This window comes from Streptomyces sp. MUM 203J (genome assembly GCF_022414595.1).
Lineage (GTDB): Bacteria > Actinomycetota > Actinomycetes > Streptomycetales > Streptomycetaceae > Streptomyces.
In genome coordinates this window covers 111,531-213,679 of record NZ_JADWYO010000003.1, presented here as the reverse complement: position 1 = coordinate 213,679, position 102,149 = coordinate 111,531, and the positions used below count along the sequence as shown (strand labels likewise).

The window sequence follows — 102,149 nt, the reverse complement described above, 5'->3', positions numbered from 1 at the left end:
AGCCGGGGCCGACGCCCGCACGCCTGCCACGGCGGCGGGGCCGCCCGCGGCGGGTTCGGGACCGCCGGGCACGGGTGCGGTCTCCCTGCCGTCGGCCCGGCCGGGGCCCGGCACGTCGACCCCGGCGGCCGGCTCGGCCGCGCCTCCGCCCTGCGGCTCGGTGGCAGTTTCCTTCGCCGGATCGGTCACATCGTGAAACGTATTTTCGGCCGAGGTGGGCGTCAATCCCGCGACCGGGTCAGAATGGCCGCATGAGCACGCCCGGCAAGGCCGACCCCCTGGAGCAGACCCTGCACGCCGCCCGTGCGCTGGTCCTCGCCGACCTGACCGCGAGGGACGTCGCGGAGGCGGAGATCGTGTCTCTCGTCGAGGACGCAGTCGCGGGGCGGCGCTGGTGGCTGGAGCAGTGGCCGGAGGGCTCGTCGTACGTCTCAGGGCTCGTCGCCCAGGACGTGCAGGACGCGCTGCTGGAGCGGTACGGGCGGTGGCCGCTCTGTCCGGTCTGCGACTCGGGCGACCCGCACGCCCTGGACGTGGAACCGGAGCTGGGCCCGGACCCGCACTGGGTGTGCGGCAGGGCGGGCGTGGTCGTCGCACCGGTGGGCGGGCTCACGTGACGATCTACATCGACCCGCCGAACTGGCCCGGTCACGGCCGTATGTGGTCGCACATGATCAGCGACGTGTCGTTCGAGGAGCTGCACGAGGCCGCCGCGGCGATCGGCGCCCCGCCGCACGCCTTCGACGGCGACCACTACGACATCCCGTCGTACCGCTACGCCGACGCGGTCGCCGCGGGCGCGGTCGAGATCGGCTCCAAGGAGCTGGTCCGGCTGCTCACCACCGCGGGACTGCGCCGCCCGAAACACCGCCCGGCGCCCCACCGCTGAGCCCAGGCCCCCGGCGGCCGGCCCCTCATCCCCCGAGCCGCTCCAGCTCGGCCGTCATGTTCCGCCGGGCCGCCGCCTCCCACTGCTCCGCCCCGTACGGTGTGCGGAACAGCCCTGGCAGCTCCAGGAGTTGGCGCAGCACCGCCGCCCGCCCCTCCCGGAACGCCTCGTCCGGCACGAACCCGTACTCCTCCCGTACCGCCGCGGTGTACGCCGCGTACGTGTCCGGCTCGGCGGCGAGGACCGCGAGGTCGGCGTCGCACAGGGCCTCGCCGTTCCGGTCTCCGGGGGCGGGGTCGTGAGTGACCGTGAGCCGCACGAGGCGGGCGACCTCCGCCGTACGGGACGGGTCGACGTCCAGTTCGGGCAGGGCGAGTTCGGCCAGGCGGGCGCTGCGTTCCTCGTTGGTGGACCGGTCCGGCAGGTAGTAGGCGTCGTGGAACCAGGCGGCGAGCCGGACGGCGGGCAGGTCCTCGGCGTGGCCGGCCAGCTCGTCGACGCGCCGGAGCACGGCGAGGAGATGGTCCGTGGTGTGGTACCGCCGGTGCGGCTCGGCCCAGCGGCGCAGCAGCTCGTGCGCGTAGCGCCCGGCCTCCGGGCTCTCCCCTGCGGCCTGCCGCACGGTGTCCGCCCAGCGGCGGAGCAGCTCGTCGTGTGCGGGGTGCGGGGCCAGTGATCGCGGCATTCCCGCATTGTGCCCCCACGCCGGCCCGCACCGCGTGGCGGGGGCGGGCCCGTCGGTCCGGCGAACGCGGGCACCGGCGGTCAGAGGCCGGCGAGCAGGCCGCGGAGCGGGGCCGGAACCCGGTCGGGGGCGAGGGCCTCGGCCAGGACCCGGCCGTAGTGGATCTTGCGCCCCTTCTTCGTACCGAGGAAGCGCCTGAACTGCTGCTGCGGGGTGCGGCCCCGCTGTGCGGGCTGGCGCAGAAAGGTCTGCAGAGCGCGCAGGTCGCCTTCCGCCCGGACGAGTTCCTCCACCCGTGTCACCCCCAGCGCACGGATCAGCTCGTCCTCCAGATCCGCCGCGCAGACGAAGAAGCCGTGCGGTGCCGCACCGGCCCCCTCGAAGCCGCGGACGTAGTAGGGAAGCTCCGCCTCGTCGCACAGCCCCGTGAGGCGGAGGCCGAGGCCCGGTGCACCGAGGAGCCGGGCGAAACGCCCGACGTTCATCGCACCGCCCATCGACAGGACGCAGACCCCTTCGGCCGCCAGATCCCGGCCCCGGCTCCCGGCCAGTGCGTCGACCGCTGCGACATCGCTCCGCCCTTCCAGCAGCACGGCCGTCCGGACGGACAGCCGCGCGGCCAGTGCGCGTGCGGGTTCGCCGGGGCCCCCCGCCGCCCACGCGGTGACCGCCTCCCGGAACGTCTCCATCTCGGTCATCGGACGAGTCTCGTCGAGTCCCGGCGGCACGGCCAGGGATTTTCCCCGGGCTCCGGGGCCCCGGGCCGTGCGGTACGCGGCTGCGCGGACGGCGCGACGGGCGTCCCACCATGTCAGGTGGGACGCCCGTCGCCCGCGGTCGGAATGCTCGTGCGCGCGCTCAGCGTGCCTCCCTGAACCCCCTCAGCCGCAGGCTGTTGCCCACCACGAAGACCGACGAGAAGGCCATCGCCGCGCCCGCGATCATCGGGTTCAGGAGGCCGGCCACCGCCAACGGCAGGGCCGCGATGTTGTAGGCGAAGGCCCAGAAGAGGTTGCCCTTGATGGTGCCGAGGGTGCGGCGGGAGAGGCGGATCGCGTCGACGGCGGCGCGCAGGTCACCCCGTACGAGGGTCAGGTCGCCCGCCTCGATCGCGGCGTCCGTGCCGGTGCCCATCGCGAGCCCCAGGTCGGCCTGGGCGAGCGCCGCCGCGTCGTTGACGCCGTCGCCCACCATCGCGACGGTCCGTCCTTCGGCCTGGAGCCGCTTGACGACCTCGACCTTGTCCTCGGGCATGACCTCCGCGATGACGTGCTCCGCGTCGATACCGACCTCGCGGGCGACCGCCTCCGCCACGGTCCGGTTGTCGCCGGTCAGAAGGACCGGGGTCAGGCCCAGCTCCCGCAGGCGGCGGATCGCCTCCGCGCTGGTGTCCTTGACCGCGTCCGCGACCTCCAGCACCGCCCTCGCCTCGCCGTCCCACGCGACGGCGATCGCGGTACGGCCCTGCGCCTCGGCCTCCTGCTTGGCGCGGGCGAGCGGGGCCGGAAGCCCGATGGCCCACTCCTCCAGCAGCTTCTCCCGCCCCACCAGCACCGCGTGCCCCTCGACGACGCCCTGCACGCCCAGACCCGCGACGTTCACGAAGTCCTCGGGCGCCGGCAGCTCGCCCACCTGCTCGGCGGCCCCGGCGGCGACGGCCTGGGCGATGGGGTGCTCGGAGGCGTGCTCCAGGGCCCCGGCGAGCCGCAGCACCTCGGCCTCGGTGACCCCGTCCGCCGCGCGGACACCCAGCAGGGTCATCCGGCCCGTCGTCACCGTGCCGGTCTTGTCGAGCACGATGGTGTCGGCCTTGCGGGTGTTCTCCAGCACCTCCGGGCCCTTGATCAGGATGCCGAGCTGGGCGCCCCGCCCCGTACCGACCATGAGCGCGGTCGGCGTGGCGAGCCCGAGGGCGCAGGGGCAGGCGATGATCAGCACGGCGACGGCGGCGGTGAACGCGGCGGTCAGCCCGGCGCCGAGCGCGAGCCACACGCCGAGCGTGCCGAGGGCCAGCAGGATGACGACGGGCACGAAGACGGCGGAGATCCGGTCCGCGAGCCGCTGAGCGGCGGCCTTGCCGTTCTGCGCGTCCTCCACCAGCTTCGCCATGCGGGCGAGCTGGGTGTCGGCGCCGATCCTGGTGGCCTCGACGACCAGGCGGCCCCCGGCGTTGAGCGTGGCACCCGTGACCGGGTCGCCGACGGCGACCTCGACGGGGACGGACTCGCCGGTCAGCATGGAGGCGTCGACGGCGGAGGAGCCCTCGACGACCGTGCCGTCGGTGGCGATCTTCTCACCGGGGCGGACGAGGAAGCGGTCCCCGACGCGCAGGTCGGCGGTCGGGATCCGCTGCTCGCGGCCCTCACGCAGGACGGTGACCTCCTTGGCGCCCAGCTCCAGCAGGGCGCGCAGCGCGGCGCCCGCCTTCCGCTTGGAGCGGGCCTCGAAGTAGCGCCCGGCCAGGATGAAGGCGGTGACTCCGGCGGCGGCCTCCAGGTAGATGTTCCCGGCGCCGTCACCGCGCGAGACGGTCAGTTCGAAGGGGTGGGACATGCCGGGCATGCCCGCCGTACCGAAGAACAGCGCCCACAGGGACCAGAGGAACGCGGCCGAGGTGCCGACCGAGATCAGCGTGTCCATGGTGGCGGCGCCGTGCCGGAGGTTGGTCCAGGCGGCGCGGTGGAACGGCCAGCCCGCGTAGACGACGACGGGCGCGGCGAGGGTGAGGGAGAGCCACTGCCAGTACGTGAACTGGAGGGGCGGGATCATCGCCATGGCGATGACGGGGACGGAGAGGGCGAGCGCGGTGAGCAGTCGCTGCCGCAGGGCCAGCAGCTCGGGGTCGTCGCCGTCTCCGCCCTCCTCCGGGGCTTCGTCCGGCGCGGCGGGTGCGGGGGGCTCCGGTTCCTTCGCGGTGTAGCCGGTGGCCTCGACGGTGGCGATGAGGTCCCGCACGGAGACGTCGGCGCCGCGGTAGGCGACCTTGGCCTTCTCCGTGGCGTAGTTCACGGTCGCCTCGACGCCGTCCATGCGGTTGAGCTTCTTCTCGACGCGGGCGGCGCAGGAGGCGCAGGTCATGCCGCCGATGACGAGTTCGACCTCGGCGGTGGCGGCACCGGTGGCGCCCGTGGGCCCTGTGGCGGTCGTGCGACTGCTCATGACTGCGCGCTCCTTGGTCGTTCCAGGGTTCAGCATACCCCGAGGGGGTAACTCCGACTATCCAAGTTATACCCCAGGGGGGTATCAAGGAGCAAGGGTCCACCGGCCCGGAACCCGCCCCCGCCCGCCTGTCGCGCATTAGGCTGAGCCCGGTATTGGACTAGACCTGTAGGTCGACGTAGGCGGTAGCCGCCGTCGCTCGCTTCCGGAGGATGGGAAACCCATGAGCAACCGTGCAGTCCTGGAGGTGATCGCCCTCGACGCCGAGGACGCGATCGCGGCGCAGGCCGGAGGAGCGGACCGCCTGGAGCTGGTCACCGACATAGCGGCGGACGGCCTCTCGCCGTCCCGCGAGACGTACGCGAGCATCCGTGCCGCCGTCGACATCCCGCTGCGGGTGATGATCCGCCTCACGGACGGCTTCGCGGCGGACGACACGGAGGCGCTGCTGCGGGTCGCGGGCGAGCTGCGCGCGGAGGGCGCGGACGAGTTCGTGCTGGGCTTCCTGGACGCGGAGGGCCGGGTCGACCTGACGGCCCTGGAGCGGCTGACGGCCGTACTGGACGGGTGCCGCTGGACGTTCCACCGGGCGATCGACCACGCGGCCGACCGCCAGGCGCTGCGCAAGGAACTGGCGGGCTTCCCCGGCCTGGACACCTACCTGACCGCCGGGGCGGCGGCGGGGGTCGACGAGGGGCTGCCGGTCCTGCTGGCCGAGGCGGCGCTGCCGGGCGAACCGCAGCTCCTGGTCGGTGGCGGGCTCTCCCTGGAGCACGTCCCCGCACTGCGGGCCGCCGGGATCGAGGCCTTCCACATCGGCGGCGCGGCCCGCCCGGCCGGCTGGGCCTCCCCGGTGGCCCGGGGCGCGGTGGGGACGTGGCGGCGGGCGCTGGACGAGGCGCCGGAGGCCGCCGGGGCGTGACCCGGCACCGGCCGGACAGGCGGCGCCCGCAGCTTCCGGGGCCTCCGCGACCTCGGGGTCCCATGGCCGCGCCTGCGGCCACGGGAAGGCGAGACGGCCCGGACGGCCACGGCAGGGCCGACGGCCCGGTCATGTGCGACTAGGCGACCGGCGTCACCGGCGCGGTCACCTTCGTTCGCGGCCAGGACGGCATCTTCGAGAAAGCCCCTGCGGCTCCTGGTGCGCGCCCAACCGGGCACGCGGCGATCACCTGACGCAGCTCACGCCCCGGCAGAAGCGCCACCGTCCACAGCCGCCGGCGCCGCGCCAGGCCCGGCGGCTGTACCGTGGGCGGCCATCCACTCACCGAGCGCGGCGAAGTCGCCGTCCGTGAGCCCGACGGCGGGATCGACGCGCAACAGCAGGGCGGCTTCCGGGTGCTCCGACTCGACCCACTCCCGGTCGAAGTCCCCGATCTCGTCGTCGGCCCAGGCGAACGCCCGCCCGGCAGCGGCCGCAACGAGCGCCCGCGTCTTCCAGTGCAGGGTTCCAGGCTGGTCGTCGTCCTCCGGAAGCTCCGCCACCGGCAGCTCCGGCAGCCCGAGCCGGGGGCCCACCACCTCGTTGGCCTCGTGCATCCAGGCGGTGGCCCAGACCAGATCGCACGGCAGCGCCAGCAGACGCGGCCCGTGCGAAGGATCGAGCCGGGCCAACTGCGGGTTGCCCTCGTGCTGCCAGTGCGCGTCACTGCCACGGGTGGGCACCGGAGCACCCCCATACGGCAGGAGGGTCCCGTCGATGTCCAGGAACAGCAGCGGCCGGTTCACGGCATCGGTCATGTACGCACGGTACCGCTGGGGGCCTGGGGGCTCCGGACCGCCAGAACCCCTGCCGCGTCGCGCGGAAGTGCGGCTACGACCTGACCGCGCGTCCGCCCGACCGCCATGTCCACGCCCTGGAGGCCACCGGACTCCGGCATCCCGGCCGCCCGGCAGGACAGGGACAGTCAGCCCCCGGGGCCGACGGGCCGGCGACCGGTCAGCCGCCCCACCTCCCCGTCACGCCGTCCGGTGGCGCGCACTGCGGGGCCCCTCCCCGCCCTTCGGGGCCAGGCCCCTCACACCCGCTCCGGCCACTGGTCCTGCGGAAGGACGGACGACCGGAGCGGGTACCACCGGTCAGCCGATGGCATACGAGGACAAGCGCCCTCGCCAGGTCACACCGAGGTACGACGGTCCTCACCCGGCAGGCCGGGCGGCCCACCGTCTCCAGACACGACGGGACGCTCCGGGCCCAGTGCCCGGGCGATGATCCGCGCCGCGTCCTCGGGCAGCATCCCCACATCGACGTACACCCGCCCCGGATGCGTCACGATCGGCCGAACCCTCCGGCACACCGCAGGTTCCAGCCCCAACCGCGCCACCCCAGACCTCAGTTCGTCGGCCGCCGCCTCCGCCCGCGCCCAGCACTCCCGCCACCGCTCCAGCTCCATCGCCACCCTCAGTGCCCCTTCCCGTGCGCCGCGATCTCCACGTTGCAGTCCGACACCGCCGAGAAGTCCCCCCGCCTCCACGCCTCCACCCGCTGCCGGGCCAACGCGGCACACACGTCACACCCCTGTACGGGCTTTGGAGGTCTGGGCGGAAGGGGCAGCTCAACGGGTCCCGCCATCGTCGTCTGCGTACTGCGCATGAGCCCCTCCTTGCTCCGACTGCCCTGCGAACGTACCACTATTCGCGAATAGCGGAAAGGTTGCCCTGTGAGGCCCGCCTAGAGTGAGTCGCCTACGGTTACGTGCAGAGGTCACCGGCGACAGCAGGAGGGCACCATGGGCGGCAGGGGCGACTGGGTCAGCACGTCGATGCCGTATCTCACGCCGCGTACGAACGGGCAGGCCGACGCCTGGACCGAGGAAACCGCCGCTCGGGGCCGCAAGGGCACGCAGCGTGTCGTCTTCGCCGGAGAGGTCCCAGCAGGCGAGGAGGTAGCCGCGCTGCTCGGGCTGGCCGACGGCGATCCGGTGGTCATGCGCCGCCGCATCATCGAACTCGACGGTGAGCCGTGCGAGGTGACCGACACGTACTACCCGGCCGACATCGCCCGCGGCACCGCCCTCGCCGGAACGGCGAAGATCCGTGGCGGCGCGGTGTCCCTGCTGGCCGAACTCGGACACATCGGCGTCCGCGTACGCGAAGACGTCACCGCGCGCCTGGCGACGGACAAGGAACGAGAAGCCCTCCAGACCTCCCCGGACCAGCCTGTCCTGCGCCTGGCACGACTCACGCTCGATGCGAACGACCGCCCCATCCAGGCCGACCTGATGACCATGCCTGCCCACCGGCAGCGCCTTCGCTATGAGATGAGCATCGGGTGACCGCGCACCACGGCGATCCAGACCCCCGCGACCACCGCTCCCTCCACGAACGCATCGCCGCCGACCTGCGCGACGAAATCATGAGCGGCGACCTGGCACCGGGAGCCAAGGTGCCGTCCACCGTGCAGCTCAAGGAGCGGTTCGACGCCTCGAACGCAACCATCCAGAAGGCTCTGCAACTCCTCAAGGACGAAGGCCTGGTCATCGGTCGGGCCGGGGCAGCTGTAACTGTTCGAGAACACCGCCAGCGCACCATGCGCCCCGCCGCTTACATGGCCCCAGCTCCGCGGGGCGAACCGTTCCGCTGGCACACCGAAGCGACAAGGCACGGCGGTCAAGCCCGAAGCACCCTGCTGGAGGTGGCACAAGCCGTGCCCCCGGCCGACGTCCGGGAACTCCTCGGCCTCGACGACGGCGAGACGGCCGTCCTGCGCCGCCAGCTCCTCACCATCGACGAAGAACCGGTCGAACTCGTCGCCTCCTACTACCCTGCGGACATCGCCCGAGGCACCCCCGTCACGGAGAACCGCAAGATCCGTGGCGGAACCCCCACCCTCCTTGCGGACCTGGGGTTCCCACCGCGCGTGAGTGTGGACCGCGTATCCGCCCGCATCCCCACCCAGGAACAGGCAGCAGCCCTTCGACTTCCCGGCAATCTGCCCGTCCTTCGAACTCTGCGGGTCGTCTACAGCGACAACGAGCGGCCCGTCGAAGCCACCGTCATGGTCAAGGCAGGACATCTCCACGAACTCCAGTACGAGTTCACGCCGGACTCTCCGGTTCACCCTGGTCCATCCAACCGATCCCAGTAGGTGGTGAACGGCACGACCACCTACCCGGTCCCGATGGTTCTGGTACGCGGCAGGGGCGCTACGGGCGCCTCAGGCGAGACCCTCGCGACCGGTCAAGGCGCGCCGCCCGTGCCGGAGGGGCGGCCGATGCCCGGATTCGCCCTCGTCACCTGCGACTGGTGCGACCGCGTCTTCCACAGCCCCGAAGGCGCCCGCTGCCGCTCCTGCCGCAGTTCCCGAACGCTCAGTTCGCCCGTTCGTAGTGGTAGCCGTCGCCGTGGGCGGGGCCTACGTCGTGGCGGATGCCGGTGGGGGTGGCGAGGGCGAAGTAGGAGGGGTCCTGGGCGGCGCAGTAACTGGCGGAGCGGGCGCGGTCCACGGTTGCCGTGCCGACGTTGATACGGCGGCCGTTGTCCGTCACCGAGACGAGCTTGGCCACGTGTTCGCAGTGGGCGCCGTTGACGTCGGTGACCAGTCTGACGGCGGTCTGGCCGGGAGCGACCCGGTAGACGGTCACCGTCTGGGGCTGGTTGACGTTGTACTGGCCGGAGTACGTCCAGGTGCCGACGAAGGACGACGGGATCCTGTTGTCGGGGGCGGGGGCGGGGGCGGGGGCGGGGGTTGAGGAGGGGCCGGGGGCGGGGGCGGTGCCAGGGTTCGTCCCGGAGCCGGAACCAGAGCCGGAACCGGAGCCGGATCCGGAATCGGAACCGGAACCGGAGTCCGAACCCGAACCGGAACCCGAACCCGAACCGGAGCCGGTGGCAGGCGGCGCGTCGCCTGCCCGGGTGGGTGCGGAGCCACCGGATGCGGCGCCTCGCACGGCGTCGTCCTCCGCCCCGCCGTTCGGAGACGATCCGTCGCCCTTCTCGCCGTCCTTCCCGGGGCCGGGCGAGCCCTCCCCCGCCGTCCCGCTCTGCGAGGAGGAGGGCGTGGGGCCGCCCGAGGCGCGGGTCGACGGTGCGGGTGCGTCCGGCGGCGGAGCCGCGCCGCCGCGGTCCCGGCCCGGCGCGGCCTGCCGCACCCGGTCCTGGTCGTCGGGGAGGACGAAGGGCACGGCGACACCGGTTCCGACGACCACCGCGACGGCTACGGGCAGGATGACCCATCGTCTGCGGGACCGGCCGGGGGGCGTGCCTCCTGCCGGCGGCCGGTCCCCGGGTGCCGGGTCCGGGCGGAGGCCGAGGGTGCCCTGGTCGGCGGCTGCCGGGCCTGCCTCCGGCGCTTCCGGCTCCGGCGCGGTCAGTGCCTCCGCGTCCAGCAGTCTCGCCGCCTGACGGGCCAGCTGGGCCACCAGTTCCGGCGGGAGCCACGCGTCTCCCGTGCCGTGGGTGCCCGCCAGGGGGTCCTCGCCCAGCAGCGTGTCCACGTCGGGGCGTTCCGCGGGGTCCTTCTGCAGGCAGCGGGCTACGAACGCGCGGAGCCGGTCGTCCTTCACCCGGTGCAGTTCCGGTTCGTCCTCGACGATCCCGTACATGACCGCGTGCTGGTTCCCGGCACCGTGGCCGAACGGCAGGCGGGCCGTCGCCGCGTACATCAGGACGCAGCCCAGCGCGAAGACGTCCGCCTCGGGTCCGAGCGGTCTGCCGCGCACCTGTTCCGGGGCCATGAAGCCCGGCGAGCCGACCACCATGCCGGTGCTGGTCACCAGGGACTCCGCCGACGGCTGCATGGCCCGGGCGATGCCGAAGTCGATGACCTTCGGGCCCTCCACGGTGAGCAGCACGTTCGAGGGCTTCAGGTCGCGGTGCAGGATCCCGGCGGCGTGGATGCCGCGCAGGGCCCGCAGCAGGCCGTCCGCCAGGGCGCGCAGGGTGGCGGGCGGGAGGGGACCGTACTGCCGGACGACCTGTTCCAGCGACGGCCCCGGCACGAAGCCGGTCGCCACCCAGGGCCGCTCCGCGTCGGGGTCCGCGTCCAGGACGGGTGCCGTGAAATGCTCCCCGACCTTCCGCGCGGCCTTGATCTCGCGCCGGAAGCGGGCCCGGAACTGTTCGTCCGCCGCGTGCTCCTCATTCACCACCTTGACCGCGACCGTACGGCCGCCCCCGGAACGGGCCAGGTACACCCGGCCCATCCCGCCGGACCCGAGCCGCCCCAGCAGCCGATAACCGCCGATGCGGTCCGGATCGCCCGGGGCCAGCGCCTCCATGCCGGGTACGCCTCCGGTCCCACCGCCACCGGCGGGGCCCGCGCCCTGCCGCGCGCCGCCCTCGGCCCCGCCGGTGCCCCGGCCGGTGCCGTCGCCCGGCCGGTCCGTGCCCCGCCGGTCGTCCTCGGGCGCGTCCCGTCGCCCCTCCGCGCCCTCGCCGCGCAATTCGCCCATGTCCCCCGCCTGGTCCCGCGCCGTCCGCCTGCCTGATCGGTCGTCGAACGCGCAGCAGCCTAGCGGGGGTTGAAGCTGTCAGGCAGCGGCGCCCGGCAGGGACAGGCCGCACCGCCCCCCGGCGCCCGGCAGGGACAGGCCGCACGGGCGACCGGCCGCCGGGGGGAGACCGCCGCATGTGCAGCGGCCGACTGCTCCGCCCCCGTCAGGCGCCGCCCCCCAGCGCCTCCGGCAGCCCCGCCGCGTGCACCACCCGCAGCCCCGACACCGCCCTGGTCAGCGCCACGTACAGGCGCCGCAGTCCGGTGCGCTCGTCCGGTTCCGCGTCCACCACCGCCGCGGGCTCGTCCAGCACCACGTAGTCGTACTCCAGGCCCTTCGCCAGCGAGGCCGGGACCAGCGTCAGACGGGCGTCCGGCCGGGTCTCCTCGCCCGGTGACAGATACGGCACCCCCGCCGCGGCCAGCGCCGCGGCCAGCGCGTCGGTCCTCGGATCCGCCGCGATCAGCGCGATGGACCCCTCCCGTTCCAGGGACTCCACGCAGGCCGCCACCACCTCCGCGTCCCGCGCGTCGACCGGCACCTCCCGCACCTCCATCGAGCCCGGGTTCTCCCGCACCGACCGCACCTCGGCCAGGCCCGGCGCGATGTGCGGCAGCAGCCGGGAGGCGTACGCGATCACGTCACGCGGCACGCGGAAGCCCGCCGTCAGCTCCTCCAGCCGCCCCTCGGGCTTGCCCAGGTGCGCCAGCGCCTCCGCCCAGCTCCGCGTCGCCCACGGCGTCGTGCCCTGCGCCAGGTCCCCCAGCACCGTGGCCGAGCCCGTCGAACAGCGCCGCCCCACCGCCCGGTACTGCATCGGGGACAGGTCCTGCGCCTCGTCCAGCACCACATGGCCCAGCGACTGCGTCCGCGCGATCAGGTCCGCGGCCTCGTCCACCAGCACCGCGTCCGCCGCCGACCACCGCGCCGAGCGGACGCTCCTCGGGGGCTTCTGCCAGAGGACGGTCTTCTGCTCGTCGGCCGTGAGGACACCCTCCGCGTGCGCCGACAGGAACTCCGCGTCCGACAGCAGTCTCAGCACCAGCTTCGCCGGGTCCACCTGCGGCCACAGGGTCCGGACCGCCGCCTTCACCGCCGTGTTCCGCGCCACCGCGTCCTGCACCCGGTCGTCCGGCGCCTCGCCCGCCGCCTCCATCCGCACCAGCACCGCGTGCGCGATCCGCTGCGGCAGCGCCTCGCGGGCCGCGCCGTACCGCATGTCGCGCGCCAGCAGCTCCCGTACGATCTCCTCGACTTCGTACGCGGGGATGCGCCAGCGGCGCGAGCCGCGGACGACCACCACGGGCTCCGTCGGCAGGGTCACATGGGACCGCAGCGCCCGCCGCAGCACCTCCGCCATCCGGGCGTCGCCCTTCAGCACGGCGGCCGCCGCGTCGTCGGCGCCCCGGACCTCGACATGGGCGGACACGAGGTCCTCGACCGTCGCCTGCCTGACCTCCAACTCGCCCAGAGCGGGCAGCACCTGCTCGATGTAGTGGAGGAACGAGCGGTTCGGGCCGATCACCAGGGTGCCCGTGCGGGCCAGCCGCTCCCGGTGCGCGTACAGCAGGTACGCCACCCGGTGCAGGCCCACCGCCGTCTTGCCGGTCCCCGGGCCTCCCTGCACGCAGACCGTCCCGCCGAGGCCGCTGCGCACGATCTCGTCCTGCTCCGGCTGGATCGTGGCCACGATGTCCCGCATCGGGCCCACGCGCGGGCGCTCGATCTCCGTCTGGAGCAGCCGGCTCGTACGCTCCTCCTCCGCCGGGTCGGTGAGGTTCTCGTCCTCGTACGCCGTCAGCTCGCCGCCCGTGTAGCCGAAGCGGCGCCGGAGCCGTACGTCCTGCGGGTTCTTCTTCGACGCCCGGTAGAAGGGCTGCGACACCGGCGCCCGCCAGTCGATCACCATCGGGTCGCCGTCCGCGTCGTGGACGTGCCGCCGTCCGATGTAGAAGCGCTGGCCCTGCTGGGTGGTGGGCAGGTAGTCGACGCGGCCGAAGAACAGCGGGGTGTCGGCGTGGTCCGCGAGGGCCTTGATGCGGTCCTCGATCTGCCGGGTCAGGATCTGCGCGTTGACCCAGTTGGCCGTCACGTCCCGGATGTCGAGCGCCTCCACGTCCTCGCGCATGGCCCGCAGGGCGGTCCGGGACGACGCCAGATGGGCGCGCTCGCGGGCGAGGGGGTCGGAGTCGGGGGTGCTGGCTGCGGACATGGGAGGGCCTCCGGCGTACTGACTTCGGAATGACGGGGCCCTCCGGTTTCCGAGCGGAGGGCGGCGCTCCCTGGCGACGCGGGAGGCGGGCAAGGGAGGGAGTTTAGTGGCGGGCGCGCGGAGCCGCGAACGGTTTCCGCCAGGGCCGCCGGTCCGCCCCGTAGGGGATCCGTAGGGGTCGGCGTCTGACCTGAGTCGTACGCGGGGGCCCGCCCGGTTCCGTCCCGGGAGCGACGAGACCGGGCCCGGGACGCAGCACGATGGACGCATGACCTCCACCACCGTCTCCCCTGCCCCGGGCCCCGCCCTCGGCGCCACCGCGCTGGGCAGCGCCTCCAGGCCCGCCGTCCTCCCTGGTGACGTCTTCCGTGCCCTGCGCGTCCTCGCGTCCACCGCGTTCGAGGTGGCCGTGCTCGGCCGGTACGACGAGGAGGCCGCCGGTGTCGTCAGGCGCTCGCTCCCCCGCCACCTCCGGGAATCCCGTCATCGCCCCGGCTGAGCACATCGCTCGCGTCGATGATCCGGTACGCGTACCCCTGCTCCGCCAGGAACCGCTGGCGGTGCGCCGCGAAGTCCTGGTCGATGGTGTCCCGCGCGACCACCGAGTAGAAGTGCGCCTGGTGCCCGTCCGCCTTGGGCCGCAGCACCCGGCCGAGCCGCTGCGCCTCCTCCTGCCGGGACCCGAAGGTGCCGGACACCTGGATGGCGACGGTCGCCTCCGGCAGGTCGATCGAGAAGTTCGCGACCTTGGACACCACGAGGACGTTGATCTCGCCTTCGCGGAACGCGTCGAAGAGCTTCTCCCGCTGGGCGTTGGACGTCTCGCCCTTGATGACCGGCGCGTCCAGATGCTCCCCCAGCTCGTCGAGCTGGTCGATGTACTGGCCGATGACCAGGATCTGCTGCCCCTCGAACTTCCTGACGAGGGCCTCGGTCACCCGCCGCTTGGTGTCCGTCGTGGCGCAGAAGCGGTACTTCTCCTCGCTCTCGGCGGTCGCGTACGCGAGCCGCTCCGAGTCGGTCAGGTCGACCCGCACCTCCACGCAGTCGGCGGGCGCGATGTAGCCCTGCGACTCGATCTCCTTCCAGGGTGCGTCGAACCGCTTGGGCCCGATGAGCGAGAAGACGTCCGACTCGCGGCCGTCCTCCCGTACGAGGGTCGCGGTGAGACCGAGGCGGCGCCGGGCCTGGAGGTCGGCGGTGAACTTGAAGACGGGCGCGGGCAGCAGATGCACCTCGTCGTAGACGATCAGGCCCCAGTCCCGGGAGTCGAACAGCTCCAGGTGCGGGTAGACGCCCTTCCGCTTGGTCGTCAGCACCTGGTACGTGGCGATGGTGACCGGCCGGATCTCCTTCCTGGTCCCGCTGTACTCGCCCACCTCGTCCTCCGTGAGGGAGGTCCGCTTCACCAGCTCGTGCTTCCACTGGCGGGCCGAGACGGTGTTGGTGACCAGGATCAGCGTGGTGGCCTTGGCCTTCGCCATGGCCCCGGCTCCGACGAGCGTCTTCCCGGCGCCGCAGGGGAGGACGACCACACCGGAGCCGCCGTGCCAGAAGCCCTCGACGGCCTGCTGCTGGTAGGGGCGCAGCGACCAGCCGTCCTCCTCCAGGTCGATGCGGTGGGCCTCGCCGTCGACGTACCCGGCGAGGTCCTCGGCGGGCCAGCCGAGCTTCAGCAGGGTCTGCTTGATCTGGCCGCGCTCGGAGGGGTGGACGGCGACGGTGTCCTGGTCGAGCCGGGTGCCGACGAGCGGCTTGATCCGCTTGGAGCGCAGGATCTCCTCCAGCACCGGGCGGTCCGTGGTGGTGAGGACCAGGCCGTGCACGGGGTGCTTGCTGAGGGTGAGCCGCCCGTAGCGGGCCATGGTCTCCGCGACGTCGACGAGCAGCGCGTGCGGGACGGGGTAGCGGGAGAACTCGACGAGCGCGTCCACGACCTGCTCGGCGTCGTGCCCGGCGGCGCGGGCGTTCCACAGGCCGAGGGGCGTGATCCGGTACGTGTGGATGTGCTCGGGCGCGCGTTCCAGCTCCGCGAACGGCGCGATGGCACGACGGCAGGCGTCGGCCTGCTCGTGGTCGACTTCGAGCAGCAGTGTCTTGTCGCTCTGGACGATCAGGCAGGACACGCGCACACCTCCGGCGGATTGCGTAAGCAGCCGATTTTACCGGGACGGCCCCCGCGTGCGCGGGGCGTGAGCGGGTGGGCGCGGGCGGTGTGCGGGGCGCCCGGCGCTCAGCGGGTCAGGGCGGCGTCCGCGATCACCGCGTCGACGAGCCCCCGCCCTTCCTCCCGCGCTGCCGCGCCCTGACCGCCCCCGCCGTCCTTGTCGCCTTTGTCCTGGGCGAGGCCGATGAGGAAGGCCGAGCGGTCGTCGTCCACCGAGATGATCGTCATCCGGAGGTGGAGGGTGCCGCAGGCCGGGCGGGTCACCTCGACGACCACCGTGTGGGCGGGCCGGTCGCCGACGGCCGTCGCCTCGGAGCGCCGGAGCGTCTTGCCTCCGTCCGGGCAGAAGAACTCGGCGTTCGAGTAGGCCGCGCGCTCCGTCTGCTGCTTCAGCCGGGCCTGCGGGATGCCCCCGGCACGGCCTGCGAGCACCGATCCGCCCGAGCCTCCGGCGCCCCCGGGCCCCTCCCCCGTGACCGCAGAGGTGAAGGCGTCGAGCAGCTTGTCCTCGTTGCGCTGCCAGCCCTCCGGGATCGCGTAGGAGAGCCCGGCCTTCCCGTCGTTCACGCGCGGACGCCCGGCGAACGGACCGTCCCCGTCGCGCATCGCCCACCACGCCACCGCCCCGCCGACGAGGACCAGCAGGAACGCCACGACGACCGCGACCACCTTCCCCGGCCGCACCGGCAGGGGCCGGCCGGCGGAGTCGTACGGCTGACCGGGACTCGGCGGACACGGGGTCGTCGGCGAAGGCGTCGTCATGCCCCCACCTTCCCCGGCCGGGCCCGCGCGGACCTGAGCGCTCGTACTCAGAGCGGTACTCACGACCGGGGGCCCGCCGTCCTGCGGCACCCGGCGCGAGCGCGGGACACCGGTCGTGGTGCTGGTGCCGGACTGTCGGCGGTCGTACCCGTCCGGCACCCTGCCTCAGGACCGGCCTGGAGGGGACTCCGGCTCCCGGGTACGTCCGAGGTGGGTGCGGAGCAGGTCGTCATGGCGGCCCGGGAGGACCAGTTCGAGGCGGTGCGGCAGGCCCTGCGGGGAAGGCGGAGGTGTGCGGCGCCGGGTGAAGTACAGGACGGTGCGCCCGGCAGGCCCGTCGGCGGGGTTGTGGCCGCCGCCGTCCGGGTGGAGACCGCAGTGGTCGCGGAGCAGGGCGCACAGTCCCGGCAGGTGCCGGGGGGCCTCCTCGGTCGTCACGGCCAGGTGGTCCTCGCGGCGGTGCAGACGCTCGTCCCGTGCCACGTCGTCGAAGCTGCGGTCGGGGTCGGCCAGGACGAACGCCTCGATCACCCGGGGAGCGCCCCCGGGTCCCGCCACCGGGATGTACAGAATGCGTACGTCCGGTTGGGCGGTGCGGCCGAGGCGGCGGCGTACGCGTTCGCGGACGACCGTGCTGGGCAGCGGCGGGCGGCTGGGCAGGCCTCGGCGGGCGAGTTCCGCACGGGCCGCGTCGAGGCCGACGGGGAAGATCATCATGGCGAGGTGGTCGACCCGGCATGCCGTGGCGAGCTGTTCGAGCGCTCGGGGCGGTGCGGTACCGGGGAGGACCCCGGCCAGGGCGGTCCGCGTGCAGAGGGTGCGCAGGAGCCGGGCGGCGCGCTCCAGACGGCGCAGATCCTGGTCGTCGAGCGGTGTGGGACCGGCCGTGGGCACGGCGGGGCGGGGGTTCACGGGGCTCCGTCGTTCGCGAGGCGGGTGACCGTTTCGGTGGTGAAGTAGGCGCCGGACGAGGTCTCGGTCAGCCGCCGGGCCAGCACGGCGACGGCGTCGGCGGCGGCCTCGGGCGGCACGCCCCGGCCGGCCTCGATCTGCCCGCGCAGCCACAGGTGCGCCCGGCCGCGCCACGTCGCGGGGTCGGCCTCCCCGGCGAGGACGGCGTCCGTGAATCCGGTGAGGACGATGCCGGGGTGCAGGGACGCGGTGAGGACACCGGTGCCGCGCAGTTCCTGTCCGAGGTTCTCGGTCAGTTTGATGACGGCGGCCTTGGACACGGAGTACGCCGACACGTGCGGCCAGCGGTGCATCCCCGCGTGGCTGGCCAGGTTGACGATCCGTCCGGTGTGCCGGGCCAGCATGGCCGGCAGCAGGGCGTGGGTGGCCAGCAGCACCCCGCGCACGTTGGTGTCCATCGCCGCCCACCACGCCTCGGGGTCGCATTCCCACAGCGGCCCGAACGGCCCCTCGACTCCGGCGTTGTTGACCAGCAGGTCCACCGTGCCGAGTGCGTCGCGCAGCTCGTCCAGCGCCGTCCGCAGGTCGTCGGCCCGGGTGACGTCGGCGGCCCGGCCGTACGCCGTGCAGCCGGCGCTGCGCAGTGTGGTGACGGCGTCGTGGACGCCGCGCTCCGAACGCGCCACCAGAGCCACGCGCACGCCGTCCTGGGCCAGTCTGCGGGCGACGGCGAACCCCAGGCCGCGGCTGCCGCCCGTCACCAGCGCCGTGCGGATCGCGGCGGTCACCGGGGCTCCGCCGGGACGGTGAGCAGCCTGCGGACGATCTTCCCGGAGGCGGTGCGGGGGATGGCAGTGACCCGGTGCACGGTCCGGACGCGCTTGTACGGCGCGACCCGGGCGTTGACGAAGGCGGCGAGTTCGGCGTCCGCCACGGGGGCGCACAGCACGACGTAGGCCACGGGCGCCTCGCCCGTCACCGGGTCGGGGACCGCGGCCACGGCGGCGTCGGCGACCGCCGGATGGCGCTGCATCAGCTCCTCCAGCTCCGCCGGAGCCACCTGGTAGCCGTTGACCTTGATCAGCTCCTTGCACCGGCCGGTGATCCGCAGCGTGCCGCGCTCCAGGGACACCAGGTCTCCGGTGCGCAGCCAGCCGTCCGCGTCGACGGCGTCACGCGCCACCTGAGGCCCGCGCACCCACAGCTCCCCCTGGACGAGCCGGTGCTCCACGCCCGCGACGAGGGGCGCCGTCCGGCCCGGTTCCGGTGTGTCGTCGTCGGCGGCGACCGCGAGGTACCCGGCCGTCTCGGTGAGGCCGTAGCCCATCCGCACCGGGGCACCCAGAACCCGGCGGGCGTCGGCGAGCAGACCGGGCGCCGCGGGAGCGCCTCCGGTGACGACGCCGCGCAGCCGGTCCAGGTTCACCGGGGCCTCCCGTTGCGCGGCGCACAGGGTGCGCAGCTGGGGCGGTACGGCGAAGAGCCGGGTGACGCCGTGCTCCGCCGCCGCCCGCAGGGCCGGTCCCGGCCGGTACCTCGCCAGGGTGACGACCGTGCCGCCGCAGCGCAGTGTGTGATGGAGCACCGCCTGGAGGCCGTAGGCGTGGGCGAAGGGCAGGACGGCGAGCACCCGGTCGTCCGGGGCCAGTGGCAGGGCGGCCGTACCGGCGGTCAGGGCGGCGATCATGTTGCGGTGGCTGAGGCGGACCGTCTTCGGCAGGCCGGTCGTACCGCTGGAGGAGGCGACCACGGCCGTTCCGGCTTCCCGGAGGGAGTCGCTCGCCTCCCTCGCGTGCGGGCCCGCTCCGGTCCCGGCGTTCTCCGGGGCGACGGCAGGCGGGGCGGTCAGCCGTTCCAGGGGTGCGGCCCGCCTCCCTTCGCCGTCCGTGGCGTCGATGAGCCAGCCGGCTCCGGCCTGTTCCAGCTGGCGTCGCGCCTCGTCGGCCGTGTGGGCGGGGTTCACGGGGACGACGCTGCCGCCCGCTGTCAGCACGGCGTGCAGCGCGACCACGAAGTCGATGCCGTTCGACAGCCGCAGCCCCACGGTGTCCCCCTGCCGCAGCCCGAGTCCCAGCAGGCCGTCCGCGGTCCGGCGCACGGCGTCGCCGAGTTCGCGACGGCTGACGCGGCGTCCCGTGTCGGCCTCCACCACCGCTTCCGCATCCCCCGGCCGGGCACCGGCGGCCAGGACGTAGGGCGTCAGCCGCGGCGTCACTCCTCGCCCCCGGCTTCTCCGGCCGCCGCGGCGGGGCGCGCCGCAAGGACCTCCATGTCCAGCGGCAGCGTGGCCCGCCCGGGCTCCAGCCCCGCCCGGGCGAAGAGCCGCTGGTACTCCTGCGGGGTGCGTTCCCGTCCGCTGCTGGTGTTGACCAGCATGTGCAGGTTCCACGCCGTGGCCAGGTCCACGGTGCCGTCCTGCGATCCGAGCGGCTGCTCCGGCAGCGGCCGCTCCACCACCAGCACGACACCACCCGGCACCAGGGCGTCGGCGCAGGCACGCAGCAGCGCGACGCACCGGTCGTCGTCCCAGTCGTGCAGGATGCGGGAGAGGATGTGGACGTCGCAGCCCGGGGGCAGCGGACCGGTGAAGAAGTCGGCCCCCACGAAGGCGAACCGGTCGGCGACTCCCGCCTCGCTCATGCGGGTGCCGCACAGCTCGGACACGTGGGGCTGGTCCACCACCACGCCCCGCAGCCACCGGCACTGCGCCAGCAGCGCGCCGTCACCCCCTCCGACGTCGAGCACGCGGCGGGCGCCCCGGAAGTCGTGGGCTTCGGCCAGCGACTCGAAGAAGACGTCCCCGAACGCCATGGCTCCGGCGAACCGTTCCGCCATGTCGGGCCGCTCCGCCATGTGGTCGAACGCCGGCGCGCCGAACACCCGGGCAAAGCCCTCCTGTCCGGTGCGTACGGCGTACGGCAGCTCGTGCCACGACTGGTGGAACTCGTCTCCGTACAGCAGGGCCAGCTCCCGGGCCGATCCCGGAACTCCGGTGCGCAGCAGGGCACCCAGCGGGGTCAGCGCATAGCCGTCGTCCCGCGGCTCGACCACCCCCAGCCCGGCGAGGAAGAGCAGCAGGCGTTCGGTGGCGCCGGGATCGGCGGCGATCCGCCCGGCCGCCTGCCGCGCCGGGAGAGCGCCGTCGGCGAGAGCGTCCACGAGCCCTAACTCCACAGCGGTACGCACGGCTTGAGTGGTCCAGGCCCCGGTCAGCAGTCCGAGCATCCGACGGCGCAGACCCGCCTGCGCGCCTTGGTGCGTCAGCACGTGGCGCTCGTCATCGTCGTGATCATCACGCGCCGCATTCTGTGTATCGGCATGAAGTCGGCACAAATCACACCGCGTCGTTTCACCCGTTCAGGCGATCTTGGGCAGCGTCTCTGACCGATGGTGCGACGGGTGTCCGAGCCCGGCGGCGCCACCGGCCGGAGCCCGGCTGATCGCATCAGGAAGGAAGGGAAGCGAGCCGCCCGTCCGGGCGGGTGCGCCCGGACGGGCGGGCCTGCATCGCGGCGGGGGCCGGTCGCCGCAGGGCGCGGCGGCCTGTGCGACGGTGACGGTCCTCGACCACGTACCCGGAGCCGCCCCTCCGGGCAGCCGGGACGGCGGCAGACGGGTGAAGTCGGCCGTGCGAATGCCCCATACCCCGGTGACCAGTTCGGCCGGAGGCTCGGCGAACAGGCTTACACAGCTGACGGGTTCCACGCCGCGGCCGACCGGGCGGGCGCCGGTCCGGTAGGCGAGCGTCGAGTTGACGTTACGTCAGAACGCACTTCCTTCAGGTGTGGTGACGGCGACACCGTCGGGCGGAGACGAACCTGTCGCGCGAACCGGGCGCGCGGCATGTGAATGGCCCCTCTGCGGGTGACGCGGCAACGGAACCGGGGAATGCCGAATACGCACGGCATCGAGACGGCAGGCAGGCCACGAGAATCCCGTCACATTCCCGGGCACCGGAATTCCGTACAGGAGAGAACAGCAATCACACTGCCGTCCAGAAAATATGAATGGCTGTCAGTCATCAGAGATCTTCCGCCAGCTCGGCCACGCCCGTGATCCGGTGCAGCGGATAGGTCCGCACCTCGTCGGCCGTGTGGTCGTACGCGGTGACGAAGCCGCCCTCGACCCGGATGGGTGCGATGACGCGCTGGCTCGCGGCGCCGTCCGCGTTGACGTACCCGATCCAGACGGCGGCACTGGTGAGCGCGGCGGCCTGGACAGTCGCGAGGGTGTCGGCGGGCGAGGTCCGGGGCAGCCCGCCCGGCTGGACAGGGGGCGCGGCGGGCTCGGCCTTGCGCGGGGCGGTGGCGGCCCGGTCACCGGCCCGGATCGCGTGCACGGCGGCCCCGAGCAGCGTGTCGTCCGGGAGGGGCGGCCCCTCGGGGACGGGCGCGGGGGCGGTACGCGGAGGGGTGCGGTACGCGTCGGCGCGCGTCACCAGCACGTCCCCCTCGGCCGACTCGGCGGCGGGGGCGTACCCCATGGACCGCAGCCCCTCCAGCAGGGCGGCGGGGTCGGCCTGGGAGGCGAGGACGGTGGGCGCGAGGCGCCGCAGCCCCAGGGGCCCGGACCGGCGGTCTGCCAGGATCTCTCCCAGCAGGGCGTCGTCGTCACACCGTACGTACGAGGACGCGGCCCCCACCCGCACATGCCCGTGTTTCCGGGCGACGTCGTCGATCAGGTAGGCGAGCGGCTGCGGGACCGGTGTACGCGCGTGCTCGGCCAGGAAGGCGTGCAGTTCGGCGGCCGTCCGCCCGGCGTCGAGGGCCCGCCGTACGGACCCGGGTGTGAACCGGTACACGGTGGCTCCGCCCTTGGACTCGACGTCCGCGAGCACGGCCAGCGTGTCGGCCAGCGGCCGGCGCAGCGGCCCGGGCGCGACGGCGGTCAGGTCGGCCTGCAGCAGCACATGGTCCACGGGCTCGGGCAGCAGCGGCGCCAGCAGCGCGACGGCGGCATCGGGCCCCGTCCCGGCGCGCGCGTCCGCCGTGGTCCCGGCGTCCGTGCCCGTCAGCGCCCGCCCGTGCGAGGACAGCGCCCCGCGCCCGGTCACGCCCAGCAGTTCGGCCTCCTCCATGGCCCACCCGGCCAGCCGCGCCCGCAAGTCGACGGCGCCCTCCCGGCCGCCCCGGGGCTCGGCCCCCCGCAGCGGCCGCTCCCACCGCAGCCGCGCCAGCACGGCCCCCGCGTCCGGCGCGGCCCCCTCCGGCAGCGCCCCCAGCAGTTCCAGCACCCGCCGCCGCACCTCGGGGGCGGCCGACCGGTCCAGATCGGGTCCCAGCGCGGCGAGGGTCCGCCCCTTGGCGTCCTGGCTCCCCACCAGTCCCGGCGTGCGCGTCCCAGCGAGCCACACCACCGCCAGCTCGGCCCAGCGCCGCGCGGCCGGCAGCTCCCGCCACTCGTCACAGGCGGGCGTGGGCGCGTACCGCTCGTCCGCCTCGCCGTCCGACGCGATCAGCCCGGCCCCGTACAGCAGCTCCAGCCAGAAGGCGCCGACGGGCTCCGGCACGTCGAGCGAGGCAGCGGTCCGCCGCAGATCCCGCACCGACAGGCCCCCGGCCCGCAGTACAGCGGGCCCGCCCTGGTCCCACTCCTTGAGCAGTTCCTCCACGGTCGCGAGCGCGGTGTGCGCCTGCCCGGCCGCCGTACTGTCCACAACCTGTGGACGGTGTTCCCGTACGGGCTCGACGGCAGGCGGCAGCGGCTCCACCACCCGGTGCGCCCGCCCTCCCCGCAGATGCAGCGCGGCCTCACGCGGCAGGACGACGGTCCGCGCGGAGGTGGGCAGCAACAGCCCCCGGTCGCGCAGCCAGCGCACGGGTGGCGCGGGACTGGCGGTCACCTCCCCGTACGGCGGCCCCCACACCAGCCGGTCGAGCACGGCCAGCGCCTCGGCGGGCGCCTCGTCCAGCAGCCGCCCCATCCGCTCCCGGTCGGCGAAGAGCCCGGCCAGGGCGGCGACGGCGGAAACCGGATCATGTGTGGAGGCCAGCCCCAGCGCCTGCAGGATCTCCTGCAGGCGCTGGGGCGACATCCCGGCAGTGGCCTCCGCGACGGCCGGACCGAGCCCGGTGGGCGAGGGATGCTGCGGCGACGGGGTCAGCAGCTCCCGCGCGGTCCGTACGAGCCGGAGACGCTCGTCCCCGCCCCAGACCAGCGCCTGCTCGCGCAACGTGCCGAGTGCAGCCGGGAGCGCGCGCTCGACCCCGGGATCCCCGCCCTCCCCCGCCATCAGCCGCGAAAGGTCCTCGTACGAGGCGGGATCCGGCGCCACGGCCAGCGCCTCGGCGACCTGCAGGGCGAACCGGTCCAGCCGCTCCAGCGCCCGTACGACGGAGGCCCGGGTCCCGGCGCGGGTGGCGAGCTGCGTCAGGTCGCCCGGCACGGGCGCGAGCAGATCGGGCCGCGCCCGCAGCAGCGCGGCGAGCCGCCGGTCGTCCCGCACCCGCAGCTCTTCGGCCAGCGTCCGCGGCGCACCGCCCCGCATGGCATCCCCCACAGCGGGCGCCACCCCGCCGGCCTGCTCTGCTTCCCGCTCGGCCACGCGCGCCTCCAGTCCCGTCCCGGAACGTTCCCGTCCCGCCAGTGCCCCGCAGCCGACCCCGTGAGGGTCGCGTCATCCGCACCACGTTAGCCCCTGCCCGGGGCACAGGCGCTAACGTCGACGCGTCGGCCACGGCGGGCTCACGGAGAGGTTGCGAGCGAGTGGGCATCGAGAGCGACCAGTTGGTCTTCGACTATCTGAGCCGGGTCGGGGACCTGGCACAGCAGCGGCACGTGCCCGCGAAGCAGCGGATGAACCTCGTCGCGTCCCTGCGCGACGAGATCGCCCGGCAGCGCGAGGACGGCACCGGCACGGACACCCCGGGGACGGTACGGCGCATCCTGGACGGCCTGGGCACGCCCGACGCGGTGGTGACGGCGGTGGCCCGCGGCGCGTTGAACGTCCCGGGGCAGCGCACGGCCCGGACGCCCAGGCCGGCGTCCGACGCGGCCTTCGCCATGGAGGGGGCGGACCTCCCGTCCCCCCGCCCCGAGGACCAGCCGGTCCGGGACCCGCTGCCGGAGCCCGAGTGGTGGCGCGTGAACGGCGACATGCCCGAAACGCCCCCGGATCCGTCGCTGGCGCCGGTACCGGGCTTCATGGGCGGCGTGGAGATCCCGGAGATACTGGAGCACCCGAAGAAGCCGGAGCCGGAGAAGAAGACCGAGCCCCCCGCGGCCGACGGCCCCCGCTTCCTCCCCGCCTTCCTGAAGCGCCGAAGAGCACAGCTCCGGGCGGCTCCCGGAGAAGAGCCCTCCGACGCCCCGCCCCCCGCCCGGAGACCCGCCCTCCCCCGCAACCCCTTCCTCCTCCTGGCCTCGGTTCTCCTCGTCGTGGGAGTGGTGCTGGGCTCATGGCCGGCGCTGGCCGGCGGCTGGGCGATGGCGTACGCCTCCCGCAAGCTGAGCCGCGCCCAGGCCAAGTGGGCGGTCTTCGGCCTCCCGGGCCTGGCGGCGGCGGGCGGTGCGGTCTGGCTGTGGGGCCGGCTGGACGGCCGCTGGGGCGACCAGGTCCCGTCGGGCGGTGAGGCCCTGAGCGAGGCCCTGACGGCGACCTGGCCGTGGGTGATCCGGGCGGCGGCCCTGGCATCGGCGCTGTACCTGCTGTGGCGGGCGCGCCGCGCCTGACGCCCGCCCCCGCTCTAGGCAGAGGCGCGGGGGACGACCCGGATGTTGAAGGTGTGGGATCCCAGACCGCCCGCGATGCCCATGAAGAGCAGGGCGAAATGCTCCTGTCCGCGTGCGGTGGTGATGTCCCCGATGTCCAGGTGCGACGACGGCGGCCAGCCGAGGTCGGTGAGGAGGAGGCCGGTGGTCCGTTTGGCTTCGGCGTCGTCGCCGGAGAGGAAGACGGTGCTCGGCCCGTCGAGACCGTCCGGTGCGGTCATCGCGGTGGAATCCATGGTGCACAGCGTCTTGACGACGGGGGTCTGGGGGAAGGCCGCCTGGATCTGCTCTGCCAGGCTGCTGTTGGGGTGGGAGAGTTCGGTGAAGTCCTCGGAGAGGCCGACCCCGATGTCGATCAGCGGGGTCCCGGCCAGCGCCGGTGCCCCGATGGAGTGCAGCAGTTCCAGGGAGACGTTCCCCGGGGTGGCGTTGACGAGTACCTCCGCATGGGCGGCGGTGTCGTTCAGGCCCGCCACGGGGAGGCCGAGGCCGGTCCGGTCCTCGGGCCGACGCGAACCGAGGAGCACATCGTGTCCTGCGGCACTCCAGCCATGGGCCAGTGCCCGGGCGACGTTGCCGGTTCCAAGTAGTCCTAAGCGCATGCCGAGACACTAACTTCCGCTGTTCCGGGGCGGATCGGCCCTCGGGCCCAGGTATACCGGCACCAAGGTCCTAGCCCGTCCGGCTGAGGGAACCGTGCGGACCGCGCATCGAAGAACCCTCCCCGCAAAGGAGTTGCTCCTCCCCTGATCCCGGCGGGACCGCACAGCGCCCGCGGGCTGTGCGGTCCCGGCAGAGAGAGCATCCATCGCGGATCGGCGCGCGCGAGGACCCGGGAGCACCTGCTGGCCGCCGGTCGCCCCGGTGCGGCGTGCGTTCGCCTGCTCCCGCACCGCCCGCGGGGTCCGCGGCGCCGCCGGCCGTCGGCTCGTCCGCCCCGAGCGCCGGCGCCGCACACCCGCGGACCGCGGGGTCAGGGTGCGTGAGGGCGTCCCGCAGCAGTGCGGTCGCCTCGGCGCCCGGGATCTCCGCGAGGCTCTCCACGGCACGCTTCCGCACCTCGGCCACGGGGGAGCCGAGGCCTTCCGCCAGCAGCGCCGGTGCGCCGTCGCCCGCATGGGCCAGGGCCCATCGGAGGGCTCCGGCGACGTTCGGGTCCGGCTCGCTCAGCACCGCCTCGACCAGTGCCTCCACCGGCACCGGAACCTCCTCGACCGCGGACAGGGCCGCGCGCTGGCGCTGCCCGGCGCTCTCCGAGCCGAGGGCGTGGAGGAGCGCGACGGTCTGGAGGACGTCCTCCCACCCGGCTGGTTCCGCGGCACCGATCCGCCGCAGGCGCCCGAGCAACTCCTCCTCCGCCGCGATGCGTTCCCGCGACCGGCGGATCAGGTCGTCGACGAGGCCCGAGGGCTTGAAGCCCGGGTCGTCCAGCGCGCGCCCGACGTCCCTCAGCGACAGCCCCAACGACCGCAGGCTCTCCACGTGGAAGATCCGCCGGACGTCCTCACCGGAGTACTCGCGGTAGCCGGATGCGGTACGGCCCGTCGGCCGCACCAGGCCGAGCGCTTCGTAGTGCCTGAGCATGCGGGCACTGACCCCGGACCGCCGGGCCACCTCACCGATCAGCACCGCCCGCTCACCCCTCCCGGCCCGTCGCGCCGAGCGCCACGACGCGCTTCGCCTCCTCGGCCGCGAGCTCGAACCCGGCGTCCGGGTCCCGCCGCAGCCGTTCCGTCGCGACCGCGTGCCCACGCACCCGGGGATCGGGATCCGTCAGCGCGGCCCGAAGCAGCGGCACCGTCACGTCACCCAGGGCGATCAGCGCCCGGCTGAGACTCGACTGCGTCGCCCGCTCGCCGCGCCCGAGCTGTGTCGCCAACACCCCGGCCAGTGCGGCTTCCTCCCCCTCGGGCACCAGGACGACCGCCGCCCGCCAGGCACTTCGCGCCACCTCGTCGTCGGCGTCCGCCAGCAGCGCCCGGGTGATCGCCGGCCACGCCCGCCGGTCCCCGATCTTGGACAGCGTGTGCAGGGCCTGGCTCCGTGCCTGTACGCGTTCCGAGCGGAGTTCGCCGACGAGCCTCGGGACGGTCCTCGACGGTGGGTGGCGGGTGAGTGCCCAGGTCAGCATCTCCCGAACGGAGAACTCGGGCTCGACCGCGCACCGTTCGACGAGCCGGTCGACACACCGCGGGTCCGGGGTCGTGCCGACGGCCAGCGCCGCCCGCAGCCTCACCGACGCGCTGTGGTTCTCCAGCGCCCGGAGGGCGCTCACCGTGCTCGTGTCCTGTTCCGGCAGGGTCATCGGGACCACCTCCTCGACCGCAGTGAAGACCTTGTCACCGTGTCAAGGTCAAGCGGGCGTCCCCGCGGGCTGCGCCGTGCGGGCTCCGCCGGAGCGGGGGCACCGGATCAGGACCGTCCGCGCGGCGCCTCGTCGTCCGGGGTGTCCGGGCTCGCGAAGTGGAACGGCACCGAGAGGAACCCGGCCGGCGCGCGCCCGGCCCGCTCGGCCGCGGCTGCCGACGGGTGCGCCCGGCCGCGGGGACCGTCGCCGAGAAACCGCACGGCCGCATCGGCGTGGACGGTGGCCAGGCGGTGATCGCCCGGCGGGTCGGCGGTGACGGCCAGGAGGAGTACGAACCAGTCGTGGACGGTGTCCCCGTCCCACACCGCCTCGACCGCCGCGACCGGGCCGGGGGCGGAGGAGGCGCGGGCGGCCAGGGACTCCACGTCCAGCGGGTCGTCCGGGGTGCGGGCGATCCGGTCACCGTGGCGGGCGTACCGCCGGTGCACGACGAGCTGGGCCTCGTGCAGACCAAGGCCCTGGGCGCGGCCCGCCTCCCAGACGGTGCGGACGGCGTGCAGGCGGGCGTCCTGGAGGACGTACGCGTCGACCTGCGCGCGGATCCCGGCAGGCAGCCGATCCCACCACCCGGCCCCTTCGGTCCTGGCCCCGTCTCCCATCCGCTGATCCCCTCAGACGCGGGCGCGGGACCCCGTCGGCCTCCCGTACGCCCGTGGCCGCGCACCGCCGGGCGCCGCGGCCGTGAGGGCCCCGGTCGCGCCCAGGGACTGGGGGAGGTTCCCTGCCCGCCGGTCTGGACGTTCCGTCGGCAACGCACCGCCCGGCGGCGTCCGAAAACCGACTGCCCACGCCTCCTCGGCACAATGAGCCCATGACACGCGCACTCACCGTCGGCTTCGACCTCGACATGACGCTCATCGACTCCCGCCCCGGTATCCGGGCCACCTACCGGGAGCTGTCGGCCCGCACGGGAGTGTGGATCGACGCCGATCTGGCGGTCTCCCGGCTCGGTCCGCCTCTGGAGAAGGAGCTCGCCAACTGGTTCCCGGAGGAACGGATCGCGGACATGGTGGACGCCTTCCGTGAGATCTATCCCACACACGCGGTGACGCCGTCGCCCGCACTGCCCGGCGCCGAGGGTGCAATTCAAGCCGTTCGCGCGGCGGGCGGGCGCTCGCTCGTGGTCACCGCCAAGAACGAGCCCCACGCCAGGCTCCACCTCACACACCTGGGCCTCGGCCCCGACAAGGTGGTGGGCGGTCTGTGGGCCGAGGCCAAGGCGGAGGCCCTGAAGGAGAACCACGCGCGCGTGTACGTGGGCGACCACCTGGGGGACATACGCGGCGCCCGCGCGGCGGGCGCCCTCGCGGTCTCCGTGGCGACGGGGCCCTACGACGAGGAGGCCCTGCGGGCGGCGGGCGCGGACGTCGTCCTGCCTGATCTGACGGCCTTTCCCGCCTGGTGGGCGGCCTACGCGGAGCGGACCGCTCCCCTGGCCTGACGGCGCTGCGCCGCGATCGAACGGAACACCCCGGCACCGGAGATCAGAAAACCGACGCCCATGAGCATGCACACGCCGTACGCGACCGGGGGGAAGGGATCCGTTCCCAGGAAGAGCGGTGCCATGGTGACGAGTGTGGCGACCGCGCCGATGACGAAGACGACGGCACCGGCACGGATCAGCCCGTCCCCGGGCGCGGGGGCGCTCTCGGTGGTTTCACTACGCATTCAGCCAGGGTAGTTCCCAGGCCGGAGGAACGAACCGGGGACGTCTTGTCACGACGCCCGGGACCATTAGCCTTATTCGATGGCGGGTCCGGTGCGACCCGCTGTAGTGCTATCCAGAGCCGTTTTCCCGGCGTGCCCCATCGAGTACGAAGACGAGGAACAGGACGTGCCTACCGGCAAGGTCAAGTGGTTCAACAGCGAGAAGGGCTTCGGCTTTCTCTCCCGCGACGACGGCGGCGACGTCTTCGTGCACTCGTCCGTGCTCCCTTCGGGGGTCGACACCCTGAAGCCCGGGCAGCGCGTGGAGTTCGGCGTGGTGGCGGGCCAGCGGGGCGACCAGGCACTGTCCCTGACGGTTCTGGAGCCCGCGCCCTCGGTCGCGGCGGCGCAGCGGCGGAAGCCGGACGAGCTGGCGTCGATCGTGCAGGATCTGACGACGCTGCTGGAGAACATCACGCCGATGCTGGAGCGGGGCCGGTACCCCGACAAGGCGCACGGCAGGAAGATCGCGGGCCTGCTGCGCGCGGTGGCGGACCAGCTGGACGTCTGACCCCGGCCGAGCTCAGGGAAACGTCAACGACTCCGCGGACACCTGCGGCACCAGGTCCTGCGCGGCGGCCTCGGCCAGCAGCGTCCGCACCGCCTCGTACCCCTCCGCGCCCAGGTCCTCCGTGAAGTCGTTGACGTAGAGGCCGATATGGCGGGCGGTCACCTCGGGTGACATCTCCTGGGCGTGGGCCCGCACATAGGCGCCGGACGCGGACGGATCCGCCCAGGCGGCCCGTACCGACGCGCGGGCCGCGTCCGCGAGGCGCCGCAGCGCGGGCCCGCCCAGGGAGCGCTTCGCGACGATCGCGCCCAGCGGGATGGGCAGGCCCGTCTTGGCCTCCCAGTGTTCTCCCATGTCGGCCAGGCTGTGGAGCCCGTACGACGCGTAGGTGAAGCGGGCCTCGTGGATGACCAGTCCCGCGTCGACGCGGCCGTCCCGTACCGCCGGCATGATCTCGTGGAACGGCAGCACGACCACCCGCCCCACGCCCCCCGGCACCGCCCGCGCCGCCCACAGGCGGAAGAGCAGATACGCGGTGGAGCGCTCGCTCGGGACGGCGACCGTACGGCCGGACAGGTCCGTCCCCGGCTCCCGCGCAAGGACCAGAGGCCCGCAGCCGCGTCCCAGCGCGCCGCCGCAGGGCAGCAGGGCGTACTCGTCCAGGATCCACGGCAGCACCGCGTACGACACCTTCAGCACGTCCAGTTCGCCGCGCTCGGCCAGGTCGTTGGTGACGTCGATGTCCGCGAAGGTGACGTCCAGCTCCGGGGCGCCGGGCACCAGGCCGTGCGCCCACGCGTGGAAGACGAACGTGTCGTTGGGGCAGGGGGAGTACGCGATACGCGTCGTGCCGGTCACGGGGCTCGGTCCTCCAGCAGGTCCGGGAAGGGGAAGCTCGCGCTCAGCGCCTCGAACGCGGCGCTCAGCCCGTCCAGCGCCTCGCCGATCCGCCAGGCGGCGCGGTCGCGGGGGCCGACGGCGTTGGAGACGGCCCGCAGTTCGACGGCGGGCACTCCGTGCGCGGCGGCGGCCTCGGCCACACCGAAGCCCTCCATGGCCTCCGCCCCGGCACCGGGGTGACGGGCGGCCAGCTCGGCGGCGCGCGCGGCGGTGCCGGTGACGGTGGAGACGGTGAGCACGGGCGCGACGAGGCACACCGGCGGCCGCGTCCCGTGCCGTACCGCGTCCGCGAGCGCCCTGACGAGCGCGGGCGGCGGCACATGCACGGACCGGCCGAAGCCGAGCCGCTCGACGGCGAGATACCCCTCGGGGGTCTCGGCGCCCAGATCGGCGGCGACGATCGCGTCGGACACCACGAGGGTCCCGAGAGGCGCGCGCGGCACGAACCCGCCGCCGATCCCGGCGGAGATCACCAGACCGTACGGGTGGGGCGCGGCGGCCAGCGCGGTGGCCGCACCGACGGCGGCCGCGGCGGGCCCGACCCCGGCGTCGACCACGTCGATGACGACCCCGCCGGTCAGGGCGTGGCTCGTCAGGACGGAGCCGGTCGGGAGGGGCCGGGTGGTGCGGGTGGCGGAGGCGGGAAGGCCGCGGGCGACGGAGGACGCCTCCGCCGCCACCGCGGTCACGACCAGGACGCGCAGCGTCACACCCGCTTGAAGGTGAAGCGGTAGACGCCGATCGCCTTGTTCTTGTCCGTCTCCAGGATCGCGATCTCCGCGGTGTCCGCGACCTCGCCCGTCGGGCTGGAGAAGAACGGGCTGGCGGAGATCGAACGGTACGTCTTCTTGTACGGCTCCTGCTCGGCGCGCTGGCCGTTGATCAGCAGCGTCCAGCCGTTCTCCGCGACCTCCGGGTCGACGCCGAAGCGGACCCGGTCGTCCACCGACATCTCGATGGTCTTGCCGTCCTTCGCGGTGACGCACTTCTCGATCTGCGACTCCTTGAGCCCCTCGGTGTCGTAGCACCCGGAGGCGGCCTCGGTGTTCACCGAGGTGGTGCCGACCGTCACGGTCGCGAGAGGCGTCGGCTTATCGCAGGCGGACAGGACGAGCAGGCCGGCGGAGACGGCACCCAGAGCGACGCCGGCCCGGCGGGCCCTTCCGGAGAGGAACGCAACGGTCATGGGGCGAAGGCTATCGGGCCGGGCCACCGGTGGCGCGAGCGGGGCTCGCACGACGCGCGGGCGACGCGGCGACGACTCCGGCGAACGGCCCTGGCCCCGTCACCCGCGCACCGGCGGACCGGCCGCCGTCCGGCCCTCCGAGGACCAGCCGCCACCACCCGGACGCCCCGGCCCGGCCACCCGCACCCCCGCCACCGGGCCGCCGCCCGTCCCGCACACCGGAACACACCACCCCGACGGCACCCGGACGGCGGGGCGCACACGACACGGCGGCGACCCCGGCCCGTCACCGTCACCCGGATGCCCGCCGGGCCCGCCTCCCCGCGGCGGCGCACCACCGTGCCCGCCGCCGTGCCGCGCCGAGACGATCAGGCCGCGGCCCGCGACCGCCACCCCGAGCGCCAGGATGGCCGCCGCGACCGACATGCCGAGCGCGCCGTTCAGCGGCAGGGCGATCCCCACCGCGCCGCCGACCACCCACGCCATCTGGAGCAGCGTCTCCGACCGGGCGAACGCGGAGGTCCGTACCGATTCGGGCACGTCCCGCTGGATCAGCGCGTCCAGCGACAGCTTCGACAGCGCCTGCGCCAGCCCGGCCGTCGCGGCGAGCAGCGCGATCACCAGCCCGCTGAAGAACACGGCGGCCAGCACCGCGGCGGCCAGCAGCAGCGTCAGCATGGTCGCGATGATCACCTCGGGCGCGCGGGCCCTGAGCCAGGACCCGATCGCCGTGCCGCACGCGTTCCCCGTGCCCGCCGCGACACCCACGACGGCCAGGGACACCGCCGCGCTCTGCCCGCCGAGCGGGTGGACGCGCAGCAGGAAGGCCAGGAAGAAGATCAGGAACCCGGAGAGCCCCCTGATCGCGGCGTTCGCCTGAAGCGCGTGCAGGACCGCCGGGCCGACCGTCCGGAGGCTGGGCTTCTGCTCGCCGTGCGTCAGCATGTGCGCCTTGCGCTCACCCTTGGCGGAGTCGACCTTGTGCGGCAGCGTGAACGCCAGGAACGTCCCCACGACGAACAGCGTGAAAGCCCCGTAGAGGGGCCATTCGGGGCCGATGCGGTGCAGCCCGACGCCGATGGGTGCGGCGAGTCCGGTGGCGAGGAGCCCCGCGAGGGTGACGCGGGAGTTGGCCTTCACCAGCGAGAAGCGGGGCGGGAGCAGCCTCGGGACGACAGCCGAGCGGACCACTCCGTACGCCTTGGAGGCGACGAGCACGCCGAGGGCGGCCGGGTACAGCTCCAGGCCGCCGGTGGCGACGGCGCCGGACAGGGCGATCGCGAGCAGCGCGCGGGCCAGCATGGCCCCGGCCATGGCGGCACGGCGGCCGTGCGGGATGTGGTCGAGGAGAGGGCCGATGACCGGCGCGAGGAGGGTGAAGGGCGCGAGGGTGACCGCCAGGTAGAGGGCGACCCGGCCCCTCGCCTCGTCCGTGGGGACGGAGAAGAAGACCGTCGACGCGAGCGCGACGGTGATCAGGACGTCACCGGCGCCGTTGACGGCGTGCAGCTCGATCAGTTTGCCGAGCCCGGACTCCCCGGCCCCCTGCGCGTGCGTGGCCCGCCGGACGCCCCGCGCGGTGGCGGTGAACGGCAGGTGCAGTGCCCGCCCGACCCGCCGGGCACCCCCGGCCTTGTGGGCACGGGGCCCGGGAGGCGGCGGGAGCGTTCCGTCCGGCGGCGGCCCGGGAGGCGGGGGCGGCGGGGAGCCGCCGGGCGTCACGGGCCCCGTGGGCGGCTCCGGATGTGCGGGCGTCTCCGGGTTCCCGGGCTCGGCGGCGCCGCCCAGGCGGGAGGGGTCTGGGCGCTTCGGAGGCTCCGGTGACCCGGGCGACGGCCGTGCGCGTACCACGTGGCCATACTGCCCCACTTGCGGCTTTCGTGAACGGCCGAACGGGCGGCGAGGGGCACCCGACGGGGCTCTCGTCCAGGCCTCCGTACGGCTCCGCCATGCGTGAGCACCCCCCGACTTGGGACGCGCATGTGGGCCCCGGGCGGTGGAAGAGGTAGCGTGCGTAGCGCGCCACCGGCGGAAAAGCCTCGGCCGCGCGCCGCTTCGGCATCCCGCAGAATGGATGACGTGAGGTGTGCCCGAGCACGTCGGGCGTGGACGTCGATGCGGTCCTGGGGTCCGCTCCGCCCGTCGCCCGTGCTGTCGCGCATCGGCCGGTGCACCTGTGAGACGGCGTAGGAGAGAAGCGAGACCTGTGAGTGCTGCGACGACGCGAAGCCGTACCCGGCGTACCCCCGCCCTCGACCGCCTGTGCGCCGAGGCGGTAGATCTCGCCCGGGACGCCGCGAACGAGGCCGCCGCACCCGGCGTCGTCGGGGACCATGTGGAGGCGGTCGCCGAAGGGGACCGGGTCGTCACGCACTTCTTCGCGTGCCAGGAGGCGGGCTACCGCGGCTGGCGCTGGGCGGTGACGATCGCCCGGGCGTCACGCGCGAAGTCCGTGACCGTGGACGAGACGGTCCTGCTGCCGGGCCCGGACGCGCTCCTCGCCCCCGAGTGGGTGCCGTGGAGCGAGCGGCTGCGCCCCGGCGACATGGGCCCGGGCGACCTGCTGCCGACCGAGGCGGAGGACCTGCGGCTGGAGCCGGGCTACTCCGGTGAGGACGAGGCGCCGCCGAACTCCGCGGTGTCCGCGGAGATGACGGATCTGGCGGACACGGAGGACGCCGAGTTCGTGACCCGAACCCCGTCGCGGGGCGCGATCGCGGCCGTGGCGGAGGACCTCGGCATGCGCCGGGCCCGCGTCCTGTCCCGCTACGGCCTGCACGTGGCGGCGGACCGCTGGGAGGAGGCGCACGGGGCGAAGACGCCGATGGCCCAGGCGGCCCCCGCGTCCTGTGTGTCCTGCGGCTTCCTGATGCGCCTGGGCGGCTCGCTGGGCCAGGCCTTCGGGGTCTGCGCGAACGAGTTCTCCCCGGCGGACGGCCGGGTCGTCTCCCTCGACTACGGCTGCGGCGGCCACTCCGAGGCGGCGGTCATGCCGAAGCCCCCGCGCCCGGCGCCGCCGGTGCTGGACTCCGTGGCCTCCGACGAGTTCCCCCTCCGCCCCGCCCGCGACAGCGGCTCGGTCCCGGAGACCCCGGACACGGCCTCGGAGGACCTCGGCCACAGCTGAGCCCCTGGGGCCGGACTCGGGCGCGTCCGGCGATCGGGGACGAGCAGCCGGGTCCCCCCAGGGGGCGCGGGCGCCCGCACGGCTCGGGGCGCGGTACCTTCGGCGGCGGAGGGTCCCGTACGAGCAGAAGCGGAGCACATCGTGAGCCTGAGGCCGACCGCCGCACCCGAGGCCGCCGATCCGTTCGGGACCGCCCGGCTGCGGCGCGGGGTGCTCGACGCCTGGGGAGCGGGTCCCGCGCGGTTCCGCGAGGACGCCAACGCCGAGGAGGAGCTGAGTCTCGGCGGCTACCGCGACCGGCTCGTCGTCGAACTGGCCCAGAACGCCGCCGACGCAGCCGCCCGCGCCCGTGTGCCCGGCCGGCTGCGGCTCACCCTGCACCCGGCCGACGCCGACGGGCCCGCCGTCCTCGCCGCCGCCAACACCGGCGCCCCGATCGACGCCACCGGCGTCGAGTCGCTGTCCACGCTCCGCGCCTCCGCCAAGCGGGAGGGGCACGAGGGGGCGGTCGGACGGTTCGGGGTCGGGTTCGCCGCCGTGCTCGCGGTGAGCGACGAGCCCGCCGTCATCGGGCGGCACGGGAGTGTCCGGTGGTCGCTGGCCGAGGCGCGGGGCATGGCCGCGGAAGCCGCGCGGGTCAGTCCGGGCCTGGGCGACGAACTGCGGCGGCGCGAAGGCCATGTACCGCTGCTGCGGCTGCCGTTGCCCGCGCAGGGCACGCCGCCCGAGGGATACGACACGGTCGTCGTCCTGCCCTTGCGGGACGCCGCCGCCGTGGACCTGGTCGAACGTCTCCTGGCCGCTGTCGGGGACGCCCTGCTGCTGACCCTGCCCGGGCTGACCGAGGTCGTCGTCGAGACGCCCGCCGGGGCCCGCACCCTCGCCCGTTCCGCCGATCCGGACGACCCCTCGTACGTCCTCGTCTCCGACTCCTCGCGCGGCACCGCCCGCTGGCGGACCGTCACCCGGCAGGGGGCGCTCGCGCCCGGGCTGCTCAAGGACCGTCCCGTGGAGGAGCGGCTGCGGCCGCACTGGTCGGTGACCTGGGCCGTGCCCGTGGACGGGGAGGGGGCTCCGGTACGGCCCGACACGTCTCCCGTGGTCCACGCGCCGACCCCCACCGACGAGCCGCTGAGCCTCCCCGCGCTGCTCATCGCCTCGTTCCCGCTCGACTCCACCCGCCGCCACCCCGCCCCCGGCACGCTCACCGACTTCGTCGTGGCCCGGGCCGCCGACGCGTACGCCGAGCTGCTCGCGGAGTGGAGACCCGTGTCGGCCGGGACCGTCGACCTGGTGCCGGGGCCGCTGGGGAAGGGCGTGCTCGACGGGGCGCTCCGGGGGGCGATCCTGGAGCTGCTCCCCCGGGTCGCGTTCCTCCCGCCCGCCGCGCCCTCCGAGGAGCTGCCCGCCCTGCGGCCGTTCGAGGCCGAGGTGGTGGAGGGTGCCGGGGCCGAGACCGTACGGGTGCTGGCCGAGGTGCTTCCCACGCTGCTGCCCGCCGGGCTGGAGCGGCGTGCCGAGCTGCGCGCGCTCGGGGTGGCCCGGCTGCCGCTGGGCGACGCCGTCGACCGGCTCGCGGGCGCCGAGCGGGCGCCCGACTGGTGGTACCGGCTGTACGACTCCCTCGCGGGCGTCGACCCGGACCGGCTGACCGGCCTGCCGGTTCCCCTCGCGGACGGCCGCACCACGGTCGGCCCCCGCCAGGTGCTGCTGCCGCTGCCCGACACCCCGGCCGACCTGGGGCGCCTCGGGCTGAAGGTCACCCACCCGGAGGCCGCGCACCCGCTCCTGGAGAAGCTGGGCGCCCTCCCGGCGACCCCGCGGGCCGTTCTGACGACCCCCCAGGTGCGGGCGGCCGTCGCCGCCTCCCTCGACGGCGGGGACAGCTGGGACGAGGACGCCCTGGAGCCGGAGGAGCTGGCCGACACCGTGCTGGCCCTCGTCGGGGAGGCCGCGCTGGAGCCGGGCGACGAGCCCTGGCTGGGGGCGCTCGCGCTGCCCGACGAGGAGGGGGAACTGGCCCCGGCCGGTGAGCTGGTGCTGCCCGGCAGCGCCTTCGCCTCCGTCATGCGGGACGGGGAACTCGCGCTGTGCGATGCGGAGTTGGCTCAGCAGTGGGGTGTGCAGCCGCTCGCCGCCTGCGGCGTGCTGGCCGACTTCACCCTCGTACGGGCATCCGATGTCGTCATGGATCCGGACGAGTTGGAGCCCCGTGACACCGACTACGCCGAGCCGGACGACGTCGGCCTGCTGGACGCGGTGGACGTGTGGTGCGAGGACGCACTGGACCGGCTGCCCGAGTCGCCCGTGCCGCCGGTCGCGACGGAGATCGTCGCGGTACGGGACCTGGAGCTGGTCGACGACGACAAGTGGCCGCAGGCACTGGCCCTGTTGGCGCAGCCGCCGCTGCGGGACGCGCTGACCCAGCGGGTGCGGGTGCTGCTGCCGGACGGCACGACCGAGTCCGTCCACTCGTACACCGCCTGGTGGCTGCGCGACCACCCCGTGCTCGACGGGCGGCGCCCGGCCGGGCTGCGGGCGGCGGGCGCGGACCCGCTGCTGGAGGGGCTGTACGAGGCGGCCGACACGACCGGCTTCGGCGACGCGCAGGTCCTGCACGCCCTGGGCGTGCGCACGTCGGTGGCGGCGCTGCTGGACGAGCCGGGCGGCGCGGCGGAGCTGCTGGCCCGGCTGGCCGACCCGGAACGGACGGTGACCGGCACCCAGCTCCACGCGCTGTACACCGCCCTGGCCGACCTGGACCCGGAGCAGGTGACCCTGCCGGACGAGCTGCGCGCGGTGGTGGACGGCGAGGTGCGGGTGGTGGACGCGGGCGAGGCGCTGATCGCGGACTCCCCGGACCTGCTGCCGCTGACCGCCGGGCTGCCGCTGCTGCCGGTGGCCCCGGCACGCGCGGCGGAGCTGGCGGAGCTGCTCCAGGTGCGGCGGCTGGGCGAGGCGGTCTCGGCTCCCGTCACGACGGAGGGCGAGGAGCACGCGGTACCCGCGTCGGTGACCGAGCTGCTCGGCGCGGCGACCCCGGAGACGTACGTCGAGCACGAGGAACTGGTGGTCGAGGGCGGTGCCGGGCTGGACTGGCGGCGGACACCTGACGGCGTGATCCACGCGGCCACCCTGGAGGGCGTCGCGGCCGGCCTCGCCTGGGCGGCGGGCCAGTGGCCGCGGCGCTTCGAGGTGGCGGCGCTGCTGGAGGACGAGTCGCGCACGGAGGAGCTGGCGCGGGACCGGTGGTTCGACTGAGGGACGGGTCCGGGCAGCGGTGGGCCGGGGGCGGTGGCCGCCTCCGGCTCGGTCCCCGGAGGTGAAGCCCCGGGCGGCGGAGCCCCTGGACGGTGAAGCCCCTGTCGGCTCGGCCCGCCGGCGGCGGCATCAGGCCGGGAACCTCCGCCCCACCCACCGCCACGCGAACTCCAGCATCCCCGCCGCCGCCGCCGCGATCCCCACCGCCGCCCACGGCATGGTCGTGCCCACCAGCTTCAGGGCGAAGAAGTCCTGCAGCCAGGGCACGGCCAGCACCAGCAGAAACGCCGCGCCCATCGCCGCGACCAGCGCGATCCGCCACCAGGTGTAGGGCCGGGCGATGATCGCCAGCACCCACAGGGACACCAGGAACAGCGTCAGCGTCGCCGCGCTGGTCTCCGCGTCCAGCGCTCCGGGCCCGCTGTAGTGGCTGCCCGCCAGGGTGTACGTCGTGAAGGTGGCCGCCGCCGCGATGAGCCCCGCGGGGATCGCGTACCGCATGACGCGCCGGACGAAGTGGGGCCGGGCCCGCTCCTTGTTGGGCGCGAGCGCCAGGAAGAACGCGGGCACACCGATGGTGAGCGTCGACAGCAGCGTCAGGTGCCGCGGCAGGAACGGGTACTCCAGCTGGAAGACGACGACGAGGACGGCGAGCAGCACCGAGTAGACGGTCTTCGTCAGGAACAGCGTCGCCACACGCGTGATGTTGCCGATCACCCGCCGCCCCTCCGCGACGACCGACGGCAGCGTCGCGAAGCTGTTGTCGAGCAGCACGATCTGCGCGACCGCCCGGGTGGCCTCGGAGCCGCTGCCCATGGAGACCCCGATGTCCGCGTCCTTGAGGGCCAGCACGTCGTTGACGCCGTCGCCGGTCATCGCGACGGTGTGCCCGCGGGACTGGAGGGCGCCGACCATGTCCCGCTTCTGCTGCGGGGTGACCCGGCCGAAGACGGCGCCGTCCTCGATGGCGCGGCCCATGGCGTCGCGGTCCTCGGGGAGGCGGCGGGCGTCGACGGCGCGGTCGGCGCCGGGCAGGCCGAGCTTGCCCGCGACGGCGCCGACGGAGACGGCGTTGTCGCCGGAGATGACCTTGGCGTCGACGTTCTGGTCGGCGAAGTAGGCGAGCGTGGCTCCGGCGTCGGGGCGCAGCCGCTGTTCGAGGACGACGAGGGCGGCGGCGCGGGCCTTGCCGACGACGGCCGGGTCGTCCAGTTCGCCGCTCGCCCGGGCCAGCAGGAGGACCCGCAGGCCCTGCTTGTTGAGGGCGTCGGTCTCCCCGAGCGCCGGGTCGCCTGCGGGCAGCAGCACGTCGGGCGCGCCGAGGAGCCAGGTGCTGGTCTGGCCGTCGCCCTCGCTGAGTGCGGCGCCGCTGTACTTGCGGGCGGAGGAGAAGGGCAGGGCCTCGGTGCAGCGCCAGTCCTCGCTGTCGGGGTAGGCGTCGATGATGGCCCGGAGGGAGGCGTTGGGATGGGGGTCGGCGTCTCCCAGGGCGCCGAGCACCTTGCACACGTACGCCTCGTCGGCGCCGTTGAGGAGCCGGAGCCCGGTGACGTCCATGCCCCCCTCGGTGAGGGTTCCGGTCTTGTCGAGGCAGACCGTGTCGACGCGGGCGAGGCCCTCGATGGCGGGCAGTTCCTGGACTAGGCACTGTTTGCGGCCGAGCCGGATGACACCGATGGCGAAGGCGACGGAGGTGAGGAGGACGAGCCCCTCGGGGATCATCGGGACGATGCCGCCGACGGTGCGGGCGACCGAGTTCTTGAAGCCGGTCTCCTTGACGACGAGCTGGCTGATGACGAGCGCGGTGGCGGTGGGGACCATCATCCAGGTCACGTACTTGAGGATGGTGGAGATGCCGGAGCGCAGCTCGGAGTGGACCAGGGTGAAGCGGGAGGCCTCCTCCGCGAGCTGCGCGGCGTAGGCCTCGCGGCCGACCTTGGTGGCGGTGAAGGCTCCGCCGCCGGCGACGACGAAGGACCCGGACATGACGGTGTCGCCGGGCTGTTTGAGCACGGGGTCGGCCTCGCCGGTGAGCAGCGACTCGTCGACTTCGAGCCCGTCGGCCTCGACCACCCTCCCGTCGACGACGACCTTGTCCCCGGGCCCCAGCTCGATGAGGTCCCCGAGCACGATCTCGGACGTGGACACCTCGGTGGGGGTGCCGTCCCGGCGCACGGTCGGCTTGGCCTCCCCGATGACCGCGAGGCCGTCGAGGGTCTTCTTGGCACGGAGTTCCTGGAGGATGCCGATGCCGGTGTTGGCGACGATCACGAACCCGAACAGGCTGTCCTGAATGGGCGCGACGGCCAGCATGATCGCCCACAGCACGCCGATGATGGCGTTGAACCGGGTGAGGACGTTGCCCCGGACGATGTCGGCGGTGGAGCGGGAGGACCGTACGGGTACGTCGTTGACCTCACCCCGCGCGACCCGCACGGCCACTTCGGCGGCGCTCAGCCCACCTGCCCGGGCGGCCCCGCCCTGGCCCGTCTCCGTCGTCACGTCGTCAGTGCCGGCGCGCTGCGTCATGACTCCGACGGTACGGCCGGATGCCCGCGCTCACCCCTGGAACGGCGCGAAGATCCGACCGGGGCGGGAGCCGGACGGCCCCACGGGGGTACGGCTCCGGGGCCCGGGGCGCGCCGTGCTCACCAGGCGTCGAGCACCTCCACTCCGGGCGGCGCGAACGCCGCCACCGCCGCGGCCAGCCGGTCCTTGTCGAGCCGCCAGCCGTTGACGGCGCGGGAGGCCATGACGACGTCCGGGGGAACGTCCGGCACGAGAAACCCGCTCAGCGCGCGGGCCCGGTCGCCCTGCCCGGCGCCGGGCAGCCGCGGTGCGTCCTCGCGGCGGGCGAGGCCGACGTACGGCATGTGGGCGGCGCCGGTCTGCCGCCACAGGACGACGGCCTCGATGTCGTCCCACGGGACGTGGGCGGTGGTGGCCCGATGGCGCGGAGGCGTCCCGCCCAGCAGCACACCGCTCTCGTCGACCCGGAACGCGACCCTGCGGCTCAGCGCAACGCACGCGAGAAACAGCCCACCGCCCCCGAAGAACGGGAGCACCAGCAGATACAGCGCCAGGGGCGCGCCCGGCAGCAGCACGGTCGAACAGAAGGCCGCGCAGACGGCGACCACCCCGAGCGTCCGCCGGTCCCACCCGTACCGCGCGCTGTACGCCGCCGTCGTCGCCTTCTCGCCATTCATGGCGTGATCGTGCCAGCCACCCGCCTGGCGGGGAACAGGCGTGCGCGACGACCGGCCGGGGGGCACCGCCCCGCGCCGCCCCCTCAGGCCCAGTCGGCGCCCGGGTCCCGCTCCCCCTCCGCCGCGCGGCGGATCGCGGCGTCACGCTTGCGGACGTACCAGACGCCCAGCAGCCCCAGCGCACCCCCGGCCAGGCAGGTCCAGACCCAGTTCTCCCAGCCGCGGTCCGCGAACCACCCGTAGAAGGGGAGCTGGAGCAGGAACAGGGCGAACCAGATGACCGTGCCGCCGGTGATCGTCGCGACGACCGGCCCCTCCAGGGGCTCGGGCGCCTCGTGCTTGGGGGTCCACTTCGCCATGCCCCACATCGTAGGCGCCGCGGCACGGCAGCCCACCCGGGCATCGCACGCACGTTCTACGCGCGGAGATACCGATCTTCGACTCATGCATTCATACTGAAACGGTTTTGCGGTGACCGGCTTTGATCGTGTGAAGACACAAGGAGGCGCGGACACCTCCCCCGCCCCCACGAGGTTCTCCATGCCACCCACGGCCACCGCTCCCGCCGCGGCGCCCGTCGCCCCCGAGCCGCAGCCGACCGGCACCAGCGTCCTGGACCGGTTCTTCAAGATCTCCGAGCGCGGCTCCACCCCCGCCCGCGAGATCCGCGGCGGGTTCGCCACCTTCTTCGCGATGGCCTACATCATCGTGCTGAACCCGATCATCCTCGGCAGCGCCAAGGACATGTACGGGCACCAGCTCGACAGCGGCGAACTGGTCACCGCGACCATCGTGAGCGCCGCGTTCACCACGCTTCTGATGGGCGTCATCGGCAACGTCCCCATCGCGCTCGCCGCAGGACTGGGCGTCAACACGGTCGTCGCACTCCAGCTCGCGCCGAACATGTCCTGGCCCGACGCCATGGGCATGGTGGTCATCGCGGGCTTCATCGTGATGCTCCTCGTGGCCACCGGTCTGCGCGAACGCGTCATGAACGCCGTGCCGACCGGCCTCCGCAAGGGCATCGCCATCGGCATCGGCCTGTTCATCATGCTGATCGGCCTGGTGGACTCCGGCTTCGTCTCCCGCATCCCGGACGCCGCCCAGACCACCGTGCCGCTCCAGCTCGGCCTCGACGGGCACCTCACCGGCTGGCCGGTGCTGATCTTCGCCGTCGGCACGCTGCTCACCCTGGCACTGCTGATCCGCAAGGTCCCGGGCGCGATCCTCATCTCGATGATCGTCATGACGGCCGCCGCGATGATCGTGAACGCGGTCGCGACCGTCCCGTCCTGGGGCCTGACCACCCCCGAATGGCCGGGCAGCCCGCTCGCCACCCCCGACTTCGGGCTCATCGGCCAGGTCAGCCTCTTCGGCGGCTTCGAGAAGGTCGGCCTGCTGACCGGCTCGCTCTTCGTCTTCACCGTCCTGCTGTCCTGCTTCTTCGACGCGATGGGCACGATCCTGGGCGTCGGCGACGAAGCGAAACTGATGGACAAGGACGGCAACCTCCCCGGCATCAACAGGGTGCTGCTCGTCGACGGCTTCGCCGTCGCCACCGGCGGCGCCACCTCCTCCTCCGCCACCACCTGCTACGTCGAGTCGACCGCGGGCGTCGGCGAGGGCGCCCGTACGGGCCTGGCATCGGTCGTCACCGGCGGTCTCTTCGCCGTCGCGCTGTTCCTCACGCCGCTGGCCACGATGGTCCCTTCCCAGGCGGCCACACCCGCGCTGGTCGCGGTCGGCTTCCTGATCCTGGCCGGATCGGTCCGGGACATCGACTGGAGCGACTTCACGATCGCGGTGCCCGCGTTCCTGGCGATGGTGATGATGCCGTTCACCTACTCGATCACCAACGGCATCGGCATCGGCTTCATCGCCTTCAGCGTGCTGCGGCTCGCCACCGGACGGGGCCGGGAGGTACCGGCCGCGATGTACGTGGTGTCGGCGGTGTTCGTCTTCTCCTACGCCGTGCCGTCGCTGGGTCTCACCTGACGCTCAGGTGAGACCGTAGAACTTCTCCGTCTCGTCGACGGCCGCGCTGAAGCGCTCGTCGAAGTCGGCCCGGACGAGCGTCCGGACCACGTAGTCCTGGACGCTCATCTGGCTTCTGGCGGCATGCTGCCGCACGCGTTCGAGCAGATCGCCGTCCATCCTCAGACTGAGGACGGTTGATCCCCCGGTTCCCCCCGCCCCCGTCTGTCCCGTCGTCCCCGTGGATTCCATGCCCGACAGGGTCGCGGCCCCGCCCGCGCCCACGCGTCGCTTTTCATAAGACTGTCACTCCTACGAGTGATTCAGCCGCGCGACAGCACCCATCTGCGGTACGAGAACGCCTTGGCGACCCCGAGCATCCCGGTCACCCACAGCACCACCCCCGCCCCCATCCCCAGCACCACGTCCGCGACCGTACGGGCCGCGCCCGCCGCCCCGAACGACGCCCAGAGCCCCAGCACGCACGGCACGAACGACAGCAGCAGCCAGGCCAGACTCAGCCCGGGCGCCCGCAGCCGCCCGTCCGTCCCGGGGTCCCGCTCCAGGCCCCGCCACGCGTCCATCAGCCGCCGCGCCTCCCGGTCCCGCCGCACCCCGCGCACCGCAAGCAATGCCGCCGCCACCAGCGCCCCCAGCCCCAGCGGCACGAGCACCGGCGCCGCGATCAGCACCATCCGGTCCCCGTACCTGCCGAGTCCCTGCAACGGCACCGTGAACAGCACCCACCCGAGCGCCCCCAGCGCCCCCGACAGCCAGAGCACCGCCAACCGCCCCAGTCCCAGCCACCGCCCCCGCAGCACCTCCATCGCCCGCCCCCGGTCCGCCAGCAGCGCCTCCCGGTCCGGCCAGGCCCGCAGATGCGCGGGCGGCGGAGGCGGCGGCAGGGGTGAGCGGGGCATACGGCTCCCTCGACTGGTCCTTAGGCAGGGTAATGAGTTACTCTAACAAACATGCCTGACCTGTCCCACGGCAACGGCGCCGAGGCGAACGCCGCGGCCGTCAACGCGCTTCGATCGTCGATCATGCGGCTCTCCCGTCGCCTGCGGCACCAGCGGGTCGACGAGTCACTGAGCCCCACCGAGATGTCGGTGCTCGGCACCCTCGCCCGCTGCGGCCGGGCCACTCCCGGCGAGCTGGCCCGCAAGGAACACGTCCAGCCGCCGTCGATGACCCGCATCGTCGCTCTGCTGGAGGCCAAGGGCCTGGTCACGCTGGAGCCGCATCCCGACGACCGGCGGCAGAAGGTCGTCAGCCGCACCGAACTGGCCGACTCCATGCTGGAAGAGTCCCGCCGCAAGCGGAACGCCTGGCTGGCGTCCCTCGCGGAGGGCCTGGACGAGGACGAGTGGGCCAGGCTGCGCGCTGCCGCACCCGTACTGGAGAAGCTGGCACACCTGTAGGGAGCACCCGACCGCCGAGGAGGCGAACCCCTTTGAGTACGGGACCCGGAGCAGACTCCGCCCCCGGACACAACCCCGACGACACCCCCGTCCGCACACCACCCCGCCCCGGCGAACGCAACGGGACCTTCTCGTCGCTCGCCATCCGCAACTACCGGCTGTTCTTCAGCGGCGCCATCGTCTCCAACACGGGCACCTGGATGGCCCGCATCACCCAGGACTGGCTGGTGCTCAGCCTCACCGGCTCGGCCACCGCCGTCGGCATCACCACCGCGCTCCAGTTCCTGCCCATGCTGCTGTTCGGCCTCTACGGCGGCGTCATCGCGGACCGGTACCCCAAGCGGCAGCTGCTGCTGCTCACCCAGAGCGCGCTCGGCCTGTGCGGGCTCGCCCTGGCCGCCCTCACCCTCTCCGGGCACGTCCAGGTCTGGCACGTCTACCTGGTCGCCTTCCTGCTCGGCCTGGTGACCGTCGTCGACAACCCGACCCGCCAGTCCTTCGTCTCCGAGATGGTCGGCCCCGAGCAGCTCCGCAACGCCGTCAGCCTCAACTCGGCCAACTTCCAGTCGGCCCGCCTCGTCGGCCCCGCCGTCGCCGGTCTGCTCATCGCCTCCGTCGGCAGCGGCTGGGCGTTCCTGATCAACGGCCTGTCCTTCCTCGCGCCGATCACCGCGAACCTGCTCATGCGCCAGGCCGAGCTGCACAGGACGGAGCGCGCGCCGCGCGGCAAGGGCCAGCTCCGCGAGGGCCTGCGCTATGTGGCCGGACGCCCGGAGCTGGTCTGGCCGATCGCGCTCGTCGGGTTCGTCGGCACGTTCGGCTTCAACTTCCCGATCTGGCTCACCGCGTTCGCGGACGGCGTCTTCCACGTGGGCCCAGGGACGTACGGGTTCCTCAACACGCTCATGGCGATCGGCTCCCTCATCGGCGCGCTGCTCGCCGCCCGGCGCGGCACGTCCCGGCTGCGGATGCTGGTCGGCGCCGGCCTGGTCTTCGGCCTGCTGGAGATCACCGCCGCCCTGTCGCCCTCCTTCTGGCTGTTCGCGGCGGCTCTGGTGCCGATCGGCATGGTCGGCCTGACCGTGAACGTCACGGCCAACTCGTTCGTCCAGCTCGCCACCGACCCCGTGATGCGGGGCCGGGTCATGAGCCTCTACATGATGGTGTTCGTCGGCGGTACGCCGCTGGGCGCGCCCCTGCTGGGCTGGATCACCGACACCTACGGCGCGAGGGCCGGCTTCGCGGCGGGCGGCGCGGTGTCGCTGGCCGCGGCGGCGGTGATCGGGGTGATCCTGGCGCGGGCGAGGGGGGTACGGCTCCGCGAGGACTGGCGACGGCTTTCGGCTCGTCCGTTCCTTGCGGGCGGACACCGTCCGGGCCCGGCGACGGGAGCCCGCCCGGACACCCACCGACGTGGCGGGTTCACGGCGGCCCCGAGAGCCGCCCGCGTGCCAGACTCGGGAGCATGAGGCTCTTCGCTGCCGTACTGCCGCCGCAGCCCGTGCTCGACGAACTGGCCCTGACCGTCGAGGAGTTGCGCGCGATGCCCGGCGCCGACAGGCTCCGCTGGACCGGCCGCCCCGGCTGGCACTACACACTCGCGTTCATGGGCGAGGTGGACGAGGAGCTGCTGCCCGGCCTGGAGGAGCGGCTGGCCCGGGGCGCGCGCCGCACCGAGCCGTTCCCGCTGCGGGTCCACGGGGGAGGGCGGTTCGGGCGCCGCGCGCTGTGGGCGGGGGCGGCGGGCGGGCTGGACGACATGCGGCTGCTGGCCGAGCGCACGGACGCGGCGGCCCGCCACGCGGGCGTCCCGATGGACGAGCACCGCCGCTACCAGGCCCATCTCACGCTGGCCCGCAGCCGTACGGACGCGGACCTGCGGCCGTACGTGGTGGAACTGGAGCGGTTCAAGAGCCACCGGTGGGAGGTGCGCGAGCTGACGCTGATCCGCAGCAACCTCCCCACCTCCGGAGAGCCGGGCGACCGCCCCCGCTACGAGACGGTCGCCACCTGGCCCCTGGGCACCGGCCGAGCCGGCTGAACCCACCGGCCGGGGGCCCGGGGGCCGGCCCACCGGGAAGCACAGTAACCTCGACGCGTGGACCCGAAGACCCGTAACCGGATCATGGCCGGTGTGCTCGTGCTGATGTTCGCGATCATCGCGTTGGCGTCGGCCCTGGGCTGACCGCGCGGCCGCCGCCCGTCACCAGGCGAAGGCCTCCGGCGAGGGCCCGGGCCCCGGGAAGATCACGTCCAGCTCCTCCAGCAGCTCGTCGCCCAGCTCCAGCCCGGCCGCCCGCAGCGCGGAGTCGAGCTGCTCGGCGGTGCGCGGCCCGGTGATCGGCCCCGTCACCCCGGGCCGGGTGAGCAGCCAGGCCAGCGCCACCTCGCCGGGTGCGAGTCCGTGCTTGTCGACGAGTTCCTCGTACGCCTGGATCCTCCCGCGCAGGACGGGGTCGGCCAGCGCCTTCGCGACCTGTCCGGTCCGCGAGCGCTCCCCGCCGCCGCCCTCCCTCTCCTTGCGGAGGACGCCACCGAGCAGTCCGCCGCCCAGCGGCGACCAGGGGATGATCCCCAGCCCGTAGTCCCGGGCGGCCGGGATGACCTCCATCTCGGCGCGCCGCTCGGCCAGGTTGTAGAGGCACTGCTCGCTGACCAGTCCGACCATGCCGCGCCGCGCGGCGGTCTCGTTCGCCTGGGCGATCTTGTAGCCGGGGAAGTTGCTGGAAGCCGCGTAGAGGATCTTGCCCTGCCGGATCAGGACGTCGACCGCCTGCCAGATCTCCTCGAACGGGGTGTCCCGGTCGATGTGGTGGAACTGGTAGACGTCGATGTGGTCGGTGTTCAGCCGTCGGAGGCTGGCCTCGACGGCGCGGCGTATGCTGAGCGCCGACAGCCGGTCGTGGTTGGGCCAGGTCTCGGCGGAGCGGTGCATCGAGCCGTACACCTTGGTGGCGAGGACGACCTTGTCCCGCCGCTCCGCGCCCCGCGCGAACCAGGAGCCGATGATCTCCTCCGTACGGCCCTTGTTCTCGCCCCATCCGTAGACGTTGGCGGTGTCGAAGACGTTGACGCCCGCGTCGAGCGCGGCGTCCATGATGGCGTGGCTCCCGGCCTCGTCCGTCTGAGGGCCGAAGTTCATCGTGCCGAGGACCAGTCGGCTGACCTTGAGTCCGGTACGTCCGAGCTGCGTGTACTCCATGGCGGACAAGCCAACGTGTTGAAGTCCGCTCAAGGCAAGGGCGCCTGGGCCGGGGCCCTCATCGGCCGCCCGTGGCGACGACTGGCCACGGGCGGCCGGGCCGGTCAGCCGGCGAGGGCGGCGAGACCCCGTTGGAGATCCTCGAGGTTCATACAGGGCTGGACGGTGATCTCGGCGCCGAAGCTCTGGAACAGCGGCTCGCAGACGACGGGGATCCGGGACGAGTCGTCCATGTCGAAGACGATCGTGCAGGCGCGCTTCCCCCGGTCCGCGGTGAAGTACACGGCCTCCGGCTTCATCTGGTCCAGCACCTTCTTCATCTCGCCCTGGACCTGGCCGGCCTTGATCATGTCGTTCGCCGTCCCGGTGTCCATCGTGGCGCGCAGCATCATGCGCATCGGTCCGCTCCCTGTGTCTGTGAGGTGGTGGGGGCTGTCCCAGACTCAGCGCGGTCGGCGCGTCCCGCCACCCGGCTCGGCCATCACGGTGCAGTCGCGCACGGGCGGACGAACCCCGCACCCTCCCCGCTTTCGTCCCCGGCCCGTCCGTGCATGCGGGCGGACATCCCGTACGGCCCCCACAACGCCCGAGGGCGGTGACCCGGGGAAACCGGGGCCACCGCCCTCGACGTACGGCGCTCGGCCACGTCAGCCGACGCGCTCGGCCACCTTCGCCGGCTCCCAGCACTCGACGTTCGTCAGACCCGGCACCCGGTCCCGCGTGAACCTCGGGTCCAGGCCCGCGCGACGCTGCTGCTGGTAGTCGTCCAGCAGCCGGAAGGCGATGACCGACAGCGGGACGATCGCCGCCAGGTTCACCAGGGCCATGAAGCCCATGAACACGTCCGCCAGGTTCCAGACCACGCTCACCGTGCCGAGCGCGCCCAGGAAGACCGTCGCCAGGACCAGCACCCGGTACACGGGCAGCACCCAGCCCTTGCGGTCCTCGCCGGTCATGAACTCGATGTTCGACTCGCCGTAGTAGTAGTTACCGATCAGCGTCGAGAAGCACAGCATGAAGACGACCGCCGTCAGGACGTGGCCCGCCCAGCCGCCCAGCGTGGACTGGAGCGCGGACTGCGTCAGGTCGGCGCCCTGACGGCCGGCCAGCGCCGGGTTCGTCGTCAGGATGATGAACGCGGTCATCGTGCAGATCAGCATCGTGTCGAAGAACACGCCCAGCGACTGGACCAGGCCCTGCTTGACCGGGTGGGAGACCTCGGCCGTCGCGCCGGCGTTGGGCGCCGAGCCCAGACCGGCCTCGTTCGAGAACATGCCACGCCGGATACCGTTCTGGATCGCCGCGCCGACCGCACCGCCCGCGACCTCACGGAAGCCGAACGCGCCCCCGACGATGTCCGCGACGACCCGCGGGATGTCGCTGACGTTCATCACGACCACCACGGCGCCCAGCACCAGGTAGACGACCGCCATGACCGGGACCAGCACCTGGGTGACCGACGCGATCCGGCGGATACCGCCGAAGATCACCAGGCCCAGCAGCAGCGCCACGCCGGCACCGAGCGCCGGGGCGAACCAGGACGCGTCCGCCGTGTCGCCCAGCGAGCCGCCGGCCACCGCGATGATCGTGTTGGACTGCACGGCGTTGAAGACGAAGCCGAACGTCACCGTGATCGTCACCGCGAACAGGAAGCCCAGCCACGGCTTCCCCAGCGCGCGCTGCATGTAGTACGCGGGGCCGCCCCGGTACGTACCGTCCTTGTCACGTGTCTTGTACAGCTGCGCCAGCGTCGACTCGACGAACGCGGAGGCGGCGCCGACCAGCGCCATCACCCACATCCAGAACACCGCGCCCGCGCCGCCCAGCGTGATCGCGCCCGCGACACCCGCGATGTTGCCGGTGCCGACCCGGGCCGCCGCCGACACCGTGAACGCGCCGAAGGACGAGACCGGCTTCCGGCCGCCCTCCGCGCTCGGGGCGGGCTCCTTCACCACCCGGAACATCTCGGGCAGGAGACGAAGCTGCACACCCTTGGACCGCAGCGTGAACCAGAGGCCCGCGAGCACGACGACAGGGATGAGCAGATACGTCCAGAAGACGTCGTTGACGTCCACGATCAGGGAGTCGAGCGCTTCCACGGGCATCCTTGTGAGGGGGGCTACGGGGGGCAAAGAAGGCCAAAGGGCATGGGTGACCCAGGGCCCGGGACATCTTCACATACGGCGGTCAACCAGGCATTACGTAAAAAGTCACACCTGCGTGGCCGCGCGGCCCCCCGGGCACGCCCGAGGGCGGCACCCCCTGGGAGGAGGGGTGCCGCCCTCGGTTCAAGTGGACCGGTTCCGGTCCCCCGTACGAACGTACGGAGGGACGGATCAGAAGTCCATGTCGCCGCCGGGCATGCCGCCCGGGGCTCCGGCCTTCTCCTTCTCCGGCTTGTCCGCGATGACGGCCTCGGTGGTGAGGAACAGCGCGGCGATCGACGCGGCGTTCTGCAGCGCGGAGCGGGTCACCTTCGCCGGGTCGATGATGCCCTCGGCGATCAGGTCGACGTACTCGCCGGACGCGGCGTTCAGGCCGTGACCCGGGGTGAGGTTGCGGACCTTCTCCACCACGACGCCGCCTTCGAGGCCGGCGTTCACGGCGATCTGGGTCAGCGGGGCGGCCAGGGCCTTGCGGACGATCTCGGCGCCCGTGGCCTCGTCGCCGTCCAGCTCCAGCTTCTCGAAGACGCTGCCGGCCTGCAGCAGGGCCACGCCACCACCGGCGACGATGCCCTCCTCGACGGCGGCCTTGGCGTTGCGCACCGCGTCCTCGATGCGGTGCTTGCGCTCCTTCAGCTCGACCTCGGTGGCGGCACCGGCCTTGATGACGGCCACGCCGCCGGCCAGCTTCGCCAGGCGCTCCTGGAGCTTCTCGCGGTCGTAGTCCGAGTCGGAGTTCTCGATCTCGGCGCGGATCTGGTTGACGCGGCCCTGGACCTGCTCGCTGTCACCGGCACCGTCGACGATCGTGGTCTCGTCCTTGGTGATGACGACCTTGCGGGCGCGGCCCAGCAGGTCGAGACCGGCGCTCTCCAGCTTGAGGCCGACCTCCTCGGAGATGACCTGGCCGCCGGTGAGGATGGCGATGTCGCCCAGCATGGCCTTGCGGCGGTCGCCGAAGCCCGGGGCCTTGACGGCGACGGACTTGAAGGTGCCGCGGATCTTGTTGACGACCAGCGTGGACAGGGCCTCGCCCTCGACGTCCTCGGCGATGATCAGCAGCGGCTTGCCGGACTGCATGACCTTCTCCAGCAGCGGAAGGAGGTCCTTCACCGCGGAGATCTTGGAGTTGACGATGAGGATGTAGGGGTCCTCCAGGACCGCCTCCATGCGCTCCATGTCGGTCGCGAAGTACGCCGAGATGTAGCCCTTGTCGAAGCGCATGCCCTCGGTGAGCTCAAGCTCCAGACCGAAGGTGTTGCTCTCCTCGACGGTGATGACGCCTTCCTTGCCGACCTTGTCCATCGCCTCGGCGATCAGCTCGCCGATCTGCGTGTCGGCGGCGGAGATGGACGCGGTGGAGGCGATCTGCTCCTTGGTCTCGACGTCCTTGGCCTGCTCGAGCAGGGCACCGGAGACGGCCTCGACGGCGCGCTCGATGCCGCGCTTCAGGGCCATCGGGTTGGCACCGGCGGCGACGTTGCGGAGACCCTCGCGGACCAGCGCCTGGGCGAGGACGGTCGCGGTGGTCGTACCGTCGCCGGCGACGTCGTCCGTCTTCTTGGCGACCTCCTTGACCAGCTCGGCGCCGATCTTCTCGTACGGGTCCTCGAGCTCGATCTCCTTGGCGATGGAGACGCCGTCGTTGGTGATCGTGGGGGCGCCCCACTTCTTCTCGAGGACGACGTTGCGACCCTTGGGGCCAAGGGTGACCTTGACGGCGTCGGCGAGCTGGTTCATCCCGCGCTCGAGACCGCGCCGTGCCTCCTCGTCGAACGCGATGATCTTGGCCATGTGAAGTGGTCCTCCCAGGACGATGGGGGTCCCCCCTGCTCGAACGAAGCTGAGAGCTCGGGGGAGGATTGCTTCCGGACCGCGCTGGCGCCCGCGACGGACGGCCTGCGTGCCGTGTGGTTCCTTGCCCCACCCGGCCTGCGGGCCTCACCGACGAGGTCCTTCGTTGTCACTCTCACTCGCAGAGTGCTAACGCCAATGATTAGCACTCGCCCTAGGAGAGTGCAAGCGCCTTGGGCTGTGCCGGGCCCCGCCCGGACACGCTCCGGGGGAGCCGGGGCGCGGCCCCGGGCACGCGAAGGGCCCGGCTCCCTGGTCGGGGAGCCGGGCCCTTCATGAGGTTCCGGTTGGCCGAAACGCGTCGCGGTCAGGCCGTGAGTTTGACCATGTCCGCCTGAGGGCCCTTCTGGCCCTGCGAGATCTCGAACTCGACCCGCTGCCCCTCCTCAAGGGTGCGGTAGCCATCCATCTGGATCGCGCTGTAGTGCACGAATACATCCGCACCACCGTCGACCGCGATGAAGCCGTATCCCTTCTCCGCGTTGAACCACTTGACGGTGCCCTGAGCCATGCCTAACTCCCCTATTACTGGCCCTTGCACAGGACCGCACTTCGCGGACCCGGGTCAGACCTCGCTCACCGACAGGAGTGAGCGTGCGCCGGAACGCGTCGACCGCGGCTGAATGTATCTGCCCAACTGCCCTCTGCAACAGGTCATTCGGACGAGAAATCCGAGCACTCGTGATCGGAAAAAGTGGCCGAAAGGGCTACAACCCCGGGCAAGTCGGGCCGGGCAAACCGCGCAAAAGCCGCATCATGTGACGGCATTTTGGCTACATCTTGTCGTGGCCGGGCGCATTCTCATATGCGGGCGGCACACGCGGCGGCAGGGACTTCCCCAACTGTACCGCGCCTAACCATGCAGAATTGCCCCCTCCGCTTTCCCGGAGGGGGCAATCCGAAGGGGCTCCGGGGCTCAGCAGCCGCCTGCGACGGCCGGGATGATGGAGACGCCCGCGCCGTCCGGCGTCGCCGTGGCGAGGCCGCCCTCGAAGCGCACGTCGTCGTCGTTGACGTAGACGTTCACGAAGCGGCGCAGCTGCCCCTGGTCGTCGAGGACGCGCGCGGAGATCCCCGGATGGCTCTGCTCCAGGGACTGGATGACCTCCGCGAGGGTGGCGCCCTCCGCCGGGACCTCGGCCTTGCCGTCGGTGTAGGTGCGGAGGATGGTGGGGATGCGGACGTTCACGCTCATGCTGTTCGGGTCTCCCGGGGTGTGGTGGCGGTGGGCCGGCGGGCGAGGCCGGTCAGTGGGCGAGGCCTGCGTCGCGGAAGGCGTCCAGGCTCGGGCGGATCGTGGCGGTCGGCCCGGTGGTCGGGGAGACCGCGTCCAGGGTCTTGAGACCGTCGCCGGTGTTGAGGACGACCGTGGTGAGCGCCGGGTCCAGCAGACCGTTCTCGATGAGCTTCTTCGTCACGCCGACGGTCACGCCGCCCGCGGTCTCCGCGAAGACGCCCTCGGTGCGGGCCAGCAGCTTGATGGCGTCGACGACCTGCTCGTCCGTCACGTCCTCCACGGCGCCGCCGGTGCGGCGGGCGATGTCCAGGACGTACGGGCCGTCGGCCGGGTTGCCGATGGCCAGCGACTTGGCGATGGTGTTCGGCTTCTGGGGCCGGACGACGTCGTGACCGGCCTTGAAGGCCGCCGACACCGGGGAGCAGCCCTCCGCCTGGGCGCCGAAGATCTTGTACGGCCTGTCCTCGACCAGGCCCAGCCTGATCAGCTCCTGGAGCCCCTTGTCGATCTTCGTGAGCTGGGAGCCGGAGGCGATCGGGACGACGATCTGGTCCGGGAGCCGCCAGCCGAGCTGCTCGCAGATCTCGTACGCGAGGGTCTTGGAGCCCTCGGCGTAGTACGGCCGCAGGTTGACGTTGACGAAGCCCCAGCCCTCACCGAGCGGATCCCCGATGAGCTCCGAGCAGAAGCGGTTGACGTCGTCGTAGTTGCCCTCGATGCCGACGAGCTCGCCGCCGTAGACCGCGGCCATGACGACCTTGCCCTGCTCCAGGTCGTGCGGGATGAACACGCAGGACCGGAGGCCCGCGCGGGCGGCGGCGGCGCCGACCGCGCCCGCCAGGTTGCCGGTGGAGGAGCAGGAGAGGGTCGTGAAGCCGAAGGCACGGGCGGCCTCCAGGGCCTGGGCGACGACCCGGTCCTTGAAGCTGTGGGTGGGGTTGCCCGAGTCGTCCTTGACGAACAGCTCACCGGTGACGCCCAGTTCGCGGGCGAGGTTGTCGGCCTTGACCAGCTTGGTCCAGCCGGGGTTGAGGTTCGGCTTGTCCGCGACGTCGGCGGGGACGGGGAGCAGCGGGGCGTACCGCCAGATGCTGGCGGGGCCCGCCTCGATGCGCTTGCGAAGTTCCTCGGGGTCGTGGCCGCCGAAGTCGTAGGCGATCTCCAGCGGGCCGAAACACTGCTCACAGGCGAAGACCGGGCCGAGCGGGAAGCGCTCGCCGCACTCGCGGCAGGAGAGGCCGGCGGCGGGTCCGAGGTCGACGGGGGCGGCGGCACCGGAGGTGCTGGTGGTGGGTGCGGTGGTCTGCACAGCCATGGGAGGCGAGGCCCTTTCTCCTCATCTTTCTCACTGACGCGTGTCGCCATGAGACGGATTTGGCACCTTCCCTAGCCGGGGCCCCGCGTGATGTGGGTGCCGACTGGAGGGTTGCCGGGGCTTCATCGGGCCGTATCCCTCTGCCCCTCTGGATGAGCGGTGTGAAGTTGTCGGCGCGGGGCGGAAACCGGGAGACCCGGCATGCGGCCGTCCTGCGCGTTGTTCAAGACTGTAACCGACGGGGCGGAGGTCTGAGACAGGCGTCCGAACCGCGAGATGGATCGCGGACACCGACATACGACCGACTTCTGAGGAGTGGCGCGGGTGCTGGACGAGGTGGAGCGCTGGCTGGAACGGCGGTCCTGGAGCGTGGCCGACCGGCCGACCGGCCGGCTGCTCGCCGCGAAGCAGGCGCACGGGACCACGGTCAGCGTGGTGCTCCCCGCGCTGAACGAGGAGGCGACGGTCGGGGAGATCGTCGCGGTGATCCGCCGCGAGCTGATGGCCGACGGCGGTCCGGAGGCGGTGCCGCTGGTGGACGAGCTGGTGGTGGTCGACTCGGGCTCGACGGACCGTACGGCGGAGGTGGCGCGGTCGGCGGGCGCCCGGGTGGTGGCGCGGGACGACATCCTGCCCCGGATACCGGCCGTGCCGGGCAAGGGCGAGGTGCTGTGGCGGTCGCTGCTGGTGACCGGCGGGGACGTGGTGGCCTTCGTGGACGCGGACCTGCGGGAGTTCTCGGCCGACTTCGTGACCGGGATCGTCGGCCCGCTGCTCACGGACCCGGACGTGGAGTTCGTGAAGGCGACGTACGACCGCCCGCTGGCCACCGAGTCCGGTGCGCCCGCCTCCGGCAGGGCGGCGGGGCAGGGCGGGCGGGTGACGGAGCTGGTGGCGCGCCCGCTGCTGAACCTGCACTGGCCGCAGCTCGCGGGCTTCGTCCAGCCGCTGGGCGGCGAGTACGCGGCCCGCCGTTCGCTGCTGGAGCGCCTGCCCTTCCCGGTGGGGTACGGGGTGGAGCTGGGCCTGCTGGTGGACGCGCTGCACCTGGTGGGGCTGGACGCGCTGGCGCAGGTGGATGTCGGGGTGCGGCTGCACCGGCACCAGGACGACCGGGCGCTGGGCCGGATGGCGGCGGCGATCTACCGGACGGCGCAGGCGCGGCTGGCGCGGGGCCATCTCGTGCGGCCCCGGCTGACGCAGTTCGAGCGGGACGCGTCGGGGTTCGTCCCGAGCACACACGCGGTGGACACGGAGGAGCGCCCGCCGATGCGCGAGGTGGCGGAGTACACGCGCAGGCGGCGCGTGGCGTGACCCGCGGCGGGTGGGGTACCGCGGTGAGCGGAGGCCGCGGCTTGTTTCCGCACGTTTGAGCGTTTCCGCTCGCGGCTAGGTTCGCCTACATGGCTTCCGAGACGGCTTCCGAGATTCTCGTGGCATCGAACCGCGGCCCGGTCAGCTACGCACTGGGCGAGGACGGCTCACTGGAGGCGCGGCGGGGCGGCGGCGGCCTGGTGTCGGGCCTGTCGGCCATCGGGCCGGACGCGGGCGCGGTGTGGGTGTGCGCGGCGCTGGGCGAGGGCGACCGGGAGGCGGTCCGGCGGGGCGCCGGGGAGCCGGGCGTCCGGATGCTGGACATCCCGTCCGAGGTGCAGGACGCGGCCTACAACGGGATCGCGAACTCGGTGCTGTGGTTCCTGCACCACATGCTGTGGCAGACGCCGCTGGAGCCGGTCTTCGACACGGGGTTCCGGCAGCGGTGGGAGGCGTACCGCGCGTACAACCGCGCGTTCGCGCGGGCACTGGCGGCGGAGGCGGCGCCGGGCGCGGCGGTGCTGATCCAGGACTACCACCTGGCGCTGGCCCCGGGCATGCTGCGGGAACTGCGTCAGGACCTGCGGATCGGACACTTCTCGCACACGCCGTGGGCGCCGCCGGAGTACTTCCGGGTGCTTCCGGACGACGTGGCGGAGGAGCTGGTGTGGGGGATGCTCGGGGCGGACCAGCTGGGCTTCCTGACACAGCGCTGGGCGACCGCGTTCTCGCGCTGCGCGGCCGTGGACCCCGAGCGGATCATCCCGATGATGCCGAACCCTGCCCGAGGTTCGTGGATCGAGCACAGCCCCACCGGCCGACAGCCGTTCCGCCGGACCTGGATCGGCGTGCACGGCCTCGGCGCGGACGCCGAGTTCCTGCGGGCACGTTCGCACGAACCGGACGTCGAGGAGCGGATGGCCGCCCTCCGGACGGAGATCGGGACGGCGCCCGGGGGCGGTCCCCGCAAAACGATCGTCCGGGTGGACCGCACGGAACTGTCGAAGAACATCGTCCGGGGCCTGCTGGCCTACCGGACGCTGCTGGAGGACCGCCCCGAGTGGCGGGAGCGGGTCGTCCACCTCGCCTTCGCGTACCCGTCGCGGCAGGACCTGGAGGTGTACCGCGCGTACACGGCGGAGGCCTACCGACTGGCGGAGGAGATCAACGCGGAGTACGGCACGGAGGACTGGACCCCGGTCGTCCTGCATGTGAAGGACGACTTCGCCCGCTCCCTGGCGGCGTACCGCCTGGCGGACGTGGCGCTGGTCAACCCCATCCGGGACGGCATGAACCTGGTCGCCAAGGAGGTCCCCGTGGTCTCCGACGCGGGCTGCGCGCTGGTGCTGTCACGGGAGGCGGGGGCTTACGAGGAACTGGGCGGGGACGCGGTCGTGGTGAACCCGTACGACGTGACGGGCACGGCCCGGGCGCTGCACGAGGCCCTGACGATGCCGGACGCCGAGCGCGCCGACCGCTCCAAGCGGCTGGCCGCGGCGGGAACGGCGCTGCCGCCGCAGCGGTGGTTCCTGGAGCAGCTGGAGGCACTGCGGGCGATGGGTGCCTGAAGCCCGGACACCCTTTCGGGCGACCCTCACCAGGACGGCGGGCAGCCTGATGCAGGCTGGTGCTACGCCTGTCCTGCTAACTGCTCGTCGAAGGGACGTGTCGCATGGCAACCGCACCGGACGACTACAGCGTAGTCGCGGACCCGGAGCGCGCTCTCAAGTAGGCGGTCCAGCGCATCAAGGGTGATCGCGCCGAGATCATCGAAGGGCTCATCGAAGCTGTGCCGCCGACCTGGGAACACGAAGGCGCCCTTGAGGACATCCGGGACCAGATCTCATTCGGATAGCACCCGCGCCAGCGCCCGCAGGAAGTCCACCACCCCCGCCGGGCCCGGGACCGTGAGGTCCGCCCGGGCGGACAGTTCGGGCACCTCCTCGCTCGCGCTGCACAGCAGCAGGCCGGGGACACCGTCCGCGCGGAGTCTCTCGACGGCCGCGTACGCGGGGAGGTCGCCCAGGTCGTCGCCCGCGTACAGGACGGACCCGGCGTTCAGGGCGCGTACGCGGTCGGTGAGGGCCTTGCCCTTGTCCATGCCCGGCGGCCGCAGCTCCAGGACCAGGCGGCCGGGCTCCAGGGCCAGGCCGTGGCGGGCGGCCAGCCCGGTGAGGGGCGCCACGAGCGCGGCGAACGCGGCGGCGGGGTCCTCCGCGCGGCGGGTGTGGACGGCGACCGCGCGGCCCTTCTCCTCGATCCAGGTGCCGGGCCACGCCCCCGCCCGCTCCAGCACCGCGGGCAGCTCCGCCCGCACCGCCGCGATGCCCGGGTGCTCGGGGCCCGCCTCGACCTGGCCGGTCGCCGCGTCCCAGCGCTCGGCGCCGTAGTGGCCCAGGACGACGAGACCCTCCAGGCCGGGCACCCCGGCGAAGCCGCCGTACCGGACCGCGACCCCGGCCGGGCGGCCGGTCACCACGGCGACGCACGCGACGTGCGGGGCCAGCGCCGCGAGGGCGGGGACGGCGCCCGGGTGGGCGCGGGCCTGCCCGGGGTCCGCGACGATCGGGGCGAGGGTGCCGTCGAAGTCGACCGCGATCACCGCGCGGGAGGGGCGCTCCAGGATCGCTGCGAGTCCCTCACGGCCGGCGGCCGTGGCGGGGCGGTGCAGGGGCGCGGGCATGTCTTCCTGGGTGGTGGACATGTGTGCGTACCTATCCGGGGCGGACCCCGCTGACACCTGTCGCCTCAGCGGCGGGTCTCGCGGATGGCGCGGACGCGGCGGAGCCGGTTGACCGTGACCGGGTCGTGGGCCAGCGCGGACTCGTCGTCCAGCAGGGCGTTCAGGAGCTGGTAGTAGCGGACCGGCGACACGCCGAGCCGCTCCCTGATGGCGCGTTCCTTGGCGCCCGGTCCCGGCCAGGAGCGGCGCTCCATCGCCAGGACCGTGCGCTCAGTCTCACTGAGCGGCCGGAGCCGCGGGTCCTCGGCGGTCATATCAGCCAACTTACGGCACGCCCCTGACAGCGGCCCGCAGCCCGGCGGGCGCGGGCCTCCCGACGGGCAGGGGCCTCAGCCCTTCAGGCCCGACTCGGCCGCCCGCGCGTCCTTCGCGATGTCCTCCAGGACGGTCTTCGGGTCGCTGTCCGGCGCCACCGCGCGCCCGATGTTCTTCTTCACGCTCTCGCTGACCCGGGCCCAGGACTTCTCGCCCACCGGGTACAGCTCGGACCCGGGCAGCTGCTCCAGGAACGGCTTCAGCGCGGCGTGCGTCTTGTCCGCCTCCATCCTGTCGCTCGCGGTGACCGTGACGGGCAGGATGTCGTAGCGGTCGGAGAAGGACACCACGTTCTTGTCCTCGTACACGTAGTCGAGGAACGCGCCGATCTCCTTGCGGTGGCCGTTCTGCTTGAACGCCATCATCCAGTCGGCCACGCCCATCGTCGCCTTGGCCTTGCCGTTCGCGCCCGGCAGCGGCACCTTGCCGACCTTGATGCCGGCCTTCTCGGCGGTGTCCATCAGGGTGGGGTGCCCGTTCAGCATGCCCACCTCGCCACGTGCGAACGCGTCGAAGGCCTGCTGCCGGTCGAGCTTGCCGGGTGCGACGGGCCCGGTCAGCCCCGCGCCGACCAGGTCGTCCTTCAGCCAGCTCATGGTCGAGACGTTCGCGGGCGAGTCGATCTGGTACGCCGTGTTGGTGGCGTCCCGGTAGCCGCCGCCCCCGCTGAGCAGCCACATCATGGCCTCGGCCTGTGCCTCCTCCGCGCCGAGCGGCAGCGCGAACGGGGTCTTCACACCCTCGGCCTTCAGCTTCTGGGCGGCGGCCTTCAGCCCGGCCCAGGTCTTCGGCGGCTCGGCGCCCGCCTGGGTGAACAGGTCCTCGTTGAAGAACAGCAGCCGCGTGCTGGCGCCGAACGGCATCCCGTACTGGACCCGGTCCACCTCGCCCGCCTGCCGCAGCAGCGGCATGAAGTTCGACTGGGTCGGAACGGAGACCAGCTTCTCCACCGGGTACAGCTTGCCCTCGCGCGCGAAGTCCGCGTACGCGCCGATCTGGGCCAGGTCCGGCGCCTCGCCGCGCGCGACCATCTCGGCGACCTCGCGGTCCACGTCCTTCCAGGAAAGGACGGTGACCTCGATCTTCACACCCGGCGTCTTGCCCTCGTACGCGCGCGCCAGCTCGTCCCAGTACTTCTGGGACGTGTTGTCGTCGTTGCTGCCGTAGTCGGCGGCCACGAGCTTGAGGGTGACGTCCCCGGAGCCCTCGCTCCCGCCGCAGCCCGACAGCGTCGCGGCGATCGTCAGTGCGGCCACGGCCGCGGTCAGTCCCTTGTAGCGGCGTCGCTGCACTGCCGTACCACCCTCACTCGCCTCGGACGTGTCGCACTCACCCACGCGTGAGCTGCGTTTTCGCCAAACACCTTTCGTTAAGCGAAGGATAAGAGGTCTACACCTAGGTCTAAACCACGGGGGTCACCTCCGGTTTGTATGACGCGGCAACAATCCTTCCCAAGTGGACTAGACCTTTCGCGGTGATCAGGTGACACTGTCTCCCGTGGAACACGTCATCGCCCTCGATGTGGGCGGCACCGGGATGAAGGCCGCCCTGGTCGGGGCGGACGGCGCACTGCTGTACGAGGCACGCCGCCCCACCGGACGCGAGCGCGGCCCCGACGCCGTCGTGGAGTCGATCCTCGGCTTCGCCACGGACCTGCTCGCCGCCGGCGAGCAGCGGTACGGGGTGCGCGCCGCGGCGGCGGGGATCGCCGTCCCCGGCATCGTCGACCCCGAGGCCGGCCTCGCCGTGTACGCCGCGAACCTCGGCTGGCGGGACATACCGCTGCGCGCGCTGCTCGGTGCCCGGCTCGGCGGCCTGCCCGTCGCCCTCGGCCACGACGTCCGCGCCGGCGGCCTCGCGGAAGGCCGCGTCGGGGCGGGCCGGGGCGCCGACCGGTTCCTGTTCGTACCGCTCGGCACCGGTATCGCGGGCGCCATCGGCATCGACGGCGTCATCGAGGCGGGCGCGCACGGCTATGCCGGGGAGATCGGCCACATCGTGGTACGCCCCGGGGGCCCCGACTGCGGCTGCGGCCAGCGCGGCTGCCTGGAGACCCTGGCCTCGGCCGCCGCGGTGAGCCGCGCCTGGGCCGGGGCCTCCGGTGAGACGGAGGCGGACGCCGCCGACTGCGCCAAGGCCGTCGAGGACGGCGACCCCCGGGCCGTACGGGTCTGGCGGGACGCGGTGGACGCGCTCGCGGACGGTCTCGTCACCGCGCTCACCCTGCTGGACCCGCGCACCCTGATCATCGGTGGCGGGCTCGCGGAGGCGGGGGAAACCTTGTTCTCACCCCTCCGGGCCGCCGTCGGGGAACGCGTCACGTTCCAGAGGCTGCCCTCCATCGTGCCGGCGGCCCTCGGGGACACCGCAGGCTGCCTGGGCGCGGGGCTCCTCGCCTGGGACCTCCTCGCGACCGATTCGGAAGGTGACGCCTGATGGCCGCTCACGACCCGCTGAAGGCTCTCACCGGCGCCCGCGTGGTCCTGCCGACCGGGATCGCGGACAGCGCCACGGTGACCGTCCGGGGGGCGGAGATCGCGGGAGTCACGACAGCGGACGCCGCCGGAGGCGGGGCCGGCGCCGCGCCGGGACCGACGGCGGGCGGCGGGGAATCCGTGCGGGCCACCGCCCCCGGCACCCCGGGAGTCCCGGGGGGTGCCGAGGTCCTCGACCTCACCGGCTGCTGGCTCGTTCCCGGCTTCGTCGACCTGCACAACCACGGCGGTGGCGGCGCCTCCTTCACCTCCGGGAGTCCCGACGAGGTCCTGCGCGGCATCCACACCCACCGGCTGCACGGCACCACCACCCTCGTCGCCTCCACGGTCACCGGCGACCTCGCGTTCCTCGCGCACCGTGCGGGCGAACTGGCCGAGCTGGCCGAGCAGGGGGACATCGCGGGCATCCACTTCGAGGGCCCGTTCATCTCCCCCTGCCGCAAGGGCGCCCACAGCGAGGCCCTGCTGCGCGACCCGGACCCGGCGGAGGTGCGCAAACTGATCGACGCGGGCCGCGGCCACACCCGCATGGTGACGCTCGCGACCGAACTGCCGGGCGGCCTCGACTCCGTACGGCTGCTCGCGGAGCACGGCGTCATCGCCGCCGTCGGGCACACCGACGCCACGTACGAGCAGACCGCCGCCGCCATCGAGGCCGGCGCCACCGTGGCCACGCATCTGTTCAACGCGATGCCGCCGCTGAACCACCGCGCACCCGGCCCGATCGCCGCGCTGCTGGAGGACGAGCGGGTCACCGTCGAGCTGATCAACGACGGCACCCACCTCCACCCGGCCGCCCTGGAGCTGGCGTACCGTCACGCGGGCCCCGGCCGCGTCGCGTTCATCACCGACGCGATGGACGCCGCGGGCTTCGGGGACGGGGTCTACCGCCTCGGCCCCCTTGAGGTGGAGGTGAAGGACGGGGTCGCGCGGCTGGCCGAGGGCGGCGCTATCGCCGGGTCGACACTGACGCTCGACACCGCGTTCCGCCGGGCGGCGACCGTCGACCGGCTGCCGGTGGAGGACATCGTCGAATCGGTCTCGGCCAACCCGGCGAAACTGCTGGGCCGGTACGACCGGATCGGTTCCATCGAGCCGGGCAAGGACGCCGATCTGGTGGTCCTGGACGCCGACTTCGTCCTCCGGGGCGTCATGCGCCGCGGCGCGTGGGTGGTCGACCCCCGGGTGGGCCACCGCGCCTCCCCGGCGGACGACCGCCGGACCCCGGCCGGACAGACAGGTCGGCCGGCATGACCGGCCGGGGCACCGCGCGGCACCCCGGCTGATCCCCGCACGCATCACGGTACGGCGGCGGTCGGCCCGGGGGTCTGGGCGGGCCGCCTTCCGTTTGGCATGATCGGGCACCGTGAATTCTCCGGGCCCGGCAGGCACCGGGCAGGTGTCTACACGTCAACGGGGGTGCGGCAGCCGGTGATTCTCACGGTCACGCTCAACAGCGCGCTCGACGTCACCTGCGCCGTGCCCGCGACACTCGCGCCGCACACCGAGCACCGTGTGCCCGAGGTGACCGAGCGCCCGGGCGGCCCGGGTGTCAACGTGGCCCGGGCACTGGCGGCACTCGGCCACGAGGCGGTGCTCACCGGCTTCGCGGGTGGCCCGACGGGCGAGGCCCTGCGCGCCCACCTGGCGCCGCTCCCGCTCCGGGACGCGCTCGTGCCGGTCAGGGGCGCGACCCGCCGCACCGTGACCGTCACCGACGCGTCCGGCACGACCCGGTTCACCGAACCGGGCCCGGCCATCTCCCCCGCCGAGTGGGCGGCGCTGCTGGCGGCGTACGACGAACTGCTGCCGGAGGCGCGGGCGGTGGCGCTGTGCGGCAGCCTGCCGCCGGGCGTCCAGGTGGGCGCGTACGCGCACCTGATCCGGCGGGCGCGGTCGGCGGGCGTCCCGGTCCTCCTCGACACGAGCGGTGAGCCGCTGCGGCGGGGCATCGCGGCGCGGCCCGACATCGTGAAGCCCGACGCGGAGGCACTGGCCGCACTGACGGGCGCACGCGAGCCGTTGCGGGCCACGCGGGACGCCCGCCGCCGGGGCGCCCACGCGGTGGTCACGTCCCTGGGCCCGGAGGGTCTGCTCGCCGTCACCCCCGACGGCACCTGGCGGGCCACACCCCCGACCCGCGCGCCCGGCAACCCGCCGGGCGCGGACGACGCGGCGGTGGCGGGGCTGCTGTCGGCACTGGTGGAGGACCTTCCCTGGACCGCCCGCCTGTCCCGCGCGACGGCCCTGGCCGCGGACGAGGCCGCGTTCGCGGAACTGCTGCCCGGAGTGACGGTGACGGAGCTGGCCGCCGCGGCCTGATCACGGGCTCCGCCTCTCGGACCTCCCGCCCCTCGGGTCTCCCCGTTCCCCGAAGTCCCCGGAGGGGGCAGCCCCGACGGGGCCGAGGCACGGCCGGGACCGGCCTCAGCCCTTCTTGCCCGCCTCGCCGTACACCAGCCACACCTGGTCGAGGTACGCCTCACAGCTGTTGCCCGCCTCGCAGGACATCTTCAGGGTGTTCTCACCCTTGTCGAGCTGCATGTAGGAGTACGTGTTCGTCCAGCCCTTCTCCCAGGCCCCCTCCGGGGCCTTAGCGAAGTTGGCCATGTTGATCTCGCGCGGCTGGCCGCCGTTGACGGTCAGCGTGGCCTTGGCGTCCTTGCCCGGCACGCTGTACGTCAGGTACATCGTGTACGTGCCGTCCTCCGGCACCTCGAACTTCCAACTGGCTGCGCCGCCCACCCCGTTGAACTGCACATACGCGCCCTCGGTGCCCTTCGCGCCCGGCACGTCCGTGCCGAGCGTCGCAGGCGGGGTCAGTTCCAGGGTCGCGGCGTCACGCTTCGGGAGGTCCGGCTTGGCCGAGTCCGAAGGGGACGGCTCCGTGGACGGGGACTCCTCCGACACGCCCGTCGGCGCGGGCGCGGAGGGTGCCGACCGGGCGTCGTTGTTCTTGCCGTCGGAGTCCTTGTTCAGCATCGCCACCGTGATGCCCGCCACCACGACCAGCACCACCGCGATCGCACCGATCAGCAGGCCCCGCGTGTTCGGGCCGCCGCCCCGGCCGCCGGACTGCGCCGGGACCGGCTGGGTCGAGGCGCCACCGCCCGGGTAGGTCTCGGGCGCCGCGTACTGGGGGTGCGGCTGGCCGTACTGCGGCTGAGCCGGGGGCTGGCCGTACGCCTGGGGCGCGGCGCCCTGGGGCTGGGCCGGCGCCTGGCCTCCCCATTGCCGCTCGCCCACCGCCCGGACCTGGTTGTACGACGTGCGGGGACGCCCCGGCTGCGGCGCGGCGGCCGGACCGGGGTAGCCGTAGCCGCCCTGGTGCTGCCCCTGGGCGCCCGCTGTCTGGCCGTCGGCGTACAGATAGCCGAACGGGTCGTCGTCCTCGGGCGTGCCCGCGCCGTTGCCGCTGTTACCGGCAGCCATCCCTGCCTCACTCCTCATCCGTGCTAGCGAGGGGTCTCCGACCCCGGCGAGCCTACCTCGAACGAGGTACCACAACGGCCCCCGGAAGGCCCAACCGGCGGTTACCCCGCCCGCCTGTGCACCTTGGCCCGGGAGCGTTTCTCCATGTACATCCGCTGATCGGCGGAGTTGAGGACCTCTTCCACGGTCATCCCGCACTCCGCCCAGCCGATCCCGAAACTGGCCCCGACCCGGACCGCCCGGCCGTCCACCCGGATCGGCGGGATGATCCCGTTGCGGAGCCGTACCGCCAGGTCGGCCGCGTCCGCGGCGCCCAGACCGTCGGCCAGGACCACGAACTCGTCGCCGCCGAGCCGCGCCACCGTGTCCCCGTCGCGTACCCCGTCGGTGAGCCGCCGCGCCACCTCGATCAGCACCGCGTCGCCGGTGTGGTGGCCGAACCGGTCATTGATCGACTTGAACCCGTCCAGGTCGCAGAAGAGCACGGCCAGGCCCTTCGTCCCGTCGTCGACCCCGGCGCCGGGCGCGACCGCGTGGACATGGGTGTCGTACGGGGAGCCCGAGGCCGACGGGTCGAAGTCGAAGCCGTCGCCCCGGTAGCCGTACTCGTACTCGGCCCCGTACCCCTCGGCCCCGTACTCCGCCTCGTACGGCACCACCGGGTCGTACCCCTCCCCGTAGGCGCCGCCGTACCCCGCCGCGTCCGCCGCCGTCGCGCGGACGGCCCGGCCGCCGGGCCGGTCACAGAGCCGGGCGCTGAGCCGGGCCCGCAGCTCGGCGCTGTTGGGCAGTCCGGTCAGCGCGTCGTGCGAGGCGCGGTGACGGAGCTGGAGCTCGTGCCGCTTGCGCTCCTCGATGTCCTCGACGTGGGTGAGCAGGAAACGCGGCCCGTCGGCGGTGTCCGCGACGACCGAGTTGCGCAGCGAGACCCAGACGTACGAACCGTCCCGCCGGGCCAGCCGCAGCTCGGCCCGGCCTCCCTCGGCCGAGGTCCGCAGCAGCGTCCCGACGTCCTCGGGGTGGACCAGGTCCGCGAAGGAGTAGCGGCGCATGACGGCGGCGGGCCGCCCCAGGAGCCGGCACAGCGCGTCGTTGGTGCGCAGCAGCCGCCCCTGCTGGTCGCCGCCCATCTCCGCGATGGCCATCCCGGACGGGGCGTACTCGAAGGCCTGCCGGAACGACTCCTCGCTGGCCCGCAGCGCCTGCTGCTCCCGCTCCAGCCGGACCAGCGCCCGCTGCATGTTGGAGCGGAGCCGCGCGTTGCTGATCGCGATGGCGGACTGGGAGGCGTACATCTGGAGCGCCTCACGCCCCCAGGCGCCGGGACGGCGGCCGTTGCGGGGCCGGTCCACGGAGATGACACCGAGCAGCTCCCGCTGGCCGCCGGAGGTGTACATGGGGGCGTAGAGCCGGTCGCGGGGGTGCCACTCGTCCTCGAAGCGCGGCTCGGGCCCGTCGGTGTGCCACTGCGGTACGTCGTCGTCTATCAGCACCCAGCCCTCGGTGTGCGGTATGAACCGCAGGTCTTCCCAGGACTCGCCCATGGAGAGCCGCCGGTCCCAGGAGGCGCGGGAGCCGACCCGGCCGGTGATCAGCGCTTCGGCGGCGGCGTTCCCCGCGAAGGCGGCGACGACCAGGTCGCCGTCGGGACGGACGAGGTTGACACAGGCCAGCTCGTAGCCGAGCCCGGTGGTGACGCCGTCCGCGACGGTCTGCAGGGTGTCGGCCAGGCTGCGGGCGGTGTTCAGGTTGGCGACGACCTGGTGCAGCTGCCTCAGGGTCGCAAGACGGACGTACGGCTCCGACTCGGTCTCCATCGCTCGTTCTCCCCGAGACCTCGACAGCAACAACTCCAGGCGGTGTGATCGGCATACATGTGTGAGGTGTCACCGCCACTGAATCACAGCGAGCTGTGCACTCGGTACACAGGGTCAACAATTACTCCACTCTGTGACTCAAGTCACAGGAGGTGAGATCCAGCCCAGAGGCGCTCCCGGGGATGACGGATGGCACACGGCCCGGCACAGGCCGTCCGGTCCTAGGACTCCGGCGGGGCCCGCGCTGGTTCCCCGGTCCGATGCGACCGGGTGGCGGGCGACGTTAGCGTTTCCGGTGTGTCGCCAACAACCCGCCCTTCGGCTTCCGCGTCCCTCGCCCCCTCCGGCACCCTGACCGGGCACCCGTCAGTTGGTGCCCCGGGGGATGCTGAGGGGGTGAGCCCCGACGAATTCCGCACGGCGATGTCCCGGCTGGCCGCCGGTGTGGTCCTGGTGACGGCGGTCGAGCCGCCGCTGGGCCCCGACGGCCCGCCCGGCGAGGACGCCGGGATGACCGCGACGGCCTTCCTGTCGGTCTCCCTGGAGCCGCCGCTGGTGATGGTGAGTGTCCGGAGCGGCTCCCGCATGGACGATCTGCTGGCGGAGCAGCCGATGTGGGCGGTGTCGGTCCTGGCGGAGGAGCAGCGGCAGGTCGCGGCGCGGTTCGCGATGAAGGGCCGGCTCAGCGACCGGCTGCTGTTCGCGGACCTCCCGCACACACGGGGCGAGGAGACCGGGGCGCCTCTGGTGTCCGGCGCGCTGGCCGCACTCGAGTGCCGCACGGAACAGCGGGTCGAGGCGGGAGATCACACGCTCGTCATCGGCCGCGTGCTGTCGGCGGCGCTGCCGAAGAGCGGGAGCGGGGGGCCGCTGCTGTACTTCAAGGGCCGGTACCGGCACCTGGGCTGAGTCCGAGCCCCGGGGGTCTCCCTCCGCCCGATCGGCTCGGGGACGGTCCGAGGACGAGTGCCCCGGGAACCGGAGCCCCGGCCTCAGTCCCAGTTGCGCGGCGACCGCCCCCGCTTGGTCTCCGCCCGCTGCTTCTTCTCCCGCAGCCGCCGCTCGTTCAGCCCCTTCGGCACCTTCGTGGGCCGCCGCGGCTTCGGCGGCGGCGCCGTCGCCTCGGCCAGCAGGGCGGCGAGCCGTACCGCCGCGGTCTCCCGGTTGCGCCACTGCGAGCGGTGCTCGGACGCCCGTACCGTGAGCACGCCGCCGGCCAGCCGGCCGGCCAGCCGCTCCAGCGCCCGACGCTTCCACACCGGAGGCAGGGACTCCGTACGCGCCAGGTCGAAGCGGAGTTCCACCTGCGAGTCGCTGGTGTTGACGTGCTGTCCGCCCGGCCCGGACGACCGGGAGAAACGCCACATCAGCTCGGCCTCCGGGAGGACGACCGAGCCGCGGATGGGATAAGGACCGGGCATGGCTCCATGTTCCCGTCTCCCACACGGGGACGTCACCCTGTTTTCGAACCGGGGTCGGGCACACCGGGAGCACGCCCTGGAACCACTCCGGCGTTCTCCACGTTTAGAGCGGTGACACCGTAAGGTCACTGCACGAACCGAGCTACCGAAGCACCAAGGAAGGGACTTCCCATGGCTGTAAGCCTGTCCAAGGGCGGCAACGTCTCGCTGACCAAGGAGGCCCCCGGCCTGACCGCCGTCACGGTGGGCCTGGGCTGGGACGTCCGCACGACCACGGGCACCGACTTCGACCTCGACGCCTCCGCCATCGGCGTGGACGCCGCGGGCAAGGTCGCGTCCGACGCGCACTTCGTCTTCTTCAACAACAAGTCCACCCCGGACGGCACGATCGTCCACACCGGCGACAACCGTACGGGCGAGGGCGCGGGCGACGACGAGCAGATCAACGTCAACCTGGCGGCGCTCCCGCCGAACGTCGACAAGATCGTCTTCCCGGTCTCCATCTACGACGCGGTGACCCGCGCGCAGAACTTCGGCCAGGTCCGCAACGCGTACATCCGCGTGATCAACCAGACCGGCGGCAGCGAGATCGCCCGCTACGACCTGAGCGAGGACGCGGCCACCGAGACGGCCATGGTCTTCGGCGAGCTGTACCGCAACGGAGCCGAGTGGAAGTTCCGCGCCGTCGGCCAGGGCTACGCCTCCGGCCTGGAGGGCATCGCCCGCGACTTCGGCGTGAACGTCTAAGACCGTCAGGGCGCTTCGAGGCGCCCGTCGCAGCAGGTGTGGCCCCGGCGGCGATCAGCCCGCCGGGGCCCTACTGTGTGGCGCATGATCGTCGAACCGCTGACGCTCGGCGAAGAGGGCGCCCTGCCGGGGCCGCTGCTCACCGAGCTGACCGACCTCTACGCCTCGAACCGGGAGTTCCAGCAGCTCAGCGGGGAGTTCCCGGACCCACAGGACATCCGCCCCGAGCAGGTCGCCGCCTCCCTGGCCCGGGAGCTGGCCCGGCCGGACGCCGAGGTGCTGCTGGCCCGTTCGGAGGGCCGGGTCATCGGTGTCGCGGTGACCCTCGCCCACCACCCGCAGGACCCGGAGGACCCGGATCCGTGGATCGGCCTGCTCATGGTCCACGCCCGGGAGCACCGCATGGGCTTCGGCCGTGAGCTGGCCGAGATCGTCGAGAAGCGCTTCCGCGCGCTGGGCCGCCGGGGCATCCGCCTGGCGGTGCTGGACAACAACCCCAGGGCGCTGTCGTTCTGGCGGGCGCTGGGATACGAGGAGCTGACCCGCCGCAGGGACGCCGAGTACGGCCGGGACTGCGTGGTGCTGCACAAGCCGCTCTGATCGCGGCGCCCGCCGCAGACACCCGGCGCACGGTCAGCCCGCCTCTGTCCCAAGGCCGTTGTCAGTGGTGCCCACTAGCGTCGTGAGCGGTGGACGAGCCGTTTCCCGACGGGAGTGGATGATGACCGAGAACCGTGCGCAGGCGCCGCTCAGGGTCGTGCTGACCGACATCAACGCGGAGGTGGTGGCGGCGTGGCGGGCGGCGTTCGCGGACACGCCCGGGATCGAGATCCGCAAGGGTTCGCTGCTCGATGAGCGGGTCGACGCCTGGGTGAGCCCGACCAACTCCCGTGGGCGGATGGACGGCGGCGTGGACGCGGCGGTCAAGCGGTACCTCGGGGCGGGCATCCAGCTGCGCGTCCAGCGGGCGATCCGCGACCGGTTCGCGGGGCGGCTGCCGGTGGGCGGCGCGGTGTGCGTACCGTCCGGGGCGGTCGGCCCGAGGTTCCTGATCTCGACGCCGACGATGGAGCGGTCGGCGCAGAACGTGAGCGAGACCCTGAACGTGGCACTGGCGTGCGCGGCGGCGTTCCAGGCGATCCACCAGCAGAACAAGGAGGCGCCGGGCAGCATCGGGTCGGTGGCTCTGGTGGGCATGGGCGCGCGGACGGGCCGGGTGCCGGCGCGGGTGTGCGCGAACCTGATGTGGACGGGCTACACGCTGTTCAACGACTACGAGTTCGCGGACTACGACGGCCTGCGCGACACGATCGTGGCGCAGCTCGACGACATCGAGAAGGCGCCGCAGGAGATGCGGGTACGCATCACGCCGCCGAAGCGCCCCGCGTCCCGCCGCTGAACCTCCCCGCCGCCCAGCCCCCGCCTCTCCTCTTCCCGGAGCCACTTCTCCATGAGCGACGCCGACAGCACCACCCCGCCCTCCGCCTCCGCTCCCGGCCCGAACGACCCGCTGGCCCTCGCGGAACTCTTCAAGGACGGCGGCGAACCGTGGCTGCCGCTGCTGAAGCCGGTCATCGAGGCACAGCCGGGCGCGGCCTCGTACATCGGCCCGGCCCGCGGTCCGGACGTCGTGCCGGTCCGTGAACTGACCTTCCAGGCGCTCAAGCCGAACCCGCCGCACAAGTGGAAGGTCGTGGTCTTCGGCCAGAACCCCTATCCGAGGCCGGAGAGCGCCACCGGCATCGCCATGTTCGACAACACCTTCCACGACTGGAAGGACAGCCAGTTCGGCCGGGTCGTGAGCATCCGCTGCATCATCAAGGCAGCGGCGATGTGGAAGTACGGCATCCCCAAGAAGACCCCGATCGCGGACATCCGGGCGCTGCTGAAGAAGCAGGACACGGTCCAGCCGCCGGAGTGGTTCCAGGCGATGCTCACGCAGGGCGTGCTGCTGCTCAACGCGGCGCTCACCGCGAGCACCGGCGAGGCGCGGGGCAGCGACCGGCACGCCCTCTTCTGGCGTCCGGTCGCGGAGCAGATCGTCGAGGAGATCCTCAAGGCGAAGCAGAACGCCCCGGACGAGGAGGACCGGGGTGTCGTCTTCGCCTGGTGGGGCGCGCACGCACGCAGCCTGAAGAAGACCGTCGTCGCGCTCCAGAAGAAGTACCCCGGGGTGGACGTCCGGCACATCGACCACCCGAATCCGGCGGCCCAGGGCGACGTCTTCTGCGAGGGCGACCACTTCGGGACGGTGAACGCGGCCCTCGCGTCACTGGGTGCCGACGCGATCGACTGGCTGCCGGGCAAGGGCTGGGACCGGGCCGCGGCGGACGGGGACGGGCCGGACGGGGCGGTCGCGGAACGGATGGGCGCGTTCATCGCGTCCACGATGGAGCTGCACCAGCTGTATCTGGAGCGGCTCGCGAGCGTCAAGGACGAGGGGCTCGCCCTTCCCGCCATCACCGGCGTGTTCGACACACCGCTCATGGACTTCCAGGACGCCGTCGCCCCGGTCGCACGGCTGCTGTCCGGACTGGACCGGCACGTCAGACGGTCACACGACTTCGGCAAGAGGCGGGCCGACCAGCCTGCCGGCGGCAGCCTGTCCTCCGACGCGATCGCCGCGCTCTACCTCTACACCTGCGAGTCGGCGTTCTACCGGGAGATCAACGGGATCCTGCGCTCCCCCGACCGGGCCAGGCTGGTCCCGTACCTCCCCTACCTGCGCCTGCTGTTCTCGGCGGTCTCGGGCCTCCCCGCCCGCAAGGAGCCCCTGTGGCGCGGCGTCCCCCTGGACATGCGCGCGCAGTACCCGCTGGGCCGGACGGTGACCTGGTGGGGCGTGTCCTCGTGCACGTCCCGGCCGGGCGTGGCCCGGGGGTTCCTCGGCAGCCGCGGCAAGCGCACCCTCTTCGAGGTCCGCCCCACCAGTGCCGTGGGCATCCGCGACTTCTCCGCGTTCACCGGGGAGGAGGAGTTCCTGCTCATGCCCGGCACCCAGCTCAAGGTGACCGGCGTGAAGCCGGAACGCGGCGGCCTGTGCACCGTGCAGCTCACGGAGCTGGAAACCCCGGACACCCTGGTGTCCTGACCCCGGCCCGGGCCGCGGCCGGAGCCACGGCCGCGGTCACGGCTCGTCGGGGCGGTCGGTGCCGTACAGCCAGGTGTCCCACAGGGGCGTCAGGTCCCGGCCCGCGTGCTGTTCGGCGTAGCGGGTGAAGTCGTCGGTGGCGGCGTTGCCGTGGCGGTGCTCGGCCGGCCAGCCCTTGAGGATGCGGAAGAAGACCGGGTCGCCCACCTCCTCGCGGAGCTTCTGGAGGAGCATCGCCCCGCGTTCGTACACCGGAGCGTCCGAGATGGCGGCGGCGGAGGGCGGAGCGGCCGGGGCGAAGGCCCAGTTGGGGGTGTGGGCGTAGGCCGACTCGTGGCGGCTGCGGGCGGTGCGGGTGCCGGAGTCCTCGTCGTACAGCCATTCCGCGTACGTCGCGAAACCCTCGTTGAGCCACATGTCCTGCCAGGACCTCGGGGTGACCGAGTCGCCGTACCACTGGTGGGCGACTTCGTGGACGAGGACCGGCTCGGTCAGCGCGTCCTGGGGGAAGAGCGGGCGGGTCTGGGTCTCCAGGGCGTAGCCGAGGTCCTCACGGCGTTCGACGATCGCGCCCGCGGTGGCGAAGGGATAGGCGCCGAAGCGGCTCTCCGCCCAGGTGAGGACGGAGGGGAGACGGGAGAGGACGGAGGGTCCGCCGCCGCCGTCGGCGGACCTGCGGGGCGCCGTCTCGCGAGCCACCTGTTCGTCCGTGGCCGTGAGGACGGGGATTCCCGATTCCGTGCGGGATTCCTGCAGGTCGTACCGGCCGATGGCCACCGTCGCCAGATAGCTCGCCATCGGGGCCGTCGTCCGCCAGGTCGTGGTCGTCCTGCCGCCGGCCCTCTTCGTCGCCACGCGTTCGCCGTTGGAGAGGGCCTGGACGTCGTCCGGGACCGTGATCGTCACCGTGTACGCGGCCTTGTCGGCCGGGGTGTGGTTGCCGGGGAACCAGGCCATGGAGCCCGTCGGCTGGCCCACCGCCACCGCGCCGTCGGCGGTCGGCAGCCAGCCCTCCTCCGAGCCGTCCGGGTCGGTGATCGTGCGCGGGGTGCCCGAATAGCGGATCACCGTGCGGAACACGGCCCCGTCGTCCAGGTCGTGGCGGGGGCGGAGCGTCAGTTCGTGGCCCGCCCGGCGGACCGTCGCCCGGTCGCCGTCGACCGTCGCGCTGTGCACCGTGAGGCCCGCCAGGTCCAGGTTGAATGCGCTGAGGTCCTGGGTGGCCCGCGAGGTGATGTCGGCCGTGCCCTCCAGGTGCCGGGTCTTCGGGTCGTACGCCAGCGTGAGCGCGTAGTGCCGGACGTCGTAGCCGCCGTTGCCGAGCCTCGGGAAGTACGGGTCGCCCGCCCCGGCCGCACCCGGGGTGCCGCGCACGCCCTCGCAGCCGGTGAGCGCCGCGCCCAGGACCAGGGCTGCGGCGCTCACCGCGGCGTGACGCGTACGTATGCGGGGGCGGGGCACGCCTCGATCGTATGCGCGGCCCGTCAGTCCGTCAGGGCGGCGACGCCCGCCCGCGCGAACTTCTCGTCCAGCTCGCCGCTCGGCGCGCCCGCCACACCGATGCCCGCGACGGGCGCGCCACCGGCCTGCACCGGAACACCGCCGCCGAGGAACAGGGTGCCCGGGATGTCCTTGAGGTTCGGCGCCTGCTCCAGGCGCTTGACCAGCTCGGACGTGGGCGCGTTCCAGGACGCGGCGGTGAACGCCTTGCGCTGGGCCGACTCGTACGACTGCGGGCCCGCGCCGTCACCGCGCACGACCACGATCGGGTTGCCGTTGCGGTCGACGACCGCGACCGTGATGCGCTGGCCCTCCTTCGCGGCGGCCTTGAGCGTGGCCTGGGCGGCGCGAGTGGCGGCGTCGGCGGTGAGGTGGGTGGTGCGGGTGAGGTGGTCGGCGTCGGGGGAGGAGGTGGCTGTCAGGGCCGGGCCCTTGGCGGCGGTCGCGGGCTCGGCGGCGTTCGCGGAGAGGGCGCCGAAGGTCCCGGCGGTGAGGACGGCGGCGACGGCCGTGCCGGTGAGCAGACGCGTGCGGAGGGACTTCCTGCTCGCCTTGTGGGTGCCTGCGGTCGGGTTGGTCACGAGTGGCTCCTTGGTCGGGTCGCGATGGGTCGGTGTCTCGATCCTGCGGGTCTGACCTGCTGTTTCGCGTCGACGGTCGGGGGGACACCGAGGTCAGCCGATCGGTTGATGCCGGATGGCCCGGACGGAAGGAGGATGGGGGCGTGAACGAGCGGGAGCGGGATGCGCGGTGGCTGGCGTGGGTGATGCACGCCGCCTTCTTCGTGCTGCTCGCGGCCTCCCTCGTACGGTTCCTGCTGCGGCACCCGTGGGCCGACCGGGGCCTGTGGGTGGTCGTGCTGTCCGCCGTGCTGGCCGCCCTGTACGTGCTGGAGCCCCGGATCACGGGGCAGCGGGGACGGCGGCGGCCGGTGTGGCTGGGCGCGGTGGTGGCCGTGTGGGTGGTCCTCGTCGTCCTGGCACCGAGCTTCGCGCTGTGCGCCGTACCGCTCCTGTACACGGGGCTGCGGACCCTGCCGCCGCGTGCCGCACTGGTGCTGGTCGCGGTGCTCGCCGTGTTCGTGGTGGCCGCGCTCCAGAAGCTCTCCGACGGGGGCGTCGACCCGGTGCTGCTGGCCGCACCGCCCGCCGTGGCAGCCATCGCGACGGCCGTGTTCGTGCACGCCCAGCGGCAGGCCGACCGGCAGAAGGCACTGATCACGGACCTGATCAGGACCCGTCGGGAGCTGGCCGCGACCGAGCGGCGCGAGGGCACCCTGGCGGAGCGGCAGCGGCTGTCCATGGAGATCCACGACACGCTCGCGCAGGGACTGTCGAGCCAGCGCATGCTGCTCCAGGCGGCCGAGCGCACCTGGGACGGTGAACCGGACACCGCCCGAGGCCATGTCCGCACCGCCGCGTCCATCGCGGAGCACAACCTGGCCGAGGCCCGGCGCTTCGTCCATGACCTGGCGCCCGCCGACCTGGCCGGGGGCGGCGGCCTCGCGGAGGCGCTGACCGCGCTCGCGGGGCGCGAGTCGGCGCCCGGGCTGGAGGTGCGGGTGCACATCGAAGGCGCGGAGGGAGGCGGGATGCTCCCCACACCCGTGGCGTCGGCCCTGCTGCGCATCGCGCAGGGCGCGCTGGCGAACGTACGGGAGCACGCCGGGGCCACCACGGCGGCGGTGACCCTCACCCACCTGGACGACCAGGTGGTCCTGGACATCGCGGACGACGGGCGCGGCTTCGACCCGGCGCGCGAGCCCTCGGACGGCGAGCCTCACGCAGCCGGGGAAACCCCGGAGACCCGGGCGGACCAGGGGACCCGAGGGCACGGGCTGCCCGCGATGCGCGCCCGGGTGGCGCGGCTGGGCGGCACGCTCACGGTGGAGTCGGCGCCCGGCGAGGGCACGGTGGTGTCGGCGGCGCTGCCGGTGCGTGCGGAGGAGGGGACCCCATGAGTGTGCGCGTCCTGCTGTGCGACGACCACGCCGTCGTACGGGCCGGGCTGCTCGCCCTGCTGGCCAGTGAGCCCGGCCTGGAGGTCGTCGGGGAGGCGGGCAGCGGGGAGGAGGCGGTGGCCGCGGCGGCGGAACTGCGCCCGGACGTGGTGCTGATGGACCTCCAGCTGGGGCCGGGGACGGACGGGGTGGAGGCGACGCGGCGTATCACCGCCGGGCCCGGGGGTGTCCGGGTCCTGGTCCTCACCACCTACGACACCGACGCCGACATCACGCGCGCGATCGACGCGGGTGCGACCGGCTATCTGCTGAAGGCCGAGCGGCCCGAGGAGCTGTTCGCGGCGATCCGCGCGGCGGCCGAGGGGCGCACCACGCTGTCCGCGCCGGTGGCCGGCCGGGTCATGAACCGGGTCCGGGGTGCGACGGCCCCGGCGCTCACGGCACGCGAACGGGACATCCTGGCCCAGCTGGCCCGGGGGCTGGGCAACCGGGAGATCGCCCGCGCGCTGTTCATCAGCGAGGCCACGGTCAAGACCCACCTGGGCCGCATCTACACCAAGCTGGGCGTCGAGACCCGCGCGGGCGCGGTGGCGGTCGCGAAGGAGCAGCGGCTGCTGGCGTGACTCCCGCGCACGGACGGGACGCCGCCCGCGCGTACGGGCCTGACGCCGACCCGCCCGGGCGTGACACCCCCGCGTGGGAGCGTGACACCATCACGTACGTGCTCGACATCGGCTACTCGCTCTCCCGCCGCTTCCCCGACCCCCCGCAGACCGACTACCGGCGGGCGGACGTCCATGCCCTGCGGCACGACCTGTTCTGCGGGGACGTGTACCTGGCCGACACCGGGGCCGACCGGGAGCTGTCCACAGCCTGGGGATGGGTCCCGGTGCTGGACTTCGCGTGGGCGCTCTGCGACATCGTGGAGATGCTGGACCGCGACCCGCGCGGCAGCCGCTCGGCCACCCCCCGGTACGCGGAGCTGGACTTCACCGAGTCCACCGACCGGATGCTGTTCGAGCGGCGCTTCGGGTGGGTGGACGTCGAAGCCGAGTGGATGCCCGGCGGGGAGCCCCCGCTGACCTTCGCGCACACCGAGCTCCGTCGTGAGGCCCGGGACTTCCTCCACGATCTGATCGCGGATCTCACCGACATGCACGAGGATCTGGCCGACAATCCCGCGGTGTGGGATCTTCAGGCCCGTTTCCCCCGCTCGCCCTGAGGACTGTCGTAGCATCGGGCCCGTCCGAAGATCGTCGGTATGCGGTCCCCCGGGGCCGCAGCGGCAGGGGGTTCCGGTTGATCAGTCAGCGGATACGGATGCTCGTGACGGGCGGCACCGGCTTCGTCGGGTCCCACGTGGTGGACCGGCTCGCGGAGGCGCCCGGGGTGGAGGTGCGGCTGCTCACCCACCGCAGAGAGCTGCCGCCCCACTGGGCGGAGCGTGCGGTGGAGGCGGTACGGGGCGATCTGACCGATCCGGGCTCGCTGCGGGGCATCTGCGACGGGGTCGACACCGTGCTGCACCTGGCCGCGCACATCGGCGGGGACGAGGAGAGCTGCCGGGCCGTCAACACCGAGGGCACGCGCGCGCTGCTCGCGCAGGCGCGGCGGGCAGGCGTCCGGCGGGTCGTCCAGCTCGGCACGGCCGCCGTGTACCGGGACGAGCCGCACCGGGGTGAGCCCGAGGGGGTGCCGGCCGAGGATCCGGTGTCCCCGACGAGCGTGACACGGCTGGCCGGGGAGCGGCTGGTGCTGGCCGCCGGGGGGACGGTACTGCGCCCGCACCTGGTGTACGGGCGGGGCGACACCTGGGTGGTGCCCGCGCTGGCGCGGATGCTGCGCGCGGTGCCGCACTGGGTGGACGGGGGCCGGGCACGGATTTCCATGATCTCGGCCGACGCCCTGGCCGGTGCCCTCACGGACCTCGCGCTGGGGGCGGCGCCGGAGGGCTGGCGGGGCGGGGTGCTGCACGCGAGCCACCCGGAGCCGGTCACCGCGCGGGAGCTGGTCACGGCCGTGGGCGGCGTGCTGGGGCTGGCGCTGCCGTCGGGCGAGACGACCCGGGAGCGGGCGGCGGAGCTGCTGGCGGCGGCGGGGGTGCCGGGAAGCGCGCGGGTGGTGTCGCTGATGACGACCGACCACTGGTACGACAGCGGGCGCCTGTGGTCGATGGTCCCCTCGTCGCCGGGGCCCGCGTTCCCGGAGGCGTTCGGGACGTACGCGGGGTGGTACGGGGAGCGGTACGGGGCGGGAGTGTTCAGCTCGTCCGGCACGTGAGGACGAGCTGAACGGGGGCTGCGCGCGGGGCCCCGGTCACCGCAACGCCGAACGCGCGGTCTCCGTCGCCACACACGGCAGCGCCAGGTGCCAGAAGTCGTCCAGCGTCTCCGGGGCCAGCCACCGGGGGTCCCGTTGCCCCAGCTCCTCGAAGCCGGTCGTCGCGGCGATCACCATCGCGGCGGCGCAGGCACCGGTGACCCCGGGAAGCAGCGCCTCCTCCTCGACCGCCTCCGCGATCAGCCTCCGCACCCGGGACCGCCACTCCCGGCGCAGGTCGACGACGGGCGCGTAACAGGTGTCCCGGGCCAGCTGGAACCCGGCCCGGACCACGATGTCCGCAGAGAGAGCGCGGGCGTACGCGTGGGTGGTGCCGACCAGCGACTGGAGCGCCGAGCGGCGCTGGGCGTCCACCTCGTCGGCGGCCCGGCACAGCACCCCCGCGGCGGACCGCTCCACGGCAGCGCCGATGGCCGCCTTGTTGTCGAAGTGGAAGTGCAGGGCACCCGCACTCACCCCGGCACCGGAGCTGATCATGCTCAGCGTGGCCTCGGCGTATCCCCGCCGGCCGAAGACGCCGGCTGCCGAGCGGACCAGAGCCCGCCGGGTGTGCACGGCACGCGCCTGCTTCGTCACTGAACGCTCCTCTTCCGTGTTACGCGCTTCTCTGCTCGATGAATCACTAAACCGCACCACTGGTTTGTTACGCCGCGAAGGAGGTGGCTCGGGAGTCCCGGACTTCATCACCCCACAAGCTTGATCACTCGCGAAGTGATCAAGCTAGAGCCCAATGTCCCGGACAATCCAGGGAAGTTGGGACGCTTCTGCACGCCCGACGGCTTGAGAGCCGACTCGTATACAACCCACGAAGAGACAGCTTCCGGCCATGAGAAGCCCACGACAAAATACCGGTGCGTCTGTATCTTTGGGACCGGCGGGACTAGAAGTGCTCTCGATCAAGGGGGATACGCATGCTCGACTTGGTGTACATGGAGCGCACGGGCGGCACGGCGACGGCCACCGCGCCCCCACCGCTCCAGCCCATATCCGTGGAGATGTGCCACCGGGCACGCGCGGAGGACACGTTCCCGGTCGCCTGGACGACCCTCGACACGAACCAGTACCTGGTGAAGGCCTACTGGCCCGCCGACCATCCGTTCTTCTCCCCCGTGCGGGGCGGGATCCACGACCCGATGCTGGTCGCGGAAACGATGCGGCAGGCGGCCATGGCCGTGATCCACGCGGCGTACGACGTTCCTCTCGGCCATCACTTCCTGGTCACCGACCTGGACTACACCTGCCACCCCGAGGGGCTGGACGTGGAGGCGGAGGACGGCCTCGTGGACATCCGGCTCAGCTTCTCCCGGCTGAAGCTCCGGGGCGGCCGGGTCACGCAGCTGCGGGTGGACACCGTCTTCGAGCGCGGCGGGCGACCGGTGGCCACCAGCGGCGGCGACGTCCGGATCACCAGCCACCCCGCGTATCTCAGGCTGCGCGGCGACCTCGCCCAGCCGGGCCGCCACGTCCCGGCGGAGCCCCCGGTCGACCCGCTGCTCGTGGGCCGCTCGCGCACCGAGGACGTGCTGCTCACCCCCACCCCCGACGGCGGCGAGGGCGAGTGGACCGTGCGGGTGGACACCCGCCACCCGACCCTGTTCCAGCGGCCCAACGATCACATACCGGGCATGCTGCTCTTCGAGGCGGCGCGTCAGGCCGCGCACGCCGCGACGACACCCATGGGGTTCCTGCCCGTCCACGGCAGCATCTCCTTCCACCGTTACGCCGAGTTCGACAGCCCGTGCCGGCTCGTGGCCCGGGTCATCCCGCCACTGAGGCCGGGCACCCGGGCGGTCGCCAGCGTCACCGGCCATCAGGACGGCGAACCCGTCTTCCAGTGCATCTTCCTGACGCCACAGAGGACCCCGGGAGCCTGAACCACCGCGAACCGTGCGGCATCATTCTGACACAAACACAAACCGCACACCTGGTTTCTTTCACCTTCTGCAGGATCGAGCCTCGCTCACCCTCATCGGGTAGCGAGGCTTGTCCCGGTTTTACCCACCCCAGACCAGACCTGGGCGATTGAATCTCCTCACACAAAACCGCCTAAGCGGTTTAATAATTCGTCGACTGGGTCACCGCGGCGCGAAGGACGCGAAGGACCAGAACGACGAGTACCCGGGAGCCCTCGATGAGCAAGCCCACGCACCGCACACCCGGCGAGGAGGGCCGACAGGACGTGACCCTCTGGGCCGACCCCCTCTGCCTCTGGACCTGGGTCGCCTACAAGTGGCTGCGGGAGGCCGAGACCGTGCGCCCCCTCGCCCTGACCGTCCACGCGGCCATGCTCGACCACCCGGTCGGCACCTCCGGAGACGACGAGCCCTCCCGGTTCCGGGAACTGGCCCCCGGCCCCGTACGGGTCCTCGCCGCCGTCGCCGCCGAGCGCGGCAGCCGGGCGGTCCGCCCCGTGTACGAGGCCCTCGCACACCGCTTCCACGAGGTCGGCGGCCTCTACCACGGCCTCCACGACATGCTCCGCGGCCTGTCCCCGCAGGCCGGGCAGGAGGTCCAGGCCGCGCTGCTGGCGCAGGCCCGCGACGTCGTCGAGAAGGCCCTGGCCGACTGCGGGCTGCCGACCGGCCGGGCCGACGCCATGGAGTCGCCGCACTGGGACGACGTACTGCGTGCCGCCCACCCGGCCGTTCACCGGCGCGAGCGGGGTCGGGACGCCCACAGGCTGCCGGTGATCTCCCTGGACGGCCGGACCTGCGTGTGCGTCCCGCTGCTGCGTACCGCTCCGGCCGGCGAGTTGGCCGGAGCGCTCTGGGACGGCATCGCGGCGCTGCTGCGGGAGGAGGCCTTCCTGAGGCGGTGCCGCTCGGCGCCCGCCGGGTGAGGGAGCATGCAAGAGGGGCCCGGCGGACATCACGCCCGCCGGGCCCCCTCCCGGTACCGCCGCCCGGCGGCTCCGGAATCAGCCGTCGTACGGCCGGGCGGCGCGGCCCTCACGGAGAGTCAGGCCCCACCAGGCCAGCTGGTCCAGCATCACCGAGGCGGCCTTCGCCGTGCCATCTGTGTCGCGCGGGCGGCCCTCGTCGTCGAACTTCTCCCACGCCATGTGGAAGCTGACGGTGTCACGCAGGGTCACCGCATGCATCTCCGCGAAGACCTGGCGCAGCTGCTCCACTGCCCGGTGGCCGCCGGCCATCCCGCCGTACGAGACGAACCCCACCGGCTTGGCGCGCCACTCGCTGTAGACGTAGTCGATCGCCAGCTTGAGCGAGGCCGGGTATCCGTGGTTGTACTCCGGCGTGACGATGACGTATCCGTCCAGGCCCGCGATGCGCTCGGCCAGCCGGACCGCGCCGTCCCGGGCGGGAGCGTCCTCCAGGGTGAGCTTCAGCTCCTCCACCAGGGCGGGCTCGGCCAGGTCGATGACCTCGAACTCCATGTCCTCGCGCTTCGTCGCCTCGGAGACGAACCACCGGGAGACGGTGTCCGCGAAGCGCCCGGTGCGCACACTGCCGATGACGACGCCGATCCTGAGGGGGGTCTTGGACATGAGGGTGCCTCGATTCGTTGAGTAGGAAGGAAAGGCGGCCCGTCTGCGGGCCGGAGGAGAGGGGGCGGGGCCCGGCCGGACTCAGCCGAAGAGCAGGACGATCTTGCCCCGCCCGTGCCCCGTCCCCAGCTGGCGATGGGCGTCCGCGGCACGGGCCAGCGGCAGCGTCCTGCGTATGTGGATCCTGAGCCCGCCGTCCGCGGCGAGCGCCGCCAGCTCGGCCAGCCGCCGCATGGCGCGCCGACTGGTGATCCACCGCACGCCCAGCTCCCGGTGCGCCTCGTGCGCGAAGACCGTACCGACCCGGTCCCGGTCCGCGACCAGCTCGGCCGCCGCCCGCAGACCGTCGACGCTCGCGGTGTCCAGCGCCGCGTCCACACCCTCCGGGGCCGCCGCGCGCACCCGGTCGATGAGGCCTTCTCCGCACGTGACGGGGACCGCGCCGAGCCCGCACAGGTAGGCGTGGTTCCCCTCGCGAGCGGTGGCGATCACCTTGGCGCCGCGCGCCGCAGCGAGCTGCGTGGCGACCGTGCCGACGCCGCCGGCGGCGCCGTTGACCAGGAACGTCTCGCCCGCCGCGACGCCCAGCGCCTCGACCGCGGTGTGCGCGGTCTGCCCGGACGCGGAGAGGCATCCGGCGACCTCCCAGGGCAGCGCGGCCGGTCCGGGCACGATCTGATCGGCGGGCACGACCAGATACTCGGCGTAGGTGAGCTGGGTACGGAAGCCCAGTACCTCGTCACCGGCCGCTAATCCGGCCACACCCTCACCGACCGCGTCCACGACCCCGGCGAAGTCGCCACCGGTGACATGCGGGAACGTGAGTGCGAACCCCGGCGGGCTCCAGCCCCGGCGCACCGCGCAGTCGGTGGGCTGCGCGCCCGCGATCTTCACCCGCACCTCACCGGGCCCCGCCTCGGGCACCGGAAGCTCCATCAGCTCCAGGACCTCGGGGCCTCCGAACGCGTGGAACGCGGCAGCCTTCACCCTCGACACTCCTCGACAAGACGCGAGTTCGGTCTTCCGCCGACCGGATCGCCGGGCGACACGAAGAACGTAAAAGCTCAAGCCCACTTGAGGTCAACAGCAGCGAGGCGAAAGTGGGAGAGGGGTTTCGGCCGTCACGCTCAGCGCGCCAGCCTCCCCCCGTCCACCGCCAGCGTCGTGCCCGTGACGTACGAGGACGCCTCGCTGCACAGCCAGGCCGCGGCCTCCGCGATCTCCTCCGGGGCCGCGAGCCGGCCCAGCATCGCCTTGGCGGCCATCCGGTCCTCCCGGGCCGGATGGTCCTCGGCCAGCCAGCCGCCGAGCATCTCGGTGCGGGTGGCGCCCGTGGCGAGCGCGTTGACGCGGATGCCCGCGGAGCCGTACTCGTTGGCCGCCGCCTTCGTCAGGCCGATGACCGCGTGCTTGGCGGCGATGTACGGGGAACCCGCGACGGTCGCCACCAACCCGGCCGTGCTGCTGTTGTTGACGACGGCACCGCCCCCGGTCTCCAGCATGGCGGTGACCTCGGCGCGCATGCAGTTCCACACCCCGCGCACATTGACGCCCATGACCTGGTCGAACACCTCGTCCTCGACCAGGTGCAGGGGCTGCGGCAGGGCGGCGAGCCCGGCGTTGTTGAAGGCCGAGTCGAGCCGTCCGTACACGGAAACCGCTGCCGCCACGGCACGGTCGGCGTCCGCGCGGCGGGTCACGTCCGCGACCACGTACTGGGCGCGGTGCCCCGCCTCGGTCAGTTCCGCGACAAGCGAGGCGAGCGCCGCCTCGTCCCGGGCGGCGAGCGTCACCGCGGCGCCCTCGCGGCAGAACACCCGGGCGGCGGCGGCGCCTATCCCCCGTCCGGCGCCGGTGATCAGCGCCGACTTTCCTGTGAGCGAGCCTCTGCTGGCGATCATGGATGGGACGGTATCAGCCAACCTGACAGAAAACCGCTCAGGCGGTTTCATGGAAGCCCCAATGGCTGCCCCTGTACCCCACTCAACCCATCTGAACAGCCATTTCTCATCCGAGCGACCCCGCCTGCATCGCGCCGCCATCAGCCCCGGCTGACAAAAATACGGGCCCCCTGGTTGAATTCCTCAGGTACGGCTGATGCAGTGGTAGACGCGGTCGTACTTGACTTTGGGAACCGGAGGCACCGTGGCACAGCAGGAACGAGCAGTCCGCACCCGTCGCGCGATCCTGGAGGCGGCGGCGGCCGTCTTCGACGAGCGAGGCTACGAAGCAGCGACGATCGCGGACATCCTCGCCCGGGCCGGGGTGACCAAGGGCGCCCTCTACTTCCACTTCCCGTCCAAGCAGCTGCTCGCTCAGGGCGTCATCGACGAGCAGTTCGCGGAGGGCGGCGTACCCGACCGCGACATCAAGCTCCAGCAGCTGCTCGACATGTCGATGGTGCTGGCCTACCGCATGCGCCGCGAGCCGATGCTGAGTGCGGGAGCCCGGCTGTCCCTCGGCCCCGCGACCCGCCGCACCTTCGGCGGCGGCTCCCTGCCCGGCTGGATCGAGCTGACCAGGGAGCTGCTCGACCAGGCCAAGAACCAGGGCGAACTGCTCCCCCATGTGGACACCGCGGCGACCGCCTGGATCCTCACCGCCGCCTGGACCGGCACCCAGTCCGTCTCCGAGACCCTCGCCGACCGCGAGGACTTCGAGTCCCGCGTGGCCGACCTGTACCGCCACATCTACCCGAGCATCGCCACACCCGCGGTACTGGCCCGCATCGACATGTCCCCGGAGCGGGGCGCGCAGGTCATCGAGGAGATGAGCGCGCAGACGCCCGCCCGGGACGAGCCCGGGCCCGCGGCCGCACCCGAAGCCGACGACGCCGTGGACCGGCCCCAGCAGTCCGTCGCAGCCTGACCCGAACCGCACCGGACCGGGCCCAGGCGAACGGGGCCGAGGCCGACCGGGGCGGCCCCGCCCCAGGGGCCCTGGCTCCCCGGAGAGCCGCCGGAGGCCCGGGGACGCCGGCTCGCGGGCGACGGACACCGGGTGCCGCACTCACGGAGGGCCGGGCGCCGCGATCACCGGACACCGGGCGGAAGGCGCCGGGACATCGGAGCGACGGTGGCGGACAGATGGTTCACGGAGCAGAAGGCACCGGGGGAATCCTCACGGAGCACCGCAGCAGGCGCGGGCGGCGGGCCCGGCCCCTCGCGCCCCGCCCCGCTGCCGGCGGGCCCGGCGTCCCCGCCCCGCTGTCACCCCTGCCCCGACCCCAGCCGCTCCAGCGCCCCGTCCGTCAGCCGGTACACCGTCCACTCCGACATCGGCTCGGCGCCCAGCGACCTGTAGAACCCGATGGCCGGCTCGTTCCAGTCCAGCACCGACCACTCCAGCCGCTCGTACCCGCGCTCCGCGCACGTCCGCGCCAGCTCCCGCAGCAGCGCCTTCCCGTACCCGCCGCCGCGCGCCTCCGGCCGCACGTACAGGTCCTCCAGACAGATCCCGTGCACCCCGCGCCAGGTCGAGAAGTTCAGGAACCACAGCGCGAACCCGACGACCTCCCCGCCCTCGTCCTCCGCCACATACGCGTACACGGCCGGCCGCTCCCCGAACAGCGCCTCCCGCAGCTGCTCCTCGGTCGCCCGCACCTCCTCCAGCGCCTTCTCGTACAGGGCGAGTTCACGGACCATGGAGTAGAGGACGGGCACATCGGCAGGCACGGCGGTACGAATCATGCCCGCAGCCTGCCGCCCCGGCCCCGCCCACGTCCACCGCCTCCACCCGCCCACGCCGAACGCCCCGGCCGGGAGGCGGGGGCCTGCCGGGTGGCCCGCAGCAAAGGACGGTCAGCCCCCTCCGGCCGACGCCGACAGCGTGCCGGGTCACCCGCTCCGGCGTGGACCGCAAGCGCCCCTCTTCCGGGCGGAGTTCGGGGAACACCGTCCCGGCAGCAGGGGCGCGGCCGGGACATGGGCACTGCGTGGGCGGCGCGGGAAGCACGACGAAAGGCCCAGGTGAGACGGGACAACAGTCCGACCTGGGCCTTTCGGGGTGGCCTACCCGGCCACGAGGGAGCCCCCTGTCGGGTTCGAACCGACGACCCCCGCTTTACAAGAGCGGTGCTCTGGCCAGCTGAGCTAAGGAGGCATCGCGCAGGACGATGCCACGCGCGAACTTCACTCACTCTACACAGCGCCGGATTCCCGAGCCACAGACTTCCGGGCGCACGCATGACCCATGTCACACACACGTCGGCCGCGCCGGCCGTCGGCTCCGCCGAGGAGCCGCACGGGTCCGCGGAACAGGCCGGGCCCGCCGCGAAGTCCGCCCGGTCCCCCGAGCAGACCGTCGCGCCGCGCCCGTGGTCCGCCTAGGGTGCCCCGCGTGGACGGCACCGCCCCCGATCGCTTCGGCACCGCCCGGTTCGAGGCCTGCCGTCACCGGCTGGCCTCGCTGGCGTACCGGCTGCTGGGCTCCGCCACCGACGCCGAGGACACCGTGCAGGACGCCTTCCTGCACTGGCAGGCCGCCGACCGGCGGCGGATCAGGGTGCCGGAGGCGTGGCTGACCAAGGCCGTCACCAACCTGTGCCTCGACCGGCTCCGCTCGGCACAGGCCCGCCGCGAACGCACCGTCGGCGCCTGGCTGCCCGAACCGCTCCTCGACGGCGACCCGATGCTCGGCCCGGCCGACACCTTCGAGCAGCGCGAATCGGTCTCCCTCGCCGTACTGACCCTCATGGAACGGCTGACCCCCGTCGAACGGGCCGTGTACGTCCTGCGCGAGGCGTTCTCGCACGGCCACGCCGAGATCGCGGAGATCCTCGGCATCACCGAATCCGCGAGCCAGCAGCATCTCCACCGGGCCCGGCGCCGCATAACCGACGGGCGCCGCGGCGGCGAGGCCGACCCGGCGTCCGCCCGCAGGGTCGTCGAGGCGTTCCTCGCCGCCGCCACCTCGGGCCGCACCGAACGGCTGGTGGCGCTGCTCACCGACGACGCGACCGCGGTCTCCGACGGAGCGGGCCTGACCGCGAAGCTGCTCCGGTACGACACTCCGCAGCGCATCTCCGCCATCGCACGGGCCGGCTTCAGGTCCACGCCCGCGAAGCAGCGACTGGCCGGCGGCCCGTCCACCGTCCACTACGCGGTCGTCAACGGCGCTCCCGCGCTCCTCTTCGTGCCCGGCGGCCGCGTCGTGGGCGCAGTGACGTTCGACCTCGCCGACGACAGGATCGCGACCGTACGCGGCATCGCCGCTCCCTCCCGGCTCGTCCGCCTCACCGAAGCCTGGCGACGGCACGAACCGGACACACCGCTCATAGCCGAGTGGTGAGGCGGCTACCCAAGCGGTACTGACAGAAGCCGCCCCCTCCGGGTACCGTCACCCGGAGTCCGTTCGCATGGACTAGACCTGAACACCGCTTCCTTTACTCGGATCGTCCGGCACGTTCCTGCCGGTGAAGGGAATCCATCACCATGGCTTCTGTCACGTTCGACAAGGCCACCCGGCTGTACCCGGGTGGCACCAAGCCCGCCGTCGACCAGCTCGACATCGAGATCGCGGACGGCGAGTTCCTCGTCCTCGTCGGCCCCTCCGGCTGCGGCAAGTCCACCTCCCTCCGGATGCTCGCGGGTCTGGAGGACGTCAACGGCGGCGCGATCCGCATCGGTGACCGCGATGTCACCCACCTGCCGCCGAAGGACCGGGACATCGCCATGGTGTTCCAGAACTACGCGCTCTACCCGCACATGACCGTCGCGGACAACATGGGCTTCGCCCTCAAGATCGCCGGCGTGAACAAGGCGGAGATCCGCGCGAAGGTCGAGGAGGCCGCCAAGATCCTCGACCTGACCCAGTACCTGGACCGCAAGCCCAAGGCCCTGTCCGGCGGTCAGCGCCAGCGCGTCGCCATGGGCCGCGCCATCGTGCGCGAGCCGCAGGTGTTCCTCATGGACGAGCCGCTGTCCAACCTGGACGCCAAGCTCCGCGTCTCCACCCGTACGCAGATCGCCTCGCTCCAGCGCCGCCTGGGCATCACCACCGTGTACGTCACCCACGACCAGGTCGAGGCCCTGACGATGGGCGACCGGGTCGCGGTCCTCAAGGACGGGCTGCTCCAGCAGGTCGACACTCCCCGCAACATGTACGACCGCCCCGCGAACCTCTTCGTCGCCGGCTTCATCGGCTCCCCCGCCATGAACCTGGTGGAGGTCCCGATCACCGACGGCGGCGTGATGTTCGGCGACACCGTCGTGCCCGTCACCCGCGGCGCCCTCGCCGCCGCCTCCGCCAACGGCGACCGCACGGTCACGGTCGGCGTCCGCCCCGAGCACTTCGACATCAGCGACGGCGCCGCGGGCGGGCCCGCCGGTGTCGCCGTCTCCGTCAACGTCGTCGAGGAACTCGGCGCCGACGGCTATGTGTACGGCACCGCCCGGGTCGGCGGCGGCGAACCCGAGGACATCGTCGTCCGCGTCGGCGGCCGCGCCATCCCCGCCAAGGGCTCCGCCCTGCACGTGGTGCCGCGCGCGGACGAGATGCACGTGTTCTCCACGTCGACCGGCGAGCGCCTCAGCGACTGAACCCCACCGTGTCCCCCACGGCCCCGCACCCCGCATCCCCGCGGCGGCGCGGGGCCGTTCACGTACCGGCATCCCGCCATCCCGGACGGAAAGGGCGTTTCGCCCCCCATTCGGGTGCCGTTCGGGCCCCGTTCGTCAACCTCGCGTGCGAAAAGGAGCAGATAACCCTCCCTCGTGAGAGTGACTAACCGTCCTTGAAACTTCACTGAGCGCTACGCTCCCTCCGTGACCCAGACAGCACGCCGCATCGGCCGCACCCTCGCTCTCGTACTGCCCGTCGTCCTGGTGCTCTCCGGAACTCTCGCGGTCACCAGCGTCCCCTGGGCAGGCCGCCCCTCCGAGACCCAGCTGCTGACCGCCGCCGCGCAGCAGAACGTCGCGGAACCGGCGAAGCCCCGCGAACCGCAGGACGTCCTCCGCGACAGCCTCCTCCTCAAGCTCCGCGAGGAGGACCCGGGCGTCGCCCTCACCGGCCTCCAGCGGGCGGTGGAGAGGAAGCCCTCCCTCGCCAAGCACTGCATGTCCATCGCCCGTGACCTGGGGGAGGCCGCCGTACGGCTCTACGGCCCGACCCGTGCCCAGTCCTTCTCCCGCCCCGTCTGCGACACGTCCTTCGCCCACGGCGTCGCCTCCGCCAGCTGAGCGCGGACGGCTCCGCGTGGCCGGCACCGGTGAGGTGTACCCGACGCAGGCCGTGGTCCTGGCCGGCGGCCAGGGGGCGCGACTGCGCCCGTACACCGACGACCGCCCCAAGCCGATGGTCGAGATCCCGGGCACCGGGACCCCGATCATCGGCCATCAGCTGTCCTGGCTGGCCGCCGAGGGCGTGACCGACGCGGTCGTGTCCTGCGGTCATCTCGCCGGGGTCCTCCAGGAGTGGCTGGCCTCCGCCCCGCTGCCGCTGCGCGTCACCACCGTCGTGGAGGACGAGCCCCTGGGCCGCGGCGGCGGCCTCAAGTACGCGGCGGCCCGGCTGCCCGGCCCCGAGGCGCCCTGGTACGCCACGAACGGCGACATCTGGACCCGGTTCTCGCTGCGCGAGATGGCCGCGTTCCACACCGAGCGGGACGCCGTCGCGACTCTGGCCCTGGCCCGGCCCCGTATCCCGTGGGGCGCCGTCGAGACCGACGCGTTCGGCCACATCACGGACTTCATCGAGGCGCCGCCGTCGCCCTACCTGATCAACGCGGGCGTCTACGTCTTCTCCGCCGAGTTCACCTCCCTGCTGCCCGAACGCGGCGACCACGAGCGCACCACCTTCCCGCGCCTCGCCCGCGAACGCCGCCTGGCCGGCTTCCCGCTGCCCCAGGGGGCGTACTGGCGTGCCATCGACACGGCGAAGGACCTCACGGAGGCCGCGCGGGAGCTGGCGGCGAACCGCTAGTCGCCCCCTGCTCCCCGCCCCTACCGCCGCGGCTTCGCCCGCACGTGCATCCGCTCCCCCTGGCTCCCGAAGAGGCTCAGCATCTCCACCGGGCCGTCCCCCGCGGAACCGAACCAGTGCGGCAGCCGCGTGTCGAATTCGGCGGCCTCCCCCGGTCCCATCACCAGATCGTGCTCCGCGAGCACCAGCCGCAGCCGCCCCGACAGCACGAACAGCCACTCGTACCCCTCGTGGGTCCGCGGCTCGGGCGTGCTGCGTCCCGCGGGAATGACCATCTTGTACGTCTGAAGGGGCCCGGGCTGCCGGGTCAGCGGCACGACAGTCGTCCCGGCCGCGCCCCGCCGCGGCTTGAGCCGTACCCGGGGGTCCCCGACCTCCGGCGCGCCCACCAGCTCGTCCAGGGGCACCTGGTGGGCCCGGGAGATGGGCAGCAGCAGCTCCAGGGTGGGGCGGCGCTGTCCGGTCTCCAGCCGGGACAGGGTGGAGCGGGAGATGCCGGTCGCCTCGGACAGCACGGTCAGGGTCACCCCGCGCTCGGTGCGCAGCCGCTTGAGCCGGGGGCCGACGGCCGCGAGCGCCTCACTGATCTCGTCCATGTCCCCGAGTGGAACGCCGACGTCCCGGTATCGGCAACCTCTGTTGCCGATACCGGGACGTCGGGCAGGAGGGGACGAGGGTCAGCCCAGGAGGCCGCCGAGGGGGTTGCGGGGCCGGCTGCCGGAGCCGTCCGAGCCGCCGCTGCCGTCGTCGGTGCCGGTGCCCGTGTCGCCGTCCCCGGTGCCGGTGTCCCCGCCGCCGGTCGTGCCGCCGGCCGTGGGGCCGGAGTCGGTGGCGGGCGGGGCGACGGGCTGGGACTGCTGCGGGGCGCTGTTCTGGCCGGTGCCCTGCGTGGCGGTGGGCCGCTGCTCCGCGGTCCGGCCGGTCTCCCGCGCGCTCGCGGACGGGCCGGCCGTCGGGCCCTCGGTCGCGGTCGCGGAGGCCGACGGGGAGGCGGACGCGGAGGACGAGGGGCTCGGCTCGCGGGAGGCCGCCGGGCCACCGGACGGCGGGGCGGTCTCCCGCTTCGGCTCCTGCGGGAGCGGGCGCCCCGGCAGGTGGTTGGTCGGGTCGGCGTCCGGCCCGGGCACGGTGATCAGGTCGGAGGACCGTACGGCTCCGCCCAGCACCGAACCGACCAGCAGGGTCAGCCCGACGACCACGGCGGTGGCGACCGCCCCGCGCCGCAGGACCCGGCGGCGCAGCGCCCACAGGGCGGAGCGCGGGCCGAGCGTGCGCCAGGCCTCGCCCGCGAGACGGCCGTCGACCGAGTAGACCGGGGCCCCGGCGATGATCAGCGGGGACCAGGCGGCCAGGTAGATGATGTCGGGCGCGTCGTACGCGGGCACGGCCCGCCAGCTGACCGTCAGCAGCAGCGCGGCTGACAGCAGCGCGCCGAAGACGGCGGCGACGCGCTGCCAGAGCCCGAGCACGGTGAGGACGCCGACGACGACCTGGGCGAACGCGATGGTCAGCCCGGCGCCCACGGGGTGGGCGAGTGCGAAGTCGCGCAGCGGCTCGGCGGCCGGCCAGGGCTGGAGCGAGTTCAGCCAGTTGACCATCGAGCCGCGCTCGCCGCCGTCGAAGTAGACGGGGTCGCAGAGCTTGCCCATACCGGCGTAGATGGAGATGAACCCGAGGAACACGCGCAGCGGCAGCAGCACGACCCCGAGGTTCATCCGGCGCCCGGGGTAGTAGGCGTGCCGCTGGTCGGCGGCGCTGGCGTGCTGCGTGCCGTCCGCGTCGTCGCCGTCCGGCCCGTCGTCCGGGCCCTCGTACGACGGGTCGTACGGCTCGTCGTACGCGCTCTCCGCGCGGCGCATGGAGGGCAGCAGCGCGGTCTCGGTGCTGTGCGGGCCACGCGGGCCGCCGACGACGGGGGTGGGGCGGGTGTCGTCGTCGGCGAGCGCGACGCGCGGGATGACCTGCGTGGCGCCCGCGTCCAGCGCGGTGCCGCCGGCCGGGGGGCGGGTGAGCGCGTCGAGGGCGGCGGAGTCGCGCACGGCCTGGAGGAGTCCGGTCGCGCCGGGGTCTCCGGGCGAGGACTTGCCGGTCCACACGACGGGCCGCCGCCTGGCGCCTCCCGAAGCCGCGCCGCTCATGGCGGGGACGCGGGCGGGGTCCGCGAAGCGGGGCTTTCGGACCGGGGCGAGCTGTACCCGGAAGCTGGCGTGGTTCACGATGACCTGCGCGGGGTCGCTGTTCACCTTGACCATGCTCAGCGCAGGCTGATCATCGAACCCGGGCCTGGGCGTTCTGGTGTCCACACTCATCTAACCGAGTGATGAGCCGTTAGGACACTGCCTCGACGGCGGAGGAATGTCCGAGACCCGTCAAGGTCAGACCCGATCAGGACGAACCCCGGTACGGTCGGGAACGAGCTCGCCGGGCACGTGTCCCCGTTCCGGACCGCCGCGCCGCCGGACCCGCGCCCGACCACGCGGCGCCCCTGCACCTGGACACCGGGCCCGCGGATCGTCGGCCCGCTCTTCCCCCGCGCCTCTCGCACCGAGCGGCAGGCCGGGCACGGCGGGACGCCGCGCCCGGACATCCGGCCGTCGTCAGCCGCGCCGCCGCGCCGCCTCGTACAGAACCACACCCGCCGCGACACCCGCGTTCAGCGACTCCGCCCCGCCCGGCATGGGGATGGTGACCCGCAGATCGCAGGTCTCCCCCACCAGCCGGGACAGCCCCTTGCCCTCGCTCCCGATCACGATCACGACCGGTCCGTCCAGCGCGTCCAGCTCGGCCAGCTCGACGTCACCGTCGGCGGCCAGCCCGACCACGGTCATCCCGGCCTTCTTGTACGACTCCAGGGCCCGGGTCAGATTGGTCGCACGGGCGACCGGGGTGCGGGCGGCGGTCCCGGCGGAGGTCTTCCAGGCACCGGCGGTCATCCCGGCGGCGCGCCGCTCGGGCACGACGACCCCGTGACCGCCGAACGCGGACACGGACCGCACGATCGCGCCGAGGTTGCGCGGGTCGGTGACCCCGTCGAGGGCGACGATCAACGGGTCCTCGCCCTCGTCGAACGCGGCGGCGGCCAGGTCCTCCGGGTGCGCGTACTCGTACGGCGGCACCTGGAGGACGAGCCCCTGGTGGTTGAGGCCGCCGGTCATCCGGTCCAGCTCGGCGCGCGGCGCCTCCATGAGGTGGATGCCTCCGCGCTCGCCGGCGAGCTGGAGGGCCTCGCGGACCCGCTCGTCGTTGTCGATGAACTGCTGGACGTACAGCGTGGTGGCGGGCACGCCGTCGCGCAGCGCCTCGAAGACCGGGTTGCGCCCGACGACCATCTCGGCCTGGCCCTTGCCGCCGCGCCGGGCGACCGGGCGGCGCTGGGCCTGCTTGGCCTTCGAGTTGGCGATGCGGTTCTTCACATGGCCCTTGCGCGCCGAAGCGGGCGGCGTGGGGCCCTTGCCCTCGAGGCTGCGGCGCCGCTTGCCACCGCTGCCGACCGTCGCGCCCTTCTTGTTGCTGGTGCGGCGGTTCCTGCGCTGGCTGTTCCCGGCCATGACCTCTACCTGTACCCGTCTTCGTCAAGCTTCGTGTGTGTGCGTACCTACGTCAGTGTGCCGCCCGGCCGGGCGCTCGCGCGAAGGCCGGACGGCACACCAAGAGTGCGTCAGCGCGCGCCGAGCGTCCAACGCGGCCCGTCGGGGCCGTCCTCGACGGCGAGCCCGGACTGTCCGAGCTGGTCGCGCAGGGCGTCGGCGGTGGCCCAGTCCTTGCGCGCCCGGGCCGCCTCCCGCTGGTCGAGGACCATCCGTACGAGGCTGTCGACGACGCCGTGCAGGTCCTGGCCCTCGTTCCGGTCCCCGGCCCAGTGCGGGTCGAGCGGGTCGAGCCCCAGCACACCGAGCATGGCCCGCACCTCGGCCACCCGCTGGACGGCCGCGTCCTTGTCGTCCTCGGCGAGGGCGCTGTTGCCCTGCCGGACGGTGGTGTGGATGACCGCGAGCGCCTGCGGGACGCCGAGGTCGTCGTCCATCGCCTCGGCGAAGGCGGCGGGCACCTGCTCGGCGGGCTCGACGACCCTCCCGGCCTTCTCGACGACCCTCTGGATGAACCCCTCGATCCGCGAGAACGCGGCGTCGGCCTCGCGCAGGGCCTCCTCGCTGTACTCGATCATCGAGCGGTAGTGCGGGGTGCCCAGGTAGTAACGCAGGACGACCGGCCGCCACTGCTTGACCATCTCGCTGACGAGCACGGAGTTGCCCAGCGACTTGGACATCTTCTCGCCGCTCATGGTGACCCAGGCGTTGTGCACCCAGTAGCGGGCGAACTCGTCCCCGTAGGCCTTGGCCTGGGCGATCTCGTTCTCGTGGTGCGGGAAGACCAGGTCGAGCCCGCCGCCGTGGATGTCGAAGACCCGGCCCAGGTACTTGTGCGCCATGGCGGAGCACTCCAGGTGCCACCCGGGCCGCCCGCGGCCCCAGGGCGTCTCCCAGCTCGGCTCCCCGGCCTTCGCTGCCTTCCACAGGGCGAAGTCCCGGGGGTCCCGCTTCCCGGTCTCCCCCTCCCCCGACGGCTGCCTCAGGTCGTCGAGGTCCTGCCGGGACAGCTCCAGGTAGCCGGGGAACGACCGGACGTCGAAGTAGACGTTCCCGTCCGCCTCGTAGGCGTGGCCGCGCTCGATGAGGCCGCGCATCATCTCGACCATCTCGGTGACATGACCGGTGGCGCGGGGCTCGTAGGTCGGCGGCAGGCAGCCGAGGACGTCGTACCCGTCGTTGAAGGCACGCTCGTTCTCGTACCCGATGGACCACCAGGGACGGCCCTGGTCGGCGGCCTTCGCGATGATCTTGTCGTCGATGTCGGTGACGTTGCGGACGAACGTCACGTCGTAGCCGCGGTAGGTGAACCAGCGGCGCATGATGTCGAAGTTCAGCCCGGACCTGATGTGCCCGATGTGCGGGGCCGCCTGCACGGTGGCGCCGCACAGGTAGATCGAGACACAGCCCTGCTGGATCGGGTCGAAGTCACGGATCTCGCGGGCGCTGGTGTCGTACAGCCGAATAGTCACCCCTAAAGAATAGGCGCCACGCGCCACCCCCTGGGGGCCGCGCCCCCGGACCCCGCGCTCCCCCGAGCCCTTCGAGCAGGGGACCCCCGACCCGGCGCCCGCCCGCGGACAGCGGACGGGCTGAAGGCGCCGCCGGGACGGACACGACCCGCTGCGGGAAGCCGTCCCGCCCGGACGGAGGGCGCGGGCACAGGGCGGAACCGGGTCCTGCGGCCTTGCACCCCGGGCCCCCGTGCCCCGGCTCCGCGTCCCTCGATGGTGTGCTAGACGCGGTACAGCAACGCCGTGGCGATGGCCGCCAGCCCCTCGCCCCGCCCCGTCAGGCCGAGCCCGTCGGTCGTCGTCCCCGACACGGAGACCGGCGCCCCCACCGCCGCACCCAGCGCGGACTGCGCCTCCGCCCGCCGTTTCCCGATCTTCGGCCGCACCCCGACGACCTGCACCGCGACGTTCCCCACCTCGAACCCCTCCGCCCGCACGATCCGCGCCGCCTCCGCGAGCAGCGTGACCCCGGACGCGCCCGACCACTCGGGCCGCCCCGTGCCGAAGTGGGCGCCCAGGTCCCCCACTCCCGCCGCGGAGAACAGCGCGTCGCACGCCGCGTGCGCGGCCACGTCCCCGTCGGAGTGCCCGGCGAGCCCGTACTCCTCGCCCTCCCACAGCAGCCCGGCACACCACAGCTCACGCCCGGCCTCGAAGGCGTGGACGTCGGTGCCGATCCCCACCAGGGGCATGGGCGGAACTCGGTCAGAAACCATCAGTGACCCTCCGTCGTGCGAGAACCGCCTCCGCCAGGACCAGGTCCAGCGGGCGGGTGACCTTGAACGCCTCCTCGTGACCGGGGACGGTCACCACCGGGAGGCCCAGCCGTTCGACCATGCTCGCGTCGTCCGTGACCTCGCCGGTCACCTCCGCGTGGGCCCGTTCGAGCGTCGCCCGGTCGAAGCCCTGCGGGGTCTGTACGGCGCGGAGCCGGGCCCGCACGGGCGTGCCGAGGACCCGCTCGGGGCTGCCGTCGGCGGTCGGCTCGACCTCCTTGACGGTGTCGGCCGGCGGCACGGCGGGGACGACGGCGGGCGCGCCCCCTTCCCGTACGGCTTCGATGACCGCGTCGACGGTGTCGACCGGCACCAGGGGACGGGCGGCGTCGTGGACGAGGACGACGGACACGTCGTCGGGCAGCGCCGCGAGTCCGTGCCGTACGGAGTCCTGCCGCTCCGCCCCGCCCGCCACCACGACGACGTCGGTGCGCTCGGGCAGCGGGTACTCGTCGAACAGCGCCTTGACCCCGTCGACGCCGTCCGGCGGCGCCACGACGACGACCAGGGACACCGCGCGGGACGCGGCCATGGCCCGGGCGGCGTGGATGAGGATCGGGGTGCCGCCCAGCGTGCGGAGCGCCTTGGGGGCGCCCGGGCCGAGCCGTACGCCCCGTCCGGCCGCGGGGATCACCGCGGCGGTGCGGGCGAGGGCGACGGGGCGTGCTGCGTCTGTCATCGGTGCACTCCGGCAGGTTTGTTCACTCGGCCGAGATGGGTATGGACTGGGGGCGCCCCCGGCTCCACCGGTTGGGGGAGTGCTGGGCGCGACGCCTTGACCGGACCCTTCCGTGACGCCGGCGGGGCGTACGCGCGGGGTGGCGGCACGGGTGGACGGGTACCGGTGCCGAACATGCCGCAGCGCCCGGCGACGATGCTGTGGGGACAGCATGTCATCGGGCACCGCGGCAATGATCACCGGATCGGATCACCGTGTTCGGTTCACCGGATCGAGCGAAGTGGATTGGGAGCCTCGGGAGGCGGCTCGCTCAGGAGGCAAGGACCTCGTCGAGCAGGGCCTCTGCCTTGTCCTCGTTGGTGTTCTCGGCCAGCGCGAGTTCGCTGACCAGGATCTGGCGCGCCTTCGCCAGCATGCGCTTCTCTCCCGCGGAGAGACCGCGCTCCCGCTCACGGCGCCAGAGGTCGCGCACCACTTCAGCGACCTTGATGACGTCGCCGGAGGCGAGCTTCTCGAGATTTGCCTTGTAGCGACGGGACCAGTTCGTCGGCTCCTCGGCGTAGGGTGCCCGCAGCACCTCGAAGACCCGGTCCAGTCCGTCCTGACCGACCACATCGCGCACGCCGACGAACTCTGCGTTGTCCGCTGGCACACGTACCGTCAAGTCGCCCTGGGCGACCTTGAGCACCAAGTAGGTCTTGTCCACGCCTTTGATCTGACGAGTTTCGATAGCCTCGATCAGCGCGGCCCCGTGATGGGGATAGACCACGGTGTCGCCAACCTTGAACGTCATGTGACAGGTACCCCTTCCGTGGCTATCCAGGGTAACACGAGAACAGCTTCTTCTGAATGGCGTTTTCGCAGGTCAGGGCATATCTCGGGGCTTGACAACAGCGACGCGAACGTGCTGCGGAGACTCTCCGGAAGGGGGTATTCGCAGGTCGGAGCGGCTGCGCAGGCGATCAGAAACGTGCAGGCCGCGCACCTCCGGGAGGTCGCCGGACAGGCGACATGTCCCGTTTTGTCTGGTTCCAAGGCGTCCAGTTCCCGTGCTCCGTTCGGATGTCGGTCACACGCACGGGCGAGGCGCGGCGAACTTTCCCGAATTTGATCACGCGCGCCTTTTCGGTGATGAATGCATCCTGCACAAGGAATTGATCAAGCCGCATATGCGAGCGGAAGACGACGGGCACCGGGCCCGCCTCCGGAGTGCCCGCCGGGACCACAGGGGCGGGTCGGGTGCGGGGCGGCAACCCGGGGTCGGTAACCTGACCCCGCACCGTGATCGTTCCGTAGTCCGTACGTCCTAGGAGTTGCCGCCGCCGTGAGCCGCAGCCTTCGACGCGGCGCCCTCGCCGCCACCGCTCTCGTGTTCTCGCTCGCCTCGCTCACCGCCTGCGGGGCGGGTAACGACGCGCAGACCCTCGGCATCAGGCCGGACAACGCCGCCGTGTCGGTCGGCACCATCCAGGTCCAGAACGCGCTGGTGATCACCCAGCCCGAGTCCGGCGCCGAAGGCCCCGCCACGGTCTCGGCCACCGTCTTCAACAACGGTGACAAGGCGGAGACGCTGGAGGCCATCACCCTGCCCGGCTCCGAGGCGACGGTGAAGCTGACCCCGGCCGAGGGCTCCGGCCCGGTCACCGTCCCGGCGGGCGGCTCCGTGATCATCGGCGGCACCGGCAACGCCGCGGCGGAGATCGAGAACGGCCACGAGGCCACGAAGAACGGCGACGCGCAGGAGGTCGCCTTCAAGCTGAGCGAGACCGGCGAGGTCAAGCTCCAGGCGATGGTCGTCCCGTCGACCGGCTTCTACAAGGACTTCGGCCCGTCGGGTGCCCCCAGCCCCGCGGCGACGCCGACGACCGAGGCCAGCCCCAGCGCGGAGACCTCCCCGGAGGCCACGGCGACGGGCGAGGCGGGCGCGGAACACGGCGACAGCCACTGACGTACGCGTGAAGGGGCGCCGCACCGGTGACCGGTGCGGCGCCCCTTCGTACGTCTCAGCCCGCCCGGGGCCCCGCGCACAGCGCGCATGAGGGCGGGGGGCAGAACCCCGCCCCCCCCCGGTTTCGGGAAGGGGCGGGGCAGGGAAGGCGACCGGCCTACGGCTCGAACTTGTAACCCAGCCCCCGGACCGTCACCAGATACCGCGGAGCGCCCGGGTCGGGCTCGATCTTCGCCCGCAGCCGCTTCACATGGACGTCCAGCGTCTTCGTATCGCCCACGTAGTCCGCGCCCCACACCCGGTCGATGAGCTGCATCCGGGTCAGCACCCGCCCGGCGTTCCGCAGCAGCATCTCCAGGAGGTCGAACTCCTTGAGCGGCAGGTCCACCTTGGTGCCGTCGACCGTCACGACGTGCCGGTCCACGTCCATCCGTACCGGACCGGCCTCCAGAGCCGCGGGCGCGGTCTCCTCGGGCTCGCCCCGCCGCCGCAGCACCGCGCGGATGCGGGCGACCAGTTCGCGGGACGAGAAGGGCTTGGTCACATAGTCGTCGGCTCCTATCTCCAGGCCGACGACCTTGTCGATCTCGCTGTCCTTCGCCGTGACCATGATGACGGGGACGTTGGAACGGCCGCGCAGCTGCCGGCACACCTCGGTGCCGGGCAGGCCCGGCAGCATCAGGTCGAGGAGGACGAGGTCCGCGCCGTTGCGCTCGAACTCGTCGAGCCCCTCGGGCCCGGTGGTGGCGACCGCGACTTCGAATCCCTCCTTGCGGAGCATGTAGGACAGAGCCTCGCTGAAGGACTCCTCGTCCTCGACGACAAGCACTCGGGTCACGGAAGGACCTCCGGGGCTGAGAGTGGTTCGCTGTGGATCATGGAACGGGTGGTGGCTGGGGGTGCGCCGTGGTCGCGGTGGTCGCGTCCGGCGGCGCCCGCCTCGGGGAGGCGGAGAGTGAAGGTGGAACCCTGGCCCTCGCTGGACCAGACGGTGACCTCGCCGCCGTGCGAGGCGACCACGTGCTTGACGATGGCCAGGCCGAGGCCCGTACCTCCGGTGGCGCGGGAGCGGGCCGGGTCGACGCGGTAGAAGCGCTCGAAGATGCGCTCCTTGTCCTTGTCGGGGATCCCGATGCCCTGGTCGGTGACGGCGATCTCGATGAGGTCGCCACCGGGCGCGGTCACCCGCCGGGCGGCGATCCCGACGCGGGTGTGCGCCGGGGAGTAGTTGACCGCGTTCTCGACGAGGTTGCCGAGCGCGGCGGCGAGCTGGCCGCGGTGGCCCCAGACGAACAGGCCGGCGGTGCCGCCGGCGGCCATGGTGATGTTCTTGGTGGTGGCGGGCTGCCGGGAGCGGTCGATGGCCTCCGCGACCAGTTCGTCGATCCGTACGGGCTCGGCGTCCTCCAGCGGGTCGTCGTTCTGCACCCGGGAGAGGTCGATGAGTTCCTGTACGAGGTTGGTGAGCCGGGTCGCCTCGATCTGCATCCGCCCGGCGAAGCGGGTGACCGCCTCGGGGTCGTCGGCGGCGTCCATGACGGCCTCCGAGAGCAGGGACAGCGCCCCGACCGGCGTCTTCAGCTCGTGGCTGACGTTCGCGACGAAGTCGCGCCGTACCGCCTCTATGCGGCGCGCCTCGGTGAGGTCCTCGACGAGGAGGAGAACCAGGCGGGAGCCGAGAGGGGCGACGCGGGCGGAGACCGCGAGGGCCTCGCCGCGGCCGGTGCCACGGCGAGGCAGGTCCAGCTCGACCTGCCTTATCTCGCCGTCCCGCCGGGTGTCACGGGCCATCTGGAGCATCGGCTCCACGGCCAGCTTGCCGCCTCTGACCAGGCCCAGGGCGTACGCCGCCGAGCTGGCCTTGACGACGGAGTCGCTCTCGTCGAGGACGACGGCGGAGGAGCGGAGCACGGACAGCACCGTGTCGACACCGGGCGGCAGCACCGCCTCGGTGTGCAGGGAGCTACGGGTGACGAGCCGCGCCTGGTCGCGCTCGCTCCAGCGGAACGCCAGCATGGCGATGACGCCGGTGAGCAACCCGGCGATCGCTGCCGCTGCGGCGACCGCCGCGTTCACGTCCATGCGTCCAGGTTAGGCATGCTGGGAGACACTCTCCCAGCCGTCCCCGTGACTCCTCGAACACTCGTCGCTCAGAGTTCACCGAGGGGACGGTGCCGGTTCACTTGGGAGGGAGGCTCTCGACGCGTCCGGACCGGACCGTGAAAGCGTGGGGGTCCAGCCCCACCCGGACCCCGTTCACAGGCTAGAGAGGGACATCCATGCGGGACGCGTACCACGAGGAACTGGATTCGATCGGCGAGGGCCTCGTCGAGATGACGCGGCTGGTCGGCTCGGCCATCGGGCGCGCCACGACGGCGATGCTCGACGCGGATCTGAAGCTGGCGGAGGCGGTGATCGCGGCCGACCAGAAGATCGACGACCTCCAGCACGACCTGGAGGCGCGGGCGATCGCGCTGCTGGCCCGGCAGCAGCCGGTCGCGACGGATCTGCGGATCGTCGTGACCTCGCTGCGGATGAGCGCGGACCTGGAGCGGTCCGGCGACCTGGCCCAGCATGTCGCGAAGCTGGCCCGGCTGCGCTTCCCGGAGCGGGTGGTGCCGCAGGACCTGCACGCCACGATCCTGGAGATGGGCCAGCTGGCACAGCGGCTGATGGCCAAGGCGGCCGAGGTCATCATCACGAAGGACGTCGACCTGGCGCTCCAGCTGGAGCAGGACGACGACGAGATGGACCTGCTGCACCGCACCCTGTTCCAGCACCTGATGGACGACCGCTGGAAGCACGGCATCGAAACGGCGGTCGACGTGACCCTGCTGGGCCGCTACTACGAGCGCTTCGCGGACCACGCGGTGTCGGTGGCGAAGCGCGTGGTGTACCTGGTCACGGGCGAGCACGCGGACGAACTGCAGCCGGACACGCCCGTCGAGGGGGTGTAGCCTCCGGCGCCTCACGCGTGGGCGCGTCGGGGCACTGGGCGCATCCGTGCGCCGTTGACGCGCCCTGCGGGGCGGGCATGCAATGGGTGGCGGCGTCATCCGCCGTAGACGACGTACTCCCGTTCAGGAGGAACCCCATGGCAGATTCCCCCACGACCCGCGCCGAGTACGAGGAAGCCCCAGCCGCCCCGCGCGCAGCGCGCCACCTGCCGCTGCTGGGGGCCTGTGGCTGCGGCTCCGGCTGCAGCTGCGGCTGCCAGTCCGGCGGCTCCTGCCAGTGCGGCGGCGGCTGCGGGTAGGCCCGCGTCCATGTGCACCGGGGCCCTGTCCGCACCGCGCCGGACAGGGCCCCGTCACGTGGTCACTTCGCCAGGTCCGCGATCCGCCGCGCCGTCCAGTGCCCCGCCGCCCCCGGGCACCCGGCCAGATACGAGGCGACGGCCGCCCCGTCCCACGCGTCACCCGCGCCCAGCAGGCCCAGGTAGAGGTGCCGTACGTACGCGGCGGACGGCGGGTTCCAGGGCACGGCGTCCATCCGCCAGGGCGCGGTGAACGTGAGCAGCGGGTACCCGTCGCGGGTGCCGGGGCAGACGACCGTCTCGTACCGTCCCTCCCCCAGGACGGCCCGGCCGTCCCGCACCGCCTCCGCGAGGTCGAGGTCCGGAGCGGCCCCCGGCTCCCGGTACATCTCCTGCGCGTGGATGTCCGAGAACTGCGCGGCCGTGACCAGATGAGCCCGCGCGAGGATCCGCCTCCCGGAGGCCTCGGGGTCGTAGAAGGCCCGCCCGCCGCCCCAGACCGGCGACTCCGTGGCGAAGTACAGCGCCCCCGGCAGCTCCAGCGCGGCACTCGCGAGCGGCGGGGTCCGGTCCCGGCATCCGGGCTGCGGCCGTACGCCCCCCTCGGGCAGGCCGCCGGCGAGGTAGCAGGCCAGCCGCCCGGGGTGCGTGTTGGAGCCGTAGGAGACGTACCAGACGAGCGTGTGCGAGGGGGGTTCCGGGACCTCGTCCATGCCGCCCATGCTGCCAGGCGGGAACCTGCCCGGGAGCGCCGCCGTTGCCGGCCGTCCCCTGCCGTTCCCCGGCGTGGGCCCGGTCGTGCCGCTTCTGTCCCTGGAGAGCCCGCCGGGCCGTGGACTCTCCCCCTCCCTCCGGTGCCGGAGCCCCTCGGACGCGGTTCCGACCGTCCGAGGGGCTCCGGCACCCGTGTCGCGGGTCCGCGGGATGTCAGCGGTGGGCGGGGTGCTGCCCGCCCGGACGCCCGCCGGGGCCGGGCAGGGCCCCGGCTTCGGCCGCCGCGAGCACGGCGTCGGCCTGCTCGCGGGTCAGTTCGCCCTCGGCGACCGCGTCGTCGAGACGCTCCTTCAGACGCTCCTGCCGCTTGGTCGCACGCTCCTCCTGGCTCTCCGCGGACGACCGCTCCTCACGGGCCTCGGCCCGTTCGTCCTGCTTGGCCTTCCGGAACTTCTCCAGTGCCTCGGTCACCTTGTCCTCGGAGACCCCGAGGTCGGCGGCCAGGGAGACGGCGAGCTCCTTGTCCCGCTGCTCCCGCCGCTCCTCGCGGTGCTTCCGGTGCTCCTCGGCGCGCTCGGACCCTTCCTCCTGCGAGACGGACGACCCGTTCGCAGAAGGTCCGTCGTTCCCCTCGGCCAGAGCCACGGCGGGAAACAGCAGACCCAGCCCCGCGACACCGGCGACGGCAAGGGAAACGCGGATTCGCCT

100 protein-coding genes, 1 tRNA gene, 1 pseudogene and 1 riboswitch (1 of these 103 only partly in view) are annotated in these 102,149 nt (G+C 73.2%); of the genes and pseudogenes, 40 read left to right on the top strand and 62 right to left on the bottom strand.

The genetic code is table 11. The features are described from left to right. A pseudogene (locus I3F58_RS03795) lies at positions 1 to 189 on the bottom strand (hypothetical protein); the annotation flags it as partial. A 62-nt stretch (positions 190 to 251) separates the two neighbouring features. Here I3F58_RS03795 and I3F58_RS03790 point away from each other — a divergent pair. Beyond that, a complete protein-coding gene (locus I3F58_RS03790; protein ID WP_240106720.1) occupies positions 252 to 617 on the top strand; it encodes a hypothetical protein in 366 nt (121 codons plus the stop codon). Then, complete coding sequence (locus I3F58_RS03785; protein WP_240106719.1) at positions 614 to 889, top strand: DUF4031 domain-containing protein; 276 nt, start codon at positions 614 to 616, stop codon at positions 887 to 889. The genes I3F58_RS03790 and I3F58_RS03785 overlap by 4 nt, the downstream gene beginning before the upstream one ends. 25 nt (positions 890 to 914) lie before the next feature. Here I3F58_RS03785 and I3F58_RS03780 read toward each other — a convergent pair whose 3' ends face one another. The 3 genes from I3F58_RS03780 to I3F58_RS03770 all read right to left on the bottom strand — a co-directional run bounded on the left by I3F58_RS03780 (position 915) and on the right by I3F58_RS03770 (position 4,733). Beyond that, a complete protein-coding gene (locus I3F58_RS03780) occupies positions 915 to 1,574 on the bottom strand; it encodes a hypothetical protein (protein ID WP_240106718.1) in 660 nt (219 codons plus the stop codon). Between the two features lie 80 nt (positions 1,575 to 1,654). Further along, a complete protein-coding gene (locus I3F58_RS03775; protein WP_240106717.1) occupies positions 1,655 to 2,272 on the bottom strand; it encodes a TOPRIM nucleotidyl transferase/hydrolase domain-containing protein in 618 nt (205 codons plus the stop codon). 160 nt (positions 2,273 to 2,432) lie between these two features. Next, positions 2,433 to 4,733 carry a cation-translocating P-type ATPase gene (locus I3F58_RS03770; RefSeq protein WP_240106716.1) on the bottom strand — a complete coding sequence of 767 codons (2,301 nt, stop codon included), beginning with the start codon at positions 4,731 to 4,733 and terminating at the stop codon, positions 2,433 to 2,435. A gap of 223 nt (positions 4,734 to 4,956) precedes the next feature. Between I3F58_RS03770 and I3F58_RS03765 the strand changes: the two genes are divergently transcribed. After that, complete coding sequence (locus I3F58_RS03765) at positions 4,957 to 5,655, top strand: copper homeostasis protein CutC (protein ID WP_240106715.1); 699 nt, start codon at positions 4,957 to 4,959, stop codon at positions 5,653 to 5,655. 260 nt (positions 5,656 to 5,915) lie between these two features. On the opposite strand, the gene I3F58_RS03760 is transcribed toward I3F58_RS03765, so the two are convergent. From I3F58_RS03760 to I3F58_RS03750, 3 genes are all read right to left on the bottom strand, one after another. Next, entirely contained in the window at positions 5,916 to 6,473 is a 558-nt protein-coding gene (locus I3F58_RS03760; RefSeq protein WP_240106714.1) for an HAD domain-containing protein, read from the bottom strand. A 377-nt stretch (positions 6,474 to 6,850) separates the two neighbouring features. After that, on the bottom strand, positions 6,851 to 7,132 hold the full coding sequence (locus tag I3F58_RS03755) for a hypothetical protein (protein WP_240106713.1): 282 nt from the start codon (positions 7,130 to 7,132) through the stop codon (positions 6,851 to 6,853). A gap of 2 nt (positions 7,133 to 7,134) precedes the next feature. Beyond that, positions 7,135 to 7,326, bottom strand: a complete 192-nt coding sequence (locus I3F58_RS03750) for a hypothetical protein (protein ID WP_240106712.1) — start codon at positions 7,324 to 7,326, stop codon at positions 7,135 to 7,137. A gap of 136 nt (positions 7,327 to 7,462) precedes the next feature. On the opposite strand from I3F58_RS03750, the gene I3F58_RS03745 reads away from it, so the two are divergent. Together I3F58_RS03745 and I3F58_RS03740 are read left to right on the top strand one after the other, a co-directional pair. Beyond that, positions 7,463 to 8,008, top strand: a complete 546-nt coding sequence (locus I3F58_RS03745) for a GntR family transcriptional regulator (RefSeq protein ID WP_240106711.1) — start codon at positions 7,463 to 7,465, stop codon at positions 8,006 to 8,008. Then, a complete protein-coding gene (locus tag I3F58_RS03740; RefSeq protein ID WP_240106710.1) occupies positions 8,005 to 8,820 on the top strand; it encodes a GntR family transcriptional regulator in 816 nt (271 codons plus the stop codon). Before I3F58_RS03745 ends, I3F58_RS03740 begins: the two co-directional genes overlap by 4 nt. Positions 8,821 to 9,043: 223 nt before the next feature. Here I3F58_RS03740 and I3F58_RS03735 read toward each other — a convergent pair whose 3' ends face one another. Both I3F58_RS03735 and I3F58_RS03730 read right to left on the bottom strand, forming a co-directional pair. Continuing rightward, positions 9,044 to 11,125, bottom strand: a complete 2,082-nt coding sequence (locus I3F58_RS03735; protein WP_374207895.1) for a serine/threonine-protein kinase — start codon at positions 11,123 to 11,125, stop codon at positions 9,044 to 9,046. 205 nt (positions 11,126 to 11,330) lie between these two features. Then, on the bottom strand, positions 11,331 to 13,379 hold the full coding sequence (locus tag I3F58_RS03730; RefSeq protein WP_240106709.1) for a UvrD-helicase domain-containing protein: 2,049 nt from the start codon (positions 13,377 to 13,379) through the stop codon (positions 11,331 to 11,333). A 268-nt stretch (positions 13,380 to 13,647) separates the two neighbouring features. Here I3F58_RS03730 and I3F58_RS03725 point away from each other — a divergent pair, with 268 nt between their 5' ends. Then, a complete protein-coding gene (locus I3F58_RS03725) occupies positions 13,648 to 13,878 on the top strand; it encodes a hypothetical protein (RefSeq protein ID WP_240106708.1) in 231 nt (76 codons plus the stop codon). Here I3F58_RS03725 and I3F58_RS03720 read toward each other — a convergent pair. The 7 genes from I3F58_RS03720 to I3F58_RS03690 form a co-directional block, all read right to left on the bottom strand. Beyond that, positions 13,826 to 15,505, bottom strand: coding sequence for a DNA repair helicase XPB (locus I3F58_RS03720; RefSeq protein ID WP_240106707.1), 1,680 nt, complete (start codon positions 15,503 to 15,505; stop codon positions 13,826 to 13,828). The genes I3F58_RS03725 and I3F58_RS03720 overlap by 53 nt on opposite strands. A 107-nt stretch (positions 15,506 to 15,612) precedes the next feature. Further along, a complete protein-coding gene (locus I3F58_RS03715) occupies positions 15,613 to 16,308 on the bottom strand; it encodes a hypothetical protein (RefSeq protein ID WP_240106706.1) in 696 nt (231 codons plus the stop codon). Positions 16,309 to 16,473: 165 nt separating this feature from the next. After that, positions 16,474 to 17,220, bottom strand: a complete 747-nt coding sequence (locus I3F58_RS03710) for a hypothetical protein (protein WP_240106705.1) — start codon at positions 17,218 to 17,220, stop codon at positions 16,474 to 16,476. Next, positions 17,217 to 18,008, bottom strand: coding sequence for an SDR family oxidoreductase (locus I3F58_RS03705; RefSeq protein ID WP_240106704.1), 792 nt, complete (start codon positions 18,006 to 18,008; stop codon positions 17,217 to 17,219). Before I3F58_RS03705 ends, I3F58_RS03710 begins: the two co-directional genes overlap by 4 nt. Next, positions 18,005 to 19,435 (bottom strand): AMP-binding protein, encoded by a 1,431-nt coding sequence (locus tag I3F58_RS03700; RefSeq protein ID WP_240106703.1) that lies wholly within the window; start codon positions 19,433 to 19,435, stop codon positions 18,005 to 18,007. Before I3F58_RS03700 ends, I3F58_RS03705 begins: the two co-directional genes overlap by 4 nt. Then, a complete protein-coding gene (locus I3F58_RS03695) occupies positions 19,432 to 20,487 on the bottom strand; it encodes an acetylserotonin O-methyltransferase (protein WP_240106702.1) in 1,056 nt (351 codons plus the stop codon). Before I3F58_RS03695 ends, I3F58_RS03700 begins: the two co-directional genes overlap by 4 nt. 754 nt (positions 20,488 to 21,241) lie before the next feature. Beyond that, positions 21,242 to 23,707, bottom strand: coding sequence for a helicase C-terminal domain-containing protein (locus I3F58_RS03690; protein WP_240106732.1), 2,466 nt, complete (start codon positions 23,705 to 23,707; stop codon positions 21,242 to 21,244). Positions 23,708 to 23,925: 218 nt separating this feature from the next. Between I3F58_RS03690 and I3F58_RS03685 the strand changes: the two genes are divergently transcribed. After that, positions 23,926 to 24,891, top strand: a complete 966-nt coding sequence (locus tag I3F58_RS03685) for a hypothetical protein (protein ID WP_240106701.1) — start codon at positions 23,926 to 23,928, stop codon at positions 24,889 to 24,891. 14 nt (positions 24,892 to 24,905) lie between these two features. Here I3F58_RS03685 and I3F58_RS03680 read toward each other — a convergent pair whose 3' ends face one another. The 4 genes from I3F58_RS03680 to I3F58_RS03665 form a co-directional block, all read right to left on the bottom strand. Beyond that, positions 24,906 to 25,532, bottom strand: coding sequence for an NADPH-dependent F420 reductase (locus I3F58_RS03680; RefSeq protein WP_240106700.1), 627 nt, complete (start codon positions 25,530 to 25,532; stop codon positions 24,906 to 24,908). Positions 25,533 to 25,602: 70 nt separating this feature from the next. Continuing rightward, positions 25,603 to 26,559 (bottom strand): MerR family transcriptional regulator, encoded by a 957-nt coding sequence (locus tag I3F58_RS03675; RefSeq protein ID WP_240106699.1) that lies wholly within the window; start codon positions 26,557 to 26,559, stop codon positions 25,603 to 25,605. Positions 26,560 to 26,566: 7 nt separating this feature from the next. Continuing rightward, complete coding sequence (locus tag I3F58_RS03670) at positions 26,567 to 27,235, bottom strand: HEAT repeat domain-containing protein (RefSeq protein ID WP_240106698.1); 669 nt, start codon at positions 27,233 to 27,235, stop codon at positions 26,567 to 26,569. A 107-nt stretch (positions 27,236 to 27,342) separates the two neighbouring features. After that, positions 27,343 to 27,897: a hypothetical protein gene (locus I3F58_RS03665; RefSeq protein WP_240106697.1), complete on the bottom strand. Its 555-nt coding sequence runs from the start codon at positions 27,895 to 27,897 to the stop codon at positions 27,343 to 27,345. A 212-nt stretch (positions 27,898 to 28,109) separates the two neighbouring features. Here I3F58_RS03665 and I3F58_RS03660 point away from each other — a divergent pair, with 212 nt between their 5' ends. Then, complete coding sequence (locus I3F58_RS03660) at positions 28,110 to 28,739, top strand: HAD family hydrolase (protein ID WP_240106696.1); 630 nt, start codon at positions 28,110 to 28,112, stop codon at positions 28,737 to 28,739. Here the strand turns inward: I3F58_RS03660 and I3F58_RS03655 are convergent. After that, the gene (locus I3F58_RS03655; protein ID WP_240106695.1) at positions 28,709 to 28,966 is read right to left on the bottom strand and encodes a hypothetical protein; all 258 of its coding nucleotides are present in this window, start codon (positions 28,964 to 28,966) and stop codon (positions 28,709 to 28,711) included. The two genes, I3F58_RS03660 and I3F58_RS03655, sit on opposite strands and share 31 nt — an antisense overlap. A gap of 166 nt (positions 28,967 to 29,132) precedes the next feature. Here I3F58_RS03655 and I3F58_RS29270 point away from each other — a divergent pair, with 166 nt between their 5' ends. Continuing rightward, positions 29,133 to 29,516, top strand: a complete 384-nt coding sequence (locus I3F58_RS29270) for a cold-shock protein (RefSeq protein WP_308354945.1) — start codon at positions 29,133 to 29,135, stop codon at positions 29,514 to 29,516. A gap of 12 nt (positions 29,517 to 29,528) precedes the next feature. On the opposite strand, the gene I3F58_RS03645 is transcribed toward I3F58_RS29270, so the two are convergent. The 4 genes from I3F58_RS03645 to I3F58_RS03630 form a co-directional block, all read right to left on the bottom strand. Next, the gene (locus I3F58_RS03645) at positions 29,529 to 30,374 is read right to left on the bottom strand and encodes a 1,4-dihydroxy-6-naphthoate synthase (protein ID WP_240106694.1); all 846 of its coding nucleotides are present in this window, start codon (positions 30,372 to 30,374) and stop codon (positions 29,529 to 29,531) included. After that, positions 30,371 to 31,120 (bottom strand): futalosine hydrolase, encoded by a 750-nt coding sequence (locus tag I3F58_RS03640; protein WP_240106731.1) that lies wholly within the window; start codon positions 31,118 to 31,120, stop codon positions 30,371 to 30,373. Before I3F58_RS03640 ends, I3F58_RS03645 begins: the two co-directional genes overlap by 4 nt. A 2-nt stretch (positions 31,121 to 31,122) precedes the next feature. Beyond that, positions 31,123 to 31,602, bottom strand: a complete 480-nt coding sequence (locus tag I3F58_RS03635) for a DUF2771 domain-containing protein (protein ID WP_240106693.1) — start codon at positions 31,600 to 31,602, stop codon at positions 31,123 to 31,125. Between the two features lie 99 nt (positions 31,603 to 31,701). Continuing rightward, positions 31,702 to 33,324: an MFS transporter gene (locus tag I3F58_RS03630; protein WP_374207898.1), complete on the bottom strand. Its 1,623-nt coding sequence runs from the start codon at positions 33,322 to 33,324 to the stop codon at positions 31,702 to 31,704. Between the two features lie 484 nt (positions 33,325 to 33,808). Here I3F58_RS03630 and I3F58_RS03625 point away from each other — a divergent pair, with 484 nt between their 5' ends. Beyond that, the gene (locus tag I3F58_RS03625; RefSeq protein WP_240106691.1) at positions 33,809 to 34,729 is read left to right on the top strand and encodes a DUF3027 domain-containing protein; all 921 of its coding nucleotides are present in this window, start codon (positions 33,809 to 33,811) and stop codon (positions 34,727 to 34,729) included. A gap of 141 nt (positions 34,730 to 34,870) precedes the next feature. Further along, positions 34,871 to 37,990 carry a sacsin N-terminal ATP-binding-like domain-containing protein gene (locus tag I3F58_RS03620; RefSeq protein ID WP_240106690.1) on the top strand — a complete coding sequence of 1,040 codons (3,120 nt, stop codon included), beginning with the start codon at positions 34,871 to 34,873 and terminating at the stop codon, positions 37,988 to 37,990. Positions 37,991 to 38,119: 129 nt separating this feature from the next. Here I3F58_RS03620 and I3F58_RS03615 read toward each other — a convergent pair whose 3' ends face one another. The 3 genes from I3F58_RS03615 to I3F58_RS03605 form a co-directional block, all read right to left on the bottom strand. Continuing rightward, entirely contained in the window at positions 38,120 to 40,519 is a 2,400-nt protein-coding gene (locus tag I3F58_RS03615; RefSeq protein ID WP_240106689.1) for an HAD-IC family P-type ATPase, read from the bottom strand. 119 nt (positions 40,520 to 40,638) lie between these two features. Beyond that, positions 40,639 to 41,196, bottom strand: coding sequence for a hypothetical protein (locus I3F58_RS03610; RefSeq protein ID WP_240106688.1), 558 nt, complete (start codon positions 41,194 to 41,196; stop codon positions 40,639 to 40,641). 83 nt (positions 41,197 to 41,279) lie between these two features. Next, positions 41,280 to 41,555: a DUF2530 domain-containing protein gene (locus I3F58_RS03605; RefSeq protein WP_240106687.1), complete on the bottom strand. Its 276-nt coding sequence runs from the start codon at positions 41,553 to 41,555 to the stop codon at positions 41,280 to 41,282. Between the two features lie 181 nt (positions 41,556 to 41,736). Here I3F58_RS03605 and I3F58_RS03600 point away from each other — a divergent pair, with 181 nt between their 5' ends. Next, on the top strand, positions 41,737 to 43,191 hold the full coding sequence (locus I3F58_RS03600) for an NCS2 family permease (protein ID WP_240106686.1): 1,455 nt from the start codon (positions 41,737 to 41,739) through the stop codon (positions 43,189 to 43,191). A 3-nt stretch (positions 43,192 to 43,194) separates the two neighbouring features. Here I3F58_RS03600 and I3F58_RS03595 read toward each other — a convergent pair whose 3' ends face one another. Next, complete coding sequence (locus tag I3F58_RS03595; protein WP_308354944.1) at positions 43,195 to 43,422, bottom strand: ribbon-helix-helix protein, CopG family; 228 nt, start codon at positions 43,420 to 43,422, stop codon at positions 43,195 to 43,197. A gap of 71 nt (positions 43,423 to 43,493) precedes the next feature. Continuing rightward, a complete protein-coding gene (locus I3F58_RS03590; protein WP_240106684.1) occupies positions 43,494 to 44,090 on the bottom strand; it encodes a hypothetical protein in 597 nt (198 codons plus the stop codon). A 51-nt stretch (positions 44,091 to 44,141) separates the two neighbouring features. Here I3F58_RS03590 and I3F58_RS03585 point away from each other — a divergent pair, with 51 nt between their 5' ends. The 3 genes from I3F58_RS03585 to thpR are packed head-to-tail and all read left to right on the top strand — an operon-like array spanning position 44,142 to position 46,632. Continuing rightward, on the top strand, positions 44,142 to 44,591 hold the full coding sequence (locus tag I3F58_RS03585; protein ID WP_240106683.1) for a MarR family winged helix-turn-helix transcriptional regulator: 450 nt from the start codon (positions 44,142 to 44,144) through the stop codon (positions 44,589 to 44,591). Between the two features lie 32 nt (positions 44,592 to 44,623). Then, on the top strand, positions 44,624 to 46,060 hold the full coding sequence (locus I3F58_RS03580) for an MFS transporter (protein ID WP_240106682.1): 1,437 nt from the start codon (positions 44,624 to 44,626) through the stop codon (positions 46,058 to 46,060). Beyond that, positions 46,057 to 46,632 (top strand): RNA 2',3'-cyclic phosphodiesterase, encoded by a 576-nt coding sequence (gene thpR, locus I3F58_RS03575; RefSeq protein WP_240106681.1) that lies wholly within the window; start codon positions 46,057 to 46,059, stop codon positions 46,630 to 46,632. Before I3F58_RS03580 ends, thpR begins: the two co-directional genes overlap by 4 nt. Before the next feature lie 162 nt (positions 46,633 to 46,794). Here the strand turns inward: thpR and I3F58_RS03570 are convergent, their stop codons facing one another. The 7 genes from I3F58_RS03570 to thrC form a co-directional block, all read right to left on the bottom strand. Further along, complete coding sequence (locus I3F58_RS03570) at positions 46,795 to 47,793, bottom strand: aldo/keto reductase (RefSeq protein WP_240106680.1); 999 nt, start codon at positions 47,791 to 47,793, stop codon at positions 46,795 to 46,797. 104 nt (positions 47,794 to 47,897) lie between these two features. Then, a complete protein-coding gene (locus I3F58_RS03565) occupies positions 47,898 to 48,191 on the bottom strand; it encodes a DUF3303 family protein (protein WP_240106679.1) in 294 nt (97 codons plus the stop codon). Positions 48,192 to 48,440: 249 nt separating this feature from the next. Next, positions 48,441 to 49,892, bottom strand: coding sequence for a sodium:alanine symporter family protein (locus tag I3F58_RS03560; protein ID WP_240106678.1), 1,452 nt, complete (start codon positions 49,890 to 49,892; stop codon positions 48,441 to 48,443). Positions 49,893 to 50,129: 237 nt separating this feature from the next. Continuing rightward, positions 50,130 to 51,752, bottom strand: coding sequence for a chaperonin GroEL (gene groL, locus I3F58_RS03555; RefSeq protein ID WP_240106677.1), 1,623 nt, complete (start codon positions 51,750 to 51,752; stop codon positions 50,130 to 50,132). Between the two features lie 367 nt (positions 51,753 to 52,119). Then, on the bottom strand, positions 52,120 to 52,323 hold the full coding sequence (locus I3F58_RS03550) for a cold-shock protein (RefSeq protein ID WP_003953467.1): 204 nt from the start codon (positions 52,321 to 52,323) through the stop codon (positions 52,120 to 52,122). A 405-nt stretch (positions 52,324 to 52,728) separates the two neighbouring features. After that, on the bottom strand, positions 52,729 to 53,007 hold the full coding sequence (locus tag I3F58_RS03545; RefSeq protein WP_240106676.1) for a MoaD/ThiS family protein: 279 nt from the start codon (positions 53,005 to 53,007) through the stop codon (positions 52,729 to 52,731). A gap of 52 nt (positions 53,008 to 53,059) precedes the next feature. After that, positions 53,060 to 54,364, bottom strand: coding sequence for a threonine synthase (thrC, locus tag I3F58_RS03540; protein ID WP_240106675.1), 1,305 nt, complete (start codon positions 54,362 to 54,364; stop codon positions 53,060 to 53,062). A gap of 18 nt (positions 54,365 to 54,382) precedes the next feature. Continuing rightward, positions 54,383 to 54,523: riboswitch (SAM riboswitch) on the bottom strand. A 165-nt stretch (positions 54,524 to 54,688) separates the two neighbouring features. Between thrC and I3F58_RS03535 the strand changes: the two genes are divergently transcribed. Then, positions 54,689 to 55,678: a glucosyl-3-phosphoglycerate synthase gene (locus I3F58_RS03535; protein ID WP_240106674.1), complete on the top strand. Its 990-nt coding sequence runs from the start codon at positions 54,689 to 54,691 to the stop codon at positions 55,676 to 55,678. Between the two features lie 89 nt (positions 55,679 to 55,767). Then, entirely contained in the window at positions 55,768 to 57,246 is a 1,479-nt protein-coding gene (locus I3F58_RS03530; protein WP_240106673.1) for a trehalose-6-phosphate synthase, read from the top strand. 275 nt (positions 57,247 to 57,521) lie between these two features. On the opposite strand, the gene otsB is transcribed toward I3F58_RS03530, so the two are convergent. From otsB to I3F58_RS03510, 3 genes are all read right to left on the bottom strand, one after another. Continuing rightward, a complete protein-coding gene (otsB, locus tag I3F58_RS03520; RefSeq protein ID WP_240106672.1) occupies positions 57,522 to 58,382 on the bottom strand; it encodes a trehalose-phosphatase in 861 nt (286 codons plus the stop codon). Positions 58,383 to 58,426: 44 nt separating this feature from the next. Then, the gene (locus I3F58_RS03515; RefSeq protein ID WP_240106671.1) at positions 58,427 to 58,675 is read right to left on the bottom strand and encodes a DUF3263 domain-containing protein; all 249 of its coding nucleotides are present in this window, start codon (positions 58,673 to 58,675) and stop codon (positions 58,427 to 58,429) included. A 75-nt stretch (positions 58,676 to 58,750) separates the two neighbouring features. Further along, positions 58,751 to 60,028: an extracellular solute-binding protein gene (locus tag I3F58_RS03510; RefSeq protein ID WP_240106670.1), complete on the bottom strand. Its 1,278-nt coding sequence runs from the start codon at positions 60,026 to 60,028 to the stop codon at positions 58,751 to 58,753. A gap of 205 nt (positions 60,029 to 60,233) precedes the next feature. On the opposite strand from I3F58_RS03510, the gene I3F58_RS03505 reads away from it, so the two are divergent. From I3F58_RS03505 to I3F58_RS03495, 3 genes are all read left to right on the top strand, one after another. Further along, positions 60,234 to 61,172, top strand: coding sequence for an ROK family protein (locus tag I3F58_RS03505; RefSeq protein ID WP_240106669.1), 939 nt, complete (start codon positions 60,234 to 60,236; stop codon positions 61,170 to 61,172). Further along, complete coding sequence (nagA, locus tag I3F58_RS03500; RefSeq protein WP_240106668.1) at positions 61,172 to 62,485, top strand: N-acetylglucosamine-6-phosphate deacetylase; 1,314 nt, start codon at positions 61,172 to 61,174, stop codon at positions 62,483 to 62,485. The genes I3F58_RS03505 and nagA overlap by 1 nt, the downstream gene beginning before the upstream one ends. A gap of 177 nt (positions 62,486 to 62,662) precedes the next feature. Beyond that, entirely contained in the window at positions 62,663 to 63,553 is an 891-nt protein-coding gene (locus tag I3F58_RS03495; protein WP_240106667.1) for a 1-phosphofructokinase family hexose kinase, read from the top strand. Positions 63,554 to 63,658: 105 nt separating this feature from the next. Here I3F58_RS03495 and I3F58_RS03490 read toward each other — a convergent pair whose 3' ends face one another. Continuing rightward, positions 63,659 to 64,663, bottom strand: a complete 1,005-nt coding sequence (locus I3F58_RS03490; RefSeq protein WP_240106666.1) for a carbohydrate-binding protein — start codon at positions 64,661 to 64,663, stop codon at positions 63,659 to 63,661. A gap of 101 nt (positions 64,664 to 64,764) precedes the next feature. After that, positions 64,765 to 66,480: a diguanylate cyclase CdgB gene (gene cdgB, locus I3F58_RS03485; protein WP_240106665.1), complete on the bottom strand. Its 1,716-nt coding sequence runs from the start codon at positions 66,478 to 66,480 to the stop codon at positions 64,765 to 64,767. 351 nt (positions 66,481 to 66,831) lie between these two features. On the opposite strand from cdgB, the gene I3F58_RS03480 reads away from it, so the two are divergent. Continuing rightward, on the top strand, positions 66,832 to 67,389 hold the full coding sequence (locus tag I3F58_RS03480; RefSeq protein WP_240106730.1) for a flavin reductase family protein: 558 nt from the start codon (positions 66,832 to 66,834) through the stop codon (positions 67,387 to 67,389). 83 nt (positions 67,390 to 67,472) lie between these two features. On the opposite strand, the gene arfB is transcribed toward I3F58_RS03480, so the two are convergent. Next, complete coding sequence (arfB, locus tag I3F58_RS03475) at positions 67,473 to 67,901, bottom strand: alternative ribosome rescue aminoacyl-tRNA hydrolase ArfB (protein WP_240106664.1); 429 nt, start codon at positions 67,899 to 67,901, stop codon at positions 67,473 to 67,475. A gap of 171 nt (positions 67,902 to 68,072) precedes the next feature. Between arfB and I3F58_RS03470 the strand changes: the two genes are divergently transcribed. The 4 genes from I3F58_RS03470 to I3F58_RS03455 all read left to right on the top strand — a co-directional run bounded on the left by I3F58_RS03470 (position 68,073) and on the right by I3F58_RS03455 (position 71,739). Then, positions 68,073 to 68,648, top strand: a complete 576-nt coding sequence (locus tag I3F58_RS03470; protein ID WP_240106663.1) for a TerD family protein — start codon at positions 68,073 to 68,075, stop codon at positions 68,646 to 68,648. Positions 68,649 to 68,732: 84 nt separating this feature from the next. Further along, positions 68,733 to 69,248 (top strand): GNAT family N-acetyltransferase, encoded by a 516-nt coding sequence (locus I3F58_RS03465; protein WP_240106662.1) that lies wholly within the window; start codon positions 68,733 to 68,735, stop codon positions 69,246 to 69,248. Between the two features lie 121 nt (positions 69,249 to 69,369). Beyond that, positions 69,370 to 70,047 carry a macro domain-containing protein gene (locus tag I3F58_RS03460; RefSeq protein WP_240106661.1) on the top strand — a complete coding sequence of 226 codons (678 nt, stop codon included), beginning with the start codon at positions 69,370 to 69,372 and terminating at the stop codon, positions 70,045 to 70,047. A gap of 51 nt (positions 70,048 to 70,098) precedes the next feature. Beyond that, positions 70,099 to 71,739, top strand: coding sequence for an ADP-ribosyltransferase domain-containing protein (locus I3F58_RS03455; RefSeq protein WP_240106660.1), 1,641 nt, complete (start codon positions 70,099 to 70,101; stop codon positions 71,737 to 71,739). A 36-nt stretch (positions 71,740 to 71,775) separates the two neighbouring features. Here the strand turns inward: I3F58_RS03455 and I3F58_RS03450 are convergent, their stop codons facing one another. Beyond that, a complete protein-coding gene (locus tag I3F58_RS03450) occupies positions 71,776 to 73,200 on the bottom strand; it encodes a M1 family metallopeptidase (RefSeq protein ID WP_240106659.1) in 1,425 nt (474 codons plus the stop codon). Between the two features lie 23 nt (positions 73,201 to 73,223). Continuing rightward, a complete protein-coding gene (locus tag I3F58_RS03445; protein ID WP_240106658.1) occupies positions 73,224 to 73,820 on the bottom strand; it encodes a heme-binding protein in 597 nt (198 codons plus the stop codon). 185 nt (positions 73,821 to 74,005) lie between these two features. Here I3F58_RS03445 and I3F58_RS03440 point away from each other — a divergent pair, with 185 nt between their 5' ends. From I3F58_RS03440 to I3F58_RS03425, 4 genes are all read left to right on the top strand, one after another. Then, positions 74,006 to 75,199 carry a sensor histidine kinase gene (locus I3F58_RS03440; protein ID WP_240106729.1) on the top strand — a complete coding sequence of 398 codons (1,194 nt, stop codon included), beginning with the start codon at positions 74,006 to 74,008 and terminating at the stop codon, positions 75,197 to 75,199. Further along, entirely contained in the window at positions 75,196 to 75,822 is a 627-nt protein-coding gene (locus tag I3F58_RS03435; protein WP_240106657.1) for a response regulator transcription factor, read from the top strand. Before I3F58_RS03440 ends, I3F58_RS03435 begins: the two co-directional genes overlap by 4 nt. Positions 75,823 to 75,920: 98 nt before the next feature. Then, positions 75,921 to 76,421 (top strand): hypothetical protein, encoded by a 501-nt coding sequence (locus I3F58_RS03430; RefSeq protein ID WP_240106728.1) that lies wholly within the window; start codon positions 75,921 to 75,923, stop codon positions 76,419 to 76,421. A gap of 77 nt (positions 76,422 to 76,498) precedes the next feature. Further along, on the top strand, positions 76,499 to 77,479 hold the full coding sequence (locus tag I3F58_RS03425) for an NAD(P)-dependent oxidoreductase (protein ID WP_240106656.1): 981 nt from the start codon (positions 76,499 to 76,501) through the stop codon (positions 77,477 to 77,479). Between the two features lie 36 nt (positions 77,480 to 77,515). Here I3F58_RS03425 and I3F58_RS03420 read toward each other — a convergent pair whose 3' ends face one another. Further along, positions 77,516 to 78,115, bottom strand: a complete 600-nt coding sequence (locus I3F58_RS03420; RefSeq protein WP_240106655.1) for a ScbR family autoregulator-binding transcription factor — start codon at positions 78,113 to 78,115, stop codon at positions 77,516 to 77,518. A 335-nt stretch (positions 78,116 to 78,450) separates the two neighbouring features. Here I3F58_RS03420 and I3F58_RS03415 point away from each other — a divergent pair, with 335 nt between their 5' ends. Together I3F58_RS03415 and I3F58_RS03410 are read left to right on the top strand one after the other, a co-directional pair. Beyond that, complete coding sequence (locus I3F58_RS03415) at positions 78,451 to 79,413, top strand: ScbA/BarX family gamma-butyrolactone biosynthesis protein (protein WP_240106654.1); 963 nt, start codon at positions 78,451 to 78,453, stop codon at positions 79,411 to 79,413. A 257-nt stretch (positions 79,414 to 79,670) separates the two neighbouring features. After that, positions 79,671 to 80,378, top strand: a complete 708-nt coding sequence (locus tag I3F58_RS03410; protein ID WP_240106653.1) for a hypothetical protein — start codon at positions 79,671 to 79,673, stop codon at positions 80,376 to 80,378. Between the two features lie 78 nt (positions 80,379 to 80,456). On the opposite strand, the gene I3F58_RS03405 is transcribed toward I3F58_RS03410, so the two are convergent. The 3 genes from I3F58_RS03405 to I3F58_RS03395 all read right to left on the bottom strand — a co-directional run bounded on the left by I3F58_RS03405 (position 80,457) and on the right by I3F58_RS03395 (position 82,945). After that, the gene (locus I3F58_RS03405) at positions 80,457 to 81,044 is read right to left on the bottom strand and encodes an NADPH-dependent FMN reductase (protein ID WP_240106652.1); all 588 of its coding nucleotides are present in this window, start codon (positions 81,042 to 81,044) and stop codon (positions 80,457 to 80,459) included. 81 nt (positions 81,045 to 81,125) lie between these two features. Further along, positions 81,126 to 82,031, bottom strand: coding sequence for an NADP-dependent oxidoreductase (locus tag I3F58_RS03400; RefSeq protein WP_240106651.1), 906 nt, complete (start codon positions 82,029 to 82,031; stop codon positions 81,126 to 81,128). Between the two features lie 140 nt (positions 82,032 to 82,171). Further along, positions 82,172 to 82,945, bottom strand: a complete 774-nt coding sequence (locus I3F58_RS03395) for a glucose 1-dehydrogenase (protein WP_240106650.1) — start codon at positions 82,943 to 82,945, stop codon at positions 82,172 to 82,174. 244 nt (positions 82,946 to 83,189) lie between these two features. Between I3F58_RS03395 and I3F58_RS03390 the strand changes: the two genes are divergently transcribed. Further along, entirely contained in the window at positions 83,190 to 83,912 is a 723-nt protein-coding gene (locus I3F58_RS03390) for a ScbR family autoregulator-binding transcription factor (protein WP_240106649.1), read from the top strand. Positions 83,913 to 84,253: 341 nt separating this feature from the next. On the opposite strand, the gene I3F58_RS03385 is transcribed toward I3F58_RS03390, so the two are convergent. Together I3F58_RS03385 and I3F58_RS03380 are read right to left on the bottom strand one after the other, a co-directional pair. Beyond that, on the bottom strand, positions 84,254 to 84,733 hold the full coding sequence (locus tag I3F58_RS03385) for a GNAT family N-acetyltransferase (protein ID WP_240106648.1): 480 nt from the start codon (positions 84,731 to 84,733) through the stop codon (positions 84,254 to 84,256). Positions 84,734 to 85,071: 338 nt separating this feature from the next. Beyond that, positions 85,072 to 85,145 (bottom strand) — tRNA-Thr (locus tag I3F58_RS03380). Positions 85,146 to 85,228: 83 nt separating this feature from the next. On the opposite strand from I3F58_RS03380, the gene I3F58_RS03375 reads away from it, so the two are divergent. The 5 genes from I3F58_RS03375 (at position 85,229) to I3F58_RS03355 (ending at position 88,967) form a co-directional block, all read left to right on the top strand. Next, on the top strand, positions 85,229 to 85,372 hold the full coding sequence (locus tag I3F58_RS03375) for a hypothetical protein (RefSeq protein ID WP_240106647.1): 144 nt from the start codon (positions 85,229 to 85,231) through the stop codon (positions 85,370 to 85,372). Between the two features lie 10 nt (positions 85,373 to 85,382). Continuing rightward, positions 85,383 to 86,333, top strand: coding sequence for a sigma-70 family RNA polymerase sigma factor (locus I3F58_RS03370; RefSeq protein WP_240106646.1), 951 nt, complete (start codon positions 85,383 to 85,385; stop codon positions 86,331 to 86,333). Between the two features lie 143 nt (positions 86,334 to 86,476). Beyond that, the gene (locus I3F58_RS03365) at positions 86,477 to 87,583 is read left to right on the top strand and encodes an ABC transporter ATP-binding protein (protein ID WP_240106645.1); all 1,107 of its coding nucleotides are present in this window, start codon (positions 86,477 to 86,479) and stop codon (positions 87,581 to 87,583) included. Between the two features lie 225 nt (positions 87,584 to 87,808). Then, positions 87,809 to 88,225, top strand: a complete 417-nt coding sequence (locus I3F58_RS03360; RefSeq protein WP_240106644.1) for a hypothetical protein — start codon at positions 87,809 to 87,811, stop codon at positions 88,223 to 88,225. Positions 88,226 to 88,241: 16 nt separating this feature from the next. Beyond that, positions 88,242 to 88,967, top strand: coding sequence for a nucleotidyltransferase family protein (locus I3F58_RS03355; protein WP_240106643.1), 726 nt, complete (start codon positions 88,242 to 88,244; stop codon positions 88,965 to 88,967). A gap of 20 nt (positions 88,968 to 88,987) precedes the next feature. Here I3F58_RS03355 and I3F58_RS03350 read toward each other — a convergent pair whose 3' ends face one another. The 7 genes from I3F58_RS03350 to I3F58_RS03320 all read right to left on the bottom strand — a co-directional run bounded on the left by I3F58_RS03350 (position 88,988) and on the right by I3F58_RS03320 (position 96,316). Then, positions 88,988 to 89,563, bottom strand: a complete 576-nt coding sequence (locus I3F58_RS03350; RefSeq protein ID WP_240106642.1) for a helix-turn-helix domain-containing protein — start codon at positions 89,561 to 89,563, stop codon at positions 88,988 to 88,990. An 81-nt stretch (positions 89,564 to 89,644) separates the two neighbouring features. After that, the gene (locus tag I3F58_RS03345; protein ID WP_240106641.1) at positions 89,645 to 91,276 is read right to left on the bottom strand and encodes a DoxX family membrane protein; all 1,632 of its coding nucleotides are present in this window, start codon (positions 91,274 to 91,276) and stop codon (positions 89,645 to 89,647) included. A 288-nt stretch (positions 91,277 to 91,564) separates the two neighbouring features. Beyond that, on the bottom strand, positions 91,565 to 92,515 hold the full coding sequence (gene rlmB, locus I3F58_RS03340) for a 23S rRNA (guanosine(2251)-2'-O)-methyltransferase RlmB (RefSeq protein ID WP_240106640.1): 951 nt from the start codon (positions 92,513 to 92,515) through the stop codon (positions 91,565 to 91,567). Between the two features lie 110 nt (positions 92,516 to 92,625). Continuing rightward, positions 92,626 to 94,026, bottom strand: coding sequence for a cysteine--tRNA ligase (cysS, locus tag I3F58_RS03335; RefSeq protein ID WP_240106639.1), 1,401 nt, complete (start codon positions 94,024 to 94,026; stop codon positions 92,626 to 92,628). Between the two features lie 263 nt (positions 94,027 to 94,289). Beyond that, entirely contained in the window at positions 94,290 to 94,784 is a 495-nt protein-coding gene (ispF, locus tag I3F58_RS03330; protein ID WP_240106638.1) for a 2-C-methyl-D-erythritol 2,4-cyclodiphosphate synthase, read from the bottom strand. After that, entirely contained in the window at positions 94,774 to 95,523 is a 750-nt protein-coding gene (gene ispD / locus I3F58_RS03325) for a 2-C-methyl-D-erythritol 4-phosphate cytidylyltransferase (protein WP_240106637.1), read from the bottom strand. The genes ispF and ispD overlap by 11 nt, the downstream gene beginning before the upstream one ends. A 310-nt stretch (positions 95,524 to 95,833) precedes the next feature. Beyond that, positions 95,834 to 96,316: a CarD family transcriptional regulator gene (locus I3F58_RS03320; RefSeq protein ID WP_003953493.1), complete on the bottom strand. Its 483-nt coding sequence runs from the start codon at positions 96,314 to 96,316 to the stop codon at positions 95,834 to 95,836. A 531-nt stretch (positions 96,317 to 96,847) separates the two neighbouring features. Here I3F58_RS03320 and I3F58_RS03315 point away from each other — a divergent pair. Further along, positions 96,848 to 97,471 carry a DUF461 domain-containing protein gene (locus I3F58_RS03315; protein ID WP_240106636.1) on the top strand — a complete coding sequence of 208 codons (624 nt, stop codon included), beginning with the start codon at positions 96,848 to 96,850 and terminating at the stop codon, positions 97,469 to 97,471. Between the two features lie 157 nt (positions 97,472 to 97,628). Here I3F58_RS03315 and I3F58_RS03310 read toward each other — a convergent pair whose 3' ends face one another. Both I3F58_RS03310 and I3F58_RS03305 read right to left on the bottom strand, forming a co-directional pair. Next, a complete protein-coding gene (locus tag I3F58_RS03310) occupies positions 97,629 to 98,309 on the bottom strand; it encodes a response regulator transcription factor (protein ID WP_240106635.1) in 681 nt (226 codons plus the stop codon). Beyond that, entirely contained in the window at positions 98,306 to 99,553 is a 1,248-nt protein-coding gene (locus I3F58_RS03305; protein WP_240106634.1) for a cell wall metabolism sensor histidine kinase WalK, read from the bottom strand. Before I3F58_RS03305 ends, I3F58_RS03310 begins: the two co-directional genes overlap by 4 nt. Positions 99,554 to 99,750: 197 nt before the next feature. On the opposite strand from I3F58_RS03305, the gene phoU reads away from it, so the two are divergent. Both phoU and I3F58_RS03295 read left to right on the top strand, forming a co-directional pair. Next, the gene (gene phoU, locus I3F58_RS03300; protein ID WP_240106633.1) at positions 99,751 to 100,428 is read left to right on the top strand and encodes a phosphate signaling complex protein PhoU; all 678 of its coding nucleotides are present in this window, start codon (positions 99,751 to 99,753) and stop codon (positions 100,426 to 100,428) included. A 137-nt stretch (positions 100,429 to 100,565) separates the two neighbouring features. Further along, positions 100,566 to 100,727, top strand: a complete 162-nt coding sequence (locus I3F58_RS03295; RefSeq protein ID WP_240106632.1) for a hypothetical protein — start codon at positions 100,566 to 100,568, stop codon at positions 100,725 to 100,727. Positions 100,728 to 100,789: 62 nt separating this feature from the next. Here the strand turns inward: I3F58_RS03295 and I3F58_RS03290 are convergent, their stop codons facing one another. Both I3F58_RS03290 and I3F58_RS03285 read right to left on the bottom strand, forming a co-directional pair. Then, on the bottom strand, positions 100,790 to 101,440 hold the full coding sequence (locus I3F58_RS03290) for a histone deacetylase (RefSeq protein ID WP_240106631.1): 651 nt from the start codon (positions 101,438 to 101,440) through the stop codon (positions 100,790 to 100,792). 214 nt (positions 101,441 to 101,654) lie between these two features. Then, positions 101,655 to 102,149: the 3' portion of a hypothetical protein gene (locus I3F58_RS03285; RefSeq protein ID WP_240106630.1), read on the bottom strand. It continues 9 nt past the right edge of the window; the window shows 495 of its 504 coding nt (coding positions 10–504); the start codon falls outside the window, past its right edge — the gene reads right to left on this strand; the stop codon is at positions 101,655 to 101,657.

Bases quoted from the DNA above. Each gene is read 5' to 3' on its own strand.
- I3F58_RS03790 (WP_240106720.1), top strand. From the start codon at position 252: ATGAGCACGCCCGGCAAGGCCGACCCCCTGGAGCAGACCCTGCACGCC.
- I3F58_RS03780 (WP_240106718.1), bottom strand. From the start codon at position 1,574: ATGCCGCGATCACTGGCCCCGCACCCCGCACACGACGAGCTGCTCCGC.
- I3F58_RS03775 (WP_240106717.1), bottom strand. From the start codon at position 2,272: ATGACCGAGATGGAGACGTTCCGGGAGGCGGTCACCGCGTGGGCGGCG.
- I3F58_RS03770 (WP_240106716.1), bottom strand. From the start codon at position 4,733: ATGAGCAGTCGCACGACCGCCACAGGGCCCACGGGCGCCACCGGTGCC.
- I3F58_RS03765 (WP_240106715.1), top strand. From the start codon at position 4,957: ATGAGCAACCGTGCAGTCCTGGAGGTGATCGCCCTCGACGCCGAGGAC.
- I3F58_RS03760 (WP_240106714.1), bottom strand. From the start codon at position 6,473: ATGACCGATGCCGTGAACCGGCCGCTGCTGTTCCTGGACATCGACGGG.
- I3F58_RS03750 (WP_240106712.1), bottom strand. From the start codon at position 7,326: ATGCGCAGTACGCAGACGACGATGGCGGGACCCGTTGAGCTGCCCCTT.
- I3F58_RS03745 (WP_240106711.1), top strand. From the start codon at position 7,463: ATGGGCGGCAGGGGCGACTGGGTCAGCACGTCGATGCCGTATCTCACG.
- I3F58_RS03735 (WP_374207895.1), bottom strand. From the start codon at position 11,125: ATGGGCGAATTGCGCGGCGAGGGCGCGGAGGGGCGACGGGACGCGCCC.
- I3F58_RS03730 (WP_240106709.1), bottom strand. From the start codon at position 13,379: ATGTCCGCAGCCAGCACCCCCGACTCCGACCCCCTCGCCCGCGAGCGC.
- I3F58_RS03725 (WP_240106708.1), top strand. From the start codon at position 13,648: ATGACCTCCACCACCGTCTCCCCTGCCCCGGGCCCCGCCCTCGGCGCC.
- I3F58_RS03715 (WP_240106706.1), bottom strand. From the start codon at position 16,308: ATGACGACGCCTTCGCCGACGACCCCGTGTCCGCCGAGTCCCGGTCAG.
- I3F58_RS03690 (WP_240106732.1), bottom strand. From the start codon at position 23,707: ATGCGGGGCGGTGCGCCGCGGACGCTGGCCGAAGAGCTGCGGGTGCGG.
- I3F58_RS03680 (WP_240106700.1), bottom strand. From the start codon at position 25,532: ATGCGCTTAGGACTACTTGGAACCGGCAACGTCGCCCGGGCACTGGCC.
- I3F58_RS03670 (WP_240106698.1), bottom strand. From the start codon at position 27,235: ATGACCCTGCCGGAACAGGACACGAGCACGGTGAGCGCCCTCCGGGCG.
- I3F58_RS03665 (WP_240106697.1), bottom strand. From the start codon at position 27,897: ATGGGAGACGGGGCCAGGACCGAAGGGGCCGGGTGGTGGGATCGGCTG.
- I3F58_RS03660 (WP_240106696.1), top strand. From the start codon at position 28,110: ATGACACGCGCACTCACCGTCGGCTTCGACCTCGACATGACGCTCATC.
- I3F58_RS03655 (WP_240106695.1), bottom strand. From the start codon at position 28,966: ATGCGTAGTGAAACCACCGAGAGCGCCCCCGCGCCCGGGGACGGGCTG.
- I3F58_RS03635 (WP_240106693.1), bottom strand. From the start codon at position 31,602: ATGACCGTTGCGTTCCTCTCCGGAAGGGCCCGCCGGGCCGGCGTCGCT.
- I3F58_RS03615 (WP_240106689.1), bottom strand. From the start codon at position 40,519: ATGACGCAGCGCGCCGGCACTGACGACGTGACGACGGAGACGGGCCAG.
- I3F58_RS03610 (WP_240106688.1), bottom strand. From the start codon at position 41,196: ATGAATGGCGAGAAGGCGACGACGGCGGCGTACAGCGCGCGGTACGGG.
- I3F58_RS03605 (WP_240106687.1), bottom strand. From the start codon at position 41,555: ATGGCGAAGTGGACCCCCAAGCACGAGGCGCCCGAGCCCCTGGAGGGG.
- I3F58_RS03600 (WP_240106686.1), top strand. From the start codon at position 41,737: ATGCCACCCACGGCCACCGCTCCCGCCGCGGCGCCCGTCGCCCCCGAG.
- I3F58_RS03595 (WP_308354944.1), bottom strand. From the start codon at position 43,422: ATGGAATCCACGGGGACGACGGGACAGACGGGGGCGGGGGGAACCGGG.
- I3F58_RS03590 (WP_240106684.1), bottom strand. From the start codon at position 44,090: ATGCCCCGCTCACCCCTGCCGCCGCCTCCGCCGCCCGCGCATCTGCGG.
- I3F58_RS03585 (WP_240106683.1), top strand. From the start codon at position 44,142: ATGCCTGACCTGTCCCACGGCAACGGCGCCGAGGCGAACGCCGCGGCC.
- thpR (WP_240106681.1), top strand. From the start codon at position 46,057: ATGAGGCTCTTCGCTGCCGTACTGCCGCCGCAGCCCGTGCTCGACGAA.
- I3F58_RS03570 (WP_240106680.1), bottom strand. From the start codon at position 47,793: ATGGAGTACACGCAGCTCGGACGTACCGGACTCAAGGTCAGCCGACTG.
- I3F58_RS03565 (WP_240106679.1), bottom strand. From the start codon at position 48,191: ATGCGCATGATGCTGCGCGCCACGATGGACACCGGGACGGCGAACGAC.
- groL (WP_240106677.1), bottom strand. From the start codon at position 51,752: ATGGCCAAGATCATCGCGTTCGACGAGGAGGCACGGCGCGGTCTCGAG.
- I3F58_RS03550 (WP_003953467.1), bottom strand. From the start codon at position 52,323: ATGGCTCAGGGCACCGTCAAGTGGTTCAACGCGGAGAAGGGATACGGC.
- I3F58_RS03545 (WP_240106676.1), bottom strand. From the start codon at position 53,007: ATGAGCGTGAACGTCCGCATCCCCACCATCCTCCGCACCTACACCGAC.
- thrC (WP_240106675.1), bottom strand. From the start codon at position 54,364: ATGGCTGTGCAGACCACCGCACCCACCACCAGCACCTCCGGTGCCGCC.
- I3F58_RS03530 (WP_240106673.1), top strand. From the start codon at position 55,768: ATGGCTTCCGAGACGGCTTCCGAGATTCTCGTGGCATCGAACCGCGGC.
- otsB (WP_240106672.1), bottom strand. From the start codon at position 58,382: ATGTCCACCACCCAGGAAGACATGCCCGCGCCCCTGCACCGCCCCGCC.
- I3F58_RS03515 (WP_240106671.1), bottom strand. From the start codon at position 58,675: ATGACCGCCGAGGACCCGCGGCTCCGGCCGCTCAGTGAGACTGAGCGC.
- nagA (WP_240106668.1), top strand. From the start codon at position 61,172: ATGGCCGCTCACGACCCGCTGAAGGCTCTCACCGGCGCCCGCGTGGTC.
- I3F58_RS03490 (WP_240106666.1), bottom strand. From the start codon at position 64,663: ATGGCTGCCGGTAACAGCGGCAACGGCGCGGGCACGCCCGAGGACGAC.
- cdgB (WP_240106665.1), bottom strand. From the start codon at position 66,480: ATGGAGACCGAGTCGGAGCCGTACGTCCGTCTTGCGACCCTGAGGCAG.
- arfB (WP_240106664.1), bottom strand. From the start codon at position 67,901: ATGCCCGGTCCTTATCCCATCCGCGGCTCGGTCGTCCTCCCGGAGGCC.
- I3F58_RS03470 (WP_240106663.1), top strand. From the start codon at position 68,073: ATGGCTGTAAGCCTGTCCAAGGGCGGCAACGTCTCGCTGACCAAGGAG.
- I3F58_RS03465 (WP_240106662.1), top strand. From the start codon at position 68,733: ATGATCGTCGAACCGCTGACGCTCGGCGAAGAGGGCGCCCTGCCGGGG.
- I3F58_RS03460 (WP_240106661.1), top strand. From the start codon at position 69,370: ATGACCGAGAACCGTGCGCAGGCGCCGCTCAGGGTCGTGCTGACCGAC.
- I3F58_RS03455 (WP_240106660.1), top strand. From the start codon at position 70,099: ATGAGCGACGCCGACAGCACCACCCCGCCCTCCGCCTCCGCTCCCGGC.
- I3F58_RS03440 (WP_240106729.1), top strand. From the start codon at position 74,006: ATGCACGCCGCCTTCTTCGTGCTGCTCGCGGCCTCCCTCGTACGGTTC.
- I3F58_RS03435 (WP_240106657.1), top strand. From the start codon at position 75,196: ATGAGTGTGCGCGTCCTGCTGTGCGACGACCACGCCGTCGTACGGGCC.
- I3F58_RS03415 (WP_240106654.1), top strand. From the start codon at position 78,451: ATGCTCGACTTGGTGTACATGGAGCGCACGGGCGGCACGGCGACGGCC.
- I3F58_RS03410 (WP_240106653.1), top strand. From the start codon at position 79,671: ATGAGCAAGCCCACGCACCGCACACCCGGCGAGGAGGGCCGACAGGAC.
- I3F58_RS03405 (WP_240106652.1), bottom strand. From the start codon at position 81,044: ATGTCCAAGACCCCCCTCAGGATCGGCGTCGTCATCGGCAGTGTGCGC.
- I3F58_RS03395 (WP_240106650.1), bottom strand. From the start codon at position 82,945: ATGATCGCCAGCAGAGGCTCGCTCACAGGAAAGTCGGCGCTGATCACC.
- I3F58_RS03385 (WP_240106648.1), bottom strand. From the start codon at position 84,733: ATGATTCGTACCGCCGTGCCTGCCGATGTGCCCGTCCTCTACTCCATG.
- I3F58_RS03375 (WP_240106647.1), top strand. From the start codon at position 85,229: ATGACCCATGTCACACACACGTCGGCCGCGCCGGCCGTCGGCTCCGCC.
- I3F58_RS03365 (WP_240106645.1), top strand. From the start codon at position 86,477: ATGGCTTCTGTCACGTTCGACAAGGCCACCCGGCTGTACCCGGGTGGC.
- I3F58_RS03350 (WP_240106642.1), bottom strand. From the start codon at position 89,563: ATGGACGAGATCAGTGAGGCGCTCGCGGCCGTCGGCCCCCGGCTCAAG.
- I3F58_RS03345 (WP_240106641.1), bottom strand. From the start codon at position 91,276: ATGAGTGTGGACACCAGAACGCCCAGGCCCGGGTTCGATGATCAGCCT.
- rlmB (WP_240106640.1), bottom strand. From the start codon at position 92,515: ATGGCCGGGAACAGCCAGCGCAGGAACCGCCGCACCAGCAACAAGAAG.
- ispF (WP_240106638.1), bottom strand. From the start codon at position 94,784: ATGGTTTCTGACCGAGTTCCGCCCATGCCCCTGGTGGGGATCGGCACC.
- ispD (WP_240106637.1), bottom strand. From the start codon at position 95,523: ATGACAGACGCAGCACGCCCCGTCGCCCTCGCCCGCACCGCCGCGGTG.
- I3F58_RS03320 (WP_003953493.1), bottom strand. From the start codon at position 96,316: ATGACGTTCAAGGTTGGCGACACCGTGGTCTATCCCCATCACGGGGCC.
- I3F58_RS03305 (WP_240106634.1), bottom strand. From the start codon at position 99,553: ATGGACGTGAACGCGGCGGTCGCCGCAGCGGCAGCGATCGCCGGGTTG.
- phoU (WP_240106633.1), top strand. From the start codon at position 99,751: ATGCGGGACGCGTACCACGAGGAACTGGATTCGATCGGCGAGGGCCTC.
- I3F58_RS03295 (WP_240106632.1), top strand. From the start codon at position 100,566: ATGGCAGATTCCCCCACGACCCGCGCCGAGTACGAGGAAGCCCCAGCC.
- I3F58_RS03290 (WP_240106631.1), bottom strand. From the start codon at position 101,440: ATGGACGAGGTCCCGGAACCCCCCTCGCACACGCTCGTCTGGTACGTC.